Annotated in this window: 94 protein-coding genes, 2 tRNA genes and 1 pseudogene (2 of these 97 only partly in view); 46 read left to right on the top strand and 51 right to left on the bottom strand. The window is 38.3% G+C overall.

Annotated elements, in window-relative coordinates:
* From HT99x_RS04840 to HT99x_RS04785, 12 genes are all read right to left on the bottom strand, one after another.
* Positions 1-125: the beginning of a hypothetical protein gene (locus HT99x_RS04840; protein ID WP_075066780.1), read on the bottom strand. The gene continues 190 nt to the left of window position 1, outside the view; only the first 125 of its 315 coding nucleotides appear in the window; the start codon lies at positions 123-125; its stop codon lies beyond the left edge, outside the window.
* Positions 126-157: 32 nt separating this feature from the next.
* Positions 158-304 (bottom strand): hypothetical protein, encoded by a 147-nt coding sequence (locus tag HT99x_RS04835; RefSeq protein WP_158003399.1) that lies wholly within the window; start codon positions 302-304, stop codon positions 158-160.
* 73 nt (positions 305-377) lie between these two features.
* A complete protein-coding gene (zapE, locus tag HT99x_RS04830; protein WP_200957136.1) occupies positions 378-1,475 on the bottom strand; it encodes a cell division protein ZapE in 1,098 nt (365 codons plus the stop codon).
* Entirely contained in the window at positions 1,472-2,131 is a 660-nt protein-coding gene (locus tag HT99x_RS04825) for an alpha/beta family hydrolase (protein WP_075066781.1), read from the bottom strand. Before HT99x_RS04825 ends, zapE begins: the two co-directional genes overlap by 4 nt.
* A 168-nt stretch (positions 2,132-2,299) precedes the next feature.
* Positions 2,300-3,562, bottom strand: a complete 1,263-nt coding sequence (gene murA, locus HT99x_RS04820) for a UDP-N-acetylglucosamine 1-carboxyvinyltransferase (protein ID WP_075066782.1) — start codon at positions 3,560-3,562, stop codon at positions 2,300-2,302.
* Positions 3,563-3,574: 12 nt separating this feature from the next.
* Positions 3,575-3,817 (bottom strand): BolA/IbaG family iron-sulfur metabolism protein, encoded by a 243-nt coding sequence (locus HT99x_RS04815; protein WP_075066783.1) that lies wholly within the window; start codon positions 3,815-3,817, stop codon positions 3,575-3,577.
* A 129-nt stretch (positions 3,818-3,946) separates the two neighbouring features.
* Complete coding sequence (locus tag HT99x_RS04810; RefSeq protein WP_075066784.1) at positions 3,947-5,788, bottom strand: hypothetical protein; 1,842 nt, start codon at positions 5,786-5,788, stop codon at positions 3,947-3,949.
* 3 nt (positions 5,789-5,791) lie between these two features.
* The gene (locus HT99x_RS04805; RefSeq protein WP_075066785.1) at positions 5,792-6,112 is read right to left on the bottom strand and encodes an STAS domain-containing protein; all 321 of its coding nucleotides are present in this window, start codon (positions 6,110-6,112) and stop codon (positions 5,792-5,794) included.
* Positions 6,093-6,710, bottom strand: coding sequence for an ABC transporter substrate-binding protein (locus tag HT99x_RS04800; protein WP_083482919.1), 618 nt, complete (start codon positions 6,708-6,710; stop codon positions 6,093-6,095). Before HT99x_RS04800 ends, HT99x_RS04805 begins: the two co-directional genes overlap by 20 nt.
* A 16-nt stretch (positions 6,711-6,726) precedes the next feature.
* Positions 6,727-7,200: an outer membrane lipid asymmetry maintenance protein MlaD gene (gene mlaD, locus HT99x_RS04795; RefSeq protein ID WP_075066786.1), complete on the bottom strand. Its 474-nt coding sequence runs from the start codon at positions 7,198-7,200 to the stop codon at positions 6,727-6,729.
* Positions 7,200-7,976 carry a lipid asymmetry maintenance ABC transporter permease subunit MlaE gene (mlaE, locus tag HT99x_RS04790; protein ID WP_075066885.1) on the bottom strand — a complete coding sequence of 259 codons (777 nt, stop codon included), beginning with the start codon at positions 7,974-7,976 and terminating at the stop codon, positions 7,200-7,202. Before mlaE ends, mlaD begins: the two co-directional genes overlap by 1 nt.
* A 17-nt stretch (positions 7,977-7,993) precedes the next feature.
* The gene (locus HT99x_RS04785) at positions 7,994-8,800 is read right to left on the bottom strand and encodes an ATP-binding cassette domain-containing protein (protein WP_075066787.1); all 807 of its coding nucleotides are present in this window, start codon (positions 8,798-8,800) and stop codon (positions 7,994-7,996) included.
* Between the two features lie 205 nt (positions 8,801-9,005).
* Here HT99x_RS04785 and HT99x_RS04780 point away from each other — a divergent pair, with 205 nt between their 5' ends.
* From HT99x_RS04780 to HT99x_RS04730, 11 genes are all read left to right on the top strand, one after another.
* Positions 9,006-10,010, top strand: coding sequence for a KpsF/GutQ family sugar-phosphate isomerase (locus HT99x_RS04780; protein ID WP_075066788.1), 1,005 nt, complete (start codon positions 9,006-9,008; stop codon positions 10,008-10,010).
* A gap of 8 nt (positions 10,011-10,018) precedes the next feature.
* On the top strand, positions 10,019-10,612 hold the full coding sequence (gene lptC / locus HT99x_RS04775) for an LPS export ABC transporter periplasmic protein LptC (protein WP_075066789.1): 594 nt from the start codon (positions 10,019-10,021) through the stop codon (positions 10,610-10,612).
* Complete coding sequence (gene lptA, locus HT99x_RS04770) at positions 10,596-11,096, top strand: lipopolysaccharide transport periplasmic protein LptA (RefSeq protein ID WP_075066790.1); 501 nt, start codon at positions 10,596-10,598, stop codon at positions 11,094-11,096. Before lptC ends, lptA begins: the two co-directional genes overlap by 17 nt.
* A 4-nt stretch (positions 11,097-11,100) precedes the next feature.
* Positions 11,101-11,829, top strand: coding sequence for an LPS export ABC transporter ATP-binding protein (gene lptB / locus HT99x_RS04765; protein ID WP_075066886.1), 729 nt, complete (start codon positions 11,101-11,103; stop codon positions 11,827-11,829).
* A gap of 94 nt (positions 11,830-11,923) precedes the next feature.
* The gene (locus HT99x_RS04760) at positions 11,924-13,345 is read left to right on the top strand and encodes an RNA polymerase factor sigma-54 (protein WP_075066791.1); all 1,422 of its coding nucleotides are present in this window, start codon (positions 11,924-11,926) and stop codon (positions 13,343-13,345) included.
* Between the two features lie 23 nt (positions 13,346-13,368).
* Positions 13,369-13,680, top strand: coding sequence for a ribosome hibernation-promoting factor, HPF/YfiA family (hpf, locus tag HT99x_RS04755; RefSeq protein ID WP_075066792.1), 312 nt, complete (start codon positions 13,369-13,371; stop codon positions 13,678-13,680).
* 114 nt (positions 13,681-13,794) lie between these two features.
* Positions 13,795-14,247: a PTS sugar transporter subunit IIA gene (locus tag HT99x_RS04750; RefSeq protein ID WP_075066793.1), complete on the top strand. Its 453-nt coding sequence runs from the start codon at positions 13,795-13,797 to the stop codon at positions 14,245-14,247.
* Positions 14,240-14,725: a hypothetical protein gene (locus HT99x_RS04745; RefSeq protein WP_075066794.1), complete on the top strand. Its 486-nt coding sequence runs from the start codon at positions 14,240-14,242 to the stop codon at positions 14,723-14,725. The genes HT99x_RS04750 and HT99x_RS04745 overlap by 8 nt, the downstream gene beginning before the upstream one ends.
* Before the next feature lie 325 nt (positions 14,726-15,050).
* Positions 15,051-15,905: an RNase adapter RapZ gene (gene rapZ, locus HT99x_RS04740; RefSeq protein WP_075066795.1), complete on the top strand. Its 855-nt coding sequence runs from the start codon at positions 15,051-15,053 to the stop codon at positions 15,903-15,905.
* Positions 15,902-16,372, top strand: coding sequence for a PTS sugar transporter subunit IIA domain-containing protein (locus HT99x_RS04735; RefSeq protein ID WP_075066796.1), 471 nt, complete (start codon positions 15,902-15,904; stop codon positions 16,370-16,372). Before rapZ ends, HT99x_RS04735 begins: the two co-directional genes overlap by 4 nt.
* A 23-nt stretch (positions 16,373-16,395) precedes the next feature.
* Positions 16,396-16,665: an HPr family phosphocarrier protein gene (locus HT99x_RS04730; RefSeq protein WP_075066797.1), complete on the top strand. Its 270-nt coding sequence runs from the start codon at positions 16,396-16,398 to the stop codon at positions 16,663-16,665.
* A gap of 324 nt (positions 16,666-16,989) precedes the next feature.
* Here HT99x_RS04730 and HT99x_RS04725 read toward each other — a convergent pair whose 3' ends face one another.
* Complete coding sequence (locus HT99x_RS04725; RefSeq protein WP_075066798.1) at positions 16,990-22,236, bottom strand: RasGEF domain-containing protein; 5,247 nt, start codon at positions 22,234-22,236, stop codon at positions 16,990-16,992.
* 138 nt (positions 22,237-22,374) lie between these two features.
* Complete coding sequence (locus tag HT99x_RS04720; protein ID WP_075066799.1) at positions 22,375-24,105, bottom strand: EAL domain-containing protein; 1,731 nt, start codon at positions 24,103-24,105, stop codon at positions 22,375-22,377.
* A gap of 170 nt (positions 24,106-24,275) precedes the next feature.
* Between HT99x_RS04720 and HT99x_RS04715 the strand changes: the two genes are divergently transcribed.
* The 3 genes from HT99x_RS04715 to HT99x_RS04705 are packed head-to-tail and all read left to right on the top strand — an operon-like array spanning position 24,276 to position 28,195.
* Positions 24,276-26,189 (top strand): SEL1-like repeat protein, encoded by a 1,914-nt coding sequence (locus HT99x_RS04715; protein WP_075066800.1) that lies wholly within the window; start codon positions 24,276-24,278, stop codon positions 26,187-26,189.
* Complete coding sequence (locus HT99x_RS04710) at positions 26,186-27,115, top strand: pyridoxal-phosphate dependent enzyme (protein ID WP_083482922.1); 930 nt, start codon at positions 26,186-26,188, stop codon at positions 27,113-27,115. Before HT99x_RS04715 ends, HT99x_RS04710 begins: the two co-directional genes overlap by 4 nt.
* A gap of 21 nt (positions 27,116-27,136) precedes the next feature.
* Positions 27,137-28,195, top strand: coding sequence for an SUMF1/EgtB/PvdO family nonheme iron enzyme (locus HT99x_RS04705; protein ID WP_075066801.1), 1,059 nt, complete (start codon positions 27,137-27,139; stop codon positions 28,193-28,195).
* Between the two features lie 190 nt (positions 28,196-28,385).
* Here HT99x_RS04705 and pmbA read toward each other — a convergent pair whose 3' ends face one another.
* The 8 genes from pmbA to HT99x_RS04665 form a co-directional block, all read right to left on the bottom strand.
* On the bottom strand, positions 28,386-29,741 hold the full coding sequence (gene pmbA, locus HT99x_RS04700; protein ID WP_102134654.1) for a metalloprotease PmbA: 1,356 nt from the start codon (positions 29,739-29,741) through the stop codon (positions 28,386-28,388).
* 9 nt (positions 29,742-29,750) lie between these two features.
* Entirely contained in the window at positions 29,751-31,193 is a 1,443-nt protein-coding gene (tldD, locus tag HT99x_RS04695) for a metalloprotease TldD (protein WP_075066802.1), read from the bottom strand.
* Positions 31,190-32,041 carry a nitrilase-related carbon-nitrogen hydrolase gene (locus tag HT99x_RS04690; RefSeq protein ID WP_075066803.1) on the bottom strand — a complete coding sequence of 284 codons (852 nt, stop codon included), beginning with the start codon at positions 32,039-32,041 and terminating at the stop codon, positions 31,190-31,192. Before HT99x_RS04690 ends, tldD begins: the two co-directional genes overlap by 4 nt.
* A 2-nt stretch (positions 32,042-32,043) precedes the next feature.
* Complete coding sequence (locus HT99x_RS04685; protein WP_139016617.1) at positions 32,044-35,796, bottom strand: YhdP family protein; 3,753 nt, start codon at positions 35,794-35,796, stop codon at positions 32,044-32,046.
* A 59-nt stretch (positions 35,797-35,855) separates the two neighbouring features.
* Positions 35,856-37,334, bottom strand: coding sequence for a ribonuclease G (gene rng / locus HT99x_RS04680; RefSeq protein ID WP_075066889.1), 1,479 nt, complete (start codon positions 37,332-37,334; stop codon positions 35,856-35,858).
* Positions 37,335-37,450: 116 nt separating this feature from the next.
* Positions 37,451-37,957, bottom strand: coding sequence for a rod shape-determining protein MreD (mreD, locus tag HT99x_RS04675; RefSeq protein ID WP_075066805.1), 507 nt, complete (start codon positions 37,955-37,957; stop codon positions 37,451-37,453).
* Complete coding sequence (gene mreC, locus HT99x_RS04670) at positions 37,958-39,034, bottom strand: rod shape-determining protein MreC (RefSeq protein ID WP_075066806.1); 1,077 nt, start codon at positions 39,032-39,034, stop codon at positions 37,958-37,960.
* 40 nt (positions 39,035-39,074) lie between these two features.
* Positions 39,075-40,121 (bottom strand): rod shape-determining protein MreB, encoded by a 1,047-nt coding sequence (locus HT99x_RS04665; protein ID WP_075066807.1) that lies wholly within the window; start codon positions 40,119-40,121, stop codon positions 39,075-39,077.
* Between the two features lie 160 nt (positions 40,122-40,281).
* On the opposite strand from HT99x_RS04665, the gene gatC reads away from it, so the two are divergent.
* From gatC to gatB, 3 genes are read left to right on the top strand one after another with little or no spacing between them, the layout of a single operon-like run.
* The gene (gatC, locus tag HT99x_RS04660) at positions 40,282-40,578 is read left to right on the top strand and encodes an Asp-tRNA(Asn)/Glu-tRNA(Gln) amidotransferase subunit GatC (protein ID WP_075066808.1); all 297 of its coding nucleotides are present in this window, start codon (positions 40,282-40,284) and stop codon (positions 40,576-40,578) included.
* Between the two features lie 30 nt (positions 40,579-40,608).
* Positions 40,609-42,063 (top strand): Asp-tRNA(Asn)/Glu-tRNA(Gln) amidotransferase subunit GatA, encoded by a 1,455-nt coding sequence (gatA, locus tag HT99x_RS04655; protein WP_075066809.1) that lies wholly within the window; start codon positions 40,609-40,611, stop codon positions 42,061-42,063.
* Positions 42,064-42,078: 15 nt separating this feature from the next.
* The gene (gene gatB / locus HT99x_RS04650; protein ID WP_075066810.1) at positions 42,079-43,512 is read left to right on the top strand and encodes an Asp-tRNA(Asn)/Glu-tRNA(Gln) amidotransferase subunit GatB; all 1,434 of its coding nucleotides are present in this window, start codon (positions 42,079-42,081) and stop codon (positions 43,510-43,512) included.
* Between the two features lie 66 nt (positions 43,513-43,578).
* On the opposite strand, the gene HT99x_RS04645 is transcribed toward gatB, so the two are convergent.
* The 4 genes from HT99x_RS04645 to HT99x_RS04630 all read right to left on the bottom strand — a co-directional run bounded on the left by HT99x_RS04645 (position 43,579) and on the right by HT99x_RS04630 (position 48,896).
* A complete protein-coding gene (locus HT99x_RS04645) occupies positions 43,579-45,843 on the bottom strand; it encodes an ankyrin repeat domain-containing protein (protein ID WP_075066811.1) in 2,265 nt (754 codons plus the stop codon).
* Positions 45,844-45,927: 84 nt separating this feature from the next.
* Positions 45,928-47,856 carry an SEL1-like repeat protein gene (locus HT99x_RS04640; protein ID WP_075066812.1) on the bottom strand — a complete coding sequence of 643 codons (1,929 nt, stop codon included), beginning with the start codon at positions 47,854-47,856 and terminating at the stop codon, positions 45,928-45,930.
* Positions 47,857-48,238: 382 nt separating this feature from the next.
* Positions 48,239-48,532 carry a hypothetical protein gene (locus HT99x_RS04635; RefSeq protein ID WP_075066813.1) on the bottom strand — a complete coding sequence of 98 codons (294 nt, stop codon included), beginning with the start codon at positions 48,530-48,532 and terminating at the stop codon, positions 48,239-48,241.
* A 91-nt stretch (positions 48,533-48,623) separates the two neighbouring features.
* Positions 48,624-48,896: a hypothetical protein gene (locus tag HT99x_RS04630; RefSeq protein ID WP_075066814.1), complete on the bottom strand. Its 273-nt coding sequence runs from the start codon at positions 48,894-48,896 to the stop codon at positions 48,624-48,626.
* Between the two features lie 210 nt (positions 48,897-49,106).
* On the opposite strand from HT99x_RS04630, the gene HT99x_RS04625 reads away from it, so the two are divergent.
* A complete protein-coding gene (locus HT99x_RS04625) occupies positions 49,107-49,802 on the top strand; it encodes a hypothetical protein (RefSeq protein ID WP_075066815.1) in 696 nt (231 codons plus the stop codon).
* 26 nt (positions 49,803-49,828) lie between these two features.
* Here the strand turns inward: HT99x_RS04625 and prmC are convergent, their stop codons facing one another.
* From prmC to hemA, 3 genes are read right to left on the bottom strand one after another with little or no spacing between them, the layout of a single operon-like run.
* The gene (gene prmC, locus HT99x_RS04620) at positions 49,829-50,662 is read right to left on the bottom strand and encodes a peptide chain release factor N(5)-glutamine methyltransferase (protein WP_075066816.1); all 834 of its coding nucleotides are present in this window, start codon (positions 50,660-50,662) and stop codon (positions 49,829-49,831) included.
* A complete protein-coding gene (gene prfA, locus HT99x_RS04615; RefSeq protein WP_075066817.1) occupies positions 50,662-51,744 on the bottom strand; it encodes a peptide chain release factor 1 in 1,083 nt (360 codons plus the stop codon). The genes prmC and prfA overlap by 1 nt, the downstream gene beginning before the upstream one ends.
* Before the next feature lie 3 nt (positions 51,745-51,747).
* Positions 51,748-52,998, bottom strand: a complete 1,251-nt coding sequence (gene hemA / locus HT99x_RS04610; protein WP_259565519.1) for a glutamyl-tRNA reductase — start codon at positions 52,996-52,998, stop codon at positions 51,748-51,750.
* A 121-nt stretch (positions 52,999-53,119) separates the two neighbouring features.
* On the opposite strand from hemA, the gene HT99x_RS04605 reads away from it, so the two are divergent.
* Together HT99x_RS04605 and HT99x_RS04600 are read left to right on the top strand one after the other, a co-directional pair.
* Positions 53,120-54,850 (top strand): tetratricopeptide repeat protein, encoded by a 1,731-nt coding sequence (locus HT99x_RS04605; RefSeq protein ID WP_075066819.1) that lies wholly within the window; start codon positions 53,120-53,122, stop codon positions 54,848-54,850.
* Positions 54,851-55,037: 187 nt separating this feature from the next.
* On the top strand, positions 55,038-55,991 hold the full coding sequence (locus HT99x_RS04600) for an alpha/beta hydrolase fold domain-containing protein (RefSeq protein WP_075066820.1): 954 nt from the start codon (positions 55,038-55,040) through the stop codon (positions 55,989-55,991).
* A 69-nt stretch (positions 55,992-56,060) separates the two neighbouring features.
* Here the strand turns inward: HT99x_RS04600 and HT99x_RS04595 are convergent, their stop codons facing one another.
* Together HT99x_RS04595 and HT99x_RS04590 are read right to left on the bottom strand one after the other, a co-directional pair.
* The gene (locus tag HT99x_RS04595; RefSeq protein WP_075066821.1) at positions 56,061-56,786 is read right to left on the bottom strand and encodes an outer membrane protein; all 726 of its coding nucleotides are present in this window, start codon (positions 56,784-56,786) and stop codon (positions 56,061-56,063) included.
* A 108-nt stretch (positions 56,787-56,894) separates the two neighbouring features.
* Positions 56,895-57,692 (bottom strand): murein L,D-transpeptidase catalytic domain-containing protein, encoded by a 798-nt coding sequence (locus tag HT99x_RS04590; protein WP_158003400.1) that lies wholly within the window; start codon positions 57,690-57,692, stop codon positions 56,895-56,897.
* 275 nt (positions 57,693-57,967) lie between these two features.
* Between HT99x_RS04590 and lolB the strand changes: the two genes are divergently transcribed.
* From lolB to HT99x_RS04550, 8 genes are all read left to right on the top strand, one after another.
* Complete coding sequence (gene lolB, locus HT99x_RS04585) at positions 57,968-58,582, top strand: lipoprotein insertase outer membrane protein LolB (protein ID WP_075066822.1); 615 nt, start codon at positions 57,968-57,970, stop codon at positions 58,580-58,582.
* Between the two features lie 138 nt (positions 58,583-58,720).
* On the top strand, positions 58,721-59,608 hold the full coding sequence (ispE, locus tag HT99x_RS04580) for a 4-(cytidine 5'-diphospho)-2-C-methyl-D-erythritol kinase (protein WP_075066823.1): 888 nt from the start codon (positions 58,721-58,723) through the stop codon (positions 59,606-59,608).
* 1 nt (position 59,609) lies between these two features.
* Positions 59,610-59,684, top strand: a tRNA-Gln gene (locus tag HT99x_RS04575).
* A 43-nt stretch (positions 59,685-59,727) separates the two neighbouring features.
* Positions 59,728-60,669: a ribose-phosphate diphosphokinase gene (locus HT99x_RS04570; protein ID WP_075066891.1), complete on the top strand. Its 942-nt coding sequence runs from the start codon at positions 59,728-59,730 to the stop codon at positions 60,667-60,669.
* Positions 60,670-60,891: 222 nt separating this feature from the next.
* Complete coding sequence (locus HT99x_RS04565; protein WP_075066824.1) at positions 60,892-61,554, top strand: 50S ribosomal protein L25/general stress protein Ctc; 663 nt, start codon at positions 60,892-60,894, stop codon at positions 61,552-61,554.
* 22 nt (positions 61,555-61,576) lie between these two features.
* Entirely contained in the window at positions 61,577-62,179 is a 603-nt protein-coding gene (gene pth, locus HT99x_RS04560) for an aminoacyl-tRNA hydrolase (protein WP_075066825.1), read from the top strand.
* A 21-nt stretch (positions 62,180-62,200) separates the two neighbouring features.
* A complete protein-coding gene (gene ychF, locus HT99x_RS04555) occupies positions 62,201-63,292 on the top strand; it encodes a redox-regulated ATPase YchF (RefSeq protein ID WP_075066826.1) in 1,092 nt (363 codons plus the stop codon).
* 326 nt (positions 63,293-63,618) lie between these two features.
* The gene (locus HT99x_RS04550; RefSeq protein ID WP_158003401.1) at positions 63,619-65,094 is read left to right on the top strand and encodes an ankyrin repeat domain-containing protein; all 1,476 of its coding nucleotides are present in this window, start codon (positions 63,619-63,621) and stop codon (positions 65,092-65,094) included.
* Here HT99x_RS04550 and HT99x_RS04545 read toward each other — a convergent pair.
* The 5 genes from HT99x_RS04545 to HT99x_RS04525 form a co-directional block, all read right to left on the bottom strand.
* Positions 65,044-65,928: a response regulator gene (locus tag HT99x_RS04545; RefSeq protein WP_259566996.1), complete on the bottom strand. Its 885-nt coding sequence runs from the start codon at positions 65,926-65,928 to the stop codon at positions 65,044-65,046. The genes HT99x_RS04550 and HT99x_RS04545 overlap by 51 nt on opposite strands.
* A gap of 217 nt (positions 65,929-66,145) precedes the next feature.
* Complete coding sequence (locus HT99x_RS04540; protein ID WP_075066829.1) at positions 66,146-67,573, bottom strand: ATP-binding protein; 1,428 nt, start codon at positions 67,571-67,573, stop codon at positions 66,146-66,148.
* A gap of 34 nt (positions 67,574-67,607) precedes the next feature.
* On the bottom strand, positions 67,608-68,159 hold the full coding sequence (locus tag HT99x_RS04535) for a carboxymuconolactone decarboxylase family protein (RefSeq protein ID WP_083482926.1): 552 nt from the start codon (positions 68,157-68,159) through the stop codon (positions 67,608-67,610).
* Between the two features lie 17 nt (positions 68,160-68,176).
* The gene (locus HT99x_RS04530) at positions 68,177-68,704 is read right to left on the bottom strand and encodes an HI_0983 family protein (protein WP_075066831.1); all 528 of its coding nucleotides are present in this window, start codon (positions 68,702-68,704) and stop codon (positions 68,177-68,179) included.
* Between the two features lie 12 nt (positions 68,705-68,716).
* Positions 68,717-69,694: an aldo/keto reductase gene (locus HT99x_RS04525; protein WP_075066832.1), complete on the bottom strand. Its 978-nt coding sequence runs from the start codon at positions 69,692-69,694 to the stop codon at positions 68,717-68,719.
* A gap of 83 nt (positions 69,695-69,777) precedes the next feature.
* Between HT99x_RS04525 and HT99x_RS04520 the strand changes: the two genes are divergently transcribed.
* Entirely contained in the window at positions 69,778-70,974 is a 1,197-nt protein-coding gene (locus HT99x_RS04520) for an amidohydrolase (protein ID WP_083482927.1), read from the top strand.
* Positions 70,975-71,046: 72 nt separating this feature from the next.
* Here HT99x_RS04520 and HT99x_RS04515 read toward each other — a convergent pair whose 3' ends face one another.
* From HT99x_RS04515 to HT99x_RS04505, 3 genes are all read right to left on the bottom strand, one after another.
* On the bottom strand, positions 71,047-72,543 hold the full coding sequence (locus HT99x_RS04515) for a hypothetical protein (RefSeq protein WP_075066834.1): 1,497 nt from the start codon (positions 72,541-72,543) through the stop codon (positions 71,047-71,049).
* Between the two features lie 531 nt (positions 72,544-73,074).
* The gene (locus tag HT99x_RS04510; RefSeq protein WP_075066835.1) at positions 73,075-74,574 is read right to left on the bottom strand and encodes a hypothetical protein; all 1,500 of its coding nucleotides are present in this window, start codon (positions 74,572-74,574) and stop codon (positions 73,075-73,077) included.
* A 2-nt stretch (positions 74,575-74,576) separates the two neighbouring features.
* Positions 74,577-76,106: a hypothetical protein gene (locus tag HT99x_RS04505; protein WP_075066836.1), complete on the bottom strand. Its 1,530-nt coding sequence runs from the start codon at positions 76,104-76,106 to the stop codon at positions 74,577-74,579.
* A gap of 392 nt (positions 76,107-76,498) precedes the next feature.
* Between HT99x_RS04505 and HT99x_RS15955 the strand changes: the two genes are divergently transcribed.
* Complete coding sequence (locus HT99x_RS15955; protein WP_075066837.1) at positions 76,499-76,858, top strand: M20/M25/M40 family metallo-hydrolase; 360 nt, start codon at positions 76,499-76,501, stop codon at positions 76,856-76,858.
* Positions 76,859-76,861: 3 nt separating this feature from the next.
* Here HT99x_RS15955 and HT99x_RS04500 read toward each other — a convergent pair whose 3' ends face one another.
* The 3 genes from HT99x_RS04500 to HT99x_RS04490 all read right to left on the bottom strand — a co-directional run bounded on the left by HT99x_RS04500 (position 76,862) and on the right by HT99x_RS04490 (position 81,210).
* A complete protein-coding gene (locus HT99x_RS04500; RefSeq protein ID WP_075066838.1) occupies positions 76,862-78,385 on the bottom strand; it encodes a hypothetical protein in 1,524 nt (507 codons plus the stop codon).
* Between the two features lie 593 nt (positions 78,386-78,978).
* The gene (locus HT99x_RS04495; protein WP_259565500.1) at positions 78,979-80,187 is read right to left on the bottom strand and encodes a hypothetical protein; all 1,209 of its coding nucleotides are present in this window, start codon (positions 80,185-80,187) and stop codon (positions 78,979-78,981) included.
* A gap of 288 nt (positions 80,188-80,475) precedes the next feature.
* A complete protein-coding gene (locus HT99x_RS04490; RefSeq protein ID WP_075066840.1) occupies positions 80,476-81,210 on the bottom strand; it encodes a hypothetical protein in 735 nt (244 codons plus the stop codon).
* 481 nt (positions 81,211-81,691) lie between these two features.
* On the opposite strand from HT99x_RS04490, the gene HT99x_RS04485 reads away from it, so the two are divergent.
* The 4 genes from HT99x_RS04485 to HT99x_RS04470 all read left to right on the top strand — a co-directional run bounded on the left by HT99x_RS04485 (position 81,692) and on the right by HT99x_RS04470 (position 85,935).
* Positions 81,692-82,963, top strand: a complete 1,272-nt coding sequence (locus HT99x_RS04485) for a hypothetical protein (protein ID WP_075066841.1) — start codon at positions 81,692-81,694, stop codon at positions 82,961-82,963.
* A 120-nt stretch (positions 82,964-83,083) separates the two neighbouring features.
* Positions 83,084-83,160 (top strand) — tRNA-Met (locus HT99x_RS04480).
* Positions 83,161-83,735: 575 nt separating this feature from the next.
* Positions 83,736-84,407, top strand: coding sequence for a helix-turn-helix domain-containing protein (locus HT99x_RS04475; RefSeq protein WP_075066843.1), 672 nt, complete (start codon positions 83,736-83,738; stop codon positions 84,405-84,407).
* 478 nt (positions 84,408-84,885) lie between these two features.
* Positions 84,886-85,935: an ankyrin repeat domain-containing protein gene (locus HT99x_RS04470; protein WP_075066845.1), complete on the top strand. Its 1,050-nt coding sequence runs from the start codon at positions 84,886-84,888 to the stop codon at positions 85,933-85,935.
* Between the two features lie 309 nt (positions 85,936-86,244).
* Here HT99x_RS04470 and HT99x_RS04465 read toward each other — a convergent pair whose 3' ends face one another.
* The gene (locus HT99x_RS04465) at positions 86,245-87,507 is read right to left on the bottom strand and encodes a translesion error-prone DNA polymerase V subunit UmuC (protein WP_075066846.1); all 1,263 of its coding nucleotides are present in this window, start codon (positions 87,505-87,507) and stop codon (positions 86,245-86,247) included.
* Positions 87,508-87,703: 196 nt separating this feature from the next.
* Between HT99x_RS04465 and HT99x_RS04460 the strand changes: the two genes are divergently transcribed.
* Positions 87,704-87,925: a hypothetical protein gene (locus tag HT99x_RS04460; protein WP_139016619.1), complete on the top strand. Its 222-nt coding sequence runs from the start codon at positions 87,704-87,706 to the stop codon at positions 87,923-87,925.
* A 162-nt stretch (positions 87,926-88,087) separates the two neighbouring features.
* On the opposite strand, the gene HT99x_RS04455 is transcribed toward HT99x_RS04460, so the two are convergent.
* Entirely contained in the window at positions 88,088-88,450 is a 363-nt protein-coding gene (locus tag HT99x_RS04455) for a hypothetical protein (protein WP_139016620.1), read from the bottom strand.
* 103 nt (positions 88,451-88,553) lie between these two features.
* Entirely contained in the window at positions 88,554-90,356 is a 1,803-nt protein-coding gene (locus tag HT99x_RS04450; protein ID WP_075066892.1) for an ATP-binding cassette domain-containing protein, read from the bottom strand.
* Between the two features lie 411 nt (positions 90,357-90,767).
* Here HT99x_RS04450 and HT99x_RS04445 point away from each other — a divergent pair, with 411 nt between their 5' ends.
* From HT99x_RS04445 to HT99x_RS04420, 6 genes and pseudogenes are all read left to right on the top strand, one after another.
* Positions 90,768-92,084, top strand: a complete 1,317-nt coding sequence (locus HT99x_RS04445; RefSeq protein WP_075066848.1) for a hypothetical protein — start codon at positions 90,768-90,770, stop codon at positions 92,082-92,084.
* A gap of 841 nt (positions 92,085-92,925) precedes the next feature.
* Positions 92,926-94,998 carry an SEL1-like repeat protein gene (locus HT99x_RS04440; protein ID WP_158003402.1) on the top strand — a complete coding sequence of 691 codons (2,073 nt, stop codon included), beginning with the start codon at positions 92,926-92,928 and terminating at the stop codon, positions 94,996-94,998.
* Positions 94,983-95,168: a glutathione S-transferase N-terminal domain-containing protein gene (locus HT99x_RS04435; RefSeq protein WP_075066851.1), complete on the top strand. Its 186-nt coding sequence runs from the start codon at positions 94,983-94,985 to the stop codon at positions 95,166-95,168. Before HT99x_RS04440 ends, HT99x_RS04435 begins: the two co-directional genes overlap by 16 nt.
* A 777-nt stretch (positions 95,169-95,945) precedes the next feature.
* Complete coding sequence (locus HT99x_RS04430) at positions 95,946-97,310, top strand: hypothetical protein (protein WP_075066852.1); 1,365 nt, start codon at positions 95,946-95,948, stop codon at positions 97,308-97,310.
* Between the two features lie 315 nt (positions 97,311-97,625).
* A pseudogene (locus HT99x_RS04425) lies at positions 97,626-98,018 on the top strand (catalase); the annotation flags it as partial.
* Positions 98,019-98,103: 85 nt separating this feature from the next.
* Positions 98,104-98,307 carry an IS110 family transposase gene (locus HT99x_RS04420; RefSeq protein ID WP_075066853.1) on the top strand — a complete coding sequence of 68 codons (204 nt, stop codon included), beginning with the start codon at positions 98,104-98,106 and terminating at the stop codon, positions 98,305-98,307.
* A 260-nt stretch (positions 98,308-98,567) separates the two neighbouring features.
* Here HT99x_RS04420 and HT99x_RS04415 read toward each other — a convergent pair whose 3' ends face one another.
* Positions 98,568-102,443: an ankyrin repeat domain-containing protein gene (locus HT99x_RS04415; protein WP_075066854.1), complete on the bottom strand. Its 3,876-nt coding sequence runs from the start codon at positions 102,441-102,443 to the stop codon at positions 98,568-98,570.
* Between the two features lie 352 nt (positions 102,444-102,795).
* Here HT99x_RS04415 and HT99x_RS04410 point away from each other — a divergent pair, with 352 nt between their 5' ends.
* Both HT99x_RS04410 and HT99x_RS04405 read left to right on the top strand, forming a co-directional pair.
* Positions 102,796-104,961: a hypothetical protein gene (locus HT99x_RS04410; protein WP_075066855.1), complete on the top strand. Its 2,166-nt coding sequence runs from the start codon at positions 102,796-102,798 to the stop codon at positions 104,959-104,961.
* Positions 104,962-105,274: 313 nt separating this feature from the next.
* Positions 105,275-106,690: a cytochrome P450 family protein gene (locus tag HT99x_RS04405; protein WP_075066856.1), complete on the top strand. Its 1,416-nt coding sequence runs from the start codon at positions 105,275-105,277 to the stop codon at positions 106,688-106,690.
* A 32-nt stretch (positions 106,691-106,722) separates the two neighbouring features.
* On the opposite strand, the gene HT99x_RS04400 is transcribed toward HT99x_RS04405, so the two are convergent.
* Positions 106,723-107,040: a hypothetical protein gene (locus HT99x_RS04400; protein WP_075066857.1), complete on the bottom strand. Its 318-nt coding sequence runs from the start codon at positions 107,038-107,040 to the stop codon at positions 106,723-106,725.
* Positions 107,041-107,522: 482 nt separating this feature from the next.
* Between HT99x_RS04400 and HT99x_RS04395 the strand changes: the two genes are divergently transcribed.
* Together HT99x_RS04395 and HT99x_RS04390 are read left to right on the top strand one after the other, a co-directional pair.
* Positions 107,523-109,055: a catalase gene (locus HT99x_RS04395; protein WP_075066858.1), complete on the top strand. Its 1,533-nt coding sequence runs from the start codon at positions 107,523-107,525 to the stop codon at positions 109,053-109,055.
* 159 nt (positions 109,056-109,214) lie between these two features.
* Positions 109,215-112,118, top strand: a complete 2,904-nt coding sequence (locus HT99x_RS04390; RefSeq protein ID WP_075066859.1) for an ankyrin repeat domain-containing protein — start codon at positions 109,215-109,217, stop codon at positions 112,116-112,118.
* Between the two features lie 52 nt (positions 112,119-112,170).
* Here HT99x_RS04390 and HT99x_RS04385 read toward each other — a convergent pair whose 3' ends face one another.
* Entirely contained in the window at positions 112,171-112,773 is a 603-nt protein-coding gene (locus HT99x_RS04385) for a hypothetical protein (RefSeq protein ID WP_075066860.1), read from the bottom strand.
* Between the two features lie 287 nt (positions 112,774-113,060).
* Between HT99x_RS04385 and HT99x_RS04380 the strand changes: the two genes are divergently transcribed.
* Entirely contained in the window at positions 113,061-113,651 is a 591-nt protein-coding gene (locus HT99x_RS04380; RefSeq protein ID WP_075066861.1) for a pentapeptide repeat-containing protein, read from the top strand.
* A gap of 21 nt (positions 113,652-113,672) precedes the next feature.
* Here the strand turns inward: HT99x_RS04380 and HT99x_RS04375 are convergent, their stop codons facing one another.
* The 3 genes from HT99x_RS04375 to HT99x_RS04365 form a co-directional block, all read right to left on the bottom strand.
* A complete protein-coding gene (locus tag HT99x_RS04375; protein ID WP_075066862.1) occupies positions 113,673-114,068 on the bottom strand; it encodes a hypothetical protein in 396 nt (131 codons plus the stop codon).
* A gap of 406 nt (positions 114,069-114,474) precedes the next feature.
* The gene (locus HT99x_RS04370; RefSeq protein ID WP_075066863.1) at positions 114,475-114,966 is read right to left on the bottom strand and encodes a hypothetical protein; all 492 of its coding nucleotides are present in this window, start codon (positions 114,964-114,966) and stop codon (positions 114,475-114,477) included.
* Between the two features lie 96 nt (positions 114,967-115,062).
* A protein-coding gene (locus HT99x_RS04365) for an ankyrin repeat domain-containing protein (protein ID WP_259565484.1) crosses the window boundary here: on the bottom strand, positions 115,063-115,343 show its 3' portion. The gene runs 1,849 nt beyond the window's last position; 281 of the gene's 2,130 nt are visible here — the last part of the coding sequence; the start codon falls outside the window, past its right edge — the gene reads right to left on this strand; its stop codon occupies positions 115,063-115,065.

Below are 115,343 nucleotides of genomic sequence, written 5' to 3'. Positions count from 1 at the left end.
ATCCCTGCTGCAAAACCAGAAGAATGTAAGAATGAATTCCAGAATTCACTTTGATATGAATGTTCATGTGCGCCGTCATGGCCACCATTGACTGCGGCAAGTTCATTAGATGTAAGTTCACGCATGGTATACCTCAAAACTACAAAAGTATCTAAATTTAAAACCAATCTGAAAAATCAAAATGGTAGGCTCTGACGCCTTGATATTTATCTTGTTCATCATGGTGATGATCGTGATCACAATGTTCGCCAGGCTCATGGCCTCCACTCACGAATTGCGTTTCTTCCTGTAAAAGTTCTTTCATTTTCATCTCCATGTTAGAAATCCTTCAAACAAACTGCATCCTAAAACATCTATTCACTTGAAGCAAGAAAAAATCAGGGAATATGTTCTTTTCGCAAATAATCCAGGGATTGCATTTCAGTTAGTCGACTAATTGTTCTCTGAAAATCTGTTCGGTATCGCCGACCTTGATACAAAGCCGATAAAGGGACTGTCGCTGAAAGAATTAACGTCACTTTGTGATCATAAAATTCATCAACCAATGCAATAAAGCGTCTAGCAATATCTTCATTTTCTTCTGTCAGTGTCATCACGCCACTGACGATAACCGTTTGAAACTCGCTTGCAATTTGAATGTAATCCATTGCACTACGAGGCCCTATGCACAAATCACTAAATTTAAACCACACAATATTATCAGCAAGCCATTGGGTTGGAATTTTTCGTTCTAATATCGTTAAGCTTTGACCTTGAACCACTTTCTCTGAGGCTAATTGTTGAAAATGCATCATTAATTTTTTTTCTGATAGTGCATCTGCTGGATATTGATAAAGCTGCGCATTGGATAAATATTGCATACGGTAATCTGTGCTGCCATCCATCGAAATAATCTGGGTATGCTGCTTAATCAGAGAAATGGCGGGAAGAAATTTTTCACGTTGCAAACCATTTGGATAGAGATCGTCAGGTTTAATATTACTGGTCGCAACCAAAGTGATCCCTAAGGCAAATAAATGCCGAAATAATTCGGATAAAATCATGGCATCCACAATATCATTCACATAAAACTCATCAAAACAAATAATCGAGGTCCGTGCCTTAAATGCCTTGGCAACCAGATATAAAGGCTCGCTTTTACCTTGATACTTTTTTAACATTTCATGCACATGTTGCATGAAGCGATGAAAATGATATCGCTCTTTTTGCTGAAAAGGTAACAAATGAAAAAACGCATCCATCAAAAATGTTTTACCACGCCCCACACTGCCCCATAAATAAATACCTTTTGTGGGTTCTTGCTCAAGCTTGAATAATCGATAAAAATGGTTTTTGATACGCGGCCATAATCGTTGCTTTGCCAACAATGCTTTATATAATTGGTCAAACTGTAAGACAATTTTATGCTGAAAAGGATCGCTGACTAATTTGCCTGATTGAATTTTCGCTTCGTACCAGGCTAATGGGGTCATCATGCTGGCGTAACTAAATGGTTTTCGACAGTTTCACGCAACGTAATTAAATGCCCATGAAAGAAATGGGATGTTTCAGGCATTTTAAATAATTGCATGTTTGGTTGTGCGTGGTGCGCATACCAATCATAAACTACTTGAGGTGAGATCACCTCATCTTGCTCTCCTTGAATAATCACCCACGGACAAGTAATGGCCGGTAATTCATCATAGGGTTGATGATTGACTGCAGGTGCAATGCTATATAACTGTTGGCAAGCATGTTGGGTTGCCCCCATTGCTGCAATATAAGCACCAAAAGAAAACCCTGCCAGCCATAAGGTTGGCTTATCTAATACTTTATCTACCCATTGTAGAACGGCCATTAAATCAGCCACTTCACCAATTGAATTACCGAAAGTGCCCTCACTTTGACCCACACCACGATAATTAAAGCGCACAGTTGCTAAGTCTTTTTTAGCAAAAGCCTTACTTAAGGTATGCACCACTTTATTATTCATTGTGCCTTGGTGTAGCGGATGAGGATGGCAAATCACGCCAACGCCCATTGGTTGCGTTTCTGGCAATGTGGTTAAAACTTCTAATTGGCCTGCGGGGCCATCGATAAGAAAATGGGCTTCTTTGTCAGGAAAGGTTTGAGGGTTTTTGATTAGGGTCATGTTTTTGTCATATGCAAGTTATTGTTATGAACATTCGGATAAAAATCCCCCGCTCATTTCATGAGCTGCCCCCTTTTATTCAAAGGGGGCGATTTCAAAAGAAGTTTCTGCTCGCCCCCTTTGAATAAAAGGGGGCGGCTCGCTTTTAAGCGAGCGGGGGATTTTTGACTAGGCAGCGACGCGCTTAATAGAAGCACCCAACTGCGCTAACTTTTCTTCGATGCATTCATAACCACGATCGATATGATAAATCCTGTCGACGATGGTTGTGCCTTTAGCAACGAGTCCTGCTAGCACCAAACTGGCAGAAGCGCGTAAATCGGTTGCCATGACAGGCGCAGCCATTAATTGAGGAACACCTTCAATAATGGCGGTATTACCATTTAATTGAATATTCGCCCCCATTCGACGTAATTCATGCGCATGCATAAAACGATTTTCAAAAACCGTTTCAGTCAGAACACCTCTACCTTCAGCAATGGTATTTAAAGCCATAAACTGCGCTTGCATATCGGTAGGAAATCCTGGAAAAGGTTCTGTGCAGATATCAACGGCTTTGGGACGATTACCACGCATATCAAGGCTAATCCAATCATCACCGGTTGCAATATGAGCGCCTGCTTCTTGCAATTTATCTAAAACGGATTGCAATAAAACGCCTCGTGTTGCTTTGGTAATAATTTTTCCACCCGTCATGGCAGCAGCGACTAAATAAGTGCCTGTTTCCACGCGATCTGGCAATACGGTATAAGCACCACCTGATAAACTTTCAACCCCTTCAATCACAATGGTTCTAGAACCATGACCTTCAATTTTAGCACCCAGGGTATTTAAGAAATTGGCAAGATCTTGTACTTCAGGTTCACGCGCTGCGTTATCAATGACAGTGGTTCCTTTCGCCAGAACCGCTGCCATCATTAAATTTTCGGTGCCAGTAACAGAAACGATATCAAATGTTAAATTGGCGCCTTTTAAACGACCGTTTACGCTCGCTTGAATATAGCCATTCTCAACCGTAATGTCAGCGCCCATTTTTTGTAAACCGGCAACGTGAAAATCAACTGGTCTTGGACCAATGGCACAACCACCTGGTAGTGAAACCGTTGCTTTACCATACTTTGCGAGCAATGGACCTAAAACTAAAATAGAAGCCCGCATGGTGCGTACAAGCTCATAAGGTGCATTTTGATTGTTCACTTGGCTTGCATCAATCTCGATAGTTAAGCCTTCAGAAATGGTGAGATTAACGCCCATTTGTCCCAACAGTTTCATGATGGTTGTCACATCATTCAAGTGTGGTACGTTTTTAATGGTGACTATTTCTTCGGTCAGAAGACAGCCTGCCAGAATGGGCAATACACTATTTTTCGCACCTGAAATTCTGACTTCGCCTTGCAGAGGGGTTCCTCCGCTAATTAAATGTTTATCCATGAGGTTTCCGTATTATTTTTTTTCACTTTCCCATTCAGCGGGTGTTTTGGCTTTAATGGATAAAGCGTGAATATTGCCATTGTGAATATGATCATCAAGGGTACCATAGACTGCGCGTTGCCTTGCCAGTAACCCCATGCCTTCAAACTGAGCACACACGACTATGGCTTCAAAATGTCGCCCATCGCCTGTTACTTCAACAGTTGAGTTTGGCAATTTACTTTGAATCATTTTCTGGATATCTTCTGGATGCATGGCTTTCACTTATTGCGTTACTGACCGCAAATTTTAACCGACTTAGCGTGTGAATTCTAGAAACGATTCCAGCAATTCTCAGTAAATCTCCTCATAAGAAGAGATTAAAATAAACCAATGGGGGATTATTTATTCTATTTGGGCAAGCTTGGCGTATTCAAAAGATTGCTGTTCCGCCAAAGTAAGCAAACATTGATCTCGTACAAGAACATTTTTATCTACTTTATAAGTAACAAAACTGAATCTATTGTAAGGACCCGCCACTTGTGAAAAGGCGCTTGGGCATTCATTGACAACTTCTGCTAATAATTGTGAAGCAGGGCCATCGATAATATCTTGGCTAACGGTAAAAACATAGTCTGGTAGCTTACGCTGCAATTCATCAATTAAGGTGGCGTAATTATAAGTACCGTAATAAAGGTAATCTGGTGTTGTTAGTTTTGTATGCTTATAGAACAAACCGTAAAGATACCGCGAAGGCACCCATAACAGCAGTTCTGAATCCGAATAGATAGTGTTGTACACATAATCGGTATCTTTAGCAAAATAGCGATGTAGGCTTTGACGCCCTCCCGCATATAAACTGATCCCACCTTTTACTAACCACACTTCGCGCGCAAACAGCAATGCACTGACGCAGACACTCAATCCTAATATCGCAACCAATAACTGCTTTTGTTTTAACTGATACCAGTCTAACCATCGACGCCATAAACGCCCATTGAACCATCGAGATTCAATGTGAATACCACCGGCTGCTAATAAAAAGAAAGCACCTGCTATGAGATGTTGCCCTAAACGAAGTTGATAAGCACCGAAGAGAAACCAGCAACACAGGCTAGGGAGCATAAATAGTAAGGTCAATTGGCGCAGGATTTTGTCGCGCCTGCTTGTCCACCATGCCACAAAAAAGAGTAAAAATAATAACGGCTGCTGAATAAAATATTTATTAATGGCATAACCTAACTGGCTGAAAAGATCGCGATTCGCTAAAGATAACCAGATAACACCTTTGTTTTGATGAAATTGTCGTCCCTCACCCAAAACCCAATACAAACCACCAATAAGAGAAAGAATCGCAAGCCAGCGCCATGCACGATTTTGCCACAGCAATAATGGTAGAGAAAACATGGCATATAATAAGGCCGGTTGTTTGGTATGTGCCGCAACCATGGCACACAATACACTTAATCCAACCCATAAGGTGGGACTCATTTGCATATTGGCTGGGAAATAGCCCAATAACGCTTTTTGTTGGCTTTGCCAAAACAACACCATGGAAACAATTAAAGCGCTTGTCATGACAGGATCAGCATAACCATCATCAAAGAATTGGCCGAGGTTAACGCCCCATAAGACATAAATTAAAGCCAATACATAAATGCCATTCAGTTGTCCCATGCGCATTCGCCAAACAGTGGCAATAGCGCATAACATGGTCCAAGGGAAAATGATTAAAGTGGCTTTGACAGGCAATTGCAGATCAATATTACCCACCAAGTGATAACAAAAAGCCAATAATTTAGGAAACAGTTGTGGATATGGTGCACCGGTATGAGAGAAATCGATAGTTTCTAGAAAATAATGTTGAATTGCCCAAAAATTCCAACTGTAAATTTCATCGCCTCTATCAAAACCGTGTGTCCCTAATTTGATAAAATAAGGCAACAATAAAATGGCATGCATGCCATAGACCAAAGCATCTTTTTTAGTCCACAGCCAGTTTTGCGAAACGGCTGTTTTGATTCTTGCAATACCAACAATACCAAAACCTACCGCAACGATAATGACAACAGGTGTTACTAATAAGCCCATTGCAATCAGTAAAGAAGTGACACTATAAATAATACCGACGCTGACTATAGGCGTCGCAAAAGCCGTTAAAGGCGAACAAATGAGCCGGGGAAACAGTGCCAAACCAGGCAAAAAATAGACCAACACCCATAAAAGCAAACAATAAAGTATGTACATGGTTTACTTATCTTTTAAGGGTAAAAATCCATTTAATCCGCTAACGGTTGCTAAATCAAGCATTTCTTTTGGAAGGTGCAATAACTGCATTGATGACTTCTTTGCTTTACCAATTCGTAATAATGCCATGATAAAGGCAAGACTCGCACTGTCACAATCTCTCACTTCACTTAAGTTGATTGTCACTGATTGTTCATTGGGGATAAGTGGCTCGCTGCGATCTATCGCAGCGACCACGGTGTCTTGTGTTAATGGACCTTTCACTAACAATTCATTATTGAAAAATTCGACGGTAATGTCTTTTTCACTGAAGAGGTTTTTCATTGTGCTCACGCAAATGTTGAATGAGTTTTTCTAAACCGTTTTGCTGAATTTCAGTAGCAAACTGTGACTGGAAGCCTTTTAATAAACTAACCCCTTCAATGGCAATATCATACACTTGCCAAGCGTTATTGTTATTCACAAGGCGGTAAGTCACTCGAATGGGCTCGCGTCCTGGTTCTTTTATAAGGCTGGAAACAAGTACTCGTGGTTTGCCTTGGGTACCCCCTCGTATCGGCAAATAATCAATCGTCTGGTTGTTATAAGCCCGCAAGGTACTTGCATAAGTGCGAATAAGAAGATCTTTGAATTCTTTGACAAACCGTTTCTTCTGGTCGTCGCTAGCACTTTGCCAAGCATTGCGACCAACCACCCAACGAGACATCGCAATCCAATCGATATGAGGGACTAATATCTTTTCAATGATGTCATAAATTTTTTCAGGGTGTTGTTGGAGGTCTTTATCATTTTGACGCAATGAATCTATCATTTGCTTTGTAACACGCTGCAATAAGACATCAGGCTCTTCAGCAAATAAGGTTGTGCTCACCGCAAAAAACAGAACAAAAACAAGATATAAATGACGAACCATTGAACGCATAATGTTCCCTTCGAGTTTATTTTAAGCCACTTGCTTGGCTTGATAAAAATTTGGATACCAATTCTTCTAAGACAACTGCCTTACTCGTGTTCTCTACTGGAATATGATCACCCTCTTTGTAATAGGTTTCACTAAACCCAGGGGTCAAACCAATATAATTATCGCCCAATAGACCCGAAGTTAAAATGCTGGCCGTAGTATCGTCTGGTATATTATTAACTTTATTGTCAACGAGGATTGAAACCCGCGCAACATAATCTTTAGGATCGTAGTTGATCGCAACGACGCGTCCAACGGCAACCCCGGCAATAGTAACGCGCGCCCTTGGTTTTAACCCACCAATGTTTTCAAAATCTGCGGTTATGTTATAACCTTTTTCAACATTGTAAAATTTAGTTAAACCGCTAACCTGTATCGCTAACATGCTAAATGCTAATATTCCCAGTAGGAAAAAGAAGCCAACGGCGATTTCTACCGTTCGTTTCTGCATTAGTTGAGTCCCCCAAACATAATTGCGGTTAGAATGAAATCCATCCCTAACGTCGCTAATGATGAAAATACGACTGTGCGAGTTGTTGCCTTACCAATACCTTCCGCTGTAGGCGGGCAAGTATAGCCTTGATAAACTGCAATCCATGTCACCAGTGTGCCAAAAACAACACTCTTAATGATGCCATTAACAATGTCTTCACGAAAATCAACAGCATTACGCATGTTTGCCCAAAAGGAACCCTCATCGACCCCTAGCCATTGCACGCCTACCATGTAACCGCCATAAATGGCGACGGCAGTGAAAATTAAGGTCAAAAGGGGTAATGAAATCTGCCCTGCCCAAAAGCGTGGCGCAATCACACGTCTTAAAGGGTCAACACCCAACATTTCCATGCTCGATAATTGTTCTGTCACTTTCATTAAGCCAATTTCTGCGGTAATTGCCGAACCTGCGCGGCCTGCAAACAATAAAGCCCCCACGACAGGGCCTAATTCTCTTACCATGCTAAGGGCAATTAGTTGCCCTAATGCTTGATCCGCACCAAATTTAACTAAGATAGTGTATCCCTGTAACCCTAATACCATACCAATAAAAAGGCCAGAGACGACGATGATAATCATCGACAAAACACCAATCATATAAAGCTGGGGCACTAATAGTTTTAGACTTTTAGTGAATCCTTTAGGTTTTACAAGCAAAGCATGCAATAAAAACAATGCTGTTTTACCCGCATTATCAACAAAATCAATGCCTGCTTTTCCTAAACTTTGCATGGCTTGAAGCAAGAGCTTCACCCTCCCAATAAATCTTGTTGGTAGTTTTTAGCCGGATAATGGAATGGCACCGGACCATCCGGTAGGCCACACATAAACTGATGTACCCAGCGAGAGTCGCTATTTTTAATACTTTCTGGCGACCCATGCCCAATCACTTTACCGTTTGCAATCACATAGACGTAGTCTGCAATACTACAAGTCTCTGGAACATCGTGTGAAACAATAATGCTCGTCACGCCTAAAGCATCGTTCAATAGGCGGATCAATTTCACCAAAATGCCCATCGAGATGGGATCTTGTCCTGCAAAAGGCTCATCAAACATTAAAAGATTAGGATCAAGCGCAATCGTTCGAGCAAGCGCTGCACGTCTTTGCATACCGCCAGAGAGCTCGCTTGGCATTAAATTTCTTGCTCCGCGTAGTCCAACCGCCTCTAATTTCATCAGTACGATATCATGAATAAATGATTCGGGGAGGTTTGTGTGCTCGCGCAATGGGAAAGCAACATTATCAAACACCGTTAAATCTGAAAATAATGCACCACTTTGAAACAGCATTCCCATTTGTCGGCGTGCTTGATATAACTCGGTACGCCCAAGCTCGGGAATATTGAAACCATTTGCAATAATCGACCCCGATTGTGGCAACAACTGGCCGCCAATTAATCGCAATAAGGTCGTTTTTCCGCTACCACTTGGCCCCATAATAGCGGTCACTTTTCCCGTGGGAATATCAATGCTGACGTTATCAAAAATAACGCGATTCCCCCACCCAAATGAGAGATTGCGAATCTCGACTGTATTTAGCTCACTGCCTTTCATGATGTTATATGCAGCACCTTAATCTGTATTATTTAAGATTTTAACACAACTAGAAGACCACTACCCTTTCTTAATTTTGTTAGTAAATATTCCAATTATAGAAGATAGTTTCAGAAAGCATTACCCAAACGCCAGTTGATGTTATAGTAATCTTGGGTTAATCAAAACTTTGTAAGACAGCTGATTATATAAATAAGAATGCACCATGATACTAGAAGAGACCACCACTACGGTAGAGCAATCCTTCATTGAAGAAGGACGTCGCGTCGTTTTGACAGAAGCCCAAGCCGTTTTATCCCTTTCAGAGCAAATTGACAAACGTTTTGCCAAAGCTTGCGAACTATTGCTGCAGTGCATACAAAATCAAGGACGCATTGTTATCATTGGTATGGGCAAATCAGGACTTATCGGACGAAAAATTGCTGCGACACTCGCCAGTACCGGCAGTCCTTCGATTTTTGTACATCCCGCAGAAGCAAGCCACGGTGATATGGGAATGATCACAAGCAATGATACCGTCATTGCAATCTCAAATTCGGGTGAAACAGAAGAAATTATTACCATCCTTCCCCTGATTAAACGCTTAGGCGTGCCTCTGATTGCGATGACAGGTAATACCAAATCCACTATCGCCAATTGTGCTAATGTTACGCTTAACGTACACGTCGATAAAGAAGCGTGTGCCCTCGGTCTTGCGCCAACCTCTAGCACAACGGTAACACTGGTGATGGGAGATGCGCTGGCAATTACGCTATTAGATGCCCGTGGTTTTAGCGCTGAAGATTTTGCACTTTCTCACCCAGGAGGACGTTTAGGTCGACGTTTATTACTCAAAATCGATGATATTATGCACAAAGGCAATGATATCCCTATCGTAACGCAATCGGCTTGCGTCAAAGAAGCGTTAATTGAAATGACGCGTTGTCGCTTAGGCATGACAGCAATTGTTGATGAAAATCAACAGCATATTGGCTTATTTACCGACGGCGATTTGCGCCGTGCACTTGATCACAATATTAACATTAGTACGACTCCCATCCGTGAAGTGATGACAGCCGGAGGTCGGGTTATCGAAAAAGGCTTACTCGCAGCAGAAGCACTACGTCTCATGGAAACCCATAAAATAAATGGCCTATTTGTGGTTGATAAAAATCGTCATTTAATTGGCGCATTAAACATGCATGATTTACTTCGCGCTGGCGTGTTATAAGGCATTTCGTGTTTCATCGCACTACGCTTTATCCACTCTTGTTCATCGCAGCGCTAGTTGCTGCGATGTACTTTTTTAACTTTTTTTCCCCTTCTGACATTGCCGTCAAATCCAATGAACAAAATAGTGATGTTTTAGAAGAAACCATGACAGGGGTTTCAGCCAAACGTTACGATAAAAATGGCAAACTTATTCAAGTGTTAGAAATGGGATCTTGGTCACACTTTAAAGGGCAAACCACTACGCAAATGTTGCAACCTCATTTGACGGTGTATCAGGATAACGGCTCCTGTTTAACGGTCTCCTCTGCGCAAGGAGAAGGATACCAAGCGAAAATGGGCACGCAAATTGATCAATTAAAATTGATTAATAATGTCAATGTTAAACAAATGAACCCCAAAACACAGAGTTGGTGGGAGCTTAAAACAAGTTCATTACTCTTATTTCCCAAAGATCCCAATCCCAGAGCATTAACGGATGATAAAGTGACTGTCTATGCTCCTTCTCTTACGATTGAAGCACAAGGCATGAGAGCCGATCTGCATCGTGAAACCGTTGAATTTCTACATCAGGTAAAAACATTTTATGAAACACCACATTAAACCACTCATATTCATGCTATGTCTTTGCACGTTCAATGTTTATGGCACACCAGCACCTATTAAAATCGACCCAACTTCTCCTATTCAAATTCAAGCGGATACTGCTTCTTTCGATCAAACCAAACAAGAAGCCGTGCATACGGGTAATGTGATACTCACTCAAGGGACGCATGTACTTCATGCAGATACCTTAACACTGAAAAAAGATCTGAAAGGGCAATTAAATGTGATTACCGCAATTGGTAATCCAGCTACCTTTGATGGTAAGCGACAAAACGATCCTAATCCTGTTTACGCCACCGCTAAAACCATTTATTATTATCCAGATAAGCAACTTATTGTTTTGGAAGGCTCTGCCACCATAGAACATCAACAAGATAAATTTAGAGGCCCCGTGTTAAGTTATCAGCTAGACAAACAAATCATTAACGCAACCAAACAAAGTGATGAGCGTCCTATTATCACGATTCATCCGCGTGCTTAATCCTATGAATAATATTTTATCGGTAAAAAATCTTAAAAAATCTTATAAAAAACGAGAGATCGTTAGAGATGTCTCGCTCGAAGTAAAATCTGGGGATGTGGTTGGGCTACTTGGGCCTAATGGTGCTGGCAAAACAACCTGCTTCTATATGATTGTTGGATTGGTCCCTTGTGATGGCGGACGCGTCATGCTCAATAGCGCAGACGTAACACACAGTCCAATGCATATTCGTGCACGCTCCGGGATTGGGTACCTACCCCAGGAAGCTTCTGTCTTTCGTAAATTATCGGTTAAAGATAATATTTTAGCGATTCTTGAAACTCAAACACATCTTAGCAAAACAGCTCGCTTTGAAAGACTGGACACGCTGCTCAATGAATTTCACTTAACGCATGTCAGAGATACCTTAGGTATTAGCCTATCAGGTGGTGAAAGGCGTCGCGTTGAAATTGCCAGGGCCTTGGCCTGCGATCCTAAATTTATTTTATTAGATGAGCCCTTTGCTGGCGTCGATCCTATTTCAGTTAATGATATAAAACATCAAATTGCCCTTCTTGCACAAAAAGGCATTGGGGTTTTGATTACTGATCATAATGTAAGAGAAACCCTCAATATTTGCCATCAAGCCGCGATTGTCAGCGAAGGCAAAGTAATTGCTTGTGGCCCCCCGCAAAGTATTCTCAGTAATCAGGAAGTTCGTAAAGTTTATCTTGGAGAAGCCTTTACACTGTAGCAATCTTCCTGCCAAAATCTAAAAGGAGGTGTCTACAATATAGAGAAAGTAGACACAGATCTGTTGCTGAGCAACAATGCTAGGGAGAGGTTGTATGAAACCATCATTACAACTAAAAATTGGCCATCAATTAACGATGACGCCCCAATTGCAACAGGCTATTCGACTACTGCAATTATCCGCAGTGGATCTGCAAACAGAAATACAATCAGCATTAGAAGCTAACCCAATGTTAGAGGTTCAAGAGCAAGAGCCTGCTTGCGATGCCACCACTGAAGAAACAAGCGAAACAGATGCTGCGCTTCATTTTTATGCAGAGCCTGATCCCAATGGGGAAGAATTTACCTGGGAAGTGCGTTTAGGCCACAAACGCGAAGCACGATTTCACGAATCATTAGGTAATGAGCTTGAAACCTTAAACAGCGTTCCTGTAACACTGCAAGCCCATCTGCTGTGGCAAATGGAATTAACCCCCTTTAGCGATAGTGATAGATTAATTGCAACAGCATTAATTGATTCTATTAATGAAGACGGTTTTTTAACTTGCCAGCTCGATGATATTATTGCAACCGTGCAAGACACTATCACGGTTGACACTCAAGAAATTGAAGCTGTCTTACGCCGAATTCAACAGTTTGATCCCTTAGGTGTGGGGGCACGCAACATTGGCGAATCTCTCAAAGTGCAACTAGAGCATTTACCCATTGAATTTCCGTGGCGTGATAAAGCTCGAGAATTAGTCACTCATCATCTAGAATTGCTTGGCAAACGTGATTTTGCTGCACTACGTCGCCGCTTAGGTTTATCTATGGAAGACTTGCATGAGGTGATCCACTGCATTCAAACTTTAAATCCTCGTCCAGGCACTGAAATCGGTGGCAAAACAGCAGAATATGTTATTCCTGATGTTTACACTTATAAAAAGCATGGTAAATGGATTATTGAGCTTAATCCCGAATGCATGCCAAAATTAAGAATTAATGATCATTACGCAGGTCTTATTCGACGCGCAGATTCAAGTCAAGATAATCAATATTTACGAAACCAATTACAAGAAGCACGTTGGTTTTTAAAGAGTATTGAAAATCGTAACGATACATTACTAAAAGTCGCTAGCTGCATTGTAGAACAGCAGCAAGCATTTTTTGAACTCGGTGAAGAAGCAATGAAACCGCTTATTTTACACGATGTTGCAAAAGTGCTTGAACTACATGAATCAACTATTTCGCGCGTTACTACCCAAAAATACCTTCATACCCCGCGTGGAACATTCGAGTTAAAATATTTTTTCTCAAGCCATGTTAATACAGAAAAAGGTGGCGAATGCTCAGCAACTGCAATTCGTGCTCTTATTAAAAAGCTCATTTCTGCAGAGAGTAGACAAAAGCCGCTTAGTGATAGCAAATTAGCCACATTATTAGCTGAACAAGGTATTCCGGTTGCACGAAGAACCATTGCAAAATATCGTGAAGCAATGAGCATTCCGCCTTCTAATGAACGAAAACAATTAGTTTAACATAACACAATAAGGACAAAATTATGCAAATTAACATCACTGGACATCATGTCGAAATTACACCAGCCTTACGTGATTATGTAGAAAGCAAATTACAAAAAATTGAACGTCATTTCTCCCATATAACGAACGTTTATGTAACATTAACCGTTGATAAAAAATTTCAGCAAAAAGCAGAAGCCAAAGTAAATCTAGCACGTGCTGAAATTCATGCTGAATCTGAATCTGAAAATATGTATGCCGCCATTGATTTACTGATTGATAAGCTTGATAGACAAGTCGTCAAACATAAAGAAAAAATGAATAATCATGGGGATGGAGAAGATTTAGTATAACCATATTACTCAAACCAGTTTGAATGACCCTCACTCTTAGACGACGGCAATAAGCGAACGAATCCCCAAGCGTGTACGCACAGTACATGTCTGGGGTGAGTAAATGGAAAGAGTATGCTTCACATTCACGATATTTTAACATTAGAAAGAACACACTTTGCGCTACGGGCGCAAAGTAAGAAAAAAGCGCTTGAACTGCTTAGCGAATCGCTGACCACTGATTTAATTCAAGTTAGAGCGCATGATATTTTTGATGGATTAATTATGAGAGAGCGCTTGGGAAGCACCGCAATCGGACACGGTGTTGCTATCCCTCATACGCGCCTTGCAGCCATTGATAAAACACTGGGTTGTTTCATTTCACTAAAAGAAGGTATTGATTTTGGCGCAGAAGATAACGAAAACGTTGATCTGATTTTCGCCTTAATTGTGCCCGCAGAAACGGATGAAATGCATTTAGAATTATTAGCATCTATTGCCCATGTTTTTGGACAAGAGAGTATTCGTCAAAGTTTACGTCAGGCAAAATCTCGTGAAGAGCTCTATGAAAGACTAACCCATGCTTAGTCTTCATGGCGTATTGCTGGAAATTCAAGGCAAGGGCGTATTACTTGCCGGCTCCCCAGGTATTGGTAAAAGTGAAACGGCTCTCACTTTATTAACTCGTGGGCACCGTTTCATTGCTGATGATGCGCCCTTATTCAAACGTTCTGGGCAACAATTACTGGGATTTGCTGATAAGGCGCAGCAAGGGCTATTACATACGCGAAACCTTGGTTTAATCGATGTGGTACAACTATTTGGACCTAATGTGCTGGTTGATGAAATTGCGCTCGATTTCATTATTACGTTAAACCACAATCTTCCTGACACGGAACCTAAACTCAAATTTGAGTTGGTTGACAAATTAATGGATAATCTTCCTATTCCTAGCCTGTCATTGGCTGTTGCTCACGGCCATAATCTGGCTATCCTAATAGAAACCGCAGTAAAATTAGCATTTATGCCTAAATCTGCGAGAATAGAGCGATTTTTGGCAAAATAATTTTGTCTTACTTAGAAGATAACGTTTGTCCGGCGTAGCCTTTTGGCGAAGACGGAAAGTATCAAAGCAAAGGGTAACCGCCATTCTGCGAAACCCTTTGCTTTCAGACGAGGCATCGAGCCTTGAGTAGGCGAAGATAACGCTTGTCCGGCGTAGCCTTTTGGCGAAGACGGAAAGTATCAAAGCAAAGGGTAACCGCCATTCTGCGAAACCCTTTGCTTTCAGACGAGGCATCGAGCCTTGAGCAGTCTGAGTTTACATAAGTAAATGAAGACGGCGAGTAGGCGAAGATAACGAAGTATCAAAGCAAAGGGTGAAGCAGAAAATGAGATTGGTAATTGTGAGTGGTAGATCCGGTTCTGGCAAAACGATTTCATTGCATGTTCTTGAAGATCTTGGTTTTTATTGTATTGATAATCTCCCCGTTGATATTTTGCCGGTCGTTATTGATAAGTTGGCTGAAGATCATCCTCGCATTGCAGTCAGTATTGATGCTCGCAATTTACCTCAGGATGTTAACCTACTCAAAGATGTGATTTCTGAATTACGTCGCCCCGATTGGGATTCTGACATTATTTATCTGGATGCTGATCATAAAAGCTTGTTACGGCGATTCAGCGAGACCAGACGGCGTCATCCTTTAAGCAATGATCATGTTTCTTTGCAGGAAGCCATTGAACAAGAACGAGAGTTGCTTAGCCCTTTAGCCAGTATGGCTGATCTCACCGTTGATACTAGCCAGCTATCACACCATCAGCTTTGTAGTATTATTCGTGATAGAGTCGCTAGAGAGCATTCAAATCGATTACAACTTCTCATTCAATCTTTTGGTTTTAAAAATGGCATGCCAGCCGATGCTGATTTTATTTTTGATGTCCGTTGTTTACCTAATCCCTATTGGGAACCCCATTTAAGATCCCTCTCCGGAGAAGATAGTGAAGTAGCTAAATATTTACAAAACTATCCTGAAGTAGAACAAATGGTTGAAGATATTATCCGATTCTTAGACAATTGGATCCCCCGGTTTGAAGCGGATAATCGAAGTTATCTAACTGTTGGAATTGGCTGCACCGGTGGGCAGCACCGTTCGGTCTATATCACAAAACAATTGGTAAGCCGTGCGCAAACGTTAAAAATGAATGTTCAAGTTCGACATAGAGATCTACAAAAAACATCATGAGCGTTGGCATATTATTAATTACGCATAGTGGAATTGGGTGTGCATTGCTTAATGTAGCACATGGCACTTTTGGGCAACTGCCTTTAGCCGTTTCTCACCTTTCTGTTTGCCGTAATCCAGAACCTGAAACCCTGACAGCAAAAGCTGCACACCTTATTAGAAAATTGGATTCAGGAAGCGGTGTATTAGTCTTAACCGATATGTTTGGCTCAACCCCAAGCAATATTGCCCAAGGGTTACAAAATCAAGGCTTTTGCATTCGAGTGCTTTCAGGATTAAACCTTCCGATGTTGTTCCGTATTTTAAATTACCCTCACCTACCCTTAGGCCCTTTAGCGAAAAAAGCGGTCGATGGTGGCAAAGATGGGATCTTTGAACCTCTCTTTGAACAACGTGTTTTAGCGGTTGCAAACGGACGAAGAAGTTTAAAAATACCTCGTAAAAAAACGGTTGATGTTGTTGAATAAGTAGGCACATTCGAAGTATCAATATGATCAAAAAAGAATTACAAATCATCAATAAACTAGGACTACACGCCAGGGCAGCTGCTAAATTAGTGCAAACTGCCTCACGCTATGCAAGTCTCATTGAACTGACACGCAACGGTAAAACGGTAAACGGAAAAAGCATCATGGGTGTCATGATGCTAGCAGCAAGCCAGCATTCCTTTATTGAAGTTCGTATTGAAGGCGAAGATGAAGTGGATGCTTTCAATGCGATTGAAAAACTCATTGCTAACCGTTTTGGTGAAGAACGCTAACGCAAGTTCCTATCCTTCATATACGGAAGGATCATGAATTATCCGCTTTTTCATCACAGATGGAGATTTTAATCTCGTCTCATGCTGCCACAATATGGTATTTGTTTGATTATCTTTAGACATTCCTACAACTTTAACAAACTGCCTTCATGCAAGGCAGTTTTCACATTTAATTTTTGCCCTTTTCTCACTTCTTCACTACATCGGAGTAAAGCGCTTCGCTCTTTTATTTTTTGACAATCAAATGGTTTTCAGAAATAGTGATGATTCACTTTTCATGTGAAATGAATAAAATATGATTAATCATCAATTGGTTAAATCATTTTAGGTTTTATGTTGAGTTCGCTTTATCTTAGGTAAATCTAAAGGCTCGGGTTCTTGAGCGAGTTGTGGTTTAGCCATACCCTCCCCCAGCGTAGGAGTTGAATGCGCACCAACACTGGGTCTTAATGCCGAAGGCCTTGCTTGATGATCAGCTGTTTTTTCAAGGATAGACGCTTTCACATGCTGCATAACCGCTTCACGAATAGCAATCTTACCAGCAATCTGTTGAGTCATCGGATCAGTTAATTTTAAGCTACTCACTCTTGATGCTAGATCTTTTTCAATTTGCTTTAATTGATTCAGCGTTGCATAAGGAGGAATGATAACTGCCATAATCGTTTCAGTTGCTACTTTACGAGTAACTTCATTGATATTTCTGTTATCGATATCAGTTGAAGCCATACTAACAATATCAGCAAAATTTTTTGGTTTCATGTCTTTGGGTAACTGCTTCAATGCATCAACACTTTGTCTCATTGCATCGGACCGAAATTGCTGGCTGACTTTTGCACTAGGATCACTTAAGTGTTCTAAGCAACCGGCTAAGGCAAGCGCCTCATTAGAAAAAGCGGCACCATGATCTCGTTTCCTCGAAGTTTGTACATGTGTTTCAGGCTCTGTTCTGATCGTTGTTCTTGCCTCTTCTACATGAGGTTTGGGTTCAGTGGGTGCTGTGATGCTTGGTTGTATTGATTGCAGTTCAGGTTCAGTCAGTGTTGTCGTTTCTACTTCTAACACTTGAGTTTCAGGTTCATTTTGCGTGGTCGCCCTTGTATCTACTGTTGCTACTGCATTTTCTTCACGTTCTACTTCACTAACCTCATCGTCACTACGATCGGTTGGGCTAACGTGTACCGTTCTATCATTTGTAATGATATCATCCGTCTCTGCAAAGGTTACATTCTTGGGTTTTGTGACTTCCTGATTTGAGATATCACGTGTTCGGCGTTGCGTTTCATCGCGCAAATGATTAATTAAACTCAATAAATCTTTAGTTTCTTCTTTAGGCAAAGATTTTTGTTTCTTATTACGAAGACCTCTTATTTTCCTTGGAATACTCTTTATTTTTCTTGCAAAGCCTTTTTTAACCGGTTGTTTGGGTTGAACTGTTGCTTGCGATTCCAAATGTTGTTTTATCGCAGTATAAGCAGTTATCATCCCTTGTATTTTGTCATTGACGCGATCCCCTGCTGCTTTTAAGGTGGCATCATCTGACTGCATTGCGGTTTTAATCCGACCCACAATTTCTTCAATTTGATCTTTTTTTGCAGCAAGAAACTGTTCATCATTCGGTGTTTTATTCGCACTTTGAACTTGGACGAGAGCCTTTGCGTATTCTTTCAGACTTCTTTCAAGAATGACTTCAGCAGGATCAATTTTATCATTGTCATTGTCATTACCTTGTAAAAACATTAATGTTCTTTTATTACTAATGGCAGTTACAAAAGGCTTCATACTGTCTGTAAAATTGAGATCTCTATATATTTCCAAATTACTCGCTTGGTCGTATAAATTGCTTATTTCTGTATCGTCCTTTATTTCATCTTTAAAGTATTGTTCAATCTTAGCGACAAGCAACGACTTAATTAATGCATCATTTTCTTTTATCACAGCTTCATCAAAGGGAATTTTCCTTGCATCACTTACTATTTTTAAATTGTTTTTCTCAACATTAAGAAGCCCCGTAATACTTTCATGAATTTTTTTAAGTGATTTTCTAAGTTCTATCAGTTTTGAAATATCAGGAGACTCTTTAGCATGTTCTGTTTTAAGCTCTTGCATAACTACTGAAATTTCTTGCTTAAGTACATCCATTTTTTTAACCGCTTCAGCATGCGCTGCATTGATATCGTCTGCTGTATTTTGTTTACTCTTTACTTTAGAAAAATCTGGCTCAGTTTTCCCTCTGGGAAAAAACTCCAAGGTATAATTATAATAATTACCCAGTGGTTGAACGGTAGTCGCCAAAACAGATTTTATGTTTGTTTTAGGTTGACTAGTTGTTTCACCTATTCTGTCTTGATTTTCTACAATAGCCGTTTTTATTAAATGCCCTACTATTTGCACTCTCGTGCCACTAACTTTTTTAGTTGTTTCGGAAATTTTTGGTATTTCAGCCACATTGATTAAATCTTTTATTAATACGGATGGCAAGGGGATCACTTCCATTCCAGATGCAATTCTTGCCTGCATGCTTTCTCTTAAGTTTTTACTTGAACCTTCAGGGTTAAATAATTTACTCGCTCTAGCGATAGAAGCCTGTTCATTAACATTGTTCGTTAAATATTTCAATCGCTCAACAGCAGTATTAGTCAATCCCCCTTGAATGGCTGAGGCAGAAAGATAATCTCCCCTTTTTAAACAACTTTCCATAAGATTGATATAAAATGTATAAATTGCTTGTTGATGTTCTTTGCTCGTTGCATGAATAATGTCATGAACTACTTTTGCTGATAAAAAGTTATAAGAATCGGTCATCTGATTAATAGCCAAACTTCTTTGTTTGTCATTGTCAATTTTTTTAATTTGAAGCTCTAGTGGACTAACCGCTTTAAATAAGTTTGCATGATGTGCTTGCAAATCATCTGCAAACATTGCTGCTATCGAAGCAATATTATCTTGTTGTGCAGGATCCTTTAATTTAGAATCAATAAAGTCATCAATATCAACCAGTGTCGATGTATCGGAGGTAGTAGGCTGCGGTATGCTTTTTGCTTTATTATTCTGTGCACTAATTAACAACTTTAATTCAGACGCTTGCTCAGCTGATAAATTTTTTGAAAACTGCTCTATCCCTTTTTTGTTTTTTTCGAGATATTCATGGTTAACATCTACTTTCAATAGTGCTTTTAAAAGAATCATTGCATTATGCTTATAGATGGCTTGTTCTTCTGGTGAGTTTAATTCACTGTAGGATTTTTCTAAATCAGCATAAAATTCTGGAGGTGTGAGAACATCATACATACCAATCGCCATATTGTCGTAATCGTCTGTTGTATATGATGTAGCATTCACAGCATCACCCACTGATTCACGTGGATCACGAAAACCTGACATTAATTGACTAATAAAAGTAGCTTGCTCCTTAGGCCCTTCTTGCTCTTTAAAACGTTTTACACCATGATGGTGTTCATGTATTACTTTATTTATCTCTGGAGTTCGGCTTTGTTCAGGAATTTTTTCTAATTGCGCAACAATATGTCCCATTGTTTTTAATAAAGTATCTCGCTTATTGGGATCGCTATTTTTTAATCCTTGAGTAATCTCGGATGAAAGCTGCATATCATCTTCAAACATAACACCGAGTGAGTAACAATCAGATGCAGGTGAAAATTGCGCCATTTCACCTACTTTATACTCTGGCGAGCGGGGATTCGCCACTCGCACCTCAGGAGGCATATAACGAGGATCGGTGCCTTCTGGAGCACCAGCATGCGCAATAGGATCAGGAGGGATTTTACTGAGATCAAATTGAAACGAAAAGCCAAAATCTATCGCAGCAACCACAATCTGCTGACCTTTAACATTCGCCATTAAATTTGCAGGTTTAATATCCCCATGGATAACCCCTCTAAGATGCAAATCATTAACTGCTTGACAAGATTTATAGGCTATAATCAATTTTTGTTCTTCACTCAATGCAGTTTCATCTTGCCTGCGTTTCTGGTCTTGATCGTCTTTGGTATAGAGCTGCCCCGCTGTTAATACATTAGTATATAAATGCTCAAATATTTCTTTCCCTTGCCGCAATTGCATAATGGTGTAACTCTTTTCATCCGTACTTACACCTCGATAATCTTTAGATTCCTCTAATTTTCTTGTTTCTGTTGCTTTGAGGTAGCCAATAAATTTGGTAATTTTACTTTCTGCAGTATCGTCTGCTTTTTTTCCTTTCCCTTCAATTTTTATGGCAAATGTCTGCCCTTGCTGGTTTTGTGCTATTTTAACAATACCATAGGCACCTTCTCCCAAATATTCTCCATTTGCCAACGCATAAATAACTTTATTTTCTCTTGGACGTATCATTGAACAGTTTAATGTTATCTGTTTTTCTTGCATTAACTCATCAGTTGTTGTTAGAACGGTTCCCTTTTTTATTTTTACTGCATCAGGATGTGCGCTAAAGTATTCATCCGCTGCTTTAAAATCTATCGGATTGACATTTAATAGATGTGAGCCAAATCGCTTTTCAATTTTTGCTGGTTTTTTAGTTGTTTGTATTGGTACCTGATTTTGGCCAGTCGCTGATGGCATTGTCAATGTTGAAGGATTCACAGCTGTATTTTTATTGGCAGTTCCTGTATTCAAATCGGTTGCAGATTTCGCAGCGGTGCTTTTTCGTCTTATTCTACCAAATACGTTTTTCAAAGCATTTGATCGTCTTTTTCTTAAATTTTTATCTGTTTTGTTTTTAGATTGAGCATCCGTTTTAACAGCAGCATTAGTATTGCTTGCAACCGAAATGGACGATGTTGTTTGAGAGCGATTTGAAATATCAGTAGATGATTTTGCACTTTTTTGCTTTTGTGCAAGGTCAACAACTTCATCTTTCGTTAAAGTAATAGTGGCCATCGTTGAGTATTCTGTGACTTTATAAGTTCCATTAGGCACTCTTACAATGCCATACAGATTTTCTTCACCCACTTTGGGTGCTACAAGAGTAAGAAATTCTTTTAATTTTTCAACTTTATGTGCTTCTGGATTTTCTAGAAACGCTTCTGCTGCTTGAATAACATCATCCGATAAAGCAGCTTCGGTATTATCTACAACAGCTTCTTTATTTTCCATCTCTTCAACGCTATAGCGCCCTTTGCGTCTACTTTCTATCGGCGGAGAATTTTCATCACCAATGGATGGGGCTTTCCATTTGCCAATCATTTTAATTTTTCTTACTTCTGGAGGTTTTTGCGAAAAGGTTACTTGTTTTTTAGCTGCTGATGTTTTTTCTTCTGACTTTTCTTCTGCTTCACTTTCCATCCCCTCCGCTAAGGAGGTGCTTGCTTTTACCCGAGCAAGCAGCTCATTCCCTTTCTCTCGCACTTGCGAGTTACCCAGATGAACTGCTAATTTTTGTAATATTTCAACTAAAGAAGCATATGCTTGCTCATCTGAGGCATTGGTTATCAATCCCTCAACATCTAGCTGGGCTGAATTAACATCTTCTTTAGCATCATCATCCGTTAGTGTTGCAGCAAACACGGCGAGTTCATTGCTGATTTGTTCTAGTGAAATAGTGCCACCTTCCATGCAATATCCCCTATTAAATTGTTATTTTTAAAATGCCATATACAGGTATGACAATTAAATAAATAAAGAATTCTATTCTTTTATCTAAAGTAATATGAAATTGAAAGATTTAAACGCAAAGAGGGTAAGTACGCTTTTTTAATTATTCCAGTTCTTTTTAAAAAACTCTTCAAATTTTTCAGCAGGTTGGGGTTGTGCAAAATAATAGCCTTGAATTAAGTCACAATTATGTTGTTTCAAATATTGTAATTGCGCCTTTGTTTCGACGCCTTCTGCAATTACTTTCAAGTTAATGCTATGCCCTAAATCAATAATACCCCGAGTGAGTGCATGTCCTTCTGTTGCATCTTCAATTCCTTTAATAAACGAACGATCAATTTTTAACTTATCAACTTGAAACTGCATTAAATAACTAAGCGAAGAATAACCGGTACCAAAATCATCTAATGCTAAATCGACACCTAATGATTTTAAATCTTTCATAATTTCAATTGCTAAATTCATGTCTTGTGCTAAAACACTTTCCGTTAATTCAATTTCGAGCCACTCTGGAGCTAATTGTGTTTCTTTTAAAACAAATCGTACTAAGGCTACAATATCTGTTTGAAACAGCTGTCTTGCAGAAACGTTAACAGCAACCTTTATAGGGGGGTAACCTGCGTTTTGCCAATTCTTAGCTTGTATACATGCCGCCCTTAATACCCATTCTCCAATCGGCACAATCAAATGCGTTTCTTCTGCTGCCGTCATAAAAAAGAAAGGCGAAATAAATCCTTTCTCTGGATGATTCCACCGAATCAGTGACTCACAACTTACCATCGTTTGGGTCTTCAAATTGATTTGCGGTTGATAAAAGAGTACAAACTCATTATTCTCAAGGGCTTTATGTAAGTCTGAAATGATATTTCGTTTAATTTGTAATTGATCTATCATACCACGCTGAAAAAACTCATATTGATTGCGTGTGCTACTTGTTCTATTCACAGCTAATTGCGCATTGCGTGTTAAAACATCATTTGTTTCACCATCATTGGGGTAAAAGCAGATACCCACACTTACTGTCGTAAAAATGTTTTTATCAAGGACTTGATAAGGAACGGTTGTTATTTCAATTAAGGCTTGTATGTAAGAAGCTGCTTGGGACGCATCGCGGATCTGAGGAGATATCATGCCAAATTCATTATCACTTATTCTAGCTATTGTACTTTCATTAACAGTGAACATCTGGAGTCTATTACAAAATTCCAGTAAATATGCTTCTGTTACTTCTTGACCATAGCTATTAAGAATTTCAAAGTAATCATCAAGCCGCAAAATAAAAATGGACATTTTTGCTTTAATCGATTTTGCATGATTAATTTCCATGGTCAGGTTCTGACCGAAAATAACACGATTAGGCAATTTGGTGACTGCATCCGTTGTTGTTCGCTGCTTTAATTCTTGTTCAACTGCTTTTAAAATAGTGACATTTAATCCAAAAATACTAACATACCCCCCGTGAATCGGTACAATATTCAGCAAAAATGACAACTCACCGCTTTTCATTTCAATTTCTTGTGGTTTGTTTGATTGTATTACTTGGCGAATGATCTCTCGCCATTCGGGGGGCAATTTTTCATTTAGACCAACCTTCCAAGTCATCATAATGTACTGACTTGAAGGGTTTGCATATAATAACACTCCCAACTTATTAACACGCATCACAGGATTGGGATTCGCACCAGGAAAATCTAATAATTCTTGATAAGCTCTTTCTTCCCTAACAAGACTCAATCTGATTGCATTACGTAAGCGCACAGCTATATAGAAAAACAGCGCTGTTGTTGCGGCCAATAGTAATGCGATGCTTTGCCAAATAATTACAGTCACATAGATATTCCTAAATAATAGGAAGTGGTAGTCCATATTAAGTTAATTATACTAGATACCCTGAATTAGCATGATAAATCTCTTTCAAAGCAAAGTGCATTGTCTATATAACGATGCTATACACTATATGTAGGGAACCAGGCTTTGTCAGCGAATTCAGGGAGAGAGTGATGCATTTTAAACAATTAGGCAGCTTATTATTGCTGGCATGGCCAATGTTAAGCGTGGGTAATGACGGTGAAAATTATTCAGCTGAAACCGGCTTTAAACGCAAATTACCCCTGACTCAAGCTGCTCACCAAACAACTATTGCAATAAATCGTACACAAGAAAAAGCACTTGAAAAACTGAAAGAATCAACAACCTTGGAAAATTATTCAGCAACCACTGGATTCAAGCGTTCATTGCCTGTGGCTCCAAAAATCAACCACCAACTGACTCCCATGCAAAAAACCATAACTGATTCTAAACCTTCTGCTCCTGAAAAGCGAAAGCAACGCGTTGCAAAAAAGAAAAAATACACTTTGCTGACCAAACGTCAAATACAAAAAGAAAATGCAAAAACTCAGAAAGTACAACAAGATAAAAATAATGAGCATAACAAGAATGAGCTCCATGCTAAAAATGTAAAATCTCAGAAGATACAAACAGCTAATCACGCACAATCTGGCAAAAGCATGTCATCTTTAATTGCCGAACTTTTCAAAGCAAAACCCAACACTGCAAAAAATAATGTATCAACGAAACAATCGCTAGAACATAAAGTCATCACTAATGCCAAAACAGTTGACCCAGCCATTTTTGCCAAAAAATGTGCTGATTTATATAATAAACACCAGTATACTAAAGCATTAAAAGCCTGTGAAAAAGCGGCAGAAAATCATGACCATGCGTCCCAGTTAGCATTAGCTAAAATGTATAGCATCGGTAGTGACAGTGCTGCTCCAGATTACGTCAAATCTTTACATTACGCTACTTTAGCTGCTAATCAGAATAATCCTGAAGCACAATTCTTTATGGCATTGTGTTTTGAAAATGGTATTGGTGTATCAAAAGATACAAAAGCTGCACATCGTTGGTACCAACGAGCCGTGAATAATGGTTTACCCAATGCAAAGTCAATTTCAGCAGCTTCTTCTACAGTCAACTTAGAAAAGATGTTCTGGCCTGGTGCAACTGAATACCAAAATGCATTAAAAGAATTAAAAAAAGCAGATACTCATAAGAAAGGAATTGAGTCACTTCAACTTGCTGCAGAACATGGCCACCCACTCGCAGAATATCAACTTGCCATGCAATATCTGCAAGGCAATGATATTGCCCAAGATGATGCCAAAGCCTTGCATTGGTTATCCAAGTCCGCAGAAAAAGATAATCACCAAGCACAAAGTTATCTAGCTTGGATGAGCTTTTTGGGTTTAGGAGCACAAGCCAATACCCAAGTTGCTCTTAATTGGTTTATAGCAGCCAAACAACCCCATGATGAAAATGATATTCAAGATTCCTTACAGAATAAATTAGCTCAGTTATCTTCAGTACCAGTAAGAACGCAAATTTCTGACAAAAAGCAACAAATTGCTAACTTTCAAAGAGGTATTGATTTAATTGAGATGAGTGAAAATGGTTCAGCAGAAGGCATTGCACTTGTTACTAAAGCTGCTGAGCAAAATAATATTGATGCTCAACTTTATCTGGCAAGATTATATGAACAAGGTGAAAAAGCACCTGCTAACAGCAAAATGATTTTCAAATGGTATGAACAAGCGGCTATTGCTGGAAATGCTGATGCTCAATATGCACTAGGATGGTTATACTATCATGGTCAAGGTGTTTCTAAAGATTCAGAACTTGCGGCACAATGGTTTGCCAAAGCCAATCGTTCGGGTGATACAAGAGCCAATGAAGCAATCGCATTCCTTGATTCTCAATCAGCAAAAGAAACGGCTATGACAATGCCAGCGAATTTAACGCCCGCTAAGCCAACGATTGCTAGCAGAGTAAAAGATAAAATTACCGATAACATGAAAGGTATTGTGAAAGCATTAGGGTTAAGTGGATTGAAAGGATATAGCAGACATTCATGATTGCACTTTCTGTTACAACACCTTTATTGCAGTCACATATCTTAAGTGAATTGGCTGGCCGTCATATTTATCTAAAATGTGAAATGCTCCAACCTAGCGGTTCTTTTAAAGATAGAGGCATTGGTGCATTATGTTTGCACTACTCTCAACAACACGTCTCTGGTTTTATCTCTTCCTCTGGAGGTAATGCGGGTTTAGCGGTTGCTTATGCTAGTCAAGTGCTCAATATACCCGCAAAAGTGATTGTTCCTAAAACGACACCTGACATTATGGTAAAAAAGCTCAGAGCAGAAAAAGCCTCTGTCATCGTCGAAGGTGATAACTGGGATGAAGCCGACAGCCTTGCAAAAGAAATTTCAGAAAATGAACATTACGCCTATATTCCACCTTTTAACCACCCTCTCATTTGGCAAGGGTATATGCCTATTATTGATGAAATAAAGCAACAAATGTCAAAACCGGATGCGATTATAGTTTCGGTAGGTGGCGGCGGACTTTATTCGGGGTTAGTACAAGGCTTGCATGCTCATGGTTGGGAAGATGTTGCGATAATCACCGCTGAAACCGTCGGCGCTGCATCACTTGCAACAGCGATGAAAGAAAAGAAACGTATACGCTTAGATACCATCAATACGGTCGCTACAACATTAGGTGCTAAACAAATCTGTCAACAAGCTTTTGACTTGGCAATGAAACATCCCACCTTTGCACAAACGGTGACAGACAAAGCAGCCGTCAACGCCTGCTTACAATTTGCGGATCATCATCGCTTTCTTGTCGAACCTGCTTGTGGTGCTGCTTTAAGTATTATTTATGAGCAGTATCCTATAATACAGCAATTTTCTAATATTGCTGTCATTCTTTGCGGGGGAAGTGGCGTTAATCTTGCACTGCTTAAAAAATGGCAACAACAATTTTCTTTATGATACCCTTTGATGGAATAAAATATGAACACTCATAAAAAATGGATTGGCGCTTTTTTGGTTGTTGGTGGCATTGCGGTAACAACTTGCTATTTTATCAAATCTCCTGAAAGCACTATCAATTTTATAAAGCATAATCCAACCGGTATGCAATGGATCCCAGCAGGTTCGTTCACAATGGGAGCCATTGACAATAAAAGTATGCCCAATGAGCATCCTGCCCATAAAGTAAAAGTCAGCGGCTTTTGGATGGATGAACATCCGGTAACGAATGCTGAATTTGCAAAATTTGTTGAAGCGACCGGTTATATTACAACTGCCGAACGTAAACCGGACTGGGAAGAATTAAAAAAGCAGTTACCACCTGGCACTCCAAAACCAGATGATAGTTTATTAGCGCCTGGAACCTTAGTTTTTATGCCCCCTTCTCATCCCGTTCCGCTTAATAACATTGCAGCATGGTGGCAATGGACCCCTGGTGCGAGTTGGCAACATCCCGAAGGACCTAATAGTGACTTAAAAGATAGAGAAAATCATCCGGTAGTACATGTCTCATGGGACGATGCTAATGCTTATGCTAAATGGATTGGCAAACGTTTACCCACGGAAGCAGAATGGGAATATGCAGCGCGAGGCGGATTGATAGATAAACGTTTTCCATGGGGAGATGAATTTAAGCCAAATGGTAAACACATGGCAAATACCTTCCAAGGAGATTTCCCCCATAACGCCGTGGCTGAAGATGGTTACATTAGAACCTCACCTGTCAAAACTTATCCCGCTAATGGTTATCGATTATACGATATGGTAGGAAATGTTTGGGAATGGACGCAAGACTGGTATAACACCAATCACTATCAGGAATTAGCCCAGCAATCTATTACGGTTAACCCACAAGGGGCCAAAGAAAGTTACGATCAGCATGAACCTTATGCTTTTAAACGCATTATTAAAGGTGGTTCATTCTTGTGCAATGTTAATTACTGCGAAAGCTACAGACCTAGCGCAAGACGTGGACAAACACCTGATACAGGAACGTCACATGTTGGATTTAGGTTGGCATTGTCGCCTAATCAGACATGATTAGCTGGTTTTGGAAAATTTTCATTTAGATAAAAATCCCCCGCTCGCATCTGCGAGCCGCCCCCTTTTATTCAAAGGGGGCTATTTTTAGAACTTATGCATTTACTCAATGTATCAAATTTTACCCCCTTTGAATAAAAGGGGCAGCTTGCTTTTCAAGCAAGCGGGAGATTTTTATCTTAATTCGCCTTTACCTCCCCGCCAGCATGAGATCATCTATCAACAACGAACCACTTTGGTAACTTCCACGTTTATCAACGTCATTTCCTACCGCTATCAAGTTTTTAAACATATGTTTTAAGTTGCTAGCAACCGTTAATTCATGAACCGGATATTGAATCATTCCGTTCTCTACCCAAAATCCTGCTACACCGCGCGAGTAATCACCCGTTACCAGATTGATCCCCTGGCCCATTAATTCAGTAATTAAAAGTCCTCGATCCATTTTTTTAAGTAACGCAGTCAAGTCATCATTACCTGGCTTGATGAATAAGTTATGAACACCACCTGCATTACCCGTATTTTGCATCCCTAATTTACGTGAAGAATAGGCACTCAAAATATAGCTCTTCACAATACCGTTTAACACAATATCTTTATCTTGAGTTTTAACACCATCACCATCAAACGGTGCACTACCTAAGCCGGCTAACAAATGGGGTCTCTCGTATAAATGTACAAAATCTGGGAACACTTGTTGTTCTAGTGAATCTAATAAGAACGTGGTTTTCCGAAACAAACGACCACCGGAAATAGCATTAATAAAGTGTCCTAAAATACCCGATGCTAGGGTTGCATGAAAAATAACAGGGGATCGTTGTGTAGAGAGCTTCTGCGCACTAAGGCGTTTAAGTGCTCTATCAGCAGCGTCAATACCAATCGCTTGCGCTGATTCTAATTCATCAGCTTTGCGTGATAGGGTATATTGATAATCACGTTCCATACCATTGATATCTTGCGCTATGACAGAACAAGATAAACTATGGCGACTCGTTGGATAATATCCTAAAAAGCCATCGCTATTTCCATAAACATGATAAATTTGTGAGGTGCTCACCGTTGCACCTTCACTATTCACAATGCGTTTATCATAGCCAAGTGCAGCGTGTTCGCATTCTTTTGCTAATGCAATGGCTTCTTCTACGGTAATGTCCCATGGATGATATAAATCTAAAGGTTTATGCTCTGTTGCCAAATCTTCTTTATTGGCAAGTCCTGCAAAAGGATCCGCTTCTGTCAGCTTCGCTAAGTTAATCGCGGCTTCCACGGTTTTGTGCAAAGAGTCTCTACTAATATCTGTTGTACTGGCAGCACCTTTAGCTTGCCCACAATACACCGTAACACCAATGGCTTTATCTCGATTGAATTCTAAGGTTTCAACTTCCGCTTTGCGAACACTAACGTTTAATCCAATAGAACTATGTAACCCCACTTCTGCAGATGAAGCACCTAATTTTTTAGCCATCATTAACATATCTGTCACAATTTGTTGATAATGACTTTCATCAACAAAATCTGGCAGTTTGACTGGTAAGGCTTGACTCATAATAACCTCTTAGTTTTTCGTTCCGCCAACGGTTAAATCATCAATGCGTAATGTAGGCTGACCAACACCAACTGGCACGCTTTGTCCTTCTTTACCGCAGACGCCAATTCCTTCATCTAACGCAAGATCATTACCCACCATTACAATCTTTTGCATTACATCAGGACCATTGCCAATTAAAGTGGCTCCTTTCACAGGTCTTGTCACTTTGCCATTTTCAATGAGGTAAGCCTCATTGGCAGAAAAAACAAATTTACCTGAAGTAATATCAACTGAACCACCACCAAAATTAACGGCATAAAGTCCCTTCTCTACCGAGGCGATAATTTCTTCAGGAACATGTGTTCCAGGTAGCATAAAGGTATTCGTCATTCGCGGCATTGGGATATGAGAATAAGATTGGCGTCGACCATTACCGGTTGATGCAACACCCATTAATTTTGCATTTAATTTATCTTGTAGATAACCTTTTAAAATACCATTCTCAATTAATACCGTGCGCTGTGTTGGGGTTCCCTCATCATCTACGGTTAAAGAACCTCGTCTTTCAAGCAAAGTTCCATCATCGACAATCGTACATAAAGGCGAAGCGACTCTTTCACCAATTCGACCGCTAAAAGTTGAACTGCCTTTACGATTAAAATCACCCTCTAAACCATGCCCAACAGCTTCATGCAACAAGACACCAGGCCAACCAGGCCCTAAGACAACTGTCATGGCACCCGCAGGTGCTTCGATAGCATCTAAATTAACAAGTGCTTTGCGAACCGCTTCTTTGGCATAACCAAATGCACGTTCATTTTCAGTAAAATAAGCATAGGTTGTTCTACCACCGCCACCGCTTGAACCTGTTTCACGACGATCTTTACTTTGTGCAATGACTGTGACATTCAATTGTACCAAAGGTCTGACATCTGCTTGAAAGGTGCCATCACTACCTACAATTAAAATGGTTTCAAAAACACCACTTAAACTGACAATCACTTGGCTAACGCGAGGGTCGCATTTTCTCGCATAGCTATCAATTTCGCGTAGCAATGCAATTTTATTTTCTGTTGCTAATTCTTCTAAGGGATTCACGCTAGTGTATAGTGGTGTGATTATACGTTTTCTTTCCCAAGCTTGTATTGCTTGCTGTTTACCACTTGCTGCAATACATCGTGCCGCTTCAACCGCTTGCTCTAATGCTGGCAATATGATGTCATCAGAGTAAGCAAAACCCGTTTTTTCACCGCTAATGGCGCGCACGCCAACGCCTTGATCGAGATTAAAGCTACCTTCTTTTACAATGCCATCTTCCAACATGAAAGATTCTTGTCTCACACTTTGAAAATATAAATCACCGCTATCAATTCGATGACCTAATAATTGTCCCAATGCACGTTCTAAATCGCTTTCTGATAGTCCACTCGAAGTGAGTAATTGTGCACGTGCAAGTTCTATTGCATTCATGGTTTCACCTTATCATTTAGGTTGGCCAACTCTTTCATTAAAAATGAGCGACAATGAGTTAATGCTGGAAACTTTTCACGGATATTATTCATTTTTGTCATATCTATCTGTGCCATTACGGTTCCCTCTTTATCGTCTAAGCTTGCTAATATGTCTCCCCAAGGGCTAATAATCATGGTATGGCCATAAGTACCATGACCGCTTAAACGAATGCCAACTTGGTCAGGGGCGATGATATAACAAAGATTTTCAATCGCCCTTGCTCTTATTAATATTTCCCAGTGTACTTTTCCTGTATTAATGGTAAATGCCGATGGCAACACAATAATTTGTGCCCCATTAAGTGCCATTAAACGAAACAGTTCAGGGAAGCGTAAATCATAACAAATAGCAATGCCTACTTTACCAAAAGGCGTTTCTAGCACTGTCATGCTGTTCCCGGCTTTTATACGTTCGGACTCAAAATAAGATTCGCCACTTTCGACTGTTACATCAAATAAATGAATTTTATTATAGCGCGCAACACACTCGCCTTGATCATTCCACACTAAACAACTGGAATAGACTTTATGTTCATCATCACTTAATAATGGCAATGTGCCACCGACTATCCAAATTTTATTTTTTTTTGCCGTCAGTGCTAAGGTTTTTTGTATGGGACCTTCTAAATAGTTTTCAGCCATTAGCAATTTTTCAGCGGGTGTCAGCACTAATGATATAAACTCTTCTGGCAACACTGCCATTTTAGCGCCGTTTAAAGCTGCCTTTTCAATTTCTGCACAGGCTTTGGCTAAGTTATGTTGAATATCATTGGTAGAGGCTATTTGTATTGCAGCAATCAATGTCATTTTTACCCCCTATTTGATAAAGAAACGATCGGGACCTCTTTGACTTGTGGTGCTTGCCAGGAACCTAAAATTTGATATCGAAAACGATTAATCTCTTGAATTTTTTGCCCAAACATTTTATCAACAACCCATACCGCAGCGCCAATTGCAGGATTTCCTGCTGCGATAGCGGCTGCAACCGGTAAGCTACCAGTTACATCTGGCATAACAACCATTTCACCACTTAAACCTTGGCTTAATAAATCAGCTTGGCCAAATGCTTCAATTTTTGCAGAGGGACCATTTAACGTAATTTTATTCGTACTCACTTTCCCTTTACCAAATTGAAATTTGCCATTGAGTTCATCAAAAGCAAAACCACTTTTAGTCACATCTGAAAAATCTAATTTTAAACGGCGCTTCACATTATCAAGATTCAACAAACTCAAAATCCGACCGATACCCGGATTAACGCCTTGAACATAACCTTGATTTAACGACAAAGATGCTTGCCCATCAAGAGAAGCATAATCAATTTTGGCAGGGCTTCCTTCCCATGCTAAAGCAAACTCAACGGTACCACTTGCCCCTTTGAGGGTTCCTTCTTTTCCTAATGCTTGTAAAGCTGCTCCAATATTTTCTGTGGTAACTTTCCCTTTTGCAGTCACTTTCTTATCAATCAGGTAAGTCCATTCACCGTTTAACTCAATTGAAGTATCTTTAATATTGGCTTTTACTTTGTTGAATTGATAACCACTCTCAAAAGGTACTAAACGAGCTTGTATTTGAGTAAACATTTTTTTATCGATACCTAATTCGGCAATTTTGATATCGATAGATTGCTTCATTTGGGTATGTTCTTGATTATCCCAAAAACTAGCTATTTCACTATTACCCGTTAATTTTAATTTCTGTAAATCAATTTGAATATCTTTATTATCATCTTGAGGTAAGATCATGGAGCCCTTTAATGAAGGACCATCAAAGACAATATTCCAATGTTGTAAGGTATTTTCCCATTGGGCTTCAATGCTTGCTTTTGCAAATTCTTCACCAAACAGTTTTAATTGCTCAATTTTAAGTTCAACTAAAGGTTCTAATGTTGATTTATCGGCAGATGCTCCCATGCCTGATTGTTTTATAAAATCTTGCCATTTTCCAACATCAAGTTCTGACAAATCACCATCAATCAATAAAACATTATCTTCACGGTACTTTGCTAATCGCTTCTCACCGACATGAATATGGCCGCCTAGGGAACGCCACTTTCCATCTTGATGCAATAGGCTATAAGCTAAATTTAGGTTATCACCATATTTGAAAGCGATACGAACTAAATCATTAGGATCAAAATGAATTTTACATTCACTGATTTTTGTCTCACTAGCCTCTTTCGCTAAAGGCGTTGGCGCATCGACGACTAACCCAGCCAAGGTTGAATTCACCGTTAGGTTTACTTGCTTTGCATTAGCAACGGTTGTTACCACAAGCTCAGCTTGATAATCCGTATCCCCACTCATGTGCTTAAAGTCAGGCGCTTTTAACCAATTTAACAATCTATCGGAGACCATCTTTCCTGAAGCGTGGATACGCAATTCAGGTTCTTCTGCTTGCAACTTACTTTCAATATGAAAATCTGCGGGAGAATCCAATAAGTATCCTGTTAAGGTATCCGCTTTGACACTATTCTCAGTGAAAGAAATTTCGCCAGCTACTTTTGGGATTTCAATATTCCAGCTTGGAACTCCAATCTGTGCTTGGGTCAGGGCTATTACCCCTCTTACCTTAACGGTGTCAGTAGATTGATCGCTAAGGGGAACATCAAGCCCAAGTGCTAAATCCATCGGTCCCTTTAATGCTAAGGGTGCCAATTCTTTACCCAATGTTTCTTTAATTGGACTTTTTTGAATCACTTGTAAACCATTCTCTAGCGTACTTTTAATTTTGGTATCAATTCGTAGTGCCGGTAAAGGGCTTAATAAATCAGGGATCACCGCATCGGCTTTTAATAATTCTCCGCCTTCAAACCATGCGTGTTCAGCACCTATATAAAGAGCGCGATTTCGAAACAACAAACTTGCTTTTAAATCATTTAAAGCAGGCCAGCCTTGCGTGTAATCTAATGTCGTGTGATTTAATTGGCAGAAAATCTCAAAAATGCCTTCTTGGTTATCAAAAGGAAATTTCGCTAAGTCACCACGCAATACCATGGTTGTTTTCTCAGCTTCACCACCAACAATAGCTTGGTTTAACCATTCTAATAAGTCGATATCCATGGTCTTAGGTAAGAAGGCCAGTACTTCTTCTGTTGGTAATGCGCCCACTTCCCATTGCATTTCAACTTGAGGTGATTCTTTCAAGCCATTTGCAAAAGTAGCGACTACTTGCCCTGCAATGGATGTCTCACCTAAATTGGCGGCAATCTCATTTGCAGATATTTTAAGTTGCTGATTCTCTTGCTGCCAATGTACTGTTGCACTCAAATGAGACAACGGTAGAACTTGTGAAAACCATTTGTTGTAATGAATGTTAAACCGCTCACTATCAAGTAACAATGAGCCTTTATCTTGAGTATAAACAAGCGCCCCACTCATCCCAGTAATGCCACCCATCGTTGGTTTAAAAATACCAATATCATGAAAAACCATTTCAATATCGACGGGTTTAATCTGTTCATTGCTTGTTTCAAGCTTCACATTAAGATAGTCCAGTTCCCCTTTAGTTTCATAATGCTCAAATTTTTTCGTAAACAAATTGGTCAATTCATGCAAGGGCTTCAATGGCAAATGCTTTGCCTGCAAATGCCAACAAGTTGAGGTGTCACAGGTTTTATTCTTAATAGCAAAACTAATATCACTGATATCATTACAAAAACCGTCTTTCCCTAATACTGCCCATTTTGCATCTTGTCGTTTAATCTGAAAAATGCCACCCAGCTTGTCATAAGCAAACGATTTACCTTGAGTTGTCTTTGCTTTCAAATCAGCTAATTTGACATCGGCAACTATTTGCATATCTTCGAGATCATGCATCGTTAGCCAAGCTTTCACATCGGTTTGTGCATTAATATTGTAGGGAATTATTTTTTCTAATTCTCCGCCCACCCAATGTACATAAGCTTTTAACGGCGCGTGTGTCAGTAATGATTTATCAAGTGAGAAATCAATCTTCGCACCCTGTTCGCCTTGCAAATGAGCATGTGCATGAATTTTCACGTGGGTCGTTAAATCTGCTTTGACCGCAACATCCTGTAACAGGAATTGCTTATCTTGTTGAAGGATTTCTAATTGAGCATTCACAATCTGTAAATGTTCAAGTGGGATTTTTTTGCTATTCGTATTTTTCAAGTCAAGGCTGATTTCAGGTAAATTGATTAAGCTGATTTTATTGTGATCTCGATAATCGATCCCTAATTTTGCACCATCAATATTAAGTTGAGATAACTGTAACCGTCCTAGCAATAAATGTTTCATGCTTAAGGAAAGTTTGAGCTTATTAATATGAATAGATTGCTTAACCGACACATTGGTTAAGGTTGCAACAGGATGCAATCCCTCCCATGACAACTTAATTGTTTGCGCGACAACAGGGCAAGCTAATTGGCTTCGCAATAACTGATTAAATTCATCTATATTGGGAGAATACAGTGGCAATAGCGTTCGTAGCATGGTTAATAGCACAGCCGTACCAATGCTTAACCAACCTAATAACCGATAGAACTTATAAAACCGAACCATTTTAAATGTTGATGAGAGACTTATCGAACGAATACTCACGGGTGTACGCTTGGTACTTGACTTAGGTAGTCGAGCGCGCAAAAGGCTTCGAGTAACTCTCACATTAACACCACGTCGAATAGTTCCTGAGTATAGAGACTTTCAACTTGAAAGGTGATTGATTTACCAATTTCTAATTCTAACTGCGCAACACTCGCAGACTCTTCATCTAACATTCTATCGACCACTTCCTGTGAGGCGAGCACTAAATAGCTTTTTGCATCATAAGCTCTTGCTGCGCGTAATACTTCACGAAAAATTTCATTACAAACGGTTTCTGTCGTTTTGATCGTACCTCTACCTGCACAAACTGAACAGGTTTCACATAACACATGCTCTAAACTTTCACGTGTTCTCTTACGCGTCATTTCAACTAAACCAAGACTAGATACCGCACTAATATTGTTTTTGGTGTGATCCCGCGCTAGTGCTTTTTCAAGCGCACGCAAAACTTGACGCTTATGTTCTTCATCCGTCATATCAATGAAATCAATAATAATGATTCCGCCTAAGTTGCGAACCCGTAATTGTCTAGCAATAGCGGTTGCTGCTTCCAAATTGGTCTTAAATATCGTTTCTTCTAGATTACGGCTGCCGACAAAAGCACCAGTATTCACATCAATTGTTGTCATGGCTTCTGTTTGATCAATAATCAAATGGCCACCTGATTTTAATTGTACTTTGCGATGCAGTGATTTCTGGATTTCTTCTTCGATACCATATAAATCAAATAAGGGTCGCTCGCCGGTATAAAATTCTACTTTACCCGTCATGGTGGGTACAAAATCATCAATGAATGATTTAGCACGCTCAAAGCAATTTAAATCGTCAATGCGCACTCTTTCGGTTTGCGTTGTAATGTAATCTCGTAGTGCTCTTAAAAATAAGGGTAAATCTTCATGAATGATGGTGCCACTTGGTGCATCTTTCATTTTACGCTGAATAGATTCCCATAATTTGGCGAGATAAATCTGATTAGATTTCAGTTCAGGTTCTAAAGCACCTTCAGCTGCCGTGCGCACAATAATACCGCCTTCGGTGTTTTCAGGCAGAATCTGTTCAATACATTCTTTCAGTCGTTCTCGTTCTTGTTCGTCTTCAATACGCTGTGACACACCAATATGGTTCATTTCAGGCATAAAAACTAAATAGCGCGAAGGAAGTGAAATTCGAGTTGTTAAGCGTGCGCCTTTGGTTCCAATCGGATCTTTAATGACTTGAACTGCGATGGTTTGCCCTTCTCGTAAAAGTTCTGTAATGGATTCGTGTGATGTTTCATTCGAGCCAACAGGCTGTAGATATTCTTCATTTTCTGAAACCATATCTGAAATGTGTAAGAACGCAGCACGCTCTAAGCCCATTTCAACAAAAGCCGCTTGCATTCCTGGTAGTACACGAGCAACAGTGCCCATATAAATATTACCGACTAAACCACGTCTGTTAGTTCGCTCAACCAATATTTCTTGTAATACCCCATTCTCAACGATGGCAACTCGTGTTTCACGAGGACTTACATTGATGAGAATTTCTTCAGACACGGGCATAGCCTCCCTAAGCGGTGTTTTCACATCATTATACGGGAGTAAAAAATATTTAGGGGAAATATTTCAAAATCGCTCTCAAGCGATCAGGTTAAAAAGCAATATATCGTGTATTAGAGCCGACGCATTGAATAAGCGGGCACACTTAAAAAACGAGTGAGTAACTGAGAAAAAAAGAAAAATACTGGCCATATCAGACAACTTGTTACTGAGCCCATCCAATACAATAACGTTTGTGGGTTTTGCCCATCCAAGGCATGGAACCAAAGATTGAGGATTTGTCCTAAGCAAACCAGCCAAAACACTTTTCCAATTTGCTGCCAAAAGGGTCGCATCAGAAATTTGGGACGCAAAATCATTGTTATATAGCTAACTGAGGCCATAATCAACGCTTGTTGTCCTAATTGTGTTCCTTGCAAAGCGTCCAGCAATAAGCCCATACACCAAGCGACAATAGGATTAAATAATTGAGGCTGACTTAATTGGCAGAAAATGACAAACATCAACACCCATAATGGTCGATACCATTCTGCCGCTTGGATCAATGGCAACGATGTCAAAACACCACATAGGTAAAACCCAACAATGAAAAACAACCACCACTTGATAACACGTCCCATCTATTCTTCCTCAGTATCGTATTCAGGACCGGGTTCTTGTTCAGGATCAAAAGCAGCTGTTGGCTTAACAACTTCTTTCACCGGTGTTGTGGGCGCCAATGCGATTGCTTGTGTCTTTGGAACATCAGCTTTGGCAAGTTCTGACTTGGTTTTCGAGATTGATAAAGGCGTAGGTAACGTCGATGTTTTTGGTAACATTTCAACTGCAGCAACGGATTGCAAAGGCGTAGTTGGCGTTTTTAAAGCAACCGCAACCGTTGAGTCATCTGAAGGAACATAATCTCGTTTTACAAATAAAACATGTCGTAACTGCCCTAATTTTGCGCTTGGACGAACGCCAATTAAGGTAAAACGTGTACTGGGATCATGTTGGATAGAGGTAATAACACCAACAGGAAAGCCGGCAGGAAATTTTCCACCCAATCCCGAGGTTACTAACTGATCGCCTTCCATAAAATCTGCTGTTCGCGGAACATAATTTAAGCGTAATTCTGAACCCATACCGCTACCGGTTGCGATAGCACGTTCACCACTTCGCACCGATTGTACCGGCACACCAAAGCCTTTATCCGTTAACAATAAAACGCGTGATGTTTTATCGGTTAACGTTAAAACAACGCCGACTAAACCTTCTGAATCAATAACAGGTTGTCCCACTTCAATGGCATCTTGTTTACCTTTATTCAGTACAATTTGCTGGCTGAAGGGATCGGCATCAACGTGAATTAATCTGGCTTCAGAGAAAGAATCTTTTTCTTTACCGACCGTTTGCAGCAATTTGCGCAATTCTTGATTTTCCGCTTCTAATGCTTGAAGTTTTTGCACTTGTGCTTGTAGGTGAATCTGTTCTTGTTGCAAATTGCCATTTTCAGCAAGCAGTTTAATTCGTTCGCCGAAAAATAGGCGCAGATGCTCAAAGGCGTGAACAGGCATATCAACCGTATAGTGGATTGGTGAAACCGTGCGCACTAAAAATTGTTCTGTACTAGATAAACAGTTTTCCCAGCGATTTGCTGCAACCAGCATACTGATAGAGGCAACAAGGGGCGCTACAATGTACCACCCGCTCGGACGCACTTGTTTGAATGTGAGTTGAATAACGTTCTCTCCCTGAGAATTATTCAGTAGTTAACAAACCGACTCGTTTATCTTCTTGCATTTCCAGTGCTTTACCACCACCACGCGCAACGCAGGTTAATGGGTCTTCAGCAACGGCAACAGGCAAGCCAATTTCTTCCATGAGTAAACGATCAAGATGCTTCAACAAAGCACCGCCACCGGTTAATACCAAACCACGTTCAGCAATATCCCCTGAAAGTTCGGGTGGGGCTTGTTCTAAAGCAACTCTAACGGCACTAACAACAGCAGATAAAGGTTCTTGGAGCGCTTCTAAAATCTCGTTGCTATTTAAGGTGAAGCCTCTTGGCACCCCTTCTGCAACATTACGACCACGCACTTCAATTTCTAATACTTCATTCGCAGGATAAGCGGTACCAATTTCTTGTTTAATACGTTCAGCGGTTGTTTCACCTATTAAACAACCATAATTACGGCGAACATAGTTAATAATCGCTTCATCAAAACGATCACCACCAATACGTACTGACGCTGAATACACAATACCGTTGAGAGAAATGATAGCCACTTCGGTTGTGCCACCACCAATATCAACCACCATAGAACCACTTGCTTCATGCACAGGCAATCCCGCACCTAAAGCAGCTGCCATGGGTTCTTCAATTAAATAAACTTCTCGAGCACCCGCTCCTAACGCAGATTCGCGAATAGCGCGTCTTTCAACTTGGGTAGAACCGCAAGGAACGCAAACTAACACTCTTGGACTAGGTCTTAATAAACGGGATGGCAGAATTTTGTGAATAAAGTGCTGTAACATCACTTCAGTCATATGAAAATCAGCAATGACGCCTTCTTTCAAAGGACGAACGGCCGTCATATTTTCAGGGGTACGCCCTAACATGCGTTTCGCTTCTATACCAACCGCCGCCACCTGCTTCTGCGCATTTGGCCCGCGTTCTTGGCGGATTGCCACCACGGAAGGTTCGTTTAAAACAATCCCTTGGCCTCGCACATAGATGAGGGTGTTTGCTGTGCCGAGATCGATAGAGATATCACTTGAGAAAATGCCACGAATTGATTTAAGCATCGGTTATGTTCCTAGCAGCCACTACATTAGTTATAACAACGTCTATCATTTTGGGCAAGGCAATACGTTCCCATTTTGATTTATGGTACATTGGCGGCCTTACCTAATTAATATTATTAGTAGTTTGACTTAATATTCAAATCAGAATAAGGGAGTCATTATGCCTTTAGAAAGAGACGAAGTCGAAAAAATTGCTCACTTAGCCCGTCTTACCTTGGCTGAAGAGCAAATTCCATTTTATGCTAGCAATATTTCAAAAATATTGGATTTAGTTGCTCACATTAATGAGGCACAAACAGATGATATTGTGCCCATGGCCCACCCTCTCGAAGAATTAACACAGCGCATGCGACAAGATGTCGTGACCGAAACAAACGAACGCGAACGCTTTCTTGCCATCGCTCCTGAAACCGAAGCGGGATTGTATTTGGTACCCAAAGTCATTGATGCGGAATAAACACGAGCCTTAAAACCACAGGTAGGTAGTATGCATAATCTCAGCATAGCAAAGTTAAGTGAAGAACTTTCAAAAAAGTCGTTTTCCAGTGTTGAATTAACTCAACACTTTTTAAAACGAATTGCCGAATTTGATAAAACCTTAAATAGCTTTATCACGGTGACCGAGGAAACCGCTTTAGCGCAGGCTAAAGCAGCAGATGCCGCTCGCGCGGCAGGCAACGCTGGCCGTTTAACAGGGATCCCCATTGCGCAAAAGGATATCTTTTGTACCCAAGGGATCAAAACTAGCTGTGGTTCAAAAATGCTCGATAATTTTATTGCGCCCTACGATGCGACCGTCGTGAGCAAAATGTCGACCTCAGGTCTTGTCATGCTTGGCAAAACCAATATGGATGAGTTTGCAATGGGCTCTTCCAACGAAAATAGTTTTTATGGCCCTGTGCGTAATCCTTGGGATCTTGAAACGGTTCCCGGCGGTTCTTCTGGTGGATCTGCTGCAGCGGTTGCAGCTCGTTTAACCCCAGGCTCAACTGGCACCGATACCGGTGGTTCGATTCGCCAACCTGCTGCTTTATGTGGCATCAGTGGTTTAAAGCCCACTTATGGTCGTGTTTCACGCTATGGCATGATTGCCTTTGCATCAAGCCTCGATCAAGGCGGACCTTTTGCACAAACGGCTGAAGATCTGGCTTTATTACTCAACTCCATGGCAGGTTTTGATGAGCGTGATTCAACCTGTGTGAATGTGCCAGTCCCTGATTACACGGCACTATTAAATGAATCCCTCCAAGGCAAAAAAATTGGTTTGCCCAAGGAATATTTTGAGCAAGGCCTTGATAAAGACGTTGAAGCTCGTGTGCAGGATGCGATTAAAGTATTTGAAAAACTCGGTGCAAAAATAGTACCCGTTTCATTACCCACAAGCCCCCTTGCCATTGCTGTGTATTACGTCGTTGCTTCTGCCGAATGCTCTTCTAACTTATCCCGTTTTGATGGGGTCCGTTATGGCTATCGTTGTAAAAATCCTCGCGATCTTGAAGATCTCTATAAACGTTCAAGAGGCGAAGCTTTTGGCGATGAAGTAAAACGACGTATTATGGTTGGTACCTATGCCCTTTCCTCAGGGTATTACGATGCTTATTATTTAAAAGCACAAAAAGTCCGTAAACTCATTAGCAATGATTTTAAACGTGCTTTTGCAGAAGCTGATTTTCTACTTGGGCCTACATCACCTACACCCGCTTTTAAAATTGGCGAAAAAATGGCTGATCCGGTCAGTATGTATCTTTCTGATATTTATACGATTGCAACCAACTTAGCAGGATTACCAGGGTTAAGTATTCCTTGTGGATTCGTTAATAATTTACCTGTTGGTATTCAATTAATGGGTAAACAATTTGATGAAAGCACCCTGTTGAATGCAGCGCATCTTTATCAACAAGAAACAGATTGGCACCAAAGCGCACCCAAACAATTTGCTTAAAGAGGATTATGAATCATGCAATGGGAAGTCGTTATTGGACTTGAAGTCCATGCCCAACTCAAAACAAAATCGAAAATATTCTCGGGTGCATCCACCGCATTTGGTGCAGCTCCCAATACCCAGGCCTGCGCAATTGATTTAGGCATGCCAGGTGTACTCCCTGTGCTTAACCAAGATGCAGTGAAAATGGCAGTACGCTTTGGTTTAGCAACCAACAGCCAAGTTGCCAAACGCTCAGTATTTGCGAGGAAAAATTATTTTTACCCCGATTTACCCAAGGGTTATCAAATTAGTCAATATGAATTACCGATAGTCCATCAAGGGCATCTCGATATTCAAATCAATGGGCAAACCAAACGTATCGGTATTACCAGAGCGCACTTAGAAGAAGATGCGGGTAAGTCTTTACACGAAGAATTCCAAGGCCTTTCTGGTATCGATCTAAACCGAGCTGGCACCCCTTTATTAGAAATTGTATCAGAACCTGATTTACGCTCCGCAGAAGAAGCCGTTGCCTACCTTAAGTTGTTGCATGCACTGGTTGTGCATTTAGATATTTGTGATGGCAACATGCAGGAAGGATCATTCCGTTGTGATGCTAACGTTTCTATCCGTCCTAAAGGATCAACTGAATTTGGCACACGCACGGAAACGAAAAATATCAATTCTTTCCGTTACGTTGAACAAGCAATTAACTGCGAGATTGAACGACAAATTAGCGTTCTAGAAAGTGGCGGCAAAATTCATCAGCAAACCTTGTTATTTGATCCTGTCAAACAACAAAGCCGCGTTATGCGCGATAAAGAAGAAGCAAATGATTATCGCTATTTTCCTGATCCCGATTTATTGCCAGTGGAATTAGATGATCAATTTATTGCCAAGGTCAAAAGCGAATTACCCGAATTACCGCAAGAAAAACGTGAACGCTTTATTAAAGATTATAAACTCAGCGAATATGATGCTGGCGTTTTGACTGCCGATAAGGCGTTAGCAAGCTACTTCGAATCAGTTGTTGACAGCATTGGCAAAAAAGATCCAAAACTTGCTGCTAACTGGGTTATGGGTGATTTATCTGCTGCTTTAAATAAAGCAGACATTGACATCATTAACAGCCCCGTTACTGCAACTGATTTAGGGCAACTCTTAATGCGCATTCTCGATAATACAATTTCTGGCAAAATCGCCAAAACGGTATTTGAAGCAATGTGGAATAAAGAGGGAACGGCTGATAGCATCATCGAAAAGAAAGGATTAAAGCAAGTTTCTGATACCGGCGCAATTGAAAAAATTATCGACGAAGTCATGGCAAACAATGCAGGACAAGTTGAACAATATCGCCAGGGTAATGAACGTGTGTTTGGTTTCTTTGTTGGCCAAGTCATGAAGTTAAGCCAAGGCAAAGCAAATCCTGCGCAAGTGAATGAATTGTTGAAAAAGAAATTATCTTAATAAGAATAAAAACCAAGGATGTGTCTTGTAACTGAGCCACATCCTTCTCTTATATAGTTGTATTATTTAAAATGGAATAATATTATGATCAGGTCTTTTCGAACTTCGTAATAATGTCACAATTTCATCATGGCCTTCATCTTGTGCAATCTCTTGCGCAGTTTTACCCTGTTTATTGACTAGAGAAATATCAGCACCCGCTTTTAACAATAATTTAACCACTTCCAATTTTCCCGCACTGGCGGCTGCTATTAACGCCGTGGTGCCATCTACTTCTACAAAAGCATTAATCTCTTGGGTATGAGCTAATAATGCTTTTGTCATTTCAATATTCCCATAAAAAGCTGCATACATTAATGGCGTGAGACCATCACCATCTTTTATATCAACGGAAACTCCGTTTTTTATTAACGTATTGATTAAATCGACATCTCCGTTGTTAACAGCATTAAAAAATAGCGCTGTTCGTTTACTATTAGGAACGGCTTTTACTAACAATGGTGCCATTCTTTTTACTGATGCTTTATCAATATGTTCAAAAACCGTCTTTTTATTATTATCTTCTGCTTCAAGGTTAATATCTTTTTTAATTAATTTTTTGACAACACGATGATAACCTTTTTCTACGGCGTTCATTAAAGGCGTTTGCCCAACGTTGTCGGGCTCATCTAACTTAATGCCCTCTAAATTACTAAGAAGACCAACAATTTCAAAACAACCATTTTTTGCAGCATGATTCAATGGCGTTTGGCCTATATTATCTTTTTGATTAATATCTGCACCTAAAGCAATCAATTTTTTGACAGCTTCTATATGATTACATCTTATCGCTTGAATAAGCGGCGTTTCTCCAAAATTATCAGCATGATTGATATCGGCCCCACTTTCTACCAAATATCTAATGCTTTCAACATCATTTAAACATCCAGCCCAGGTTAATGCACTAAATCCCATCGCATCGTTCTGATTAATCCCTTTTCTATTCTCTATGAGGTTTATATTTAGTTGTTTTTGATCTTTGTTTAGCACAGCATAATGTAATGGAGAAAAAAGCATTGCACTATTATGCAAGGGAGGTGGTGTGAACCCGCTTTTCTCATCTAATGTTATTTTGTCACTAAATTGATAAACCCCCATTCTCACTTCAAATGTGCCATCAGGCTGTATCATATTAAGTTCACGAAATTTTAAATTAACAATTGTTTTTACCAATTCTTCTGCAGAATTAAAAACCTGTATTTTTCCTCTGGCATTTGAATCAAAATACTTAAATTTCTCATTGGGCATCACCGTGACGCTAACGCTATGACCAGCACCACCTAAATCAACAAAGGAACCTGGTTTTTGTGAAAAATAGTGAAACATCTCAATCAGTTGTTTTTGATTGAGATAATGCATAGGAAAATACAGTAAGCTATTTAATTGGCGGGTATCATTTTTACCTTTCACTAATTCATATTGTTTTTGGCGCCATTTTTGTTTATACCCCAAATCCAATTCATTGACTGCAATGGAATCGTGATGAAACACAATCAGATCATTAATAGTTTGCTCAAATATTTCTTGAGCATTGCGATATTTCTCTTTTAAAGGCGCGGGGATCTCCATTTTTTGCAAAGATTCAATTTCACCATCCCAACTTTCAATAAATTCAAGCAATTGATAAAAAATTTCTTCTTGACCCGTATCTTCATAAAGTTGATACAAAAATGACCACCCATTACAAGCCCCATTATCATCAATTAATTCATCACTCATTCTTCCATGCAAGCTAAGATAATTTCGTAATTTTTCATTAATAACACTTTGCGAAACGTCAACTAATGGCTTGCCATAATTGGGTCTTTCTGCAAAATCAACGTTAAGCGACGGAAATAAATCTTCTAGCTGATATTCTGCAATAATATCCAGAGCACTACGTCCATAGATATCTTTATCTTCAAGATGTTCCTTAAATTCTGGGTGTTTCAGTAATATAATTGCAGAAATAGTGGCATCATATTCAAGCGCAACTTGTAATGCCGTTTGACCTTCACTATTAGTGGCTGAAGGATTATTCATATTTTTTAGCAAATATTGTATTAACGATATTGCACCTGTTTGGCAGGCATAATGAAGAGGCGTGTTACCATTATTGGCAGCTTTATTGACATCTGCTCCCTCTGCAACTATTTTCTCTAATAAATGCTGTTCGCCCTTGAACGCAAGATAATGCACAGCAGTCTTTCCTGTAGGATCCACTACATTTAAATTGCCACCTGGAAAGATCTTGGTAAACAAATCCTCAGGTAATATCTCTTTTAATTGCTCGATATCTACTTCAGTTACCATCGCCCTACTTTACCTTGCCTATTTTTTATCTTATTAGAACAAAAATAAGCATAAAAAGTTCGAGAATAGGGCAGATACACCTATTTAAGCCCTAACCCCTTGGCTTTTTGTTCTTTTGGTTTCATCAGCGCCTTGTGAGGATTGAACTTGGGTATGCATAACTTGGTCAATATCACGAGCTGCATCAGTCAGCACGTAAATCGATTGCTCTAGATATTGTTCTTTATTGAGATATTCATGTACGTTACGCATTATATGAGGGATGGCTTCAAACAGATCCTTGGAAAATAGCGCTTCTATGGTTATAAAATAATTATCCAATAGAGCAAATAATTTTTCTTCACTTTCTTTTGGTGAAAGCTTAATTGGCTCTCTTGAAGTATTCACAATATCTGGATTATTCTCTTGTATTGTTTTCACCTCTTTGGCAAAAGTCGTCTTCATAAAGTTAATTTCTCTAATGGTGGTATCCCTAGGTCTACGATCTTTTGCCACAGTTAAAGCCGATTGCATTAAATCTAATGCAAGTTTATAGCTTTGAATAGAACAAAATCGTTCCTTTGCAAACACCTGAAAGAATGTTCCGCCGCCATTGCGATGAATTCTTGCCAAGCCTAAGGCAATCAAACTCACCATTGTTTGCGAAAAATAACGATTTTTAACCAACTCTTTTATTGCATTATAAAATACATTTTGAGCATAATAGTTTTTAATATTTTGCGATGCGGCAGTCGAATATCCAGCAGTTAATTCACAATAATGTTTTGCTTCCATGATCGCTTGCTTGCGATGCGCTTCGCGATGGTCATTTTCTAATGCGTGCTTAGACAAATAATAATGTGCTTTAAATTTATAAAATTGCAATTGAATTTTATCGTCTATCGCAATATCACCTGCAAATTGCTGCAAGGGAAATTTTTTATCAAGCTTAATCATCTCACAGCAAGATCGTATCAAATTTTCTTTAGGTGAATCTAATTTTTCATCAATAGCTTTAGCTCTAGTTTCTAAAATTCTCATCATACCTAAATAAGAAGGTAACAATTCAGCTTGGGTGATCCCCTCTTTTGAGCGTAAAGAATGAAATCTCTCTCCAAGTGTTTTTAATTCATCTTTAGCCGTTGCCTTAGGTACTAACTGATTAGCCGAAAATAACAATGTTTTGGGAGACTTGTCTCGTTCGGGAACGATAGGGGTAACCACCTCGGAAATAGCGGGTTCAACCGCTAAGCTCTTAGTTATCTCTGATATCTGAGCATTAGGTAAAATCTCTTTACTTTTATCCGTATCGGTTGTAAGAACCTCATGCACCTGCAGATCAGAAGTTGTATGTGCTGATTCCGCTTTTGGCAAATTTAATGCATTTGCTTTTTGATAATATTTTTTCGCCTTTTCAATGTTGCAAGGAACGCCCAAACCTTTTTCATAAAAATAACCCATGGCATATGAGGCTTGCGTTAATTTATCCACTTTTTTATACAAAAGAAAAGCTTGAATAGGATATCCTAATTTCTCGTACAGCAACCCTATTAATAATTGATGAAAATCATTATTATGTATTTTCTGTGAATGTGAACGAATGGCATTTTGAATGATGGCATCGATTTGTGCCGCTCTTTCTATTGTGGGAAGCTCAAATTGTTCATCAGATGATGTTTTCGCTTCAGGGGGTGAGTCTTCATCATTTATTTCACCCTCTTCTGTATTCGCTTCTTTAATCTGCTCTTTAACCTCAGCATAACAGCTATGAGCTTTTTCAAGCTTTTTCTTCGCTCCACCAATGCCATGTTCATAAAAATAGCCACAGCTATAGCGTGAAAAGGGATGAGTACTTGATTGGTAACATAAAAAAGCCTGCGCCAGAAATCCTTCTTTTTCAAACATCATTCCACTGATAGTCAAATAAAAATGGGATAAGGTATTTTCTTCGGAATCAAATACTTTTTGAGAATACTCATCTAAAATTGTTGCCAAATATTGGGAAATCACTTTATTACGTTTTTGACTAGGCATCACTTTTCATCTCAAGCTAAACAACTATCACCAGATAGTAAGAAATGAAATTAATATAAACCATGATAAGTTGGTATACGGTATTTATTACCAGATAAACGGCATCATGTAAGGGATGGTTAGTTTTTACTTGCGCTGTATAATTCAGTCAATTTTATAAGTTTACACGCACACCGGCAATAGAAGTAGTCGCATTAACTAGACTACCTGAATTTAATGTAAAAAATGCAGCATTATTCGCTGAATTTATATTGATATTACTATTAGACAATGATGCTACCATAATAATGAAATATAAGAGAGGGAAATTAAATAGAAGCTGCAGAACACTCAAAAATCTTTTTTAAAAATTTGGATGTCCTTTCAATGAAAATTAAGGCGATTAATTCGTCGGTACGGTATCGATTACAGCATACGCTACTTTTAAACCAAATAACGCAGCGATAGGAGCCGTCACAATGCCAGCATACGTTCCCAACGCTAAACCACCGAGGGTATAATTTATTCCCATGCCTGCTACCATACTCATACCAAGGTGAGCACCAATAAGAGGAGCAACCAATAGGCTTGTAAACATGGTTAATTCACAAAGTCCATCACGATTACAAATATCCCGCTCACAGACATCACTGCCACCTGCAACGAATTCGCTTTCAAAACGGGTTAATTCTCTCATGTTTGATACTTCTATATTAAATGGAAAAAACGGTGATAGCGCTGATAGGACACCCAAAAAAACTTTTTAATCTTTTTGGATGTCCATTTAATTATGCTAATACGTCGTGTACAACGAAAGCCATTTCTAAACCAATTCGTGTAGCAAGTGGTAAAGCAGCAATTGCAGCATAAGCACCCAATACAGCGCCACCAATCGTATAACCTAAGCCCATGCCGGCTACTGCAGTCATCCCTAGTTCAACACCCAGAAAAGGAGCAACAATCAAGCTTGTATCAACCACCGATTCACGTAGCGCAGCTCGTTCGCAACTATTACAACCACCAGAAATTAATTCATTTTCATAACTTGTTAAAGCTCTCATGTTTCACCTTTTTGCGCTCAATTGAGTAGATAAATGATAAAACGGATATTAGCCACAGTTAGTTTGAAAGTAAACAATAAAACACACAAATAAGTTATTTGATTATCAAACACAAGAGATTCTCCCAACTTGTTCAGCAGATGTCAGGATGTTAACGTTTGCCCTCAATAATCAAGTTAAATAAATTTCGAATATTTTAGGAAACATTCTATGTCTAAAAAAACATCCGAACAAAGCAGCAGCACTCTAGTTTATCGCAGCCTTTTTACCATCTCAGGTGCTGTGTCTGCTGGTGCATTCGCATTCTATGGTTTAGGTTTAGCACTCTTACCTGTTGTTGGAGTAACTTTACTTGCTGGCGCAGCTAGCTATTTTGCTGCTCGGATTTATTCATTATTTAATCGGGTTGATGCTATTGCGCAACGATTAGATGAAAAAACGTTGACACAAATGGAACAAGCCTTGACGAAAACAAATAAAAGAATGAAAAATTTCGCAAGAGTACCAGCTATGATCAACAGTTTGGAAGGACATCAGGCGGATATTGCCGAAACGCTTAGAACCTATACTGAGCACAGTATCACTGCAACTCAAAATGCACTTGGTGGAATGCAAGCATTGGGTGCAATGGCTGCAAATGAATTAGCTGAGAATATTCAACAACAGTCTGCAGGTGGTCATCAAATACCTTCCTTAGCCGAACTTAGAAATTTTTACAACGAAACTGTTGATTCAGAAGATGACAGCAGCGAAGAAGAAAATAGCCATGTTCAAGTTGCGCAACCTGCACCTGCGGTATTGCATAAAGCTCCTGCTCGACAAGCAAAAGGCAACGATAAAAAACAAGATAAAAAAGCAGAGGCTGCTACAAGAAAAAACCCTGCTCGCACAGCTAAAAGGAAGTAACATAAACGGGCCTTATGGCCCGTTTTTTATTTGGGGGCAAAGCCTAATGTTATACGTGGGATATTTGCTAGATCATTCAATATTTTAATATCAGCATACCCCTGTTTTGCTAATAATACAGCGATGTCTTGGCTTTGTGTCGCGCCATGTTCAAATGCCAGTAAACCGCCTGGTATAAGGTAAGGTAAAGCATTGGCAATAATGGTTTCATAAGCTTCAAGCCCTGTGTTCCCTGAAACTAAAGCCGATTGGGGTTCATGTAACAGATCTTCTTTTAAATGGGGATCACTATCACTTAAATAAGGTGGATTGCTGATAATCGCAGCAACTGGTGGCAAAGAAAGTCCAGCAAACCAATTGGCATGTACCCACTGAATATTAGGCAAATTCAATTGCATGCTATTGCTTTTAGCAACCTTCAATGCTTCAAACGAAATATCGGTTGCAATAATTTGCCAATGCGGCCTTTCAGAGGCTAATGCGCACGCAATCGCACCACTGCCTGTTCCTAATTCAAGAACAGTTAATGCATCTTGTGGCAGATATTGTAAAAAGGTTTCAACTAATAATTCTGTTTCCGGGCGAGGAACTAATACATGTTGGTTCACATAAAATGGCAACGACCAAAATTCTTTTTCTTCCAGTAGATAAGCAATGGGTTCATGCTGACAACGCCGTTGCACCAACTTATGAAAAACAATCACTTGCTCATCACTTACTTGTTTATCTGGCCAAGCAATGAGCTGGATGCGCTCGCATGCTAATGCTTTGGCCAAGAGTAATTGCGCTTCTAAATGGGGATTATCCGTTCCCTGTAATAATTCGTATCCATGCTTTAATAGTTGAGCAATGGTTTGCATTATTGTTCAAGTGTCGCCAATTGTTCAGCTTGATATTCTTGACGCAGCGCTTCAATTAATTCACTCACTTTACCTTCAACAATTTCATCCAACTTGTAAAGCGTGAGATTAATACGATGATCAGTCACGCGACCTTGTGGGAAGTTATAAGTACGAATACGCTCTGAACGATCGCCTGTGCCTACCAAACTTTTGCGTGTTGACGCTTGTTCCACTCTTTGTGCTTCTTTTTGCATATTCAAAATTTTGGATTGCAGCAATGACATGGCTTTCGCGCGATTTTTATGTTGCGAACGTTCGTCTTGGCATTCAACTACAATACCGGTTGGAAGATGGGTGATGCGCACGGCTGAGTCGGTTTTATTGACGTGCTGACCACCTGCACCCGAAGCACGATACGTGTCAATGCGTAATTCAGCCGGGTTGATGGTGACATTCTCGATTTCTTCCGCCTCAGGCAACACGGCAACCGTACAAGTTGAAGTATGAATTCGCCCTTGTGCTTCGGTTTCAGGCACACGTTGTACCCGATGTGCTCCTGATTCAAATTTCATATGGGAGTAAACATCTTGCCCAATAATACGCGCGATCACTTCTTTGTAACCACCATGTTCACCAAAGCTTTCACTAATAATTTCAACTCGCCAACGCTTTTGTTCCGCATAACGGCTATACATTCTAAATAGATTGCCAGCGAAAATCGCAGCTTCATCACCGCCTGCGCCCCCACGAATTTCTAAAAAGACGTTTTTATCGTCATCCGGATCTTTGGGTATCAAAAAGAGTTGCAGTTCTTTCTCAATTTCTTCAATCTTAACAGCAACCTCTTTTAGCTCTTCTTCAGCCATCTCACGCATCTCTGCATCATCTTCACTGAGTAACGCTTTGGCAGATACTTGCTGGTCTAATAAGGTTTGATAACTTTTAAAAGTCACAACCAAGGGTTCAAGATCAGCATATTCTTTCGATAATTCACGAAATTTATTTTGATTTTGAATCGTAGATTGTTCGGTTAACATCATGCCTACTTCTTCATGACGCTCAACCAGTCCTGCTAATTTCATTTGAATAGATGGTTTCATTACTTAATCACTTAAATCGAATAATTCTTTGACTACCGTTATTTTTTCTTCTGATTGTTCAAGACTTGCTTGGCGCAACTGCACTGTCGGTTGATGGAGTAATTTTTGGGTTAACTGATGTGCAAATTGAGTTAACACTTTTTCAGGTGCTTCCCCTCTTCGCAAACGATTGATTGCCGCCGACAATGCATGATTTTTAATATCTTGTGCTTTAAGACGCAATTGCCGCACGGTGGCTAATTGCGCCTGCGCTGACATCCATTCCATATATGCACCCGATGCATGCTCAATCAATACTTCAGCATCTTTCGCCGCATTTTGCCTGGTTTTCAGATTTTCATTCACATAGCCTTGTAAATCATCAACCGTATATAAATAAATATCTTCACTATGCGCTAAATCAGGCTCAATATTTCGCGGAACGCCTAAGTCAACCATAAATAATGGCCGACGTTTGGTAAAAGCTTGTTCTACATGTGTTTTAGTCACAACCGGTTTAGGGCTCGCAATGGAGCTGATAACAATATCGGCCTGCTGCAAACACCATCCTAATTCATTCAGTCCCACGGCCATCGCACCATAACGTTCAGCCAATGCTTTTGCATGGCTTACCGTGCGATTTGCAATAATGATTCGTTTTACCTGCTTTGCTAATAAATGTTGCAAAGTCAGTTCAATATTCTCACCTGCCCCAATTAAAACAACGGTTGCTTGGCTTAAATCACAAAAAATTTGCTTAGCCAAGGTGGTTGCAGCATAAGCAATCGATACCGGATGGGACGCAATCCCGGTTTGGGTACGAATTTTTTTAGCAACTGAAAAACTGGTTTGGAATAATCGTGATAAAGTTCTGCCAACCACACCAGATTGCGAAGCGGTTTGATAAGCTATTTTGAGTTGGCCTAAAATTTGTGGCTCTCCAATTACCATCGAATCTAAACCACAAGCCAAACGCATCACATGCCTTACCGCATGCTCTTCGGTATACATATAAAGGTAAGGCGTCATATCAAATTGGGGTGTCAAATAGTTTTTCCACCAGGACTGTAATTGTCTAAAGGAAGTATTCGCTTGATTTTGCGTACTGAAATAAAACTCAGTTCGATTGCAAGTCGAAAGAAGAGCAACTTCTTCAAGCGCTATCTCTCCATAAAGGGCTGCCAACACACCAGGAATATTTTCCTGGGTGAACGCCAGCTTCTCCCGAACATCAATGGGTGCTGTTTTATGACTGATCCCTAACGTTAATAACACGGCTTGGTCACTTAAATTACTGAATTAATTATCTCTTACGATTTGTTATTCGCTGCCGATGTTGTGATTAAGAAGGAAATTAGTTAATCACGTTACAAAATCATAAAAGTAAGGATACTTTATGAAGCAGGCAGCTACACTCTTTTTACCGCTTCTGTTTATAGTCCCTGAACTCCACCTCGCGAGTGCCCAGCCCCAACAACAATTGGCTGCCACCGAGCAAAGTGCTCTTATCATACAAGAAAAGACGAAGACCTCTAAGACCCAACTCCCTGCTGAGAGCTTATTTCAACTCATGGCTGCCGAAATGGCCTTGGATAGAGAGCATCCCGACGTTGCGTTGGCAAATTATATCGCTGCTGCCAAAGAAACCCAAGATGCAGCGGTCGCAGCAAGAGCAACCCAAATTGCACTAACCGTTTCCTCATTAGAGGTGGCCATAGAGCCTGCCGTTATCTGGGCAAAAGCGGCTCCTGAAAACTTAGAAGCCCAAATCACCACTGCTGCCTTATATTTACGATTAGATCAGGTTGCAAATGCAATCCCCTATTTACGCCAAGCTGAGGTGCAAAATCCAGAGGAAGCGCTGCAATATTACCTGCTGCTTTACCGTCAACTCCAAAAAAAGGAAGACAATACGCGAGTTATTCAAGCGCTACAACAGTTAACTGAAGTCGAAAAGACCATTCCTAGCGCTTACTTAGCACTTGGTGAAATCTATCTTTATAATGGCGAAGACAAAAAATCGTTAGCGCTCAGTGAAAGTGCATTTAAAATGAATCCACAAGCGACTAATGCGATACAACTTTATACAGAAGCGCTTTTACGTAATAACGGCAAAGAAGCTGCCAAACAGTTTATCGATAAACAAGCCAGCGAATATCCCGATAATTCAATCCTCAAACAATACTATGCCCAATTCTTACTCGATAACGGCTTTGAAAAAGAAGCGCAAGAACAAGTTTCACAGATTGTCAGTAATCCCAAATTGACCAGTGATGAATTGCTACAATTTGCCAGAATCAGTATTCAAGCAGGCTGGTATGATTTAGCGGAAAAAATTCTTAAAAGAAGTAGTGATATCCCAGAAAGTAAAGATATTTCTTATTACTTTTTGGCCAGAGTGTCGGAAATGAAAAATAACACCAATCAAGCAATTGATCAATTTCAACAAGTGCTGACTGGGCCATTTCATGTCTTATCACAAATTCGAGCAAGCGTTTTACTGACTGACAATAAACGTTATGATGAAGCATTAACCGTTTTATCTAGAACCCAACCTAACGATGATAGTGATAGAAAACAAATTTTGATTGCCAAAATCGACGTATTAAACAAATCTAAACGTTTTAAAGAATCATTAGGTTTGATTAATGACAATTTACAGCTTGCGCATGATGACATCGACCTCCTCTATGCCAGAAGCTTAGTGGCCGATCAATTGGAACAGCTGGATATGGCCGAAACCGATCTCAAAACCATTTTGAGCATTCAACCTAATCATGTTGATGCATTAAATGCTTTAGGATTCATGTTAGCGAATAAAACCAACCGCTATGATGAAGCAGAAAAATATTTATCTTATGCCCTAAAAATTGCACCTAATAACGCTTCTGTTTTAGATAGCGTTGGTTGGTTATATTATAAAATGGGTAAATATCCACAATCTTTAGAAACCCTTAAAAAAGCGGCTAAAATCATGCCTGATGCAGAAATTGCCGCTCACTTAGGTGAAGTGATGTGGAAAATGAAAGATTTTGAAGGCGCTAAACAAGTCTGGAATGAAGCGCTAGAACAACATCCTAAGCACGAAAATGTTATCGATACCATGAAACGCGTGATGAAAAAATAATTCCGTCTTCTATGAATCCAGGATCCCTCGGACAAACCGGGAAGTAGAAAGGAACAGATTTCAACGCTACTTACCGCAGTTTATCCGCAACGCCCCGTCTCAATGGCGTTGTCAGGGGGTAAAATATCTTTAATCGTTTTGGTATACTCTCTCAATATTCCCCCAAATACCAAGGACGATACGATTTATGCCTTTAGATCCCACCCTTGAACGTTTAGTGAACATGGTTTATCGCAGTGGATTTGGCAAACTCCACCAATATACACCCGAACAAATCATGGAAATTTTGCGCTTACCCCATTTAAGGATTGCGCCTGTTGCAGCCAGCGATTTTCAAATCAGAGACGATCTATCCGTACGTTGTTATACGCCGGCACAAATCGATGATACCACCTCACTCCCTGCCGTTATTTTCTTATCCGCAACGGGTTACATCATTAATCATATGGCCTCTTGCAATGAGTATTGTAGTTTACTTGCAAACAAACTTGGAATGAAAATTCTTTATATTTCCCATCGGCTTGCACCTTTATGTCAATTTCCGGAATTCTTATACGAATGCTTGGATGCCATCAAATGGATCCACCTTGAGGCTAACACTTTAGGTATTGATGCAAACAAAATTGCGATTTGGGGAGAAAGCTCCGGTGGAAATATTGCCGCTTCTCTCACCCATTTATTACGTGATGAAGGCTTAGATATTGTGCGTCATCAAACCCTGATTTATCCGATGGTCGATCTCTCACATGATTATCCGTCTAAAAAGGACTTTGCACACGGTTATTTGTTAGATATCACTTTTATTGATTATCTAGAAGAAATGGTTTTCAGTGCAGGTAAATACCGCCAAGATGGTCTGGCATCTCCCTTAGTAAACCCCAATTTTAATCAGCTCCCCACAGCAACTATCATCACCGCAGAATGCGATCCCTTACGAGATGAAGGTGAAGCCTATGGCCAAAAATTACAAGCGCATCAAACGGTCGTGAAAGCTAAACGCTTTCCTGGCATGATTCATGGTTTTTTACGTTTTTATAATAAATTACCATTAGCTAATGAGGCGTTTGATTTCGCGTGCGATCAATTAAAAGCAGCTTTTATACCCACACACGAAGCCAACAACACCGAGATTCATCTGTGAAGGGTATCAAGTGAAAAATGCAAAGTGCTTTTACAGCACTTTGCAAAATTTGGGGTGTCGTACAGCTAATTAGAAATTGTAGACTAATGAAGCTCTTGCTGATTGTTCATGACGATTACCAGCATTTAACACAGCAGTCGTACCATCAGCAGCAACAGCAGTTACAGAATCGTGGTTATGCTTTCTGCTATGGTAATCCCACTCACCTCTTAACGAGAGATTGTTGCAGAACATGCCCAGAGGGAATTCAAGACCAACACCACCAACAAAACCCCATTTACTTTTACCGCTATCACCACTTAATACATTTCCAGCAGCATCAGTAAAGGTGAAGTCAAAGTCTTTATGTGCATAATCTGCACCTAAACGAATGTAGGGCATAAAATAACGGGACATTTCATAACCGATACGTGCGGTTAGGCCCCAAACAGCATCATTGCTACGTGAAAGCGTACCTGAAACAGGGCCACCTAAAAGAACTGAAGTAGTAGAAGCATGATTATCATGATCACCACGCCAGTCAACGTTGAGTTCCGCACCGAATAACCAGCTATTGCAACGTGCTTGGTAACCACCTAAAAAGCCCCAAATAAAATGGCTATCGTTGTCGGTAGAGAACGTGCCGCTTTCAACGGTTACTCCATCGGTAACGGTAAAACCAACATCGTCATTGTTGTGCCAAGCGCCACCGGCAGACACACCTAATAACCAGTTGCCTTCCCATGCTTGCGCAGCAGTGGATGCTAATAATGCGGTTGCGACTAGTAAGCCTAAAGAAGATTTTGTTCTATCCATGATTCATCCTCGTCTTATGGGTTACATAACTTATAACTCCTAAAATAAATTTCGTCAATGTCAAAAAATTGACGAAATGCGAGGATGATAAAAATTAGGAATGAAATTTCATAAAAAGCGTGAATTATTCAACCATTTGTTATCAGGATAGTAAGCAAAAATTAATGAGCCTTCTTTAATCGTTTGGATAATAGGACCTGCCACGCTATAACTCAACGCAGGACAGCCCCAACTACGGCCAATGCGCCCCATGCTCTTAATCATGCCTTCATTCACATAACCTGCGGGATGCATCACAATCGCACGACTTGCAGCATTGCCATTAAAACCTTTTTCCAAACCATGCAATGTGAGAGAAGTACCATGTTTACCTTGATAGGTTGAACCGGTTAAAAATAACCCTAAACTCGACTTATGGCTGCCATGTGCATCAGAAAAATGTTTGGCATGATTATCACCCGTCGCTGAACCATGCGCTACGTGGGCATTGTAAACCACTTTATTGCGCGTCATATCAAGCACCCATAAACGACGTGACGTAGAAGGTAAGGAATAATCGATAACAGTTAAAAATTGTTTACGTGGGATCCCCATCGTATGCGCTTTGCGATGTGCTTTTAGCGCCAAATTTAATACTTTTGGATTAATGCCTTGAAATGAACTGGTTTTTGAAACGGGGTTTTGCAGATCTTGCGCTTTGACTGAAGAGGATTTTGTTTTTTCTTTCGCTTGCGCAGCGGGAATTAATTGGAACGGCTTGAATTTAAATGAACGCGTTGCAGATAAGGACTTGGTAACACTCTCACTAATTTTGACGTCATCACTTGCTTGCACAGAAGATACTGCTGCCACCAGTGGCTGACTTAAGAGTATACCTATTAATAAATACGCACCAATATTAGTCAAACATCTTACTTTATTTCTGTAATTGGCGCCCATCATTAACTGCACTCCTCAATAAAATTCAGGTGTGCAACTATAACAGCAATTGTTTGAAAAAAACATGTTGATATTCATGTTATTCTGAAAAATTCAGGGCGTTTGCACGAATGTCAAAATCGGTTTTTTTGCCTAACAAAAGAAAACCCTTCAATTAGGCTTCGCATTTTGAAGCGCAACTGCTATATACTCATCACATTTTAAGAAGTGCATTGGATATATCTTGCAAAGGATCAAACAAAATGAATCGATTTAACGTGCTTGCGCTTTTACTACTGTTGCTTGCAGGCTGCGCTTCAAACCCGGAAAAAAATTCACAAGCGGTTCCTTCATCTCCAGCACTCGAAAAACAATGGCAAAGTAACGAGAAACAATTAGATGCCATCAATCAATGGCAAGCTGAAGGTCGCTTAGCCGTGACGCAAGGTAGCAAAGGGGGTAATGCTTCTTTTGTCTGGCAACAACAAGGTGATTTTTATCAAATTAAAATCTTTGGTCCTTTTGGTGCTAAAAGTGCTTACATTATTGGTAGCCCTCACCATGTAGAACTCAAAGAAGCCAATGGCAATGTTTCAACGGCAAGAACCCCAGAAGCTTTATTGCATAAAGTTGCGGGTTGGCATGTGCCTTTGAGTGGTTTGCGTTATTGGATGCGCGGTATGCCGGTCACCAATGTTAAAGTGAATAGCAAACAATTTAATGACAAAGGTTTATTAGCTTCGTTAGAACAAGAAGGCTGGCACGTTGAATATCAAGAATATCATCGATCAGCGTTTGCACCATTACCCAGCAAAATTTTGTTAACGAATGGTAAAGTGAAAGTGAAAATGATTATTAATAATTGGAAGCAACTGTAAAGATAAAATCCCCGCTTCCTGCTTCGCTAATCCGCCTTCGCTCCCGGTTTCGCGAATGCTACGCCGAGCCAAGAAAGCTTCGGCGTGATTCAGCTATGCAGGACAAGCGCAAACAGGGTTAGACAATCTGGAATTAACATGAAAACAATCCGTTTACCCTCCCCTGCTAAGGTTAATCATTTTTTACATATCACAGGCCAGCGCAGTGATGGTTATCATTTGTTACAAACTTGTTTTCAATTTGTAGACTATGGCGATGAGCTTGAATTCATTTTACATGACGATAAGCAAATCATTCTCAAGCCTGACAATATGCTCGGCATTACCAATGAATCGAATTTAATTTATCGGGTTGCCAACGCTTTGCAAACCGAGGCTAATGTTGCACAAGGCATCACTATCACCGTTCATAAACGATTACCCTTAGGTGCTGGCCTGGGGGGTGGCAGCTCTAATGCAGCAACAACGCTATTAGCCTTAAACGAATTATGGGATCTGAATTGGTCTGTGGATGAGTTGATGGCATTGGGATTACGCTTTGGCGCTGACATTCCGATTTTCATCAAAGGCGTTGCTTCACTGGCAGAAGGGATTGGCGAGCAGCTCACCCCCATCACCTTAAGTGAAAGTTGGTTAGCAATCATTACTCCGCCTTGCCAAGTCATCAGTGCAAAAATGTATGCAGATTCTGAATTGACAAGAAACACGCAAGCCTTCAGAATAGAGCACCTCGCTAAGGGAGAGTTTAAAAACAACTTTAGTGAGTTAAGAAATGATTTTGAACCACTCGTGCGCCGTCGTTATCCAGAAGTTGATGACGCAATGAAGTGGTTGTCTAACTTCGGAGAGCCCCGGCTAAGTGGTTCAGGTGCAAGTGTCTTCGCTTGTTTCGATACGAAACAAAAAGCGAATGAGGTAATCCAAGCATTACCAACTCATCTGACCGGTTTTGTTGCCCAAGGGGTAAATCACTCTCCCGCTGTTGAAGCAGTGAAAAGAGTTAGGCTTCAATACGAAAGAGCATAATTGGGGTGTCGCCAAGTGGTAAGGCACGAGGTTTTGATCCTCGCATACCTAGGTTCGAATCCTAGCACCCCAGCCAATTTATCCAACCAATGAAATAGCAGGGCTCCATCGTGACCGATATGATGATTTTTAGTGGGAATGCCAATCGTCAGCTTGCCACCAGTGTTGCAGAACATCTTGATGTCACCCTAGGAAATGCCACGTTGGGCCGATTCAGCGATGGTGAAATTAATATTGAAATTTTAGAAAATGTTCGCGGTAAAGACGTTTTCATTCTTCAATCAACCTGTGCGCCAACCAATGATCATCTCATGGAATTGCTGTTATTAACCGATGCCTTAAGACGCGCTAGCGCCTTACGTATCACGGCAGTCGTTCCCTATTTTGGTTATGCACGACAAGACCGACGTGTTCGTTCTGCTCGTGTGCCTATTTCTGCAAAAGTGGTTGCTGATATGATGGCCGCTGTTGGAATTGATAGATTACTCACCGTCGATTTACATGCCGACCAAATCCAAGGCTTCTTTAACATGCCGGTCGATAACGTTTATGGTTCTTCCATTATGCTTGCCGATATTTTAAAGAAAAAATATGAGAACCCGGTTATCGTCTCACCCGATGTTGGTGGTGTTGTGCGGGCTCGCGCTATTGCTAAACGTGTTGATGATGCACACCTTGCCATTATCGATAAACGTCGTCCACAGCCCAATGAAGCACGCGTGATGAACATTATCGGTGATGTTTCCAACCGCACCTGTATCTTGGTGGATGATATCGTTGATACAGCAGGAACACTTTGTATGGCTGCTGCTGCATTAAAGGAAGAAGGCGCAACCAAAGTCGTTGCGTATTGCACCCACCCTGTTTTATCTGGGAATGCCATTTCCAATCTTGAAAATTCAACTATCGATGAACTCGTCGTCACCGATACCATCACTTTAAGCGAAGCAGCAGCAAACTGCCGTAAAATTCGCCAACTGAGCATTGATGCCATGCTTTCTGAAGCCATTCGTCGCGTCAGCAACGAAGAGTCCATTAGCTCCATGTTTTCAGTTTTATAACTGACATCAAAATAAAATCCTTTTAAATTTAAGCGAATTCCCCAGCATGCACGCTCGTACATGACTGGGGTAAGCGAAAGCCCCCACAATCAATAGCTCTCATAAATCCAAAATGGCAAGCGTATGCCTGTCTTGGGGCGTGAAAATGGTATATACTCGCGCACTTAATCAGCTTTATTGGTCGCGATAGAGCTATTTATTTTCTTAAACCGGAGTCCTGTCATGGCAAAATTTGCTTTTGAAATCGAATATCAGCCACGTGAAGCGCATGGGAAAGGTGCGAGCCGCCGTCTGCGCAACGAAAATCTTGTTTTAGGCGTCGTTTATGGTGGTGATGACAAACCAGAATCTATTGCACTAAATCATTTTCATGTAACCAAAGCACTCGAAAATGAAGCGGTCTATTCCCATATTTTGACCTTAACGAGTAATGGCAAAAAACAACGCGTTGTATTAAAAGACATTCAACGTCACCCCTATAAATCACGTGTTCTTCATATGGATTTTCTTCGCATTAGCGAGAACAAGCCAATCATTATGCATGTGCCATTACACTTCTTAGGTGAAAATGAAGCGCCTGGCGTTACCTTGGGTGGCGGTACTTGGACCCATCATATGGTTGAGTTAGAAGTAAAATGCTTACCACGTGATCTGCCTGAGTTTATTGAAGTCGATTTATCTAATGCTGAACTCAATACCATTGTGCATTTATCACAAATCAAACTTCCTAAAGGCGTTGAATTAACCAGCGTTGTTCATAGCCATGAAGATGATTTACCGGTTGTCAGCCTTGCTAAATCCAAGCGTCCAGAAGAAGATGAAACTGAATCTGAGACACCAACCACTGAAGTAGAACCAAAAGGCAAAGAAGCCAAAGCAGGTTAAGCGTTACTGAAAATGATTTATCATGTCTGAAAGTAATAGCGCTTCAAGGGGGATCCAACTCATCGTTGGGTTGGGTAACCCCGGTCAGCAATATGCCAACACCCGTCATAATGTCGGGTTTTGGCTCGCTGAGCGTTTATGCGAGCAATCGCGCGCGCAGCTCCAACCCGAAAATAAATTTAAAGGTCACGTTGCTCAAATACAAAGTGGCAATCAAACTTGTCGCGTTATATTACCCATGACCTATATGAACCGAAGTGGCGAAGCCGTTCTGGCGATTGCACAGTTTTACAAAATCCTTCCTGCTGAAATTTTAGTGGTGCATGACGAATTGGATCTCCCGGTTGGTAGTGCTCGTTTAAAATTTGATGGTGGCCATGGCGGTCATAACGGTCTGCGTGATATTGACGCCCGATTAAATACCAAAGGTTTTTATCGTTTACGGTTAGGTATTGGGCATCCTGGTAATAAGCACGATGTCACCAATTATGTGCTTAATCGCCCTTCCAAAAGTGAAGAACAAACTATCAATACCGCTATCGAACATGCATTAACCGTGTTACCCGATGTTTTAAAAGGCAATATCGATAAAGCCATGAATGTGCTACATACCGTGGCAAAATAATTTTCTAATAGTGGAGTCCATATGGGATTTAAATGTGGCATCGTCGGCCTGCCTAACGTCGGCAAATCTACCCTATTTAATGCTTTAACCAAAGCAGGCATTGCTGCGGCAAACTATCCTTTTTGCACTATCGAGCCGAATGTTGGCGTTGTGCCTGTTCCTGATCTGCGTTTAGATGCCCTGGCGGCGATTGTGAAACCACAAAAAATCCTCCCCACGACGATGGAATTTGTTGATATTGCAGGTCTTGTCAAAGGTGCATCTAAAGGGGAAGGCTTAGGTAATAAATTTTTACAAAACATTCGCGAAACCGATGCGATTGCGCACGTGGTGCGTTGTTTTGATAATGATGATGTCACCCATGTTGCGGGCAAAATTTCACCCAAGGATGATATTGAAACGATTAATACTGAGCTTGTGTTGAGCGATCTGGATGCTATCGATAGAGCGACATTACGTGTACAAAAAGTGGCTCGTGCTGGCGATAAAGCAGCCAAAGTGCAACTCGAGATTTTAGAAGGTTTGCAAGCGCATTTAAATAAAGGGCTGCCCGCACGCACTTTTAAAATTGAAGATGAACACCTACCCTTTCTTCAAAGCTTACACTTAATTACCATCAAGCCAACGATGTTTATTGCCAACGTCGATGAGCATGGCTTTGAGAATAATCCCTACCTGAAAATGGTTGAAGAAATTGCTAAAGAAGAAGGTGGTTCTATTGTTGCGGTTTGCTGTGCAATGGAAGCTGAAATTGCCGATCTGGATGATAACGATAAAATCGAATTTTTGGCTGAAATGAATTTGGCTGAACCTGGTTTAAATCGGGTGATCCGTTCTGGCCATGAATTGTTGCATTTACAAACCTACTTTACTGCAGGGGTACAAGAAGTACGTGCTTGGACCATTCCTGTGGGCGCAACTGCTCCGCAAGCGGCGGGTAAGATCCATTCTGACTTTGAAAAAGGCTTTATTCGCGCAGAAGTGATCTCTTATGACGACTTTATTCAATATAAAGGTGAGCAAGGCGCAAAGGATGCGGGTAAATGGCGCTTAGAAGGGAAAGAATATATCGTTAAAGACGGCGATGTGATGCATTTTAGGTTTAATGTTTAACAAAATGAAACCAAATTAAGATAAAAATCCCCCGCTCGCGGCTTCGCCTATGCGAGCTGCCCCCTTTTATTCAAAGGGGGCAATTCCAATCCCAAAGTTATCTTTTGTATGAGCTGATACCTACTTCTTATTCGCCCCCTTTGAATAAAAGGGGGCAGCTCGCTCTTCAAGCGAGCGGGGGATTTTTACCCTAAATCCAAATATACTGCATATCCCCGCTTCTCTTATTTCCTGACAATCTCAACAAATTGCTCGATAAGCGGTTGCCAAACACTTGAATAAATTGTAGGATGCCTAACTTATTAATTGAGTTAGATGAATTTTATATGCCGTACAATCAATACCATACCTACACGAATTTATCGCAAGGGAATATTTATAATCAATTAACTTCATACCTTGGTCAGATTTCTGTGCATGAGGGCGCAATGCGTATCAATCCCCTCAATGCCAATGGTGATTGTAACGGATGGTCATTTTTATTTGCTTATTATAACGGCATCAACAAACCCCACCAATTTAAAGAAATTCAAAGCTACATCTCGAAGTGGAATGGCAATATCTACTCATTATATGGCCAGCATGGGATGTCAGAAGCGCTACAGAAAAAATATGGTAATGGTATAAAATTATTTGAACATACCATTAATGATTTATCCTGGTTTGCTCATTTAAAAGCAAAAGATGTAACTAATCATAAATATACGCAAGATGACCGAATTCAGCACTTTGAACTGGTCAGCGATAATAAGCATACCCTGACCAATGTATTCGCTTTCTTGAAAAAAGCCGGAACAGACATTAATGCCCAAGAACTCCCAGATATGTTACGTATCGCACATCAATGGAAAAACTCATGGGTTGATTTAGGGGTTTATTCTTCCATCGGTGGCCATGCTCTGGCTGTTTATATTACCGCAGAAGGCAAATACGCCTATTATGATTGTAATGAATATAATGGCTCCTTTGAAACCGAATCTGCAGAATGGGTAAGCCACAAGATCCTGAGCTCGATTGGATATGATACCCAATTGAAGGATTTTTCACTCTACCAATTTCATTCCAATGAAAAATCGGTGGAAAATGAACCGAACCAAGCTTCTCCAGAAGCGCTGGATGTGAGCTTATATTCCATGAATAAATTCATTAATATGTCATTGCAAGCTCAGCAATTCGATCCTGTGCATAAAATACTTTCGCTTGACGATGATAATGCTCGTACACTGGTTGAAATATTTGGCAACAGTTATTTGCATAAAGCGGTAAAGCACGGACACGTTGAATTAACCCAACTGTTACTTGAGAAAAGTGTTGATGCCAATGCCGTTGAAAATACCGCTGATCAAACCCCATTGATGGTTGCCGCTGAGATAGGTAATTTAAAAATCGCTTCATTATTGTTGCAATATGGCGCAAATATCAACATCACCAATGCAGCAGGTTATGATGCAAAAGCCATTGCTTCTCGACATGGGCAATATGACATTGTCAATTTATTAACAAATGATTCAGATTCTGCATCAACGCCTGATACGTTATCATTCAGTGATTTATTTTCATGGGATGTGGCGAATACCATTCATAAGATTGCAAACCAATTTAGTCGTGAACAACCTGCATTAAGCAAAGCGACCACATTGAAAATAGAAGATGTACTGGAGTCAAAAACGATAGAGATCCCTGGCTTAGAATCATCACCTAATATAGTAAGTCATTCTGATGTGACACCAATGAATATGATGCCGGTAGCGTTACAACTTAACGATACAGTTAACCTGGTTGCCCACGCCGACATATTCTAAGCGATCGAAACTGATATTATTGGCAAAGGCAATACCACGCCCATGATTATGCGTGCTACGACTGGGGTCAAACTCTAAAAAGCGCGCATAATCAAATCCTTCGCCTTCATCTTTAACATTCAAAATAATTTCATCTTTTTTCTTAATAAAATGAATCGTCACTTGTTTGTTTTTATTTTCTTCTGAAACCAAGCGTCGTTCTACTTCTTGTTTCCATTGCGATTTTAAATTTAATTCTGTCTTTTCTTCGTAAGTTATATTCAAATTACCATGCTCGATTGCATTGACTAAAATCTCTGAAATACCTAATGCCACTTTCTCAGGATAAGGAAAAAGTTGTGCAAGACTGACACTCATTTTACTGGCTTGTTCTAAGTTATTGATCGTAAATGAAGCATTTTCAATACAATCATACAAGACTCTAGAATGTTCCAATGCAATTGACAGCTCACGTTGGTGATTAAAAAAGTCTAGCGCACCTCTGATGATGGCATTAAAAACACTTGATAGATAAGGTTTTGTTAGATAATGGTAAATTCCCAATCTAAAGCCTTCTACCAGTTTAGATTTATCATTCGATGCTGTTTGCATCACAATCGGAATATGTGAAAAACGGGGATCGGCTTTTACTTTGGTGACAAGCTCCAAGCCTGACATTCCAGGCATCATCTGATCGAGAATGATAATATCTATTTCTTTACAATAGCTGATAAGCTCTTTTAATCCTTCTTCAGCACTCTTGCATTTTATGAATTGATATTCAGGAAAATTGCCCATCCTCAGAAATCCCTCAATGATTTCCAAGTTATTTACATCATCATCTATTATCAGCATTTTTCTAGTCATTAGATTTACTCGTTTCAACTTAGCTTTAATACGTAACAGACTACTGTAATAATAACCATCGGACGGCTCGTTCTTTTTACTTATATTGAATAGTATATACTGCCGCTTAAAGTTACGACATCTTAAATAAACATCAATAAATAACAAATATCCTGTATAATTCAGCATATTAAACCATTTTCAAGGGGCGGAGGTTGGACAATAATTAATTAAGCCTTTGAGGTAAGGTTATAATAAAGGTTGAACCTCTCCCAAGCTCACTCTTGACATTAACAGCCCCTCCTAATAATTTACAGAGTTTATCTGTTAAATAAAGACCAAGCCCTGTTCCTCCCAAATTTCTGGCAACTTTAGAATCGGTTTGAGAAAATATTTTGAAAAGATTGGGAAATTGCTCAGGTGGGATACCGATCCCGGTATCAATGATTGAAAAAGAAACAAATGCTTCATCATTAATTTTCTGGTTCTCAATTAATAATTGAACCGTACCTTCTTTCGTAAATTTATTGGCATTGCTGAGCAAGTTGATTAAACATTGTTTTAATTTAATCAGATCAGTATGAATCACAGGAATGTCACCCATGATTTTAACAGAAAATGAATTTTTATTTTGCGCGAATAATGGCCCTAAAATACTTTCAACTTCTTTAACCAATTGCATGACGGCAACGTTTTCTAAATAGACATCCATTTTTCCTGATTCAATTTTTGACAAATCTAATATGTCATTCACCAATGTTAATAAATGTGCACCTGAATTATTTATTTTCACTAGTTTCTCAACGTATTTCTGTAATCCTTCCGTTTTCGCTTCTTCGAGCAAGATTTCGCTATAGCCTAAAATCGCATTGAGAGGCGTTCGTAACTCATGGCTCATATTAGCAACAAATTCTGATTTGAAATTATTAGCCTTTTCTGCCTCTAATTTTGATTTCTTTAATTGCTCGACCAAATCGCTAATCGAAGACAGGCTTTCTTGCAAATTGACATTCGATATTCTTAAGTCTTGAACTAATTTAGCATTGGTGTAATGTAACTTTAACGATTTCTTGAGAAGGTAATTACCTCGTACCGCAATGACAATTAAAAAGAACACATAGGTGAATACCGTGCAAGCTAAGACAAGATAACTAATACCCTCTTGTGCTAAAAACCAAAAACTGGTTGGTAGCGCAACCAGCATTGCAAAACTAATACTTGAAAATAAATTAGCCTGCAAAGATTGAATGGCTCCTACTGAAATCCCCGCTAAAATGATAACAATCATCATCTGTGCCATTAAGCTTTGTTCAGGCATCAGTAAAAAACCTGCGCTTCCCCAGATGGCTCCAGACAAGACGCTGACGATTGAAAATAACTTACGATGAAGATTGATTTTTTTAGGAGAAGCCAAATAGGCCCATACTTGTAATAAACGGGCAACTGAAATAGCCATCAGCGCAATATACCACGCTCCAAGATAAGCTAATGGCACCCCGGTTTGTTTTAAGCCAAAATACACAAGGGTTGCACAAATCATCCCGACTGGAATACTAACCAGTACACTCGTGTGAGCAATCCTGACTAAAGCATTAGAAATGCTTTCTTGGATTTTGCCCTCCGTATTCGGGAATGAGTCGATTCCTGATTCCACAGGTCACCCTACAATATTTACAGGTTTATTTTTCTTAAAATGCCAATAGGTTATCGGCCATTTTCCTATATTGTAGAGATGATTCACCTTCGGTGGTGATGGCAATTGCATTTAAAAATCGAGGAACCATGCAATAAAAACTAGCAGTTAACAACAGTTCAATCATATCGACATGGGAAAAATATTGCGCGGCATTTGCATAAATATCGTCTGTCATATGATTGTTGACGATAGCTTCAGTGAGTTTTAAAGCGGCTTTTTCGATATCATTAAACAAAGTAGATTGTTGCCAATTTTCAAGCTCAGCTATTTCATTTTCTGTAACACCAGCTTTTTTTGCCATGATAGAATGTTGCGCCAATTCATAGGCTGAGTGGGCCATTTGCGCTGTTCGTAAAATCATTAACTCTCTTAATCGACGAGGTGTTTTGCCGTCTCGTAAGGTATAAGCAAAATCAATCCAGCTCTCAAGCAACCGCGGGTTGTGCGAAAGCGCACGATAAAGATTTAACGGCTTCCCCCCTAATGCTTTAATATGCGCATCAAGTGGCTCTGGTATTTCAATTAAAGGTAATCGACTCATCATGTTCCTTGGTTAAAACGCTAAAACGAATATCTCTCAATCGGCAAAGATTTAATATCATCTTGTATGCCTTTATCAATTTGCTGGGTTGCTGCTGGCGATGATTGATTTGGCAGCATTTTTCGCTGCGAATACTCAACTGACATTATCCCTTTATCATAATTTAATAACTGATATCGCCAGACATTTTGCTGAAACGTAATGGGATCCCCTATTTTTCCTACGGGATTCATAGTATCAAAAAACTGTAGTATATTTTTTTTATCGCCATTAATCATTTCAATTTTTGCAGCATCGCTAAATTGTGTTTGCGCAAATTGGGTGGGATCTTTTTCATCCATAAAATAATGAACCGCCACTCTCGATGTCCAATTACTCTGTGTTTCACCATTTTGAATGTAAACAGAATATTTGTGATTGCCCATCACATTTTCATCGACTTTTTGATAAATTTTACCCTCAAGTGTAATTTCACTGGGCACCCCAGCAAGAGTAACCAGCGTATGACACAATAAACCGATAAAAAATAATTTTTTATATCCTGACATAAAAAGCTCCACTTAACGGTCAATATAAGTCATTTGTTTTTCAGGATAGCGAGGCCCTGCAGTTTTGGGTAAGGTATCATCGAGCTGTTGCATTTCTTGCGCTGTTAAATGAATTGTTAAGGCACCGAGATTTTCTTCGAGATATTTTTCTTGTTTGGTACCTGGGATGGCGACCAAATCTTCTCCTTTGTGTAAAATCCAGGCTAGCGCAATTTGCGCAGGAGTCGCATTTTTGGCTTTCGCTAATTGATGTATAACCGAAACGACCTGCATATTGTCATCGTAATTTTTGCCTTGATAACGGGGATCGGTTTTACGATAATCTCCTTGCGGATATTCTTCCGCTCTTTTCGCGTTCCCTGTTAGAAAACCTCTACCCAGTGGTGAAAAAGGAACTAAACCGATTCCTAGTTCACGTAGTAAAGGAATGATGCCTTCTTCTAAGTTACGTTCCCAGATTGAATATTCACTTTGTAGGGCTGATAATGGATAAATATGATGTGCTCTACGAATATTGTCTTCACCCGCTTCCGATAAGCCGATAAACCGTACTTTGCCTTCATTCACTAACAACCCCATGGTTCCCACTACCTCTTCTATTGGGACGGCCGGATCAATGCGATGTTGATAGAGTAGATCGATATGATCGGTCTGCAGGCGGCGTAATGAGCCTTCTACTGCTTGACGAATATGGGTTGGATGACTATTCAAGCCTGCCATTTTGCCGTCTTCAATATGAAATCCAAATTTGGTTGCAATGATCACGTTATGGCGATAACCCTTGAGCGCATTTCCCAGTAATTCTTCATTACGGTAAGGGCCGTAGACTTCTGCGGTATCAAAAAAGGTTAAACCCAACTCAATCGCACGATGGAGGGTTTTAATCGACTGTGGATCATTTGGCGTCCCATAGGATTGGCTCATTCCCATACAACCTAAGCCTAAGGCTGAAACAGTCAATCCTTGTTTTCCTAATTTGCGCATCTGCATGATATATTCCATTCATAAAAAAGTGCTAATTCAATGTAGTGTGATTTAATAAAGAAAGCTACTCTATTACAGGGTAAGCAATTATGCTGACTGGGAAGGATCTTATGCAAGCCATTATTGATGCCATTTTTCCTCATTATCGTCAAATTCGACAAACGATTCATGCGCATCCTGAATTACGCTATGAAGAAACCCAAACCGCCAAGCTGATTGCTGATGAACTTACAAATCTCGGACTCCCTATCCAATCAGGCATTGGCAAAACCGGAGTGGTCGCTATTTTAGATTCAGGTAAACCCGGCAAGACATTAGGTTTGCGAGCCGATATGGATGCTTTACCGATTATGGAAGAAACCGCCTTACCCTATCAGTCTAAAAATGTGGGCGTGATGCATGCTTGTGGCCATGATGGTCATGTTGCCACTCTGCTCGCTGCAGCTAACGTTTTATGCCAACTCAAAGATCAACTCACTGGCAAAATAAAATTTATTTTTCAGCCCGCTGAAGAAGGGGGTGCCGGTGCCAAAGCTATGATAGAAGAAGGCGTGTTAGAAAATCCCAAAGTCGATGCAATTTTTGGCTTACATAATCACCCTGGATCTCCTTTGGGCATGATGCTAACCAAACCGGGTTGTGCCATGTATGGTAATCTTGAATTTACTTTACATGTTCATGGTAAAGGCGGTCATGCAGCACAACCTGAGTTAACCATTAATCCCCTCATTGCCGCTGCGGATGTGATATTAGCATTAAGACAGCTGCACGATGACTTAGCAATTGGGATAGAGCCCACCATCATCACCATGACCCAATGTAAAAGTGGCTTCACCACGAATGTGGTACCCAATTTTACGTATTTACAAGGCACCGTTCGTGCGCCATCAAGAGAAAAATTTGAAATTGCTAAGGCAGGGATTAAACAAATTTTAAGCTTGCTAGAAAAGAAACATCAAGTTACGATTGAACAACAATTTGATGAAATTTACCCTCCTACTATTAATACTTCTGCTGAAGCTGATTTTGCATTAAAGCAAGCGGCTATCTGCTTAGGCGCAGAGAATGTCATGCTAAAACCTAGCTCTGCCCGTGCTGCAGAAGATTTTTCGTATTTCTTAAACGAAATTCCTGGATGTTACTTCTTTATAGGTAATGGCGAAAAAAGCGAATGCTGTCATAATTCAAAATATGATTTTAATGACGAAATCATTAAACAAGGCGCCAAAGTCTTTACGCAAATTGCGTTAGGTTTTTTAGCGCCGAACTATCAGCTTATTCCATGATTAAGGTCTTGGTTATGTTATGATATCGTTATCATTCTCTGGGGCATTGTGGCAATGAACGATACGTGCGCCTCAAGGACGTAGCACAACTTTTGCAACCACAACCTCTTCTGTTTGATTAGTTTCTACATTCCATGCCTGTGATTGTTGTGAAATCGCAACAGCAATGTCAGAAGGAGCTAACTTAGCAATATGTTGAATCGCTTGCAAACGCTTTAGATGCACTTCATTTTTTTTATCTAAAGCAAGTAAGCTTATAACTTTCTTTAACACGCTAGGTTTTTTAGAGCAAATTCCGATTAAATCTATTTGTGTTATCTTATTGCAAAATGCACTTGTCATTAATAGATGCTCAACAACCAAAGGATTATTGCTATATCCTAACTTTCTCAGATCATGACTAGTTAATCGATTGTAAAGCTTCTCTGTTTTCAAAATGGTCATCGCAATTTCTTGATGACACCCCAGGTTTGCCATGGTAGAACTGCTCAATTGGTCACAAAGAGTTTCTGTTTTTAAAATGACCATCGCAACTTTAGGATGGACAATACCGATTCTATAAAGTTCTTGAATGTTCAATTTACTTAACCATTCGGGCGTGTCACAAACATACTCTGCCACGTTTCTATGCAGGATACACATGTCAACAAAATCACCATACAAAGTAAAACCATTAAAAAATAATTTTTCACGGAGGACTGAGCATTTTACTATTTGCATAGCAACTTCAGAATGAAATTTTCCAAGCGTAAGTAAATCAAAATCATCCACTAAATTATAACGACATATATGTTCCAAGTTAAGAACAAACTCTTCAGGAGTCTTAAAATCAACTTGTATTGGAAATATTTTTTTCTCATTGCAAATATCTATCAAAACATCAAGATGTAAAAATGCTATGTCTCGCATATTTTGTGTATCACATTTTTTGTCATTGAGTATCTGCCTAGCGATAGTTGAATTGCTTTTTGCAAGGCTTAATAACTGTGTAGTACTTAAAGGTATTTTTTTATCAAGTATTAATTGCGCCACTTGAGGATGCTGACAACCAAGCGTTATCGCAAGATCCATATTCTTTTCATCGAAATATTTTGGATTTTTTAAAACATACATTGCGACATCATGATGATATTGTGTTAGCAAAGCTTTTTCATATAAGCTTAGATCACTGAATATCTCCATTTGCAGTATATAAATAGCAAACTCTTTATAGCAACTGATAAGTTCAAGTAATTTTCTTCTCGATAAATAGGGAAGCAACGTTTCATCTCTGAGAATATCTATAACTACCTCAGGTGATATTAGACAATCTTGAAGGAGCTTTTGAAATGAGCTGTTTTCGTATAAATCGCTTTCACTAATGACTTTATGCCATTGCTTTGAAACGATCATCATATTATTTTTGCCGTAAAATCTGTAGTGAGGGCAGTAATGCAATATCTTTTTAACAATTACTGGATCTGCTAATGCTTCCTCAAATAGATGGTGAGCTGTTGTAGTGACGACCTCAGAAGAATGAATTTTTTGACGTTTGCTTTTTCGTTTTAAAGGGGCAGCACCTTGTTTCATTATTTACCTCCATCATCAAATTAAAAATTTAGTGACTGGGAAAATAAATAATGCGTCATCACTAAATAAATTTAGTGATGAACCCGCTTAGTCTGTTAATACTAGGTAAAAAATTACCAGTTCTCTAATGTTCCTTTAGGAGAAGACTCATCAAAATATTAAGCAATCTTAATTTTTTTCAAAATAAAAAACAAGTCATTTGACTATATTTTAATGAGATTGTTCTAATAACTAGTTTTAACTCAATTAAAAACCCAGTTTTTGCATTTATAGGTAGAATCACTTCCTCTAATAACTTTATGCCACAGCTTTGAAATGGTCATCAGATTATTTTTGCCATGAATAACATACAAAGGACAAAAAGTTGCAATAGTCGCTACATCTGGTAGTGATAATACGTGCTCAATAGGTTAATAGGCCGACTCTACAACAATTTCTGAAGAGCGAATTTTGAGGCGTTTGCTTACTCGTTATGTTGCGAAGAACATCTATCTAGGCCTTGATTTCATATTTAACCTCTGAGTTCAATATTCATATAGCAAGAGTTGCATTTACTACACTATCTACCGTATTTTTCTCTACATTCCACAATTTAGCCAATCTAGAAACATCAAAGGCTATATCAACAGGAGGTAATTGAGAAATGTACTCATTTACTACTCGCAAACGTTCCAAATGAAATGCTTCAATTTCTTTATGCAAATGAGATGAATAAAGAATTTTTCTAACTACTCTTGGATTTGCACGGCATATTTTTTCTAAATTTTCGATTGTCAGTTTATTATAAAGTACGCTTGTTAATAGGATGTGTTCAATAACAGCCGAGTTCCCACTACATCCTATGCATTCTAATTCAGAACTTGTTAGTTGAGTGAAGTAATCTTCCGTCTTTAAAATAGCCAACCCAATTTTCGGATGTTTGTAGGCTATAAATTTTATAAAAAACATAGAAATTTTCTTTAGTAACTCAGGTTGATTGAAAAGATATTCAATTGCTTCAAAATGGAAATTACACACAGAAAATAGATTGTTACCATTAAGTTTTTTATAGATTTTTTCAGTGGTGAGAATATGCATTGCCACACTTTTATGGTACCTGCCAAATGCAATAATTACATCTGGATTAATATTCTCTAAGAGAGTGGGAGTTTTAAGAATATTTATAGCAATTTCAGCGTGATGGCAGCCTAAATATATCAAATGTTGCCAATTCAACCATCCACCCTCAAATAAATTTATTAAGTTTTGAATAAAATCTGCCGGGGTATTTATCTCAAAGCGTTTTAAAAATTCAAAAGCTTTTTTGTCTTTACAGCTCTCTACCAGGACATCAAGATATTTAAATGCAACGTCTCTTACAATCCCAACAGCATATAATCTATTAAAATTATCAGAATGATTGAGCATCTGCCTAACAATATCTGGATGACTTTTTTCATTAATGGCTAAGTCTAATATATTTGGTTGGGTATTAAATAAATAATCTGCAATCTTTGGATGGTTGTGGCCCAGGCTCGACACACCCACATCACTAAATTCCTTTCTATATTTTTCATTTTTTAAAATAAACAGCCCTACTTCATGATGATGGCTTGCTAGCCGAAATAAGTCATATTGACATAAACCACTCATGATTTCATTTTCTAATAAATGTAAAGCAAATTCTTTATGGCAACCAATGAGTTCAAGGAGTCTTTCTTTTGTCAAATAAGGTAGCAACTTTTCATCTCGGAGAATGTAAATAACTCCTTCTGGTGATTTCAAACAGTCTTTAATAAGATTTCTAAATGAGACATTATCATAAAAATCGCTTTCACTAATGACTTTATGCCACAGCTTTGAAACAGTCATTAGGTTATTTTTGCCACGAACACTATATAAAGGGCAAAAACTTGCAATAATCGCTACTATTTCTGGAAGTGACAATGCATATTCAACCGGTGAGTAAGATACAAAAGTAGCGCCTTGTAAACTCACTTTGGGACGTTTGCTCATTCGTTTTTTTGGGAGAGGACGTAGATTACGTATCATGATTAACCTCTTCTTAAACTTACAGAATCATTATGATTGTTATCTTCATCTAACTCATTCGTTAGCACATTCCATAATTGTGCTTGTTTACAGACTTGCTGCTGTATCGCTGAGGGAGTAAAGTTACGAATTTTATATTTTAAGCATTCCAAGCTTATTAGCTGAGTATCATCTATCCTTTTACGAAATTCATCTGTGTCAAGGATATTTTTAACTACAAAAGAATGTTTGTTGGCCAAAGCAAACATGTCATCAGTCATCATTTTTGCACAAATTTCAGGTGTCGATAATATATATTTAGCAACCGTTGGATTTTCATAACCTAACTTTATAATGTCTTTACTTTCAAGTAATTTACAAAGCTCTTCTGTCTTTAAGATATGCATAGCCATTTCATGACTTTTTGAAGCAATACTGACAATTATTTCATGACTCAAGAGATTAAATAATTCTGGCGTATTAAAAATATATTTAGCTACAGTGATATGACGAGCAAAAGTAGCCAAGACAGAATCAAAAGAATTATAGGAATGTAAGATTCTTGTCTCAAGAATATACATAGCAGCTTTAGCATGCACTTCTCCTAAATGAATAATGGATGATTTGCCAACTTTTTTACGAAGACTAGGTGTCATCATAATTTTCATTCTCACTTCTTCATTGTAAAGGGCTATCTCGCTTAATACATTTCTGCTCAATCTCAGAGCGCAGTCTTCTAATTTGCAGACAAATTCTTCTGGTGTATTTATATTTAATTCTTTAAGAAATTCAAAACCCTTTTGTTTTTTGCCAATTTCAATCAGGACTTCAAGATATTGAAATAGGACTACGGGATAATAGTGGCCTGGTTTGGTGCACTTTCCATAACCAAATGGTTCATTAAGGATACGTATAGCAATATTAGGATTAATTTCTGAAAACAGCCTTAAAGAAGCTCTTTTGATAAGCTCTGGTGTATTCAGTATATGTTCAGCAATAATAGGATCCTGTTTCCCAAGCCTCATTAGAAGACCAGTAAATGTAGCATTCCCTTCATATGTTTTGAGTTTTTCTAAAATACACATTACAACTTCGCTGTGATAATTTGCCAAAATGGCAACATCTTTTTGCTCACTATTGCTTATATCTATATTCTGCAAAAAATGAATTGCAAACGCTTTATGACAACTGATGATTTTAAATAATTTTTCTGTTGTTAAATATGGCTGCAAGCTTTTATCTTTTAAAATATGAATGACACCTTCAGGATATTTTACACAATCTTCAATCAGTTTTTTAAAGGAGAAGTCATCAATTAAATCGTTTTCCTTGAGGACCTTATGCCACAATTTAGAAACAGTCATAATATTGTTTTGACCAAGAATACCACTGTGAGGATAGTGATATAAAATATTGGCAATAATTTCTGGGATCGTTAATGCATGTTCCACAGGTGAATAAGTTGCTTCAGAAGCATTCTCAGTGGAGTCAATTTTTCGTATTTTTCTTGCTCTTTCTTTTAACAGGGAGAGTCGGTGTGTTCCTTGTTTCATTATTCACCTCTATCGTTAATTAAAAATTTAGTGATAGAGAAAATTAAATTGCATCATCACTAAATGTTGTGTTTAGCGATGAACCCGTTTAGTCTATTAATACTAGGTGAATAAAGGTTACCAGTTCTCCAGTGTGCCTTTAGGAGAAGACTCATCAAAATATTAAGCAATGTTAACTTTTTTCAAAATAACAAACAAGTCAATTGACTTTATTTTAATGGGTTTGTTCGAATGGTTAGTTTTAATTTAATTAAAAGCCTAGTATTCATGGCATAAAGGATCAAAGCGTTCATTAAATGATTGCAAGCATTTTAACTGTTCATTTTCCATTTTTTCATACAACACAATTGAACTAAAGATTTTCCTTAAGACTTCTATCTCTGATAACCATAATGCAATCGTACAAGCATCAGTCTTTGAAAAAATTCATTGTATTCATTTTACGCTCTGAGCCTAAATACATTATTTACCTCTATCATCAATCAAACCTGCCGAAGCTAATTTCACCTTACAAGCAATCAACGATTTGCTTTGGTGAAGAGAATGTAAGGCTAAAACCCAGATCTGCCCGTGCTGCGAAAGATTTTTCGTATTTCTTAAACGAAATTCCTGGATGTTACTTCTTTATAGCCAATGGCGAAAAAAGCGAATGCTGTCATAATTCAAAATTTGATTTTAATGACAAAATCATTAAACAAGGCGCCAAAGTCTTTAGGCAAATTGCGTTATGTTTTTTAGCGGCCTCGACTTAGTAATCACGGCCTTGGTCTTGTTACGATATTGCTAGCTATATCATTCAGTGTATTGAACTGCAAATTGGATTGATACCATTTAGCTTCACTTGCAATACAATTTAATTTCTGTACAGCTGCATGTATTGCCGAATCATTACCGAGTCGTTCGCATAACACCGGGGTATTCAAAATATGCATGGCAACCCTATAATGTTGCTGAGCAAGCTCTTCTAATTGATTGCTATCAAGCTGTTCGCAAAGTGCTTCAGTCTTTAAAATATGCATAGCAACATCAACACAGAATTCACCCAACATTTCTAAATTCTCTCCATTCAACTGTTGGCAAAGTGTATCTGACATTAAAACATGCATAGCAACCGCTGAATGATTTGGACCAAGATTTGCTAAGTCATATCCATCTAACTGTCGGCAAAGTTCTTCTGAGTTTAAAATGTGCATAGCTATATTAGAATGATTTTGACCCAACATTGCTAAATGATTACCATCTAATTTTGGGCAAAGATCTTTTGTTTCCAAAATGTGCATAGCTATATCAGAAAGGTTTTCACCTAGCGTTGCTAAATCATATCCATCTAACTGCCCGCACAGCTCTTCTGATTTTAAAATCAGCATAGCTATATTAGAATGATTTTGACCTAAAGTTCCTAAATCATGTCCATTTAGTCTTTGACAAAGAACTTCTGACTCCAAAATAGTTTTAGCGATATCAAAATGATTTTGACCCAGGATTGCTAAATCGTGACCATTTAGTTTTTGGCAAAGAACTTCTGATTCAAAAACAGTCTTAGCAATATCAGAATAATTTTGACCAAGGACTGCTAAATTATGGCCAACTAATTTTTGACAAAGAACCTCTGATTCCAAAATAGTCTTGGCAACATCAGAATGATTTTGACCCAGCAGTGCTAAACTTTCTCCAACTAATTTTTGACAAAGAACCTCTGTCTGCAAAATATACATGGCAACACTTGAATGATTTTTACTCAGTCTTGCTAAAGCATACCCATCTAATTTTTGGCAAAATGCATCTGATTTTAAAATGTACATTGCAACGTCATAATAATTTTTACCCAGCAGTAGTAAATCTTGGAAACTTTGCCGTTTGCTAAACTCTTCGTTTTTTAGCAAATGAAGGGAAAAATCTTGGTGACAGCTACTTAATTCAAGTTGTTTTTTGATATCTAAATAAGGTAATAGCTCCACATCTGTTAAAATGGCGAGAACACCTTCTGGAGAACGCTTACAATCATCTATGATTTTTTGAAAAGTATCCGAATGATAAAAATCATCTGCTTTGAGAGTTTGATACCATTGTTTGCAAACGGTGGTTACTTTATTTTCACCCAATAATCGATAACGCGGAACAAAGCTTAAAATATGTGAAACCAGTTCAGGAATGGAAAAAACCAGCGATGGCTCAGCTGGTTCATACGTAATTTCAGTGGATTGAGTGCGATCCTGAGAGAAATTTAATCTTCGACGTTTGGTTTGTGGGCTTTGTTGTTTTTGGGGACCTTGTTTCATGACTAATCTCTTTCAATCATTAAATGTCAAATTTAGTGATTGAAAGGAAAAACAAATTCATCACTAAATATTATCTTTAGTGATGACCCCGTTTAGTCTCTTAAAACTAAGTAATGAAAATGCTTACCAGTTCCCGCACGGTCCTTCTGGAGAAGACTCATCAAAATGTTAATGCAATATAACTATTTTTTAATTCATCATCAAGTCAATTGATAGACTTGTTCTAATAACTAGGTAAAATTCAATCAAAAACCCAGCTATCTGCTTATTCCATGATCAAGAGTGAAAGTCGTACTTTTTGTACCATGGTCATGCGTCAGCGCATGATTCAACAAAGCAATCATCGAAGAAATAACGCAATAAAACCAGTACACGAAGATAAGTCCAAAGCAATCATTCTACGCCACTAAGTCAAATTATCAGAGGAAATAGAAGTGGTGATAAGACATTCGCTCTAATAAAAAAACTGCGGCAACAGTGAATAGTGTATACCGATGCCGCAGTGTAGGAGGAATGCAAAAATCTTAAATCTTAATTCCGAACAGCTTTATCGAGGTGTTTGTCATCACTAAAACAAACGCCTCTTTTTACCATTACAACCGTAACTTGCTCATTTGTTTTTCAAGTTGGGTTTCATATTCTGGAGTCCCAGAAATGATTTCATCTGAAAGCATTTGAATAGCAGATTGCAAAGCTAGCTTATCTTTTTTTGATACTTTTGAATTTTTAGAAGCTTCACTCATACTATTTAACGCTAACGTAAAAGCCGCTTTAGGCTGTAGTAGTTGTGTTTTTAAAGAAGGATTCTTACGCTTCTTCTTTTCTGAAATATAATGCTCTACTCCTGCTTGGGTTTCTGCTGGTGTATGAAAATCTCCTCTTAGAAAAGAGGCGACTAATAACGCGCCCGATAGCTTTCGCAGCTCTTCTTCTTTAGTGAGTAACTTCCCGCTTCTATTATAACCGAGTACTCCTTCTATCGCTGATAAAGCTAATGGTGCCGTACCAGAGGTATGAGCGCGTACATCAATATTGCTTTTTAAAGCAGCCGCCGGCCATGATAAAGCATGATCATTGTGCTTTTGAAATACTCTCGCTGGTAATTTTTGAGCAGGTAGCACTACCTCTTCATCTATCCCATCTAAATCAGAGGCTTCTGACACGTCTTCTGCTTCAATATCAATATCATCATCAAGTGAGATTGGCGAGCGAGCCACATCATCAAATCCTCTGTTTACATAGGCTTCACCAATAGGCGGCATAATAACATCTCCATTGGTAAATCTTATCTTCTGAATAAGCTCATTCATCTGCTTTTGAGCCGGTGTCGCATTCTGCATTGGATCGTTGGGGTTCGTTGGTGGCAAGCTCCAATTAGCATGAATCATGCGGTATCCAATAGCAGTCGCAACGGTTTCTAATCCGGTAATCAATCGACTGGGAGACATTTTTCGAGGATCTTTGTTTAAGAACGCTTTAAAGGTTTGCGCATTCTTGAAACCACCCCGCGCCATATCTCTAGAACCACCCAATAACCATTCAATTCCTTCATCTGGCTCATTGACAAAAGTACTTTTCATCTCTTGATGTAAATCGCATAGCATTTCCAGCACCTTTTCATCAGGGTGTCGCATAACTGCACGTGATATCGATTTAACTGTTTGGTTAATTTTATTAGGTTGAATAGACACATTTTCATCTGATCTTCGAAGTTTATCACTTATTTTTTCTTTACCTACATTAAGTAAAATTTCTTCAGCTTCTTTACCTTGTTCAGAAAAGTCAAAATGAAGTTGTGGCATGATATGAACCTTATTTGACACTTTGTTCAAATTTGCCATATTCTTATAAGTGGTACCATAACTGCGACCAAATGTATTTGGTGACACTCTTCTACCTATATTTTGATACATAAAACTTAACATCTCACGACTCCTAACAAAAACTCGTTATATTTTTCAATGAAAAAAGAATAGCGTAATTTCTGTCAGGAAAAACTATAATAAAGTTACAGCCCCGAAGCTATTCGTCGGGGATAAATGGATACCGCGCATCTCAGGTTCTCTCAGAGGTACCGCAGCAAGTCGTTATCAATTGATTCTCTTTCTCTTTTTTACTTCGGCATTCACCTCATTACTTTTTGTAGCTTCATCAACAATCAATTCGATAAGTTGTTGTTTATCGTTTTCATGCACTAAACCGACAGGATCACCATAAATTTCAAAATCATCGTGAAAACGATGATAATTGGTAAAGGGATCAAAACAAGCTAATGCAACAAAGCAGGCGCTAAACGCGCGATCCTTGACTGATAGCTCAACAATATGCGTACTTGTCAGTTTGCAATGAAGTTCTGTCTTTTCAAGAAGACAGGAAGCGACTTCATTATGATACTTCGTTAAAATCACCAATAAATCGCCACTCAGTCTATTTGCTATCGCTTGATTGTTCAGCAAACGCATTGCCAATTTCGCATTGCAACTGCAGATCTCTAGTACTTGTGCAAAATCGATTAAGGATAATAGAACCTTATCTTTTAAAATAAATTGAATGGTTTCAAGTGAGTTCTGACAATCTTCTAGAATGCTCTGAAAAACTGCTGGTTTACTAAAATCTTCTTTTCTCAGTGGTTTAGACCATTGCTTACAAACCGCTGCTAGTTTATTTTCACCCATTGAACGATAAAGTGGAAGATAATTAAAAATGGTCTCACGAAGTTCTTGTATTGCCAATACGGTTGCTACTACGGCCTCATCATTAGCATTCAGTTTTGGTTTTTTACAAGCTTGCTCTGTAGCAACTCTCTGTTTCGGGCCTGGTTTCATTGTCATCTCCGTTTGTTAAGGTCATATTCCCACCGCTGATAACTCATCAGAATGTCAGGAATAATCCTAGCTTTTTCTAGCCTAGCCATCAAGTTAGTTAATTTGCGCTTTATTGATTTCTTCGAACAATTAGATTTTATTTTATTAGAAATCTAGTTTTAATGAACGCTTGATGTTTTGTCTTTGCAAGCAACAGACGCAGGAAGTAGATGAAAGAAGTGATGTCGTTTTCATCTTGTTTCTAAGCTTGTGTATTGATCATTCTATTTGCCACCGGAGCTTTCATCAGCGTTTCTTTAATGCTTTCTCATTTTCCTAAAAATACCTGTCACACAGTAAGACTTAGTTCTAACAGAATAGCGCCAGTTTACATTTAACCCAGAAAAAATCAGCACATTCGAACATGGCTTAATAAAAATCTCGCTTGACTTCATTTTTCTAAAAAGTATGATTGCGTTTTTTCAGAAATAGAGTTTTTCCCATGATTTCAGGTTTTAGTGCCCGCCATAATCCACCCCTTTCACATGACATTCAATTACTCAAAAGCGATCTTTCTCTCAGAGACTACAAACAAGCCGCCAGCAGAATAAAAGAAATGAAAAACCCTCATGATGCCAAAGCGGTTTATGAGGCTGTTTTTGCAAAGAATATTCCCACTTGTTGGTTAGGTCTTCTGCAAAACCCAGTATTAAGTGATGAACTTTCATCGGAAAATCTACAAAACTTATTAAACAAAGCAGATACCGTGCTGAAGCGCTCGCCGCAACATATTGCGCTTTGTCGCGTTGGCCTTGTCATTGCCAAAAATGCTAATTTATGCCGCAAAATTAATTATGCCAGTTTAGTTCCCTATACTTCCCGTAATCCCCATTTGGCATTCTATATTTGTGTCAATCCGGATTTTTTAAGCCATCTTGACCCTCAAACCATTAATGATTTGATTAAAATTTGCCCAACTCGAATAAAAAGTATTTTAAATAATTTGCTGTTTATTTTGCAGACCAAAGATAATGAAAATGCTCAAAAGCGAGATTGGGCAAAGCATGTTTTAGAATACCTTATTTTACACTCTGTATTTGTTCGAATGACAATCCAAAGTGACCCGGAAGAATATGCGCTTTTCATTCGAGAACTTAAGCATCGTTTTCTGCATAATCGACCGTTTGCAAAAGAAGTTTTAAAATCATTGAAGCTTTGTACTCTTTTGCAAGTTCCCACCAATGATGCCCATAAACATCCTTTTTTAACTGGCCGGGATTTTTTAGAAATTGGTCAGCATTATATGGGCACGGTGAATTTTACGCTGGCTTCAGATTATTTTCTTTTTGCATTAGAGCTGGAAGAATATTATGCCAATTTATCGCTGGTTACGTTAGTTCAAGATGACGATCCTCAAGAAGCCTGGGAATGGTTACAACACGCCATAAAACGGTTACCCAAAGGTGATCCGCAATTAAAGAAGGCCCTACAAGATTTTTATGATTTCGTTCGTGAAGCGCAGCATTTTGAATTAGCTGATAAAGTATTATCTCATTTACCTGTAGAAGATGACTTAGACGACTTGATTGGAAAATTGACCGTTGAGGATGAACCACCTTCTTTAGCGGCATTGGATGAAACACTCTCTGGCTTTCTACCAGCCTATTCTTCGACGTGTGAGCAACCTGCCAAGGCATCTGCATCGACTTCGACTGCTCCCCCTTCTTTTGCCTCGCAGATTTTGAAGAAAAGCCGGCCTTATCTTTACGAGTAGCATCAAGCGCAAGCTAACAAGTTAATTATATTGTTAGCTTGCAAACATCCATATAATGATGCATTTCAACCTTCTCTTGACATCTGGCAGTCTAATCGCCAAAATGCGCGTCTACTTCGTGGCTATGTAGCTCAGCTGGTTAGAGCGCGGCACTCATAATGCTGAGGTCGGTGGTTCGAGTCCACCCATAGCCACCATAAAAATCAAAGACTTACGAAACATCTAATAAACAACTCTCATTTCGGAAGCCCACTGGAAGCCCAGATAGACTTTGGTTCTTTCTTAATTCAGGCCGAGTTGCAATTTATGAGCAGCATTTTAAAGTCATCAAAAAGGCTTTTTTCAATTTGGAGCACAGGGTAACTCCATCTCAAGAGGCAACCTAGGCACTCTGATTGTTTAGAGGCCAAAGCAATAAGTGGGTCCGTGTAAATAATTAAACTCTCACCCTCTTGAATTAGCATTGGCCCTGAGGGAAGCAAACATTGAGAGATATCTGCCAAGCAATCAATAATAATCCCTTTGTCTTGCCAGAGTACATTTTTGAACCAAACATAATTCTCTGAATATCTCACCGCTCACTTCCTTGTCGACTTAATTCGAAAAATTTATTGTCACATTAACTTAATAATCCCATTAATGATATAAATATGTCAATTTATGAGATATTAATTATATTTGTGAGTTACAATTAATAATAATTTGGTAAATTTAGATTTTTATTGATACTATTGAAAACTATCATCTCAATTTTGACGTGAGTTAACTAAGAATGAAAGATGCACTTAAAAGAACTCCGAAGGAGAAAGCAAAACAAGAAGTTTCTTTCAGTAGCATTATTGCGAAAAACTTACAGCATCTTTCGATCAGATCGGGATTGAGTGAAGCAGAAATTGCAAGAAGGATAGATTGTCCTCCTCAAACATTGAATAGAATATTCCGTGGCCAAACAAGTGATCCTAAAATTTCCATCGTAAGTAGGTTATCCCAGTTGTTTGAAGTACCTATTTCCCACCTTTTAAGTAATGATCTGACAAATGATTATGGAAATTATAGGGTGTTACCACTATTAGAATGGGAAGAGTTGCCAGATATCACGCATTTTAATTCTTTAGTGTCAGATAAGGCAAAACGAAGCTGGCAGCCTGTTTCTATTGAGGTATCTGAAAATGCTTTTTTGTTAGCCTCAAAAAAATCAATGTATTCCCGGTTTCCTCAAGGAACCTTTTTTGTTATAGATCCTAATGCTCAGCCCCAAGATGGTGATATTGTAATTGTCCATTTTAGACAAAATAATATTTTTTCAGCTAGAGAATTAATTATTGATGCCCCTGAATGGAAATTCAATAACCTGATCGATGATACCAGTTCTCTTTGCTATCAGATTTCTGAACATGTGATTATTGGCGTTGTCTTAGAAAAGCGCTATTTCCAGAGTAGGTAAACATATTTAAATCTAACGGCACATAAAAAACTGTTTTAATAAATTTGAATTGTATTGCCTTCGCCCAGAACTGATTCCAATTTGAAAAATATCGTGATAATCAATTCGAAGAATATCTTTTTCATTCGAAAATAAATCATGAATGCTATAGTTAACTACTTTTTTGTTGAGGAAATCATAAAACATAAATTCGCCTGATCTGTTTTCACTTTCCAATACTAATGTTGCATTTGTTCGATCTGTTCTAATATTCTCTAAATGAACCTTTTCAAGCACACCTAAGCCATACTCAGCTTAAGAATAAGAACAACCAACATAATCCATTTTCGATTAAAAGTAATACACCTTTTTATTAGGTTGCTATGCCCTAATAAAGTAGATCTACAAAAAAGTGACAACAAGAATCATTGGAATTAACAACAAATATTGATTACCATCACCATCATACAATTTCATCAAAAAAGTAAGTGATACTAGAATGATAAATTATGCACACCTCACTAAATTACCCATTATTGCGTTATCGATGGCAGCCAAGGAAGGAGATTATCAAAGTGTTGTAAAGATGCTTGAAGATCCTCTTCTTGATCCTTCAGGTGATCAAAACATGCCTATCTACAGTGCAGCGTCACACGGGCATCTTGATATTGTTGAATTATTATTAACTGATCCTAGAGTGGATCCTCAGGGAGCTTTGTCAATTGCATCAGAGAAAGGGCATGCAAAGGTAGTTGAACGTTTACTAAAAGATCCTAGAACCGAGCCATCAGCGAATGACAATTTGCTTCTACGTGAAGTGATTCAAACCGGACGTTTTTTAGAGATCATCAAGCTTTTGTTAAATCACCCTAGCGTAGAACAAGCTGTTTATAGTGATAGAATTAGCGATTTAGTAGAAAAATGTCATCAGTCTGATATATGGAGATTTTTGACAGGGTATCGAAAAATGAATGAGCTTTTCCTCAGCGCCGTGCGAGGTGATAATGAAGTTTTTAATTATTGGTCATCCAAAACGCTGCATCATAACCCGATTCCAGCTTGGGCAGGAATTGAGGAATATCATCAAAGAGCAAAACAATTACTTGCCCATCCTTTGGTAACAGTGCAGGCACAAAATAAAGCCGCATTTAACTTCGCTATTGAATTTAAATATGACGATCTCGTTGAACTCATGACAATACATCCGACATGCAATATTTCTATAAAAAAGAAAGCTATTGAAGCTGCAGCCTTTACTGGCAATATTCAAAGGGTTAAAAATTTAAGCCTTAATATAACTGGGACTACTCAAGATGAAATAATAAAAAATACGCAGATCATTGAAGAAGCAAAGCGCAAAATACAGCAAGCGATCAAAAATATTGCTGACGGCGACATCATCATTCCAGAGTCCTCTAACGCAGTGTTGTATTCTTATTCATCGATTGGTTTAAAAAAAGAGAATGAGGTTAGTAAAGAATTCGAAACAGCGAATGAAAAGCTAGATATTGCAGCTAATAATAAGAATAAGCTTCAATTCAATTCGTAAGATAGAGAAAATGGGGTCAGATACCGACCCCTAATTATTTTTAGGGTCAAGCATGGCTCATGAATATCTTTTATGTAAAATTTATAAAATGGGTAAGGAACTTATTGAACGGCGAGTCTATTTAACTTTGGCTTAGGATTGAATCTTGTCACCCTGTTGGATGCCAAGAATTGAGATATTGGCAGTGACAACTTTTAACTAATTCAGTTTACGTTTTTTGAGCGGTTGAACAGGCTCCTTTTGTTGGTCATCTTCACGCTTTCTTTTTCTCTACTCTTGCACGTCCGATTTAAGGTAAAAAACTCAACATTAATTAGCATAAACCACTAATAATTCATCCCACTGAGTCATATATGAAGGAGAAATATTTTCTTGATGCGATTTCCAAGCCTTTCTATACCCACAAACAGCAAACTGGACAGTCTGCTTGCCGTATTTCCCATTAATTTTATCTAAGGCATTCATCAAATTATGATTATTCATAACCTTATCATCAATAAAAATATCAGGTTGAGTTACCCTTCCGTGTATTAAATCTAAAAGCATGACTCCTGCTTTTTTGTATCGATATTTCTCTCTAAATATTTTTTGTAGCCCCTCGACGGCATATTTTAAAATAACCATGGCGTTATCAGTTTCAATCGGAAATTTTAAACTGATAGAATTTGAATATTGCGAATCGGTTTTGTTAAAGTGGTTAGTTCTAATAAAAACCATTATTCCTGTAGCTAAGGAATTTTGGCTTCGTAATTTTTCAGCTGCTCTGGTAGCAAAGTTGGCAACTGCTTCTCTTATATCGCTATATAAAGTTACTGGTGACCCAAAGGATCGAGATACCATAATATTTTTACGTGGAGCCATTTCTTCAAGAGCGATACAACTGATTCCTTGCAGCTCTAATACGGTTCTTGCCAATATAACACTAAATTTTTTCTTTATTTCATAATGATTACATGCAGATAAATCGTAAGCTGTTTTAATGCCAATATCTTTCAACCGATAGGACCATTGCCTTCCTACGCCCCAAATTTCATCAACAGGAATTAGTTTTAAAAGAGGTTGCACTAAAATCGCATTTTTAATTTCGAAAACACCTTCTGCTGTAGGACTGCTTTTAGCAAAATGATTAGCCAGTTTAGCCAACGTTTTAGTTGGCCCTATCCCAATCGAAACAGGCATTTTTAATCCAAGTAAAATGCTTTTTCTAATTAATTTTCCATATTCAGTCAAATCCCAATTTGAAAATCCTGACAGCCCTAAGAAAATTTCATCAATTGAATATATTTCAAAATCCGGTGAATAACTTTGTAATAACTTCATTACTCTATTCGAAATATCTCCATATAAAGCATAATTCGATGAATAAACGAAAATTTTATGTTTCTTTACCAGATCTTTACATTGATAAAGAGGATGTCCCATCCTAATACCTAATGCTTTTGCCTCATTAGAACGTGCAATTACACAGCCGTCATTATTGGATAAAACAATAACGGGTTTGCCATCAATTCGAGGATTGAATACTCTCTCACACGAAACATAAAAGTTATTACAATCTATTAAGGCAAACATTACACACCTAATTTTTGATTAATGCACAGTTATCAAAAATATAGATCGGATTTCTGCAAGGATCAAGCATGTTAGCTATGATCCTAAATAATGATTTTTCTCGCTATTTTTATCAAATAATTATTTGATTTCTAATAATGCAATTTGTAGGATGTGCGGTTTGCCAAATTAGTAATGCATAAGGGCGGGGTGAATCTTGATAAATTGGAAAAGAGGAGTATTAAGAGTATGGAAACTTTTATCTCTAGTATGGTTTTGTTCATTTGCTATGGCGGCATTTGGAGCATCTAATCCAGATGATTTAATTTTAGCTCTTGGGCTTGGAATTATTCTTCCCGGTCTTATGTATATTCCTTGTCGATTGCTGATTTGGATCCTAAATGGTTTTGCAGAAGAAAGGCTACGCAACAATACCTAAATAGATTTGAGTTGAAGCCGTTATGAAATAAAAAATTATTGCCTGCTTTAAGACAATATTATACCCAACATAATTTTTTTTCATTCGAATACACCGTCTCATTAGTAAATGGATTCGAGCTCGCATTAAATCTAACAAGATTGTTACTAAATAAATTCATTTTTATATTGCAATTAATTGACACAATATTTTTGATTTGAAACAAAATAGAGCGGTTTGTTTAGCTTGTTCTATCAGATAGGACTTGGTTGCTGCACCTGATTGTGACAGGTTCTGGATAATATCTTTCGCACTTTGTATTGCGCTATTTGCTTTCTCAATATCCCATTCTGTAAAGCTTGCAAAGTCTTCATGGATTTTATTAGCATGGACATGCGATGTGCTGCCCATGCTTTTGAAGCGAGATGAGAATTCTTGTTCGGCTTGGCGGATGGATTCGGTAAAATCTGACGTGTCAGCTCTTAGTACGAGGGTAACGGCAGACTGATTCATCGTTTTAGAACGAACAATATCCTGATAATTCAATCAATATGGCAATTCCCTTTTCGAATAATGTCCCAAATAAAGGAGCATTCTCATGAAATATCAAACTATTTAATAGTGGAACTAAAGAAATCATTTTCTTACTTTAAAAGGTGGGAGCATCTGGTGCAATAAAGCCCTCAGCTTGACTACTCCAAAGTTTATAGAAATGGCCGTTTGTATTTTGAAGCAGTGTCTCTAAGGAACCATCTTCTACAATTTTCCCATCAACAAATACCAATATTCTATCCATATCCTTTAATGTCGATAATCTATGCGCAATTGCAATAGTTGTTTTATTAATCATCAATTCATGCAAACTTTCCTTTATGTAATCTTCAGTTATTGAGTCTAAAGCTGAAGTAGCTTCATCCAATAACAAAATAGGAGCCTGTTTGAGGAATGCACGTGCAATTGAAATTCTTTGCTTTTGTCCACCTGACAACTTCACTCCGCGCTCACCTACTAAACATTCATATTGATTGGGTAGCTCAGAAATGAATTCGTGGCATTTCGCTTTTTTGGCAGCTTCAATAACTTCTTCATCTGTAGCGTCGGATCTACCAAAACGTATATTTTCCATTATGGTTCGATGAAATAATTCTGGATCTTGTGGAATAGTTGCTATTTGCTTTCTTAAGGAACGAAGTGCAACTTTTTGAATATCTTGATCATCAATCAAGATGTTACCACCTTGGGGCTCTATTAAGCGTAATATTAATTTAATAAAGGTTGATTTGCCGCCTCCTGAATAGCCGACTAATCCAACATTTTGACCAGGATGAATAGTGACATTTAGACTATTGAATAGAAGTTGATTATCAATATATTGAAAATTCACATTTTCAAATTTTATTTCACCATGCTTGATCCTAATTGGAGATGATCCTGGAGCATCCTTAATCTCATGTGGTAATCTAACAAAGCTTAAAGCTTGATTACAAGTTCCAATTAATTTAGAAAATTGTTGCAGATCACTTCCCACCCTAAAAACGCCATCAAGAAAAGTAAGCGATATCATCATCACAAGTGCAAAATCACCAGGGCTAACTGTGCCATTTACACGGCCATAGATAAGAGACAATATCATTGTACCAATTAAAATGGTAACACCGGTTCCTTGTCCAAAATTGATTTTTAAATTTCTCCATTGCAATCTGCGATCATTGGCAACTACTTGCTGGATCTCTTTATCAATATATGAAATCTCTTGAGGAAGATTGGCATATAATTTTACCGCCATAACGTTAGAGATGGAATCAATCATGGTCCCATCTACCTTCGCTCCTGTCTCAGAAAGTTCTCTTGAGATTTTTTCTGAACCTTTTGCAGCTAAATACGATAGGCTCATAAACGAAAGTGCCCATACAAAAAGAAAAATGCCAAAAATGGGTTGCACTACAGCAAATAAAGTAATGCTCGCGATTAGAATTGAAAATATTCTGGGAATAAATAACTCGAATAGCATTCTAATAACTGATTCTACGTTGTCAGACATGTTAGAAATTTTCTTTATTAAACTTCCCGCAAAATGATTTTGAAAAAAAGTATGTGAATGGTGCATTAAATAAGAAAACATATCTTTACTGATAGATGATTTAATCTCTGGATATAAAAGTAATTGCAGGTAGGAATTAAACCGATAAAATATGTTTAAAACCATTGGTATAGATATATAAATTATTACTGGTATCAATAGGGCATTGTATAATTGGTCGTTTTCAGGATAACGAGCTACTGCATCTATGATTACTTTTAATAAGTAAGGACTAAGTGACATCTCAATTGCACCCAGTAGTCCACAAAACAGAAAAAACAATAAATATGATTTTTTATTTTTTAAATAATGCCATATGAAAGAAAATAGTTTCCCAGGCAAATTTTGATTAATTTGTAGTTGTGGATCCATACAGCTTTCCTGAAAAACTGGAACATAATTAGTTTCTAAATGTATCATATCGACTGAATTAAAATAAGGTTTAAATAAACAACCTGAATAATTTGCCATACACATCATACGCTCAAGCTGAGAATATCTCGTTCAATTATGTCAATGTGGCCATGTTTATTTGTACTGAGTTATCCCAACTAAATTTTTTCGTCATTGCTGTAACCTTCACGGCGATGAGGATGCTTTGTTTTAAAATTTATCGTGACGATTAGCTCGTGTAGGTATCACAAAAAAGACTATATTTGTTCGAATATAATAAAAACAATTGTCTTTGTCTTCGACCCCCTTCTTCCCGTCGGGAAATCCTTTATGTCATTTAATTTGACATCTATAGTTTGTGTTATTTTAACATCACATAAGGCATCTATTATGAAACGTGGGGCAGAGACAGAACTAGGAAATAATCCTAAAAAAATGAGATATGATCTAAATGAGCTTCAGCGGCAATTAGATGAGCTAGCATCAACATTAAATAATATTACTGATCAAAATCGAACTGAAATATTGGAAAAAATTAATAACTTTGTATCTACCACACCTATTGAACAACTTGATGTAAACAATTTACTTGTCATTATTGCTAAGAATGCAAAAAAAGTATTTGTAGATGATCAGTCTGCCGCTTTAGCTATCGAAATGCTTACAAAGGCCTTGTCAGAAAACATAGAAAAAATTGATTGGAATATACCGTCGTTTAACGTTGACTCTAATGATAATATGCCCTTGTTTACAATGATGGTCTATATCCTAGGTAATGCATTGAGATGGAGTAATAAGGTTTCAGAAAACGATCTAAAATTTTTAACAAATTTACTTAATGAATTTATAACTAACTCAAACCTTAAAATTAATTGGTTTGAAAAAGTAGGTCCCCAAAATACGAATATCAGAATGCCTATATGGCATTTATTAGTAATGTTATCAACAGAGCTAAATCATGAATTTTTACAGAACTTTATCTATGGCCAATATCATACAATGATTGCCATGTCGGAAATTCCACATCTATTAAAAAATCCAATAAGAGAATTATGCAAAGAAAAGCATGCTAATATTGCAAATCGTGCATTAGCGAGCAAATTGTATCTTCTCAATAAAAAGTTTGCAAACAGTGGTGATAACGCATCCGTGGATATCTTAACAAATGAGATTGATTTAATAGTCAAGAATATTTCTGCTAAACTATGGCATTTTAATAACACATGTCAAGGTCTACCAGAAGACATTGTAAAAGTCCTCAATTGTAATATCATCATCAGCGAATTAAGTGAGTTCTTGATTGATGGAACCCAAGAACAGCAACAAGCATTTGCTTGGTATCTCCTCACTTCAGGGCGCTTCATTTACAAACCAACGCAAGCTGAAATTGATCAAGGGAATGCTGATGCAGCTTTGTTACAAAGCACCTTAGATAAGAAATCCTATGATTTTACAGCTAAATTAGCGACAAGTGATTATCAGGATATGCGACCTATGTCAGAACTGCCTTTATTCTCAAATCCCAATTTTAACCATACAATTCATAAGAGAATTTCAAAAGCCTTAGGCGATTTAAAAAATGAACATAAATTACCTAACTTTTTAAATAGTTATCAAAGACATAAAATTACCAATGCCATTGCTAATATGAATAGTGATTTTAAATTAGATGACATTAAGAAGACGATTAATTTGGCGATGAAGTAATTTAACAATTAGGAGGGAGGAATCTGATTTCTCCCTCAATCCTCTATTAATTATACCCTGTATAAGAGATTTTCCTGAGAGATTGATATTCCGTTGTAATCGTATCTCGGCCTATTTGCTTAATCTGTTCAGCTTGAAGACCTGACCAAAAGTCAGGAGAAAATTTGCAGAAATCTCTAATGACAAATCCTGGTATCGTTAAACACATATTTCATTTTAAAGATTTGATGCAGTACTAAATTGTAACAATACCATTATAATCAATAATACGAGTACTGGAGTAACGATAACGATAAATGGCAAAAGAACATAAAATAGAAATTTTAACCACGAGCGCTTTTCAGTTACATGTAGATTTTTTTTAGGGAAAGCGATTTTTGACGCTTTATATAATCCAAATATCATTGCTAATGGAAATATGGCTAATATACTCCAAGCCAAAATGGTAGTAGTGTTAATAGTCGTCGTCGGTGCAGAAAAACCTAGCGCCAAAGGATAAACAAAAATCATTATGAAAGCATATATACATACAAAAAAGATATACAGAAAACGCATGCTATAGTTCCTTATTAATTGGCCGGATTAGATATCCGATGGACTCAATTAAGTCAAGGTTATTTCCACTAATCTTTACAAATTGGACATAGGCAAGACAGGAAAGTTTCGTGAATTGCCTCGGTTGTGCGGCAAAAGATCATGTCCGGTTCCCACCTATAGTGCAAGTGCTCTTTGTTCATCAAGCCGCGGTTGGGAATTTATTGGTGCTAAGGCGACCTACTTTGAGCTAAGGGTACATCATAAATAGCGATTTTTACCACTTACACACTCAAAAAACTCAGTTATGATACTTTCAATTTTTTGTCATCATCATACTGAGAGATATATGCTTACATCCAGAATTCCTGAAGCAACAGCGGAATTAACTCCCCGCCTTGAGGCCCTACCCCTATCTACTGCGCGTGAGGCTCTCATTAACAATCCCGACAAACCAGCTGCGTGGTATAGGTTGGCTTTAGCCTATGAAGAATTAAAGGATAAAAAATACCATCGAAATTTATTCATCTGTGCGCAAGAGCAAGACAGACTAAACCCTAAGATAAGTTCCATGCTAGGTTATTGTTATTTTACTGGTATTGGAATACCTAGAGACTGGCCAAAAGCTTATGCATGCTTTTCAGCCAATGCAAAAGCCGGTGATGGGTATGCTGTATTGGCAGTGATACTCTGTAAAACATTAGGAGTGGGTACAGCACCTGATTATAAAGAAGCTTTCGATCTTGCTTTGCGGCTCGTAAGAAACGCTGAAGAACTGAAAAAATTAAAATACGAAGACTTAATAAAACTTTATAACTTCTTAAGAAATTATTATGGATTTGGGTTGGGGACAAATGAAAACTTTTTATTATCAAATTATTTTTTACTTTGTATTATACAACTCAAGGGACATAAAGAACTCCCCCCCTTGCCCGATGAATTGAAACAAGATCAACCGCTGAAGGAGCCATCTCAGGCTAATATAGAGAATTTTGTAGGTTCATTCTTCTCACTCTATAATGTTACTTTAGATCAACTGAGAACTAGAGATGTAGAAGGTATAACATTCTTAAATCGATTGTTGATGCATTCAAGCCATTCAAAGGTCATCATGAAAACACTTTGGCTTCGATTTGCAGAAAAATTTTGTGCAGATGATTTTAATAATCTAAAACATATCAAGCTGTCTGAGCAAATTTCGTGTGAAACGCTAATTGCCATGATAGTGAAATGTAAAGACAAAATTGATATTGACATCAGCATAATTGAATTAATCAGAAGCAAAGTTGAATTAATCAGAAGCAATTCGATTGAAGGTCAATGCTGTGCACTTAATATTCAATATCTTATTAGAGATATCATAAAGTTAAATTTATATCTACTGCAGGTCAAATTAAGCGATGTGATTAAGCCTTTTAGTGCTTCACCCAATGTATTCCATTTCCTGTTGAATAATCTCTTGTATACTCATGGGGAAATCGATTCAGAACACCTTTTTTTGGCATTGTTGAATAAATTTAGTGCTGATTTAGACGCAAAATTCTTTACGACCGGCGAAGCTGGTTGCACAATTCTCACTAACTTAAGTTCACTATCTCGTAAAGGTCACCAGACCGCCGTGAGAAATATTTTATTCCAAACTAAAGGGAAAATTACTGCTAACGCTTTGAGGATGTTAGGTTTTACTCGTCAAGCAAGATTATTGTCTGATTTTAGACCACTTGTGGATGCACGCAATGAATTTTTTAAAACGCTTGGACTGATTTCGAAACAAAAAGCTAACCGGGCTGAGACAAACGTGGTTCTGAGGCTAGTTAAACTTGCAGACGAAGCACATACACTAGGATATTCAAACGCGCATTATGATTTAGGGGAGTATTTTGAATCTCAAGGTTGCTTAGCAGAAGCTTCAACAGCTTATTCTAAAATGACACCCGCTGGTAAAAAGTATCAAGCAGCAATGCTGCGTGGTTTTGAGATTGAACATAGTCATGCGCTTAACGGGCTAGAAATTTCCAAACTTCAGCATATTAAGAAAGCCATGTTTTTTCTGATAAATTGTGATCAAGAACAACAAAATAGTCATATGTTTATTATGTTTAATTTGTATTCTGTCGCCTTACAAGGTGGATTAGATCACTTACCCGCATTTGATGCAATGAGTGGCTTAACACAAGAAAATTGGGAAACCAAATTTAAAGAAATGATAGACCCTGTTCAACTCATAACGCCAGTGCCGCCGGTATTACGGTTTTCAGTAGTTGAATCGGGACGCACAAGCGATTTGTCAAAAGATACTAACGATGCTTTAGAGATAGTGGACAGGTATACCGACGACACTAGTTCGCAAAAGAAAGGTCTAGGGTGGATATCCATTTAGCAAAAGAGCAATTATCTGCATGGTATTGTGCTATTAATCCCTTTATAACGGTACCCACGTTAACGGATAATAATCAAATATGGACAGACAGTCGCGATATTTTAAATTTAGCTGCTAAAAATGCGGCTGATACATGGTATGACACCGATCCCTACTGCTGCCTGACATAGAGAAAATTGTTTCTGCTCACTATCAAATCTCTATTGAACATCTTACCTTTGGCAAAGCAATGGCAAAATACCTCTGCTTCATAAACTATTTCCTTATATGCTAAAACGCATGATAAAACAGCTTAAAAACGACGAGCAAGCATCAACCAATCCGGTTGCCATACAAAACAAAATTGCACTCAACAATGAGCGGTTGCACTACTTTTAAGGAGATTTAAAGATAAAATTAAATCAACGACGTGAAGAGATTCGCGAATATATCAAACTACTACCTTCTACCTCTGCATTGCTATTTGGCGCAAAACCAAGCTCTGCTGATATCGTGACTATCGTGTTGTTTGCTAGGTTGTGCATGATTGGCGAAGATAATCCAATAAATGAAACCCCCTGGTTAGTTAATTACTTTGAACGTATGAAGATTCGTCCTGCATTTATTAAATCTGATATTTGGCTAAAATTTAAACCATGGCGAATTTTATTAAAGTACTAGGTAAATATAATTTTAATCTGTGAAATAAACTCTAAATTACATTACGGGTTTATAAGGTCTATGCGGATGTTCGATTGTTGTGGATCGGGCTTAGAATTTTCTTAATTATCTATCGCATGCAACTGGAAAAGCGGTTACACAACACACTTTTACAATTTTTGATATAAGTAATAACCAAAAAAAAGGATATAATTCGAACACACAGCTAAATTACTTGAATTTAATAATCAAGCAAGATAGCATCTGTTTGCATTATTTAGGTATAAAAGAATATAAGGTTTTGTGCGATGAGAAAAAAAGAGAAAGTTTATGCTGCTGTTGAAAATAATAGCTTAACAGAATTAAAAGGCTTATTAAGCAATGATCATACAACGTATTATGATGTGCAAAAAGGCAACCTCTTGCTTGTCGCCGTTAAAGCAGGCCATGCAGATATCGTGGAATATTTAGTAAAACGTGAAGAAGAAATATATTATCGTTCTAAAAATCACACTGCATTACGTGCATACGAGAGTCTTAAACCAAGCAGCATAGAGGAATTGATTAATATAACAGAGTTAAAAGAAAACTGTTATCAGAAGCTATATTCAAACATTCACTTACATCGATGGGACAAAATTGAAGAAGTTAAACAAAGTCCATTAATTGAAGCTATCAAACGTCAAAATTTGCCAGTTATAAAGGCTATTGTTCAATCTTCGTTATTTTTTGAAGCAAGTTTTAAAGATACCAAAGGCAATACACCATTACATTACGTTGGCAAAATAAAAGATGCTAGTAAACGTAAAGAAATAGCAGTTCTTTTAATTAAAAAAGGTATGGATATTACGCTCAGAAATGACAAAGATGAACTTCCTTGTCATTATGAAGAATTTGAAGAAACTCAAAATAACATTAAAAGAGGGATTTCAATTCCTTCTTTGAATCGGTTGTTTTTTCGCAACAATATCCATTCCTTTGTGGTTGCCTCTATCGCAGTAGTAGCTTTGCTGTTAATGCATGCCTCTTTTCCAATTGCATCCATATTCGGCATTATTGGTGCAATAGGATATCATATTGCAAATGTCTCACACCAAATTTCTGTTGATAGATATAAACTAGCTCAGCAAAATCAGTTAGCTTCGGAAGTGTTTTACCAACTTGATAAAAAATCTGATAAAGAAATCACCCAATATTTACAAAATAAAAATATGTCATTAACAGAAATTCAATCATGTTTAAGAGGAAGAGTTACAAGAAAAATTGTTACAGATAATCATTTGGAATTAGCAGGCTATCTCTATCAAAATAATTTTGATTTAATTTTTGCATTAGCAGTTATTTTTGTTAATCCTACTATGATGCAACATTTTGCAAATAAAGGAGCGGCTTTAGAAAACAATCCCTATTTAACACCTGAAGGGAAACAGGAATCTGTCCTCAAAGCCATCGATATTTTAGAAAAAAGATATAAGAAAACAGGATATATTATAAATAAGCGGGATAACATGAAGCAAAAATTTGATGAGATGCGTAAAGTTATCGAATTAAAAGGAAAAAGGGCTTCCAGTGTCACACTTGCTTTTAATATGCAAAAAAGAAATATAAATAAATCTACTCCTATTGCGAAAACAAGAATACGGGTAGAAAAAACCCAAAGAGCAAGAAGATAAATTTTAAGAAATCTTTGCCGTTTACTGGTCTGAACGGCAAATCTTCATTAAATTCTATTATGGTAGAAATAGGATAGAATGAACAATTAAGAAGGTGAAGTAGGAAGATCTTAAAATTATCCGCCATTATCAGCTTAATTATCTCAGCACCCTTTTCTATTGTAGCAAGCACAGTAGAAGCTCAAAGCCAACCGAATAAGTCGAAAATAAAGTTAAAGTACAATCCCTGGTTCAATGAATACAATCTAAATTAGTCACACAGTGGTATACTTGCCCCCTTTGCATCAAGCATGATAGAGGTGACGTATTTCCTCTATGACAATAAAAAAGGAGTATCTCAAGGAAGACCCAAAAGAAAAAAAGTATCCAGTTAGCCATCTTACCACTGATTTCGGAGCTCCGGTTCCCAATAATCAAAACAGCATGACAGCCGGCACTCGTGTTCCACTTCTAATGCAAGATGTGTGGCTGATAGAAAAACTTGCCAATCTAAACCGTGAAAATATTCCTGAGCGTCGGATGCATGCGAAAGGCTCTGGTACTTTCGGTACCTTCACCGTCACTAATGATATTACAAAATATTCCAAAGCTAAGATTTTTGAAAAGATGAGTAAGAAAACAGAAATGTTTGCCCGCCTCACTACGGTAGCTGGCGAGCGTGGTGCCGCCGACGCAGAACGTGACGTTCGTGGATTTGTTTTGAAGTTTTCAAACATTTTTGCAAATAATGCCGAAGGTTTTAATCACCTAATTTCCTGGCTCAGAAATAAAAGTTGATTATTTACATACCTACATGGAATCCACCAGCACCTATGGCGAACCCTTAGCCGAATTTCTGATTGATAATCATTTTAAGGTAAGCACTGTTAATCCAGCAAGGATTAAAGGTTTTGCCATGAGTGAATTAATTAGAACAAAAACAGATAAGTCTGATGCATCATTAATAGCTCGGTTTTGCGAAACAATGAGCCCAGAAGACTGGAGTCATAAAATATAAAATGCTGACCTTCAATAACCTGATGTGCTTGTGTTTGGCCTATTACAAGCAAGAGGCTAAGTAAAATTCCTTTTTTCAATGAAATGCTCCATTTTGAAATTCTTGATGCTTGTCTAAGGTAAAAGCATCTAAATTATCCCATATTAAAAACCTAGTTTCTAATGAACTTTATAAATTAACTCATATCGTATCAATCGTCTCGTACTACCTAAGCTGCATGGCTTGATGCTAATCAACCAGAGATAAGGGGGGCAGATATGCTAGCTTCTTGGTCTCATCATGCCACTGGTGCTAGTGATACCATTTCTTGCATTTTTTGACTCGGGATTTGTCAATTTTAGCGCATCAAGTTGGTCATCCGTTAATTTTTCCCTCAAAGAATTAAGTATCGCATTTTGCGCTTTATGGGGTAATTTATTAAAAAGATTCAAAGTGCTAGATTTAGAAAATTCATCATATAGATAACTATCGGTTGTATGTTCAATTAATTCACTAATAATATCAACTCTACCATTTTGAAGCGCATAATAGATCGCAGATTGACCATTTTTATCACATTGTTCAATAGGAACGCCTCGTGCAATCAGGGCTTTTGCCAGCTTTAGATTATTCACATGCATCAGTGGGGTTTTATTTTCTGTGTTCGTACTAACTGTCTTTGCTCCATTTCTGAGTAAATCTAATGCAATATTTCTTTGATTAGACATTACTGCACACATTAAAGCATCATTACCTAATGCATTTTGATAGTCGATATTAGGGTTTTTAGCAAGAATCGCTCTAACCACTGAGGGAGGCCCTTCTTCCGCTGCCAAGAGTAACGCCGTAGATTGATGCTCATCCATAATACTATTAATATCTTGTTCAGACATTTGTGCTATTAACGAAATGGCAATATTGGGAAATAGTTTAGCCTCTTTAATGATGGTCATTAAGTGCTTTTTGATAAAATCTGAATCTACTTCAATATGAGCACCTTCTCTGATGAGAAGATAGGCCATTTCCCATCTCTTATTTTCTAATGCAAGTATCAACGCTGATACACGAAAACCATCTTGATTAAGATTGACTTTTCTTTTAAGAAGTTCTTTAAAAAACTTATGATTGCCATCGATAATGGTTAGCAAAAGCGGTGTTAATCTCTCTTCACCAACAGCATTAATATTAGCGCCATTTTCAATTAAAAACATGGCGAGATCATTATTCTTATAAACTGAACCATATAATAGCGAATTGCGAATAGAATCAGGAAATTTATCAAACCAAACTTGCATCATATCCATATTTTCCTGGGTGAGAATTGCATTCAGAGGATCCTCATAAGTTCCCCATGATAGCGTGTTAGGATCTCTTTTTTCCAATAGCTTATTGACAACTTCAATAGCATTATTTTCAATGGCCAAATTTAACATTTCTTTATAGGCAGAGTCACTTTGAATGATATTTGAGAATTTTTCTAACATCTCAATAGCAATATCACTTTGCTTTAACTTTATTGCTTTCTCTATTATGGCGACTAACTCTCGGTCTGAAATAACAACTTCTCCAGCAATCATATTAATAAATAATTTTGCGATTTCAATATGTTTATTTTCTATGGCAAAAGGAAGGCCATCGCTCACGTCTTGAATCATGCCTTCAATCTTTTCATCGAGATTATCCTCACCACATAATTCATTTATTCTTTCAAGTACACTCTTAACAAGTTCAATATTATTATATTTAATTGCAAGCATTAATGGAGGTAATTCATGGGAGGATTGAGTGATAATCTCATCACTTGTAGCAATCAAAGATTGCGCATAGTGTGTTAGATTGAGTCGTATAGCTGTATGCAAGAGTACATCGCTAATTATTTCAAGCCTACCTCGGCGCCGAAGAGGTGGCATTTTTGCATCTTGACTTATCAAATGAAGGAAAATATCACTGTGTTCTTCAGTTAAACTGTTGCATGCAACACGCAACGGTGTGCCTCTGGCTGTCTGTATATTGATGTCAGCACGATTTGCAATTAAAAAATGATAAAGAAGAGAATTATTCGCTTCAATCGCGGCCATTAAGGGTGTCTTACCAGATTGATCGCTTGCATTAACATCTGCACCACACTCCAGCAAAAACGCTGCTAAGTCACAACTGCAATTACCTGCATAGCACATAGCATTTTTTATTAACTCTGGATGTTTAGTAAATAGATTATTGATTATTTCATGATTTTCAGATTGCAGTATTTTAGTCAAAACTATATTATCAATTTTGATATTGTTCTCAATCAGTAATTTAACGATATCCCACTGTGCATTATCTAATGCAACACTATAAACCTCACTCTCAATTTCAGTTTTATTTTGGATAATTTTTCTCGCATAATCCAAATTTCCCGCCTTCACTGCAAGAATTAGTGGTGTTTCTCGCAACCCTCTCTTATCAACGATATAACTTAAAAATGCTTCAAATTCACCCGGGTGTGCTTGTTCAAGATATTCATACAATGAAGCGAAAACTTCAGGTTTTATAATAGATTCCTTATTGACCAACGCTTTGATAAATGGGGGCAAAGAACTTCCCATTGCACAATTTTTGAGGTGGCGGATTGTTATTTTTGCTTCCAATGATAGTTGCTTAAAAAAATCTTCCCATGATGCTTCTGGAACAGCATGAACCATTTGCTGAATTAACTTTTCTTCAAGCTCACTTTTGAAATCAAGATGTTGATTGCAGTAATCAATTACTCCTTCTAAAAGCATTTTTTTATTAGATTGGTCACTATTTAACTCATCTAATAATTCTTGCAACCTCGACAATCGTGTAGCATAAGTAAAACGTTTATATTCCTGGTTCGTTTCATTGAGCAAATCACTAGCAAATGCTGTCAGCACTTGAGTTGATCTTTGTGCTTTTAACAATGGGAGTAAGCCAGCGATAGCGGCTTTTTTGTTAGCAATTGCGCAAGTACCATATTTCTGTGCTTTTAATGGAAAAGCATGGAATATAACAGGTTGTTCGATATCATCTTTTTGCACAATATTACGAATATGCTGCTCTATGACTTGTTGGCTACTTTTTCCGCAAAATATTTTGATATCTTCTTTCGTTAATGGATGAACTAAAGGATAGATTATACACCCCCCTTTTGGATGTAAACCTTGACCACGGTTGCCAACTATTAAAAATTCATTAGTCGCTGCGATCGTAATAGAATGGCCTCGCCAACCACTGGGAAGAATAACAAATTTATTTTTCTTATAATAATCATCATGCTTTTTAACTTGAGCACCTAAAGAAGCATAAAAATCAATATGATTAAAGGCATCTTTAATTTCATCAAATTCTGTCAAAAAATCATCAGATGGTTGATAGTCATTGAGCGATTCATTAAATACATTGATTGCCTCGTGCGGCCTCATCCCTGAAAAAATAAAATTCTGAGAATCTATTTTGTTACTTTGATTATTTTGATAATTAAAAGTTTGCCCTCGTTCTTTTAATCCAAGAAAATGTGTGGAAACTCGCCTTGTCTTAAATGGTCTTAAAAAATTAGCCAGATCCATTTTTATTTCAGGGTTTTCTATTGAATCTAATAACAAATCAAGTTTTCCATCATATTCAGCTCTGTGCAGCAAAGTAAAATCAGATGCTTGAGTTAATATCACTTTCTTTTTTTCATCATCATTTAAGGAGTGAATAATGGCTAATATTTTTTCAAAAGGTATTTTGTCGGTTAATGCAAGTGTTGTATCATACCCTTGATACGTAACTTTTTTTGTTAATATAGCTATTTTTGTATTGTTATTTGGCAAATTTGACATTAAGCATTCTATCAACCAATCAGGTTGTAAATCGTTTTTAAAATATTTATCAATCAGCGCACTATCTCTTATAATCTCATTCCAATCTTCAGGTAATAGTTTTTTGACCATTTGCACTAAAAAATGTTTTTTTAGTGCAGCGTCTGCTAAGTTTTTAGAGGGTTCAATAATCTTATCAATCACACGCATACCCTCTCTGCCAGAAAGGAGATAAGACTTTAATTCGTTTGAATTTTGCTGGTTGACAAGTGTAGCTAAATCATAACCCGGTAATAATGCTTGCAAACTATCACTGTTTTCTGCGATAAAATCATGCAATTCTTCTGACATTACCAAATACTCATCAAACTCTAATGTCTTTTAGTATCTAAAAATCGAGAAACAGTTCAATCACTTAATTATTACTTACACCTTATAAATAAGGGGTCAAGTATTCCGATGACCTTTCTTCATCCAGTCATCAATATATCTACCCCTTCTTTGTTTCTCTTACACTTATTGCTTAAAACCATCAATAAAATGGGAGCAAAAGATTAGTAATAGGTCACCGTTTCGTCTGAATAAGATCTTAAGAATTATTAAAATAATCATTAACTTGCGAGATATCATCTACATAAAACTATTTTATTGCGCTAATAACATATATATTTAAATTAGAATGGCAAATTGGATCTATTTTAAAATGCCAAATGAGACAACTTCCGCTCAAAAAAGACAAACCGCCTGGGAAGGAATAAAAGATTCTTTTCAAGATATTTCTGATTCTAAAATTGGCACTGGAATCGGAGAATTAATGAAGGTGGCAGGCGGTCTATCAGTTAGAGCAAACACGGCTGTTTTAAAATTTGCAGGCATTGACTCTCTTCGAAAAAAAAATCTTAATACTCCTCAAAAAATCTTACTCTCTATTGGTATAGGAACAGCTGCTGTACTCACTGGTGTATGCGTAGTAGGAGGCTTATTAGCAGTTGGTACAATGGTACCGCCTTTTACACTTGCAGCTGGATTAGCGGGTTTAACCAGAGAATCATTATATTTATATCAAGATGGCCGTGAACGACGTAACCTTAATCATCAAATTGGTACCTTTACAGAGATTGAGAAACAACTTGCCAAAGCGGCTATTTCACCCGGTGAAAAAGAAACGGTTATGGCTTATGCAACTATGCAGCGAGAAATGTATACAGCGCTTTATGAGTTGAGAAAAAACTTAATGCATCTGAAAGCGCCAGATAAAATTAATAACCATGACCAAGATCAGTTTTTGGAAGAACAAAAGATAATGGTTGAGCATGCGAATCAATTAATTACTGAATTCAGCCAAGGTAAACCTATTAACCAGGAACTATTGCATTCTTTAGATAACCAAATAGTATCAAAATTAGTCCAACCCGACTTGAGTGTACATGAGGGGTTAATAGCAGTAAGAGCGCAAATTTCACAGATAGAAAAGCAAAATCAAACTTATGAACATGCAGTTGATCAAATTAGATTCGATCATATTAAACTTCCTAAAAAATTAAAAAATGCGATTGAACAATATCGTGAGGTGCAAAATAAAGTTCATGCTCAAGATTTACCAACTCATGTAAAAGACAATCTTTCCAGCATGATGGAAGGTAAAGATATTTCACAAGAAAAGCTTCAAGAGCTTTATGTGCAAATGGGTAATCATTTTTTAAATGAAACAAAATTTGAACAATTAATAGCGGCAAAAAGAGCAAATCAAGTTCGTATTGAAAATTCAATTGATAAAATTGAAACGCTATTACCCACACTTACTGAAGGCCTTGCAAAACACAGAATTGAACTAGCACTGCAGCACATAAAAGAACAATCCAATCAATTCAACCCAGAAAATGCTGCAATATTATGGGATCGATGTAAAGAATGCCAAGACGTATTATCAGATCTGGGAAAATCTTCTCCCAAAGATAAAAAAGTGGCAAAAATGCTAAGTGCGCAATTTGAGAACGTTAAACAAAGCACCAATAATTTAAAAATCGTAGAAGAAGAATTAGCAAAGACTGAACCTCAACCCTTTTCTTCTCCTAAACTAGATTTAGGAGATAAAAATAAATCAGCAACTAACCGTGAAGCAGTAAAAGATATTAAAGAATCACGACATTCCATCGCAAAATCAATTAAGAAAAATGTGTACAAAACACTTTTTGGCAAAGATGCCTATGAAAAACAACAGCAACGGTCACAGAAGAAAAAAGTATTTAAAAAAGAACATCAAATACAATTAATGAATAATTTTTTGAAGCGTCATGAAGGTGTATTTGGTTTAATCGAAAAGAAAGAAAGATTGCATGCACTTAAAGCAATCCGTAAAAAAAGATTTGCCAATATAGGTCTTTCCCTTGGAAACGTTGCAGTTTCTGCCACGGCCGTTGGATTAGCAGCCTCTGGGGTCGGTGCCGCTGCCTTACCTGTATTTGGTGCAGTGAGTATAGGTTTCACAGTAGGTACATTGGGAAATTCCATGGTGATAGGAAAACAAGAATATGACTCAAAAATGAAGGTTGATAATACATTAGATCAAGCTGGAATGAGTGTGTCTCCCGATTTAAGTCATGATATGAAAGTCCATCGTAAAGCAAAAAAACAAGTAAAGATACAAAGTTCAGAAAAGGAACAAAATGTTACACAACTACAAAGCACTGCGGAGAATCCCATTCGTAATGATCATGAACCTCAACATTTAAATACGGGAAGGGCATCCTTTACTCCCAAGTTACAAAATTTTAAAAGTCAGCACCCCACAACGCCATCTCAATCCATATCACCATCTCAATCTAATGACAATGAAGCTACACCAACAGTTCATGTAACACCAAAATAAAAAAGGAGTCAGATACTCTCTTGAAAATCAAGTAGATGTTGTGGTCCATTCGGGATCAAAAGGTCAATTTGATTTTCAAGAGAGTATCTGACCCCTTTTACATTCACACTTAAGACTTTTTCTTATATCCCCTCAGAACTTATTCTGTTACGAATAAAGCTAAAAGCTTTTCTAGCAGAAACGTCTTGAGTCTCGATAAAGCTTGAGATTCAGTTACCTAAAACGAAAACAAAAAATGTCTTTTTTAAAAAAAATCTATAATACAATAACTTATTCAAAGCCGTGGTATTATATTTGGGAACTCAAATATAAAATGGCATTCCGCTATATTTATTGGCTTTTGAAACGCAATGGTATTACTGCACCAGCAGGTAAAGATCCTTTATGGCATTACCTTTTAGAGGATTTAACCAGCGCAGCATTTGAATCGGAAGATGGCTTTGCTATTAAAGATTTATATATTATTAATAATCGCATTCTCAAAATCAGAGGATTTAGCCTAATTTCCCTTACCCACAATGCTGAGAGTATTAAAAATTTTTGTGATGTGAATGCGCGTGAAGCCTATTTGATTTTAGGCGGACTCATTCAACTTCCAATAATTAATGCAAGTGATTGGTCTCCTGAATCACAACAGGAAAAACATCAACTTATCAGAACCTTACACCAGAACTCATACCGATTATGGATAAGCATAAAAAAATCTTGTCAACATTTACCCAATACGTGGCATCCAGGGCAACACTTGCCATTCAATATAAGCATGCAAGCCTTTTCTATATTGGGTTCGGTATTATTCTCCTTAGATGCTCTCCCCAATGAACTGTTTCCGCTCATTGAACGATTTGAGCAGATTTGGGGCAATCCACAGCAATTTAGCGCACATGATTTAAGAGAAAATGTCGAGGCTTTTCAACACATATCACAAATCCTACATCAGCAGCGTGAAAATATCAGTCTTGAGCAACCTGATTTACTGAAGAATGTTCACAAAAATCAGCAACCCAGAGTATTACATTTACATTCTGACCAAAATATTAATATAGCAGCTTATTTTGCCTTTTTTGAAAACATGTCTAAAGCCATGATTAGCTTATTCACTGTTGTTTTTGCAAAAGAAAAATGGTTGAGTAAAATCATTGAGGAACGAAAGCGTCTTAAAAGGGAACTCCATTACCATCAGATTTCTGCAAATTCTGAAGAAGGTTTCAATTATATATTAAAACATTCAGAAATCTTTGACCGTTTCCATATGGAAGTTTTACGTTTTTGGTCTGTTGCCCCTGTCATACCGCGAATCAATAATAATTTGATTGCCAATAAAATATTGAGCTGGGGTGATGACATGCGCATTTTAGACGATTTTACGCTTCCTCCCAGATCACTAGCGATTGTGCCACAGTACGCTATCTCTCGTTCAGCAGAATGGAGTAATCCTAATCAATTTAACCCGATGCGAGATGAATATGGTTTTGGAAAAAAACCTTTAGCTCAAGGAGCAGAAAATAGTTTTCGTCGATGTCCTGCAAAAGAAATGACACGAAAGTACTTTTACGCCATGATGTGGTGGTTTCCCAAGTATAACGAAGTCCATTTAACCAAAGAAGAACGCAAAATTCTGCGTAAGTCGCTTGCAAAAGATGCCTTTTATCGCCCTTTAACAACGGTAGAAACTCAGCTAGTGATTGGAAAACTAAAAGGTAAAGAAAGGTGCCAGGTATACCGATGACCTTTCTTCATCAAGATAGTCTAACTAGGGCCTCATCGGTATACCTGGCCCCTTTGCTTTCTACCTGTTTCTAGCAAATCCATTTCAATTGGACGATATGTGGCTTGACGCCTGATAGGCGGGCAGCAAGTATCTGCAGTTGCATCAATACAATCCGTCGCTTCATGAGCGCCATAGGCAGCCACTACTAACGCACATGGATTAGCATTCATGAAAGCCTCTACTGAAATAAAACACCATCCCGTCATGACGGTTAATCGGCCAATTACTTTGGTTAATAGGTTTTCCAAGGGATAATCTAACTCTTCAGATGATGGATCATCATTCTGTCTTATATTATTACCTATCATAATGGTCTATTCTTCATCATACGTAACAAATTTAGCAGGCTACATGTATGTTTTTTTAATTACTATCGGAAAAATGCTTATAAAATAAAGGGGACAAGTATACTGATTCCCCTTCTTTATCCAGAGTATCTAACTAGGGTCATCGGTATACCCTGAGGTATCCCCACGAATATTACTAGATAGTATCGTCATTGCGAGCAGAAGCCGCTGTAATAGATTGAAAAAACACCAAAATTACACGGCTGAAGCGAAGCAATCTATCTGAATATATTTCTTACGGAACTCTGTAAGATAAATACTCAGATAGATTGCCACGCAAAAGACGTTAGGGCTTATCATTTTTTTACGTTTTCCCCGCGTCTTTTGCTCGCAATGACCAAAAAATTTCGTGGGGATACCTCAGTCGGTATACCTGCCCCCTTTTATTGGTGCATGATAGATATCACGTATCTCATCTAGTTAACAGTAACAAGGAAGATCTCATGGAAGACTCAAAAAAAGAAAAGAAATCCTCAGTCAGTCATCTCACAACTAATTTCGGGGCTCCAGTTCCCGATAATCAAAACAGTATGACAGCCGGGCCTCGTGGTCCCCTTCTGATGCAGGATGTGTGGTTAACAGAAAAACTTGCCAATCTAAATCGGGAAAATATTCCTGAACGCAGAATGCACGCCAAAGGTTCCGGTGCTTTCGGTACCTTTACAGTCACCAATGATATTACAAAGTATTCAAAAGCGAAGATTTTTGAAAAGGTAGGTAAGAAAACAGAAATGTTTGCTCGCTTCACAACGGTAGCAGGCGAGCGTGGTGCTGCCGATGCAGAGCGAGACATTCGCGGTTTTGCTTTGAAGTTTTACACTGAAGAAGGCAATTGGGATATGGTTGGCAATAATACGCCCGTTTTCTTTTTGCGCGATCCTAGAAAATTTCCCGATCTCAATAAAGCGGTTAAGCGCGATCCCAAGACGAATCTTCGTAGTGCCACCAACAATTGGGACTTTTGGACCCTTTTACCTGAAGCCCTTCACCAAGTGACTATTGTGATGAGTGATCGTGGTATTCCCAAAAGCTATCGTCACATGCATGGGTTTAGCTCGCATACCTATAGTTTTATTAACGCAAGAAATGAGCGATTCTGGGTAAAAATGCATTTCAGAACGCAACAGGGAATTGAAAATCTAACGGATGCAGAAGCTGAATCTCTGGTAGGGAAAGACCGCGAAAGCCATCAACGCGATCTTTTTGCTGCCATTCAACGCAAAGATTTTCCGAAATGGACGATGTTCATCCAAGTGATGCCCGAGATTGATGCCGACGGCTATCGACTTCACCCGTTTGATTTGACAAAAGTTTGGTACAAAAAAGATTATCCACTCATCGAAGTCGGTGTTTTTGAACTGAATCGTAACCCTGAAAATTTCCATGAGGATGTCGAGCAAAGCGCATTTTCACCGAGTAATCTCGTACCCGGCATTAGCGTGAGCCCAGATAAAATGCTTCAAGCTCGTTTGTTTGCTTACAGCGATGCACAGCGCTACCGGCTCGGCGTTAACCATCATCAGATCCCAGTGAACGCTGCCCGCTGCCCAGTTCATAGCAATCATCGCGATGGAACTGGTCGAAGCGATGGCAATTACGGCGGCCTCCCTCATTACGAGCCAAACAGCTTCAAGCAGTGGCAGCAACAGCCAGAATACAAAGAACCACCGATAACCATTAAAGGCAACGGCGATTTTTGGAACTTCAACGAGGATGACGCTAATTATTTCGAGCAGCCTGGCGCACTTTTTAGATTGATGACGCCTGCTCAGCAACAGGTGCTTTTTGAGAATACAGCGCGGGCCATGGGTGATGCATTGGAATTTATTAAATTCCGCCACATTCGTAACTGCCACGCGGCTGATCCGCAGTATGGCGCTGGAGTCGCCAAAGCTTTGGGTTTAAACCTGAACGAAGCTTTGGAATCTAAAAAATCGGATCCGGCGCTAGACAGTCCTGCTGCTTTGCCCGTGTAATCATGCGTCCCTTTTCCTAAAAAAAAGATCAGGTATACCGACTAGGGTCATCGGTATACCTGGCCCCTTATTCGAACATCAATAAAACCGCCATTTCATCCAGTAAAATTAATATGGTAAATCCAGTACCATCTCCTACGCAATTAAGGAGAAAATCAGATGCTTACAATGAACGCGGCGCTGCAAAATGATAAATCTAAAGAAATTATGGATATTCTGATATCAATAAGAACAGAAGCTGAAAAATGCGATGCGCTAAAGCAAATATTTTTTGTTTCCCCATCTACCCTTAAAACCACTTATTCTGATGATAGAAATCTTCTTCATGTCGCCAGTAAACTTGGCTTAATGCAAGTTGCAAAGTTATTACTTGATCTCAATTTTCCTTTAAATGAAGCTGATCAATTGGGCAATACCCCATTACATCATGCAGCAATGAATGGTTCGGATGCGTGTGATTTAATCATGTTATTCATAACACAACCAACCATTATACTGAATCCTTTAAATTTGAAAGGTAATACGCCATTACACGAAGCGATACTTAATAAATCTCCAAAGTATGTTGAATTATTGTGCACACATCCTAAATGCAATTTAATGCTTCGTAATCGCATGTTGAAAACACCTCAAGAAATGGTTGATGACATGCAACCCTCATTCGCCAAAGATCATTTAATGATGGCTTTAAGTTTACCTCTTTTCAAAGCCATGCCCATAGCAACTTATGATGATATTTTTTCATCAAATGAAAAAGTGCAAGATAATAGTAAAAATAGCCAATTTTCGGAACTCGCCAGACGTTTTGAAAAGTTAAAATTAACTATGCATGAAACGAAATTGGCAAACCCACCCAGGCTAAACCAAAGCCAATATGTTCTACCCTTGACATATGACACAGAAAAACCGACTTATGCTACTCCTATTACTTTAAGTGAAATCGATTTTATTTTGGGAAAAATAACCAAAATTGAAAATTACCTAAAAACAAAAGGTGATCCAAACTTATTGCTCAAGTCCGTCACGATAATACCCTCCATTCGCATGCCATTGATTTTTTATGCTTTGCTACATAAGCAAAAAGAGATTATGCTACTGTTAATCGAGTACAATGCCGTGTTTACACCTGCCAGCGCTACAAAATTAAAAGGAACATTCAGAACATTAGAGAATGACGCGCTTGCTAGCTTTATCCAAGAGATGTTGTTTAATTTACTTCCTCGTTATGAATACAAAGCCTCTGTATTATATAAATTAATAGAAGAGTCTGAGTATAGTTTTCAGGAATTATTGGTAAAGCATGGTTTACCTAAAACGTTTCATCATGACACTGCCTTAGGTAAAAAAACGACAGCATTGTTGTTCCCTGAAAATACAAGAAAAGCTAATGCGGCTATGTTTGTATATAAACTTTGTTCAGGTACCCATCCTTCAAAAATTCGTCAGTTCGATGTTCTTTATATTAATCAATGCACTTTAGGATTGCTTGATCAGTTCACACCTGATGAGCTTTTAGAATTACTTGCAGCATTAACACCGACATTCAATGGGATTCAAAGATTGATTGGACTCTATGTTTTAAAGCAAATTTTTATATTTAATATAGAGTTAAATTACGACTTTTCTGATTCATTTGATATCAAACTTAAATCACATCTTCATAAATTTTATAGTACTGACCTCTGTGCGGGGTTACTGAATTTATTCAATCATATACAAAACTTAAGAAATGATGCAGTTTTTTTAAATTACCATCAATTAAACTATTTTCTTATGTTACACCCCTATCAACGCAAGCCATCAATTTATGAATATATTGAAAAAACCCTAGACGACAATCCTTCTGATATGACTACCATTGCAAAAACATTGGCAAACGAATTTCGTATTCCTATTATGCAAGTGCTTCGAAATACTGATTTAAAGGAATTTAGAGGTGATATCTGGGGAGTAAATAAAGCAAAACGAGATATTAGTTCGCCACATTTTATCATTTTCGAAAAACGATGGGATGCTATTGCCATCTTAGTAAGAAACTGCGTTGAAAAACAACATGCCACTAAAAGGAAAGCCAGCGCATTCAAATTATTTACCTTTACAGCTGTCGCTTGTTTGAATCATTGCATTGACTTTGATGCAGATTGCAATACGGCTTGTGCCATTTACCTGGGGCTAGAAACATTAAGCCATAGAGAGACCGAACAAATTTATGAACTGCTTGACAGCAAAACAAAAGAGACCTTTTCAACGTTAAAAATATTCTTTTCTCCTTCACCCAATTTTAAACCACAACGTGAATTACTTAAGCTCACCACTTCAGCCATTCCAAGAATCGCTATTTATTGTCGTGATAAGCTGCCTTTGGTTGAAAATAGCGGGGTGAGTGATTTTGAACTCCTTGGAAAATTACTGTTACCTATTTTGCATTGTAAAGCAAAATATAAAACCTGTTTTATGGAAACTACCTATAACCTCGAGTTTGAGTTATACAGATTGAATCCTCCTTTTGAATTATTACCCAAACCACAGAATACGCTTGAACGTGAAGCTGAATCGCCGTTCAGCCTTGATTCAGCTTCTAAAGAAAAATCAACCAACAGTCCTAAAAGTAGGACAATCAGTGCGGGTCAATGTGCCCGATCTCGTGGCCCAAGTCGAGAAAGTAGCCCACGCACTCAACATTCTGGTGAAAAGACGATGAGCATCGATAACTTATCCACTAATTTAGCGCAAAGTCCTTCAAGAACCCCCGTATTTAAACGCAGCCACACAGAGAATAGCTCTAGAGAATTCATTTCAGGTGAAAGAAAAATGAGCATTGATACGCTTTCTACAGTGGATTTGCCGAAAGTACCCAATATTCCCGATGAAAGGCCATCTCGCAAGGTAGTCAATTTAGAAAATCAGCCACTTGAACAAAATGATTATAGCTATGAGCAGCCTAATCCAGCTATCACACCGCATTTTACCAATGATTTAAAAATATCTAAAAAGAAACATAGGCAAGCAGTGAATGAACTACTGCAAAAAAAATTGACTAGACAGACGAGCGATCATCCTTGATTTCGATGGCAGCAAAATCCTTTTGACGGTTCTGCTGCCAACATGAATGTAATTAGAGTTTAAATCCATGTTTTGAAGGTGTATCTAGTTTTCTTTCAACTTTTCCTTCAATGCGTCTTTTAAGCGCAGCACGCTGAAATTTGTTTTTGACTTCGTTAATTTTCTTCAAATTCTTTTCTTGCCATTGCAACATTTGCAACTTATTACGAGCTGGCTGATCATTTGTGATAAGCTTTCCATTTTCGTCAAAATGCGCATGTTCGGCTCGTTCAAATGCATCATTTAAGGTATTAATAATACCTTTACAAAGAACAAGTTCTTTTTCTATGTCATTGATATGCTTTCTGGTGCTTTCTAAAGCTTGATCATATTTCACTTTATCTGTTGCTTGCGTCACATAATGATAAACGGTTTTGCTAAGATAATAAGTCCAAGCGATAGCGCAAGCGGTTAACAAGAAAGTTCCGCCTAATGAACCCCAAAGAAAGAGCCCGCCACTGGCGAGTTGTGTGTTAAATATACCTGCAAAGAATGGCATATTGTTAATGCCCAAAAAGGATACTGCTGCTGCAAAGCACCCTTGTGTATGCAGGCCAATGCTAGCCGCAATTATCGCCATCGCACCAGCGCCGTATTTAAATGGTGTCATATTCATGATGTTTAATACCTATAACAAAAAAAGAGTTCGTGCTCCCTTTATCCCAATTTGTATGTTGGATAAATAAAAACGAAAGTATTATACAAATGAAGTTTGCTAACATCAACAGGTTCGAATGTAGTTTTAGTGCTTATTGGTATTTTTAACTATCTTAAGGTTCATTTTATTTGACAATATATGTTATATAACTGATTAAATAAACCATTTCTTGCTTATCCCTTCATTTTGCCTGGTTTACTTATTCGGTATGATATCAGCATGACATTAATGTTTAAGCTAGCATCATGAAAAGCCATCACCATTATCTTAATCGGCATTTTAAAGATCTCCATTGGTCTGAGAAAACCATCGATTCCACCGAATTTGATAATTGTACTTTCTCAGGCTGCAATTTTAGCCATGCTCACTTTATGCAATGCAAATTTCATGAATGCCATTTTATTCGTTGTAATCTAAGTTTAATCAAAGTAGCAAAGTGCTCCTTTTTCGAGACACTGTTTGAAGAATCCAAAGCGATTGGCATCAATTGGACAACTGCTGCCTGGCCTAATATAAAACTCGGCAGCCCACTGCGTTTTCAAAAATGTATTTTGAATGATTCTTCTTTTTTGAACTTAAGTTTACGCGAAATGATCATGACAGAATGCAAAGCACATGATGTTGATTTTAGAGAAGCGGATTTAACCCAGGCAGACTTTAGCCATACCGATTTTAGCAATAGCTTATTTAACCAAACACACTTAGCAGAAGCCAATTTTGCGGAGGCTATTAATTACAATATCAATATTTTTCAGAATGATGTTAAACGTGCAAAATTTACGCTACCCGAAGCAATGAGTTTATTGCAACATTTAGATATTGAATTGCTTAATTGAAGGAGTAAATCTAAGAAAGTGCTAAGCAGCAGGAGCAGTCCCATCTCTTCGTATCACCATATCATTTTCACTCTCTGCATCAGACTGGTTTAAACCTCTTTCAATATGACCATCTTGAAAATAATGCATATATAAACGCAATATAGAAGGTGGACTTGTTACATTATTCTGAATTGTCGCTAATCTAATTAGTAAATCTTCTTCTGTGCCATGAAGAATGACTAAGTTCCCAAGACGCTGTCGAAGGTGTTGCGCAACTTGGTCTTGTGTATCTTGTCTTGTTTGTACTGCTTCTTCTCTTATGTAATTTCTAAGATTCAAATAAAACTTAAGCAAGGCAACTAGGATATATAAAAACTGTGCGTAAATTGTAAAAGTAATGACATTTTGAAATATCTCCAATATATCCATCCACATCTAGAAACTCTTTTCACTTGTAAAAATAAAACAGAAAATCTTATCAAATTGGGCATGACATAAATATAAGATTTTTTCTTACGCTAAACCCTTACCCAAAGCAATGAGCTTATTGCAGTGCATTTATCACATGAAGGAATTTAGTAAAAAACTCATCAAGATAATCATCAGTGCCAACAGCATAAAAGCGGCAAAAAGCAGCCACTGACCAATATCATTTAAAACATTCGCCAATCCTGGGTGTCCAAAGTATGAGGCACCTACACCTAGCCCAGAAATACAATTGCTAAGATGAGACAAACCGCTGTGTAAAAAGGGAGAGTTCTTTCTTTAAAGCTAAACAAGGAGCTTCTCCTGGATGCTGCGGCAAGCCGCAGCAAGTCGTATACTTTAGAGAAGGAGAAAATTAAGGCTTAGCACGCGGTTTTGACACTTCTTTGAGGGTTGCTAGATCGGCTTCAAAATTATCCATCAAAAGAGGTGGTTTAAACTTTGCATCGCTGCCAGGCTTACCCGAGACCGATTCATAGGCATAATACAGATAGTAGCCAAAGGAACCCTTTCCACCTTTGCCTGAACTCCATTTATCATACGCTTGGACTTCTTGTTGCCCAGGATGGCAAATCACACCAATCGCAATCGATTTTGCAAAATCATCTTTTGCCACTTGTAGCCATTTTGATTTTTGTGCCTGCAGATGGTGTTTATCCACCAAATCAGTAATTTTTTTGAAATACACTTCTGCTAAGTAGCCATTAGCATATGATAATCCACCTTCAGAGGCTATTCTAACCGCATCTGACGTCAAGTAAGCATTGAGTGCATTCTTTTCTTGTTGATAATCAAACATGCGATTGATGAGCGATGATGAGCTATCAGGGCCACTTGAGCTACTCATAAAACCTCCAGTTCACACTTGATGTTGTCTATAAATTAAATCATCACTATAGAACAAAATGAATAACAATTGGTAAGATGTGAAAGGTGTACATACTTATACACCTTGCAGGCGGTTGACTTTTCTTTCAAGATTTTGAGATTTATGATCATAATGTGTTTGTTGCGATCGCTGCTTTGAAAAAATAAGAGGTGGCTTTTGCTTTTCATTTTGCTTTTGGCTTAATAAGGCTTCTATCGGCTCATTACGAAAAAGAATGGCTAGATCTAAAGCAGATTGCCCACTTTTATTTCTTACGTGGACATCGACACCGCTATCCAATAATGTTTTAACGATATCTTTACTTTCATCCATTACCGCAATCATTAATGCGGTAT

Origin of the sequence: Candidatus Berkiella aquae (assembly GCF_001431295.2) — a bacterium.
GTDB lineage: Bacteria > Pseudomonadota > Gammaproteobacteria > Berkiellales > Berkiellaceae > Berkiella > Berkiella aquae.
This window is presented reverse-complemented; position numbering and strand designations above follow the sequence as displayed.

Bases quoted from the DNA above. Each gene is read 5' to 3' on its own strand.
- HT99x_RS04405 (WP_075066856.1), top strand. From the start codon at position 105,275: ATGGCATTCCGCTATATTTATTGGCTTTTGAAACGCAATGGTATTACT.
- HT99x_RS04375 (WP_075066862.1), bottom strand. From the start codon at position 114,068: ATGTGGATGGATATATTGGAGATATTTCAAAATGTCATTACTTTTACA.
- HT99x_RS04635 (WP_075066813.1), bottom strand. From the start codon at position 48,532: ATGAGAGAATTAACCCGTTTTGAAAGCGAATTCGTTGCAGGTGGCAGT.
- HT99x_RS04380 (WP_075066861.1), top strand. From the start codon at position 113,061: ATGAAAAGCCATCACCATTATCTTAATCGGCATTTTAAAGATCTCCAT.
- lptA (WP_075066790.1), top strand. From the start codon at position 10,596: ATGAAACACCACATTAAACCACTCATATTCATGCTATGTCTTTGCACG.
- HT99x_RS04800 (WP_083482919.1), bottom strand. From the start codon at position 6,710: ATGCGTTCAATGGTTCGTCATTTATATCTTGTTTTTGTTCTGTTTTTT.
- HT99x_RS04445 (WP_075066848.1), top strand. From the start codon at position 90,768: ATGAAACGTGGGGCAGAGACAGAACTAGGAAATAATCCTAAAAAAATG.
- HT99x_RS04640 (WP_075066812.1), bottom strand. From the start codon at position 47,856: ATGCCTAGTCAAAAACGTAATAAAGTGATTTCCCAATATTTGGCAACA.
- ispE (WP_075066823.1), top strand. From the start codon at position 58,721: ATGAAAACAATCCGTTTACCCTCCCCTGCTAAGGTTAATCATTTTTTA.
- mlaD (WP_075066786.1), bottom strand. From the start codon at position 7,200: ATGCAGAAACGAACGGTAGAAATCGCCGTTGGCTTCTTTTTCCTACTG.
- HT99x_RS04505 (WP_075066836.1), bottom strand. From the start codon at position 76,106: ATGAAACAAGGAACACACCGACTCTCCCTGTTAAAAGAAAGAGCAAGA.
- HT99x_RS15955 (WP_075066837.1), top strand. From the start codon at position 76,499: ATGCAATCGTACAAGCATCAGTCTTTGAAAAAATTCATTGTATTCATT.
- prmC (WP_075066816.1), bottom strand. From the start codon at position 50,662: ATGCAAACCATTGCTCAACTATTAAAGCATGGATACGAATTATTACAG.
- HT99x_RS04735 (WP_075066796.1), top strand. From the start codon at position 15,902: ATGAGCGTTGGCATATTATTAATTACGCATAGTGGAATTGGGTGTGCA.
- ychF (WP_075066826.1), top strand. From the start codon at position 62,201: ATGGGATTTAAATGTGGCATCGTCGGCCTGCCTAACGTCGGCAAATCT.
- lptB (WP_075066886.1), top strand. From the start codon at position 11,101: ATGAATAATATTTTATCGGTAAAAAATCTTAAAAAATCTTATAAAAAA.
- HT99x_RS04400 (WP_075066857.1), bottom strand. From the start codon at position 107,040: ATGATAGGTAATAATATAAGACAGAATGATGATCCATCATCTGAAGAG.
- HT99x_RS04815 (WP_075066783.1), bottom strand. From the start codon at position 3,817: ATGCATCCAGAAGATATCCAGAAAATGATTCAAAGTAAATTGCCAAAC.
- HT99x_RS04370 (WP_075066863.1), bottom strand. From the start codon at position 114,966: ATGAGTAGCTCAAGTGGCCCTGATAGCTCATCATCGCTCATCAATCGC.
- HT99x_RS04515 (WP_075066834.1), bottom strand. From the start codon at position 72,543: ATGAAACAAGGTGCTGCCCCTTTAAAACGAAAAAGCAAACGTCAAAAA.
- HT99x_RS04715 (WP_075066800.1), top strand. From the start codon at position 24,276: ATGCATTTTAAACAATTAGGCAGCTTATTATTGCTGGCATGGCCAATG.
- HT99x_RS04780 (WP_075066788.1), top strand. From the start codon at position 9,006: ATGATACTAGAAGAGACCACCACTACGGTAGAGCAATCCTTCATTGAA.
- murA (WP_075066782.1), bottom strand. From the start codon at position 3,562: ATGGATAAACATTTAATTAGCGGAGGAACCCCTCTGCAAGGCGAAGTC.
- HT99x_RS04750 (WP_075066793.1), top strand. From the start codon at position 13,795: ATGCTTCACATTCACGATATTTTAACATTAGAAAGAACACACTTTGCG.
- HT99x_RS04520 (WP_083482927.1), top strand. From the start codon at position 69,778: ATGCTGACTGGGAAGGATCTTATGCAAGCCATTATTGATGCCATTTTT.
- hpf (WP_075066792.1), top strand. From the start codon at position 13,369: ATGCAAATTAACATCACTGGACATCATGTCGAAATTACACCAGCCTTA.
- HT99x_RS04710 (WP_083482922.1), top strand. From the start codon at position 26,186: ATGATTGCACTTTCTGTTACAACACCTTTATTGCAGTCACATATCTTA.
- HT99x_RS04565 (WP_075066824.1), top strand. From the start codon at position 60,892: ATGGCAAAATTTGCTTTTGAAATCGAATATCAGCCACGTGAAGCGCAT.
- HT99x_RS04825 (WP_075066781.1), bottom strand. From the start codon at position 2,131: ATGACCCTAATCAAAAACCCTCAAACCTTTCCTGACAAAGAAGCCCAT.
- HT99x_RS04525 (WP_075066832.1), bottom strand. From the start codon at position 69,694: ATGCAGATGCGCAAATTAGGAAAACAAGGATTGACTGTTTCAGCCTTA.
- gatA (WP_075066809.1), top strand. From the start codon at position 40,609: ATGCATAATCTCAGCATAGCAAAGTTAAGTGAAGAACTTTCAAAAAAG.
- pmbA (WP_102134654.1), bottom strand. From the start codon at position 29,741: ATGAGTCAAGCCTTACCAGTCAAACTGCCAGATTTTGTTGATGAAAGT.
- gatC (WP_075066808.1), top strand. From the start codon at position 40,282: ATGCCTTTAGAAAGAGACGAAGTCGAAAAAATTGCTCACTTAGCCCGT.
- HT99x_RS04415 (WP_075066854.1), bottom strand. From the start codon at position 102,443: ATGTCAGAAGAATTGCATGATTTTATCGCAGAAAACAGTGATAGTTTG.
- HT99x_RS04430 (WP_075066852.1), top strand. From the start codon at position 95,946: ATGAGAAAAAAAGAGAAAGTTTATGCTGCTGTTGAAAATAATAGCTTA.
- mreD (WP_075066805.1), bottom strand. From the start codon at position 37,957: ATGGGACGTGTTATCAAGTGGTGGTTGTTTTTCATTGTTGGGTTTTAC.
- HT99x_RS04410 (WP_075066855.1), top strand. From the start codon at position 102,796: ATGCCAAATGAGACAACTTCCGCTCAAAAAAGACAAACCGCCTGGGAA.
- HT99x_RS04420 (WP_075066853.1), top strand. From the start codon at position 98,104: ATGGAATCCACCAGCACCTATGGCGAACCCTTAGCCGAATTTCTGATT.
- HT99x_RS04535 (WP_083482926.1), bottom strand. From the start codon at position 68,159: ATGATGAGTCGATTACCTTTAATTGAAATACCAGAGCCACTTGATGCG.
- HT99x_RS04570 (WP_075066891.1), top strand. From the start codon at position 59,728: ATGATGATTTTTAGTGGGAATGCCAATCGTCAGCTTGCCACCAGTGTT.
- HT99x_RS04835 (WP_158003399.1), bottom strand. From the start codon at position 304: ATGAAAGAACTTTTACAGGAAGAAACGCAATTCGTGAGTGGAGGCCAT.
- HT99x_RS04595 (WP_075066821.1), bottom strand. From the start codon at position 56,786: ATGGATAGAACAAAATCTTCTTTAGGCTTACTAGTCGCAACCGCATTA.
- HT99x_RS04500 (WP_075066838.1), bottom strand. From the start codon at position 78,385: ATGAAACAAGGTCCCCAAAAACAACAAAGCCCACAAACCAAACGTCGA.
- HT99x_RS04475 (WP_075066843.1), top strand. From the start codon at position 83,736: ATGAAAGATGCACTTAAAAGAACTCCGAAGGAGAAAGCAAAACAAGAA.
- HT99x_RS04665 (WP_075066807.1), bottom strand. From the start codon at position 40,121: ATGCTTAAATCAATTCGTGGCATTTTCTCAAGTGATATCTCTATCGAT.
- prfA (WP_075066817.1), bottom strand. From the start codon at position 51,744: ATGAAACCATCTATTCAAATGAAATTAGCAGGACTGGTTGAGCGTCAT.
- HT99x_RS04530 (WP_075066831.1), bottom strand. From the start codon at position 68,704: ATGTCAGGATATAAAAAATTATTTTTTATCGGTTTATTGTGTCATACG.
- HT99x_RS04485 (WP_075066841.1), top strand. From the start codon at position 81,692: ATGATTTCAGGTTTTAGTGCCCGCCATAATCCACCCCTTTCACATGAC.
- HT99x_RS04510 (WP_075066835.1), bottom strand. From the start codon at position 74,574: ATGATACGTAATCTACGTCCTCTCCCAAAAAAACGAATGAGCAAACGT.
- HT99x_RS04760 (WP_075066791.1), top strand. From the start codon at position 11,924: ATGAAACCATCATTACAACTAAAAATTGGCCATCAATTAACGATGACG.
- HT99x_RS04440 (WP_158003402.1), top strand. From the start codon at position 92,926: ATGATACTTTCAATTTTTTGTCATCATCATACTGAGAGATATATGCTT.
- lolB (WP_075066822.1), top strand. From the start codon at position 57,968: ATGAATCGATTTAACGTGCTTGCGCTTTTACTACTGTTGCTTGCAGGC.
- HT99x_RS04810 (WP_075066784.1), bottom strand. From the start codon at position 5,788: ATGTACATACTTTATTGTTTGCTTTTATGGGTGTTGGTCTATTTTTTG.
- HT99x_RS04805 (WP_075066785.1), bottom strand. From the start codon at position 6,112: ATGAAAAACCTCTTCAGTGAAAAAGACATTACCGTCGAATTTTTCAAT.
- HT99x_RS04495 (WP_259565500.1), bottom strand. From the start codon at position 80,187: ATGCCACAACTTCATTTTGACTTTTCTGAACAAGGTAAAGAAGCTGAA.
- HT99x_RS04600 (WP_075066820.1), top strand. From the start codon at position 55,038: ATGCCTTTAGATCCCACCCTTGAACGTTTAGTGAACATGGTTTATCGC.
- HT99x_RS04470 (WP_075066845.1), top strand. From the start codon at position 84,886: ATGATAAATTATGCACACCTCACTAAATTACCCATTATTGCGTTATCG.
- HT99x_RS04605 (WP_075066819.1), top strand. From the start codon at position 53,120: ATGAAGCAGGCAGCTACACTCTTTTTACCGCTTCTGTTTATAGTCCCT.
- HT99x_RS04645 (WP_075066811.1), bottom strand. From the start codon at position 45,843: ATGGTAACTGAAGTAGATATCGAGCAATTAAAAGAGATATTACCTGAG.
- HT99x_RS04395 (WP_075066858.1), top strand. From the start codon at position 107,523: ATGGAAGACTCAAAAAAAGAAAAGAAATCCTCAGTCAGTCATCTCACA.
- HT99x_RS04545 (WP_259566996.1), bottom strand. From the start codon at position 65,928: ATGCTGATAATAGATGATGATGTAAATAACTTGGAAATCATTGAGGGA.
- pth (WP_075066825.1), top strand. From the start codon at position 61,577: ATGTCTGAAAGTAATAGCGCTTCAAGGGGGATCCAACTCATCGTTGGG.
- HT99x_RS04725 (WP_075066798.1), bottom strand. From the start codon at position 22,236: ATGGAAGGTGGCACTATTTCACTAGAACAAATCAGCAATGAACTCGCC.
- rapZ (WP_075066795.1), top strand. From the start codon at position 15,051: ATGAGATTGGTAATTGTGAGTGGTAGATCCGGTTCTGGCAAAACGATT.
- gatB (WP_075066810.1), top strand. From the start codon at position 42,079: ATGCAATGGGAAGTCGTTATTGGACTTGAAGTCCATGCCCAACTCAAA.
- HT99x_RS04730 (WP_075066797.1), top strand. From the start codon at position 16,396: ATGATCAAAAAAGAATTACAAATCATCAATAAACTAGGACTACACGCC.
- zapE (WP_200957136.1), bottom strand. From the start codon at position 1,475: ATGATGACCCCATTAGCCTGGTACGAAGCGAAAATTCAATCAGGCAAA.
- mlaE (WP_075066885.1), bottom strand. From the start codon at position 7,976: ATGCAAAGTTTAGGAAAAGCAGGCATTGATTTTGTTGATAATGCGGGT.
- tldD (WP_075066802.1), bottom strand. From the start codon at position 31,193: ATGAATGCAATAGAACTTGCACGTGCACAATTACTCACTTCGAGTGGA.
- HT99x_RS04630 (WP_075066814.1), bottom strand. From the start codon at position 48,896: ATGAGAGCTTTAACAAGTTATGAAAATGAATTAATTTCTGGTGGTTGT.
- HT99x_RS04785 (WP_075066787.1), bottom strand. From the start codon at position 8,800: ATGAAAGGCAGTGAGCTAAATACAGTCGAGATTCGCAATCTCTCATTT.
- HT99x_RS04625 (WP_075066815.1), top strand. From the start codon at position 49,107: ATGTCTAAAAAAACATCCGAACAAAGCAGCAGCACTCTAGTTTATCGC.
- HT99x_RS04450 (WP_075066892.1), bottom strand. From the start codon at position 90,356: ATGGATCCACAACTACAAATTAATCAAAATTTGCCTGGGAAACTATTT.
- HT99x_RS04690 (WP_075066803.1), bottom strand. From the start codon at position 32,041: ATGACATTGATTGCTGCAATACAAATAGCCTCTACCAATGATATTCAA.
- HT99x_RS04490 (WP_075066840.1), bottom strand. From the start codon at position 81,210: ATGAAACCAGGCCCGAAACAGAGAGTTGCTACAGAGCAAGCTTGTAAA.
- HT99x_RS04390 (WP_075066859.1), top strand. From the start codon at position 109,215: ATGCTTACAATGAACGCGGCGCTGCAAAATGATAAATCTAAAGAAATT.
- HT99x_RS04385 (WP_075066860.1), bottom strand. From the start codon at position 112,773: ATGAATATGACACCATTTAAATACGGCGCTGGTGCGATGGCGATAATT.
- HT99x_RS04745 (WP_075066794.1), top strand. From the start codon at position 14,240: ATGCTTAGTCTTCATGGCGTATTGCTGGAAATTCAAGGCAAGGGCGTA.
- HT99x_RS04550 (WP_158003401.1), top strand. From the start codon at position 63,619: ATGCCGTACAATCAATACCATACCTACACGAATTTATCGCAAGGGAAT.
- HT99x_RS04705 (WP_075066801.1), top strand. From the start codon at position 27,137: ATGAACACTCATAAAAAATGGATTGGCGCTTTTTTGGTTGTTGGTGGC.
- HT99x_RS04465 (WP_075066846.1), bottom strand. From the start codon at position 87,507: ATGTTTGCCTTAATAGATTGTAATAACTTTTATGTTTCGTGTGAGAGA.